General features: G+C 71.1%; 106 protein-coding genes and 1 riboswitch (1 of these 107 running past the window's edge). Of the genes, 33 read left to right on the forward strand and 73 right to left on the reverse strand.

The genetic code is table 11. From position 1 onward, the window contains the following. Positions 1-134: 134 nt before the first annotated feature. From lgt to hisI, 11 genes are all read right to left on the reverse strand, one after another. Positions 135-1154, reverse strand: coding sequence for a prolipoprotein diacylglyceryl transferase (lgt, locus tag AB0959_RS24170; protein WP_366828575.1), 1020 nt, complete (start codon positions 1152-1154; stop codon positions 135-137). Positions 1155-1249: 95 nt separating this feature from the next. Continuing rightward, positions 1250-2023: a thioredoxin domain-containing protein gene (locus tag AB0959_RS24175; RefSeq protein WP_366828576.1), complete on the reverse strand. Its 774-nt coding sequence runs from the start codon at positions 2021-2023 to the stop codon at positions 1250-1252. Between the two features lie 102 nt (positions 2024-2125). Further along, on the reverse strand, positions 2126-2941 hold the full coding sequence (gene trpA, locus AB0959_RS24180; RefSeq protein WP_366828578.1) for a tryptophan synthase subunit alpha: 816 nt from the start codon (positions 2939-2941) through the stop codon (positions 2126-2128). Next, positions 2938-4224: a tryptophan synthase subunit beta gene (gene trpB, locus AB0959_RS24185; protein WP_366828579.1), complete on the reverse strand. Its 1287-nt coding sequence runs from the start codon at positions 4222-4224 to the stop codon at positions 2938-2940. The genes trpA and trpB overlap by 4 nt, the downstream gene beginning before the upstream one ends. A gap of 773 nt (positions 4225-4997) precedes the next feature. Beyond that, positions 4998-5273 (reverse strand): hypothetical protein, encoded by a 276-nt coding sequence (locus AB0959_RS24190; protein ID WP_366828580.1) that lies wholly within the window; start codon positions 5271-5273, stop codon positions 4998-5000. Positions 5274-5280: 7 nt separating this feature from the next. Further along, complete coding sequence (gene trpC, locus AB0959_RS24195; RefSeq protein WP_366828581.1) at positions 5281-6090, reverse strand: indole-3-glycerol phosphate synthase TrpC; 810 nt, start codon at positions 6088-6090, stop codon at positions 5281-5283. A 153-nt stretch (positions 6091-6243) separates the two neighbouring features. Next, positions 6244-6705, reverse strand: a complete 462-nt coding sequence (locus tag AB0959_RS24200) for a DUF2752 domain-containing protein (protein WP_366828582.1) — start codon at positions 6703-6705, stop codon at positions 6244-6246. Positions 6706-6792: 87 nt separating this feature from the next. Continuing rightward, a complete protein-coding gene (locus AB0959_RS24205) occupies positions 6793-7053 on the reverse strand; it encodes an HGxxPAAW family protein (RefSeq protein WP_366828583.1) in 261 nt (86 codons plus the stop codon). A 114-nt stretch (positions 7054-7167) separates the two neighbouring features. Further along, positions 7168-7803 carry a TIGR02234 family membrane protein gene (locus AB0959_RS24210; protein WP_366828584.1) on the reverse strand — a complete coding sequence of 212 codons (636 nt, stop codon included), beginning with the start codon at positions 7801-7803 and terminating at the stop codon, positions 7168-7170. A 36-nt stretch (positions 7804-7839) separates the two neighbouring features. Next, positions 7840-9333 (reverse strand): anthranilate synthase component I, encoded by a 1494-nt coding sequence (locus AB0959_RS24215; RefSeq protein WP_366828585.1) that lies wholly within the window; start codon positions 9331-9333, stop codon positions 7840-7842. 11 nt (positions 9334-9344) lie between these two features. After that, positions 9345-9764, reverse strand: a complete 420-nt coding sequence (gene hisI, locus AB0959_RS24220) for a phosphoribosyl-AMP cyclohydrolase (RefSeq protein ID WP_366828586.1) — start codon at positions 9762-9764, stop codon at positions 9345-9347. A gap of 142 nt (positions 9765-9906) precedes the next feature. Here hisI and AB0959_RS24225 point away from each other — a divergent pair, with 142 nt between their 5' ends. Then, positions 9907-10542, forward strand: coding sequence for a TIGR03085 family metal-binding protein (locus tag AB0959_RS24225; RefSeq protein ID WP_366828587.1), 636 nt, complete (start codon positions 9907-9909; stop codon positions 10540-10542). Positions 10543-10639: 97 nt separating this feature from the next. On the opposite strand, the gene hisF is transcribed toward AB0959_RS24225, so the two are convergent. Genes hisF through hisD form a run of 8 tightly spaced genes read right to left on the reverse strand, consistent with a single transcriptional unit; the run spans position 10640 to position 16400 of the window. After that, positions 10640-11395, reverse strand: coding sequence for an imidazole glycerol phosphate synthase subunit HisF (hisF, locus tag AB0959_RS24230; protein WP_366828588.1), 756 nt, complete (start codon positions 11393-11395; stop codon positions 10640-10642). Positions 11396-11407: 12 nt separating this feature from the next. Further along, positions 11408-11806 carry a RidA family protein gene (locus AB0959_RS24235; RefSeq protein WP_366828589.1) on the reverse strand — a complete coding sequence of 133 codons (399 nt, stop codon included), beginning with the start codon at positions 11804-11806 and terminating at the stop codon, positions 11408-11410. Beyond that, positions 11803-12528 (reverse strand): bifunctional 1-(5-phosphoribosyl)-5-((5-phosphoribosylamino)methylideneamino)imidazole-4-carboxamide isomerase/phosphoribosylanthranilate isomerase PriA, encoded by a 726-nt coding sequence (gene priA, locus AB0959_RS24240; protein ID WP_366828590.1) that lies wholly within the window; start codon positions 12526-12528, stop codon positions 11803-11805. Before priA ends, AB0959_RS24235 begins: the two co-directional genes overlap by 4 nt. A gap of 3 nt (positions 12529-12531) precedes the next feature. Next, entirely contained in the window at positions 12532-13176 is a 645-nt protein-coding gene (hisH, locus tag AB0959_RS24245; RefSeq protein WP_366828591.1) for an imidazole glycerol phosphate synthase subunit HisH, read from the reverse strand. Beyond that, positions 13173-13337, reverse strand: coding sequence for a hypothetical protein (locus AB0959_RS24250; protein WP_366828592.1), 165 nt, complete (start codon positions 13335-13337; stop codon positions 13173-13175). The genes hisH and AB0959_RS24250 overlap by 4 nt, the downstream gene beginning before the upstream one ends. Continuing rightward, positions 13334-13927 (reverse strand): imidazoleglycerol-phosphate dehydratase HisB, encoded by a 594-nt coding sequence (hisB, locus tag AB0959_RS24255; RefSeq protein ID WP_366828593.1) that lies wholly within the window; start codon positions 13925-13927, stop codon positions 13334-13336. Before hisB ends, AB0959_RS24250 begins: the two co-directional genes overlap by 4 nt. Beyond that, positions 13924-15078, reverse strand: a complete 1155-nt coding sequence (locus tag AB0959_RS24260; RefSeq protein WP_366828594.1) for a histidinol-phosphate transaminase — start codon at positions 15076-15078, stop codon at positions 13924-13926. The genes hisB and AB0959_RS24260 overlap by 4 nt, the downstream gene beginning before the upstream one ends. After that, positions 15075-16400, reverse strand: a complete 1326-nt coding sequence (hisD, locus tag AB0959_RS24265) for a histidinol dehydrogenase (RefSeq protein WP_366828595.1) — start codon at positions 16398-16400, stop codon at positions 15075-15077. The genes AB0959_RS24260 and hisD overlap by 4 nt, the downstream gene beginning before the upstream one ends. A 192-nt stretch (positions 16401-16592) precedes the next feature. Here hisD and AB0959_RS24270 point away from each other — a divergent pair, with 192 nt between their 5' ends. The 4 genes from AB0959_RS24270 (at position 16593) to ybaK (ending at position 20637) form a co-directional block, all read left to right on the forward strand. Continuing rightward, the gene (locus tag AB0959_RS24270) at positions 16593-18173 is read left to right on the forward strand and encodes an oxidoreductase (protein ID WP_366828596.1); all 1581 of its coding nucleotides are present in this window, start codon (positions 16593-16595) and stop codon (positions 18171-18173) included. 149 nt (positions 18174-18322) lie between these two features. Next, entirely contained in the window at positions 18323-19366 is a 1044-nt protein-coding gene (locus tag AB0959_RS24275) for a hypothetical protein (RefSeq protein ID WP_366828597.1), read from the forward strand. Positions 19367-19377: 11 nt separating this feature from the next. Beyond that, complete coding sequence (locus AB0959_RS24280) at positions 19378-20118, forward strand: LON peptidase substrate-binding domain-containing protein (RefSeq protein ID WP_366828598.1); 741 nt, start codon at positions 19378-19380, stop codon at positions 20116-20118. Between the two features lie 12 nt (positions 20119-20130). Beyond that, entirely contained in the window at positions 20131-20637 is a 507-nt protein-coding gene (ybaK, locus tag AB0959_RS24285; RefSeq protein WP_366828599.1) for a Cys-tRNA(Pro) deacylase, read from the forward strand. Positions 20638-20868: 231 nt separating this feature from the next. On the opposite strand, the gene AB0959_RS24290 is transcribed toward ybaK, so the two are convergent. The 4 genes from AB0959_RS24290 to AB0959_RS24305 form a co-directional block, all read right to left on the reverse strand. Beyond that, positions 20869-21576, reverse strand: coding sequence for an AAA family ATPase (locus AB0959_RS24290; protein WP_366828600.1), 708 nt, complete (start codon positions 21574-21576; stop codon positions 20869-20871). A 34-nt stretch (positions 21577-21610) separates the two neighbouring features. Then, positions 21611-22432: an ABC transporter permease gene (locus tag AB0959_RS24295; protein ID WP_366828601.1), complete on the reverse strand. Its 822-nt coding sequence runs from the start codon at positions 22430-22432 to the stop codon at positions 21611-21613. 64 nt (positions 22433-22496) lie between these two features. Beyond that, the gene (locus AB0959_RS24300; protein WP_366828602.1) at positions 22497-23513 is read right to left on the reverse strand and encodes an ABC transporter ATP-binding protein; all 1017 of its coding nucleotides are present in this window, start codon (positions 23511-23513) and stop codon (positions 22497-22499) included. A 437-nt stretch (positions 23514-23950) separates the two neighbouring features. Next, complete coding sequence (locus tag AB0959_RS24305; protein WP_366828603.1) at positions 23951-25180, reverse strand: NYN domain-containing protein; 1230 nt, start codon at positions 25178-25180, stop codon at positions 23951-23953. A 224-nt stretch (positions 25181-25404) separates the two neighbouring features. On the opposite strand from AB0959_RS24305, the gene AB0959_RS24310 reads away from it, so the two are divergent. After that, positions 25405-25581 (forward strand): hypothetical protein, encoded by a 177-nt coding sequence (locus tag AB0959_RS24310; protein WP_366828604.1) that lies wholly within the window; start codon positions 25405-25407, stop codon positions 25579-25581. Positions 25582-25671: 90 nt separating this feature from the next. Here the strand turns inward: AB0959_RS24310 and dnaE are convergent, their stop codons facing one another. Further along, positions 25672-29211, reverse strand: a complete 3540-nt coding sequence (gene dnaE / locus AB0959_RS24315) for a DNA polymerase III subunit alpha (protein WP_366828605.1) — start codon at positions 29209-29211, stop codon at positions 25672-25674. Positions 29212-29510: 299 nt separating this feature from the next. On the opposite strand from dnaE, the gene AB0959_RS24320 reads away from it, so the two are divergent. The 4 genes from AB0959_RS24320 (at position 29511) to AB0959_RS24335 (ending at position 34273) form a co-directional block, all read left to right on the forward strand. Continuing rightward, positions 29511-30851 (forward strand): DUF2252 domain-containing protein, encoded by a 1341-nt coding sequence (locus AB0959_RS24320; RefSeq protein ID WP_366828606.1) that lies wholly within the window; start codon positions 29511-29513, stop codon positions 30849-30851. A gap of 65 nt (positions 30852-30916) precedes the next feature. Then, on the forward strand, positions 30917-31603 hold the full coding sequence (locus tag AB0959_RS24325; protein ID WP_366828607.1) for a hypothetical protein: 687 nt from the start codon (positions 30917-30919) through the stop codon (positions 31601-31603). Positions 31604-31683: 80 nt separating this feature from the next. Then, entirely contained in the window at positions 31684-32481 is a 798-nt protein-coding gene (locus AB0959_RS24330; RefSeq protein ID WP_366828608.1) for a DsbA family protein, read from the forward strand. A 133-nt stretch (positions 32482-32614) separates the two neighbouring features. Next, positions 32615-34273, forward strand: coding sequence for an alkaline phosphatase D family protein (locus AB0959_RS24335; protein WP_366828609.1), 1659 nt, complete (start codon positions 32615-32617; stop codon positions 34271-34273). A gap of 31 nt (positions 34274-34304) precedes the next feature. On the opposite strand, the gene AB0959_RS24340 is transcribed toward AB0959_RS24335, so the two are convergent. Beyond that, complete coding sequence (locus tag AB0959_RS24340; RefSeq protein WP_366828610.1) at positions 34305-34874, reverse strand: dienelactone hydrolase family protein; 570 nt, start codon at positions 34872-34874, stop codon at positions 34305-34307. Between the two features lie 147 nt (positions 34875-35021). On the opposite strand from AB0959_RS24340, the gene AB0959_RS24345 reads away from it, so the two are divergent. Next, a complete protein-coding gene (locus AB0959_RS24345; RefSeq protein WP_366828611.1) occupies positions 35022-36161 on the forward strand; it encodes a mechanosensitive ion channel domain-containing protein in 1140 nt (379 codons plus the stop codon). Between the two features lie 75 nt (positions 36162-36236). Here the strand turns inward: AB0959_RS24345 and AB0959_RS24350 are convergent, their stop codons facing one another. The 5 genes from AB0959_RS24350 to AB0959_RS24370 form a co-directional block, all read right to left on the reverse strand. After that, a complete protein-coding gene (locus AB0959_RS24350; RefSeq protein WP_366828613.1) occupies positions 36237-36977 on the reverse strand; it encodes an SDR family oxidoreductase in 741 nt (246 codons plus the stop codon). Positions 36978-37041: 64 nt separating this feature from the next. Next, positions 37042-37524: a GNAT family N-acetyltransferase gene (locus tag AB0959_RS24355; protein ID WP_366828614.1), complete on the reverse strand. Its 483-nt coding sequence runs from the start codon at positions 37522-37524 to the stop codon at positions 37042-37044. Then, positions 37521-38465 carry an RluA family pseudouridine synthase gene (locus AB0959_RS24360; protein WP_366828615.1) on the reverse strand — a complete coding sequence of 315 codons (945 nt, stop codon included), beginning with the start codon at positions 38463-38465 and terminating at the stop codon, positions 37521-37523. The genes AB0959_RS24355 and AB0959_RS24360 overlap by 4 nt, the downstream gene beginning before the upstream one ends. A 56-nt stretch (positions 38466-38521) precedes the next feature. After that, positions 38522-39184, reverse strand: coding sequence for a signal peptidase II (gene lspA / locus AB0959_RS24365; protein WP_366828616.1), 663 nt, complete (start codon positions 39182-39184; stop codon positions 38522-38524). Positions 39185-39261: 77 nt separating this feature from the next. Then, entirely contained in the window at positions 39262-40500 is a 1239-nt protein-coding gene (locus tag AB0959_RS24370; protein ID WP_366828617.1) for a TraR/DksA family transcriptional regulator, read from the reverse strand. Between the two features lie 636 nt (positions 40501-41136). On the opposite strand from AB0959_RS24370, the gene ileS reads away from it, so the two are divergent. Continuing rightward, positions 41137-44316, forward strand: coding sequence for an isoleucine--tRNA ligase (ileS, locus tag AB0959_RS24375; RefSeq protein WP_366828619.1), 3180 nt, complete (start codon positions 41137-41139; stop codon positions 44314-44316). A 259-nt stretch (positions 44317-44575) separates the two neighbouring features. Here the strand turns inward: ileS and AB0959_RS24380 are convergent, their stop codons facing one another. The 16 genes from AB0959_RS24380 to rsmH form a co-directional block, all read right to left on the reverse strand. After that, positions 44576-45790 carry a DivIVA domain-containing protein gene (locus AB0959_RS24380; protein ID WP_366828620.1) on the reverse strand — a complete coding sequence of 405 codons (1215 nt, stop codon included), beginning with the start codon at positions 45788-45790 and terminating at the stop codon, positions 44576-44578. A gap of 52 nt (positions 45791-45842) precedes the next feature. After that, positions 45843-46133: a YggT family protein gene (locus AB0959_RS24385; RefSeq protein ID WP_366828622.1), complete on the reverse strand. Its 291-nt coding sequence runs from the start codon at positions 46131-46133 to the stop codon at positions 45843-45845. Between the two features lie 50 nt (positions 46134-46183). Further along, positions 46184-46816, reverse strand: a complete 633-nt coding sequence (gene sepF, locus AB0959_RS24390; RefSeq protein ID WP_366828623.1) for a cell division protein SepF — start codon at positions 46814-46816, stop codon at positions 46184-46186. 129 nt (positions 46817-46945) lie between these two features. Next, positions 46946-47671 carry a YggS family pyridoxal phosphate-dependent enzyme gene (locus tag AB0959_RS24395; protein ID WP_366828624.1) on the reverse strand — a complete coding sequence of 242 codons (726 nt, stop codon included), beginning with the start codon at positions 47669-47671 and terminating at the stop codon, positions 46946-46948. Continuing rightward, positions 47671-48408, reverse strand: coding sequence for a peptidoglycan editing factor PgeF (gene pgeF, locus AB0959_RS24400; RefSeq protein ID WP_366828626.1), 738 nt, complete (start codon positions 48406-48408; stop codon positions 47671-47673). The genes AB0959_RS24395 and pgeF overlap by 1 nt, the downstream gene beginning before the upstream one ends. Beyond that, a complete protein-coding gene (ftsZ, locus tag AB0959_RS24405) occupies positions 48405-49592 on the reverse strand; it encodes a cell division protein FtsZ (RefSeq protein WP_366828627.1) in 1188 nt (395 codons plus the stop codon). Before ftsZ ends, pgeF begins: the two co-directional genes overlap by 4 nt. A 278-nt stretch (positions 49593-49870) precedes the next feature. Next, entirely contained in the window at positions 49871-50656 is a 786-nt protein-coding gene (locus tag AB0959_RS24410) for an FtsQ-type POTRA domain-containing protein (RefSeq protein ID WP_366828628.1), read from the reverse strand. 139 nt (positions 50657-50795) lie between these two features. Then, entirely contained in the window at positions 50796-51890 is a 1095-nt protein-coding gene (gene murG / locus AB0959_RS24415) for an undecaprenyldiphospho-muramoylpentapeptide beta-N-acetylglucosaminyltransferase (protein ID WP_366828629.1), read from the reverse strand. 6 nt (positions 51891-51896) lie between these two features. After that, the gene (gene ftsW / locus AB0959_RS24420; protein WP_366828630.1) at positions 51897-53237 is read right to left on the reverse strand and encodes a putative lipid II flippase FtsW; all 1341 of its coding nucleotides are present in this window, start codon (positions 53235-53237) and stop codon (positions 51897-51899) included. Positions 53238-53355: 118 nt separating this feature from the next. Further along, on the reverse strand, positions 53356-54789 hold the full coding sequence (gene murD / locus AB0959_RS24425) for a UDP-N-acetylmuramoyl-L-alanine--D-glutamate ligase (protein WP_366828631.1): 1434 nt from the start codon (positions 54787-54789) through the stop codon (positions 53356-53358). Next, complete coding sequence (gene mraY, locus AB0959_RS24430; RefSeq protein WP_366828738.1) at positions 54771-55862, reverse strand: phospho-N-acetylmuramoyl-pentapeptide-transferase; 1092 nt, start codon at positions 55860-55862, stop codon at positions 54771-54773. Before mraY ends, murD begins: the two co-directional genes overlap by 19 nt. Then, positions 55862-57268: a UDP-N-acetylmuramoyl-tripeptide--D-alanyl-D-alanine ligase gene (gene murF, locus AB0959_RS24435; RefSeq protein WP_366828632.1), complete on the reverse strand. Its 1407-nt coding sequence runs from the start codon at positions 57266-57268 to the stop codon at positions 55862-55864. Before murF ends, mraY begins: the two co-directional genes overlap by 1 nt. A 4-nt stretch (positions 57269-57272) precedes the next feature. Continuing rightward, on the reverse strand, positions 57273-58793 hold the full coding sequence (locus AB0959_RS24440; protein WP_366828739.1) for a UDP-N-acetylmuramoyl-L-alanyl-D-glutamate--2,6-diaminopimelate ligase: 1521 nt from the start codon (positions 58791-58793) through the stop codon (positions 57273-57275). A gap of 256 nt (positions 58794-59049) precedes the next feature. Next, positions 59050-61011: a penicillin-binding transpeptidase domain-containing protein gene (locus AB0959_RS24445; RefSeq protein WP_366828633.1), complete on the reverse strand. Its 1962-nt coding sequence runs from the start codon at positions 61009-61011 to the stop codon at positions 59050-59052. A 5-nt stretch (positions 61012-61016) separates the two neighbouring features. Continuing rightward, positions 61017-61532 (reverse strand): hypothetical protein, encoded by a 516-nt coding sequence (locus AB0959_RS24450; protein ID WP_366828634.1) that lies wholly within the window; start codon positions 61530-61532, stop codon positions 61017-61019. A gap of 88 nt (positions 61533-61620) precedes the next feature. Then, positions 61621-62577, reverse strand: a complete 957-nt coding sequence (gene rsmH, locus AB0959_RS24455) for a 16S rRNA (cytosine(1402)-N(4))-methyltransferase RsmH (protein ID WP_366828635.1) — start codon at positions 62575-62577, stop codon at positions 61621-61623. Positions 62578-63020: 443 nt separating this feature from the next. On the opposite strand from rsmH, the gene AB0959_RS24460 reads away from it, so the two are divergent. The 4 genes from AB0959_RS24460 (at position 63021) to AB0959_RS24475 (ending at position 68618) form a co-directional block, all read left to right on the forward strand. After that, positions 63021-63566 carry a carbonic anhydrase gene (locus AB0959_RS24460; protein WP_366828636.1) on the forward strand — a complete coding sequence of 182 codons (546 nt, stop codon included), beginning with the start codon at positions 63021-63023 and terminating at the stop codon, positions 63564-63566. Between the two features lie 263 nt (positions 63567-63829). Then, positions 63830-64876, forward strand: coding sequence for a MoxR family ATPase (locus AB0959_RS24465; protein ID WP_366828637.1), 1047 nt, complete (start codon positions 63830-63832; stop codon positions 64874-64876). Continuing rightward, positions 64873-66243: a DUF58 domain-containing protein gene (locus tag AB0959_RS24470; RefSeq protein ID WP_366828638.1), complete on the forward strand. Its 1371-nt coding sequence runs from the start codon at positions 64873-64875 to the stop codon at positions 66241-66243. Before AB0959_RS24465 ends, AB0959_RS24470 begins: the two co-directional genes overlap by 4 nt. Then, the gene (locus tag AB0959_RS24475; RefSeq protein WP_366828639.1) at positions 66240-68618 is read left to right on the forward strand and encodes a DUF3488 and transglutaminase-like domain-containing protein; all 2379 of its coding nucleotides are present in this window, start codon (positions 66240-66242) and stop codon (positions 68616-68618) included. The genes AB0959_RS24470 and AB0959_RS24475 overlap by 4 nt, the downstream gene beginning before the upstream one ends. A gap of 234 nt (positions 68619-68852) precedes the next feature. Here the strand turns inward: AB0959_RS24475 and AB0959_RS24480 are convergent, their stop codons facing one another. The 3 genes from AB0959_RS24480 to AB0959_RS24490 all read right to left on the reverse strand — a co-directional run bounded on the left by AB0959_RS24480 (position 68853) and on the right by AB0959_RS24490 (position 71128). After that, positions 68853-69242: a DUF3040 domain-containing protein gene (locus AB0959_RS24480; RefSeq protein ID WP_366828640.1), complete on the reverse strand. Its 390-nt coding sequence runs from the start codon at positions 69240-69242 to the stop codon at positions 68853-68855. 277 nt (positions 69243-69519) lie between these two features. Then, the gene (locus tag AB0959_RS24485; protein WP_366828642.1) at positions 69520-70356 is read right to left on the reverse strand and encodes a methyltransferase; all 837 of its coding nucleotides are present in this window, start codon (positions 70354-70356) and stop codon (positions 69520-69522) included. 169 nt (positions 70357-70525) lie between these two features. After that, a complete protein-coding gene (locus tag AB0959_RS24490; protein WP_366828643.1) occupies positions 70526-71128 on the reverse strand; it encodes an SAV_6107 family HEPN domain-containing protein in 603 nt (200 codons plus the stop codon). A 199-nt stretch (positions 71129-71327) separates the two neighbouring features. Between AB0959_RS24490 and AB0959_RS24495 the strand changes: the two genes are divergently transcribed. From AB0959_RS24495 to AB0959_RS24510, 4 genes are all read left to right on the forward strand, one after another. After that, complete coding sequence (locus tag AB0959_RS24495) at positions 71328-72173, forward strand: ATP-binding cassette domain-containing protein (protein ID WP_366828644.1); 846 nt, start codon at positions 71328-71330, stop codon at positions 72171-72173. Then, positions 72145-74229: a YhgE/Pip domain-containing protein gene (locus tag AB0959_RS24500; RefSeq protein WP_366828645.1), complete on the forward strand. Its 2085-nt coding sequence runs from the start codon at positions 72145-72147 to the stop codon at positions 74227-74229. The genes AB0959_RS24495 and AB0959_RS24500 overlap by 29 nt, the downstream gene beginning before the upstream one ends. Before the next feature lie 35 nt (positions 74230-74264). Next, positions 74265-74894, forward strand: coding sequence for a TetR/AcrR family transcriptional regulator (locus tag AB0959_RS24505; protein WP_366828646.1), 630 nt, complete (start codon positions 74265-74267; stop codon positions 74892-74894). 731 nt (positions 74895-75625) lie between these two features. Then, positions 75626-77182, forward strand: a complete 1557-nt coding sequence (locus tag AB0959_RS24510; RefSeq protein ID WP_366828647.1) for an NAD(P)/FAD-dependent oxidoreductase — start codon at positions 75626-75628, stop codon at positions 77180-77182. Positions 77183-77194: 12 nt separating this feature from the next. On the opposite strand, the gene AB0959_RS24515 is transcribed toward AB0959_RS24510, so the two are convergent. The 6 genes from AB0959_RS24515 to AB0959_RS24540 all read right to left on the reverse strand — a co-directional run bounded on the left by AB0959_RS24515 (position 77195) and on the right by AB0959_RS24540 (position 82146). Next, entirely contained in the window at positions 77195-78163 is a 969-nt protein-coding gene (locus AB0959_RS24515; protein WP_366828648.1) for a hypothetical protein, read from the reverse strand. Between the two features lie 59 nt (positions 78164-78222). Further along, positions 78223-79146 (reverse strand): methylenetetrahydrofolate reductase [NAD(P)H], encoded by a 924-nt coding sequence (gene metF, locus AB0959_RS24520; protein ID WP_366828649.1) that lies wholly within the window; start codon positions 79144-79146, stop codon positions 78223-78225. 141 nt (positions 79147-79287) lie between these two features. Continuing rightward, complete coding sequence (gene thiE, locus AB0959_RS24525; RefSeq protein WP_366828650.1) at positions 79288-79944, reverse strand: thiamine phosphate synthase; 657 nt, start codon at positions 79942-79944, stop codon at positions 79288-79290. 143 nt (positions 79945-80087) lie between these two features. Further along, positions 80088-80453, reverse strand: coding sequence for an Rv2175c family DNA-binding protein (locus AB0959_RS24530; RefSeq protein ID WP_366828651.1), 366 nt, complete (start codon positions 80451-80453; stop codon positions 80088-80090). An 86-nt stretch (positions 80454-80539) separates the two neighbouring features. Beyond that, positions 80540-81763 (reverse strand): FAD-dependent oxidoreductase, encoded by a 1224-nt coding sequence (locus AB0959_RS24535; RefSeq protein WP_366828652.1) that lies wholly within the window; start codon positions 81761-81763, stop codon positions 80540-80542. Positions 81764-81795: 32 nt separating this feature from the next. Then, positions 81796-82146, reverse strand: coding sequence for a hypothetical protein (locus tag AB0959_RS24540; RefSeq protein WP_366828653.1), 351 nt, complete (start codon positions 82144-82146; stop codon positions 81796-81798). A 51-nt stretch (positions 82147-82197) separates the two neighbouring features. Continuing rightward, positions 82198-82309, forward strand: a riboswitch (TPP riboswitch). Here AB0959_RS24540 and thiO point away from each other — a divergent pair. The 6 genes from thiO to AB0959_RS24570 all read left to right on the forward strand — a co-directional run bounded on the left by thiO (position 82307) and on the right by AB0959_RS24570 (position 88403). Continuing rightward, positions 82307-83536 carry a glycine oxidase ThiO gene (gene thiO, locus AB0959_RS24545; RefSeq protein WP_366828654.1) on the forward strand — a complete coding sequence of 410 codons (1230 nt, stop codon included), beginning with the start codon at positions 82307-82309 and terminating at the stop codon, positions 83534-83536. Its footprint overlaps the riboswitch before it by 3 nt. Before the next feature lie 14 nt (positions 83537-83550). Beyond that, positions 83551-83760 carry a sulfur carrier protein ThiS gene (gene thiS, locus AB0959_RS24550; protein ID WP_366828740.1) on the forward strand — a complete coding sequence of 70 codons (210 nt, stop codon included), beginning with the start codon at positions 83551-83553 and terminating at the stop codon, positions 83758-83760. A gap of 3 nt (positions 83761-83763) precedes the next feature. Then, entirely contained in the window at positions 83764-84558 is a 795-nt protein-coding gene (locus AB0959_RS24555; RefSeq protein WP_366828655.1) for a thiazole synthase, read from the forward strand. Positions 84559-84730: 172 nt separating this feature from the next. Continuing rightward, a complete protein-coding gene (pknB, locus tag AB0959_RS24560; protein WP_366828656.1) occupies positions 84731-86647 on the forward strand; it encodes a Stk1 family PASTA domain-containing Ser/Thr kinase in 1917 nt (638 codons plus the stop codon). 265 nt (positions 86648-86912) lie between these two features. Continuing rightward, a complete protein-coding gene (locus AB0959_RS24565; protein WP_366828657.1) occupies positions 86913-87836 on the forward strand; it encodes a deoxyribonuclease IV in 924 nt (307 codons plus the stop codon). A gap of 69 nt (positions 87837-87905) precedes the next feature. Then, the gene (locus AB0959_RS24570; protein WP_366828658.1) at positions 87906-88403 is read left to right on the forward strand and encodes a DUF4396 domain-containing protein; all 498 of its coding nucleotides are present in this window, start codon (positions 87906-87908) and stop codon (positions 88401-88403) included. 21 nt (positions 88404-88424) lie between these two features. On the opposite strand, the gene AB0959_RS24575 is transcribed toward AB0959_RS24570, so the two are convergent. Continuing rightward, positions 88425-89096, reverse strand: a complete 672-nt coding sequence (locus AB0959_RS24575) for a sulfite oxidase-like oxidoreductase (RefSeq protein WP_366828659.1) — start codon at positions 89094-89096, stop codon at positions 88425-88427. A 174-nt stretch (positions 89097-89270) separates the two neighbouring features. Here AB0959_RS24575 and bfr point away from each other — a divergent pair, with 174 nt between their 5' ends. Next, positions 89271-89750, forward strand: a complete 480-nt coding sequence (bfr, locus tag AB0959_RS24580) for a bacterioferritin (protein WP_366828660.1) — start codon at positions 89271-89273, stop codon at positions 89748-89750. A 35-nt stretch (positions 89751-89785) separates the two neighbouring features. Here the strand turns inward: bfr and AB0959_RS24585 are convergent, their stop codons facing one another. The 3 genes from AB0959_RS24585 to AB0959_RS24595 form a co-directional block, all read right to left on the reverse strand. Continuing rightward, positions 89786-90019: a (2Fe-2S)-binding protein gene (locus tag AB0959_RS24585; protein WP_366828661.1), complete on the reverse strand. Its 234-nt coding sequence runs from the start codon at positions 90017-90019 to the stop codon at positions 89786-89788. 158 nt (positions 90020-90177) lie between these two features. Further along, complete coding sequence (locus AB0959_RS24590; RefSeq protein ID WP_366828662.1) at positions 90178-91530, reverse strand: class II 3-deoxy-7-phosphoheptulonate synthase; 1353 nt, start codon at positions 91528-91530, stop codon at positions 90178-90180. 107 nt (positions 91531-91637) lie between these two features. Further along, on the reverse strand, positions 91638-93158 hold the full coding sequence (locus AB0959_RS24595) for a hypothetical protein (RefSeq protein WP_366828663.1): 1521 nt from the start codon (positions 93156-93158) through the stop codon (positions 91638-91640). A gap of 124 nt (positions 93159-93282) precedes the next feature. On the opposite strand from AB0959_RS24595, the gene AB0959_RS24600 reads away from it, so the two are divergent. Further along, positions 93283-93345 (forward strand): trp operon leader peptide, encoded by a 63-nt coding sequence (locus AB0959_RS24600; protein ID WP_366828741.1) that lies wholly within the window; start codon positions 93283-93285, stop codon positions 93343-93345. Between the two features lie 100 nt (positions 93346-93445). After that, a complete protein-coding gene (locus tag AB0959_RS24605) occupies positions 93446-95341 on the forward strand; it encodes an anthranilate synthase family protein (protein WP_366828664.1) in 1896 nt (631 codons plus the stop codon). Between the two features lie 87 nt (positions 95342-95428). On the opposite strand, the gene AB0959_RS24610 is transcribed toward AB0959_RS24605, so the two are convergent. From AB0959_RS24610 to AB0959_RS24625, 4 genes are all read right to left on the reverse strand, one after another. Next, positions 95429-96457, reverse strand: a complete 1029-nt coding sequence (locus AB0959_RS24610) for a 6-phosphofructokinase (RefSeq protein WP_366828665.1) — start codon at positions 96455-96457, stop codon at positions 95429-95431. 199 nt (positions 96458-96656) lie between these two features. Continuing rightward, complete coding sequence (locus tag AB0959_RS24615; protein ID WP_366828743.1) at positions 96657-97316, reverse strand: response regulator transcription factor; 660 nt, start codon at positions 97314-97316, stop codon at positions 96657-96659. A gap of 68 nt (positions 97317-97384) precedes the next feature. Next, the gene (locus AB0959_RS24620) at positions 97385-98665 is read right to left on the reverse strand and encodes a DUF5931 domain-containing protein (protein WP_366828666.1); all 1281 of its coding nucleotides are present in this window, start codon (positions 98663-98665) and stop codon (positions 97385-97387) included. Positions 98666-98770: 105 nt separating this feature from the next. Further along, positions 98771-99580, reverse strand: coding sequence for a lysophospholipid acyltransferase family protein (locus AB0959_RS24625; protein WP_366828668.1), 810 nt, complete (start codon positions 99578-99580; stop codon positions 98771-98773). A 259-nt stretch (positions 99581-99839) separates the two neighbouring features. Here AB0959_RS24625 and AB0959_RS24630 point away from each other — a divergent pair, with 259 nt between their 5' ends. Continuing rightward, positions 99840-100652: an alpha/beta fold hydrolase gene (locus AB0959_RS24630; protein ID WP_366828669.1), complete on the forward strand. Its 813-nt coding sequence runs from the start codon at positions 99840-99842 to the stop codon at positions 100650-100652. Continuing rightward, the gene (locus tag AB0959_RS24635) at positions 100645-101364 is read left to right on the forward strand and encodes a hypothetical protein (protein WP_366828671.1); all 720 of its coding nucleotides are present in this window, start codon (positions 100645-100647) and stop codon (positions 101362-101364) included. The genes AB0959_RS24630 and AB0959_RS24635 overlap by 8 nt, the downstream gene beginning before the upstream one ends. Before the next feature lie 28 nt (positions 101365-101392). Here AB0959_RS24635 and AB0959_RS24640 read toward each other — a convergent pair whose 3' ends face one another. The 6 genes from AB0959_RS24640 to AB0959_RS24665 form a co-directional block, all read right to left on the reverse strand. Continuing rightward, a complete protein-coding gene (locus AB0959_RS24640; RefSeq protein WP_366828672.1) occupies positions 101393-102139 on the reverse strand; it encodes an endonuclease/exonuclease/phosphatase family protein in 747 nt (248 codons plus the stop codon). Between the two features lie 128 nt (positions 102140-102267). Further along, positions 102268-103221, reverse strand: a complete 954-nt coding sequence (locus AB0959_RS24645) for an ROK family glucokinase (protein ID WP_366828673.1) — start codon at positions 103219-103221, stop codon at positions 102268-102270. Positions 103222-103350: 129 nt separating this feature from the next. Further along, positions 103351-103839: a DUF5304 domain-containing protein gene (locus tag AB0959_RS24650; protein WP_366828674.1), complete on the reverse strand. Its 489-nt coding sequence runs from the start codon at positions 103837-103839 to the stop codon at positions 103351-103353. A gap of 57 nt (positions 103840-103896) precedes the next feature. Further along, positions 103897-105084: an ArsA-related P-loop ATPase gene (locus AB0959_RS24655; RefSeq protein ID WP_366828675.1), complete on the reverse strand. Its 1188-nt coding sequence runs from the start codon at positions 105082-105084 to the stop codon at positions 103897-103899. Positions 105085-105309: 225 nt separating this feature from the next. Beyond that, positions 105310-105753, reverse strand: a complete 444-nt coding sequence (locus AB0959_RS24660) for an SRPBCC family protein (protein ID WP_366828676.1) — start codon at positions 105751-105753, stop codon at positions 105310-105312. A gap of 107 nt (positions 105754-105860) precedes the next feature. Beyond that, positions 105861-106616 carry a metallophosphoesterase gene (locus AB0959_RS24665; RefSeq protein WP_366828745.1) on the reverse strand — a complete coding sequence of 252 codons (756 nt, stop codon included), beginning with the start codon at positions 106614-106616 and terminating at the stop codon, positions 105861-105863. Positions 106617-106951: 335 nt separating this feature from the next. On the opposite strand from AB0959_RS24665, the gene AB0959_RS24670 reads away from it, so the two are divergent. After that, positions 106952-108748, forward strand: a complete 1797-nt coding sequence (locus AB0959_RS24670) for an AMP-binding protein (protein ID WP_366828677.1) — start codon at positions 106952-106954, stop codon at positions 108746-108748. A gap of 79 nt (positions 108749-108827) precedes the next feature. On the opposite strand, the gene AB0959_RS24675 is transcribed toward AB0959_RS24670, so the two are convergent. Together AB0959_RS24675 and AB0959_RS24680 are read right to left on the reverse strand one after the other, a co-directional pair. Next, a complete protein-coding gene (locus AB0959_RS24675) occupies positions 108828-110480 on the reverse strand; it encodes a GMC oxidoreductase (RefSeq protein ID WP_366828678.1) in 1653 nt (550 codons plus the stop codon). Between the two features lie 106 nt (positions 110481-110586). Then, positions 110587-111729, reverse strand: a complete 1143-nt coding sequence (locus tag AB0959_RS24680; protein WP_366828680.1) for a glycosyltransferase family 4 protein — start codon at positions 111727-111729, stop codon at positions 110587-110589. A 159-nt stretch (positions 111730-111888) separates the two neighbouring features. On the opposite strand from AB0959_RS24680, the gene AB0959_RS24685 reads away from it, so the two are divergent. Beyond that, a complete protein-coding gene (locus AB0959_RS24685) occupies positions 111889-113199 on the forward strand; it encodes a glycosyltransferase 87 family protein (protein WP_366828681.1) in 1311 nt (436 codons plus the stop codon). A gap of 367 nt (positions 113200-113566) precedes the next feature. Here the strand turns inward: AB0959_RS24685 and AB0959_RS24690 are convergent, their stop codons facing one another. Beyond that, a complete protein-coding gene (locus AB0959_RS24690; protein WP_366828682.1) occupies positions 113567-114781 on the reverse strand; it encodes a hypothetical protein in 1215 nt (404 codons plus the stop codon). Between the two features lie 44 nt (positions 114782-114825). Further along, positions 114826-115343: the 3' portion of an NlpC/P60 family protein gene (locus AB0959_RS24695; protein WP_366828683.1), read on the reverse strand. Its footprint extends 511 nt past the window's final position; 518 of the gene's 1029 nt are visible here — the last part of the coding sequence; the start codon falls outside the window, past its right edge; its stop codon occupies positions 114826-114828.

Raw genomic sequence — 115343 nt, forward strand, 5'->3', positions numbered from 1 at the left:
AGACACCCCCACCCCGGGGGCCTGGGGGCGGAGCCCCCAGGGACAGGATGGGACGGGTAGGGGAGGCGGGGGCGAAAAAACGAAGAGGGCGCCGCGCCCACAGACGCCGCGCCCCCTCGAACATACCGTCGAGATCAGCTCTTCTTCGCCGAGCCGGCCTCGGCCTCGGGCTCCTTCTCGGGCTCGGCCTTGGCCTTGGTCGTCTCCTCAGCCTCGGCTTTCGCGGGCTCCTCGTCGGACGCGTCAGAAGACTTCGCCTCGTCCTCCGCGTCCGCCTTCTTCTCGTCCTCCACCGAGTCACCGGCACCGTCATCGCCAGAACCGTCGGAGACCCCCGGCTCCACGATCTCCTCCCGGCCCGGCCGCTTCCGCGCCGAGAGGACGATGTACAGCACCGCGAGCAGGAACACGAACATCGCGGTCCAGTTGTTGAGCCGCAGACCGAGGATGTGGTGGGCGTCGTCGACGCGCATGTACTCGATCCAGAAGCGGCCCACGCAGTACGCGGCGACGTACAGCGCGAACGCCCGCCCGTGCCCCAGCTTGAACCGCCGGTCGGCCCAGATGACCAGCAGCGCGACGCCGATGCACCACAGGGACTCGTAGAGGAAGGTCGGGTGGTACGTACCCGGGACCCGGCCGTCCGTCGAGGACGTGATCTTCAGGGCCCAGGGAAGGTCCGTGGGACGCCCGTACAGCTCCTGGTTGAACCAGTTGCCCCACCGCCCGATCGCCTGCGCGAACGCGATGCCTGGCGCGACGGCGTCGGCGTACGCGGGCAGCGGGATGCCGCGACGGCGACAGCCGATCCACGCGCCCACCGCTCCGAGCGCGATCGCGCCCCAGATACCGAGACCGCCCTCCCACACCTTGAAGGCGTCCACCCAGTCACGGCCCTCGCTGAAGTACAGCTCGTAGTCCGTGATCACGTGGTACAGCCGTCCGCCGACGAGGCCGAACGGCACGGCCCAGACCGCGATGTCGGCCACCGTACCGGCTCGCCCGCCACGGGCGATCCAGCGTTTGTTGCCGAGCCAGACGGCCACGAAGACGCCGATGATGATGCAGAACGCATAGCCGCGCAGCGGCACGGGGCCCAGGTACAGCACCCCACGCGACGGGCTCGGAATGAAGGCAAGCTCAACAAGGTCCATGGCAAGGTCGACGCTACCCTGCCGGACACGCACTGCGACAACCCACCCGGCTACGGCTCCATAACGCCACTGCCGTCACCCGGGGCGGACGGGCCTCAGCCGCCGCTCTTCGCCTCCACCATCTGCTTGAGCTTCGCCGGGGTCATCGACCGGTCCTGGTAGATGTTCCTGCCGTCGAGGAGCACGGTCGGGGTGCCTCCGAAGCGGCCCTTCTGGAAGGCCTCGTTCGACTTCACGACCCAGCCGTTGTGCGTGCCGTCCTGGACGCACCGGCGGAAGGCGGGCGTGTCCAGCCCGTCGACCTTCCGCGCCAGCTCGACCAGCTTGTCGTCCTTGGCGAAGGCGTCCTCGGTCTCGGGAGGCTGGTTCTGGTAGAGCACGTCGTGGTACTTGGGGAACCTGCCCGTGTCCTGCGCGCACGCGGCGGCGTTGGCGGCGTTCCTGGAGCCGCTGCCGCCCATGTTCCCGTCGATCAGCGTCGCCAGGCGGTACTCGACCTTGAGCTTTCCGGCGTCCGTGAGCTCGTGGATCGTGGAGCGGTAGGCGTCCTCGAAGGACTTGCACGCCGGGCAGCGGAAGTCCTCCCACACCGTGAGGGTCGACTTGGCGCCGTCCTTGCCGACGGGGATCACGAGGCCGTTCTTGCCCTGTGCTCCCGAGGGCCCCACGACCGGGCCCGAGGCGCCCTCCTTGTCCTTGCCTGCGTTCGCGGCGACGACGCCGATCGCCGCCGCCACGCCCAGGACGCCCACCACCGAGGCGCCCACGACCAGTGCGCGGCGGCGCTTGTCCGCGCTCTTCTGCTTCTGTCGCTCCGCCGCCAGCCTCTCCCGGGCGGTGCGCTTTCCCTCACGGTTCTTCTCGCTCACGTCCGGCAGAACGAACCGGGGAGGCGTCGAGCGCCTCCCCGGCCCCAGGTCCACTCGTTCGAGTGAGCGGATTGTCCGTTACTCGCCCACTCGCCTACGCGTCTACTCGCCGCGCACGCCGCGGGCGAGCTCAGCCGCCAGCGTCCGCACGGCCTCCAGGCCCGCCGCCTCGTCCGGCGCGTCCAGCATCCGCTTCACGAAGGCCGAGCCGACGATCACGCCGTCGGCGAAGCCGGCGACCTCGGCGGCCTGCGCCGCGTTGGAGACCCCGAGCCCGACGCAGACGGGCAGGTCGGTGCGGGTGGCCCGGGTGCGCTCCACCAGGTCCTGGGCCTGCGCGCCGACCGACTCGCGCGTCCCCGTGACGCCCATCAGCGAGGCCGCGTAGACGAAGCCGGAACCCACCGCGGTGATCTCGGCGAGCCGGGCGTCCTTGCTGCTGGGCGCGACCACGAAGACCGTGGCGAGCCCGTGTTTCTCGGCGTGCTCCCTCCACAGGGCCGACTCCTGTACGGGGAGGTCGGGCAGGATGCACCCGGCCCCTCCGGCCTCCGCGAGCTCAGCGGTGAAGCGCTCCACGCCGTACCGGTCGATGGGGTTCCAGTACGTCATCACCAGCACCGGCTTGCCGGTCGCCTCGTACGCCTCGCGCACCGTGCGCATGACGTCGGCGATCTTGACGCCACCGCGCAGGGCGATGTCGTCGGCGGTCTGGATGACGGGTCCGTCGAGGACCGGGTCGCTGTGCGGCAGCCCGACCTCCACCACGTCGGCGCCGCCGTCGAAGGCCGCCTTGATCGCGGCGATCCCCCCGTCGACGGTCGGGAACCCGGCCGGGAGGTAGGCGATGAGGGCGGACCGCCCCTCGGCCCTGGCGGCCGCCAGGGTGTCGCGCAACAGCTGGACGTTGCCGCTCACTTGGCGTCCCCCTCGATCTCGGCGACGTCGCCGTCGGCGTCCGCGGCCACGGTGGCGTCGGTGTCGTACAGCCCGAAGTACCGGGCGGCCGTGTCCATGTCCTTGTCGCCGCGGCCGGACAGGTTGACGACGATCAGCCCGTCCTTGCCCAGCTCCCTGCCGACCTCCAGGGCGCCGGCGAGCGCGTGGGCGCTCTCGATGGCCGGGATGATCCCCTCGGTGCGCGACAGCAGGCGCAACGCCTGCATCGCCGCGTCGTCGGTGACCGCGCGGTACTCGCCGCGGCCGCTGTCCTTGAGGTAGGAGTGCTCGGGCCCGATGCCGGGGTAGTCCAGACCGGCCGAGATCGAGTACGGCTCGGTGATCTGCCCCTCCTCGTCCTGCAGGACGTACGACCGCGACCCGTGCAGGATCCCGGGCTCACCCGCGGTCAGGGTCGCGGCGTGCTCCCCGCTCTCGACCCCGTGCCCGGCGGGCTCGCACCCGATGAGGCGTACGGAGGTGTCGGGGATGAAGGCGTGGAAGAGCCCGATGGCGTTGGAACCGCCTCCCACACAGGCGACGGCGGCGTCGGGGAGACGCCCGGCGCGCTCCAGCAGCTGACGCCGCGCCTCGACGCCGATGACGCGGTGGAAGTCGCGCACCATGGCGGGGAACGGGTGGGGGCCCGCGACGGTCCCGAACAGGTAGTGGGTGTGGTCGACGTTGGCGACCCAGTCCCGGAAGGCCTCGTTGATGGCGTCCTTGAGCGTCCTGCTCCCGGACTTCACGGCGATGACCTCGGCGCCGAGCATGCGCATGCGCGCGACGTTGAGGGCCTGGCGCTGGGTGTCGATCTCACCCATGTAGATGGTGCACTCCAGGCCGAACAGCGCGCACGCGGTCGCCGTCGCCACGCCGTGCTGTCCTGCGCCGGTCTCGGCGATGACGCGGGTCTTGCCCATGCGCTTGGTGAGCAGCGCCTGGCCCAGCACGTTGTTGATCTTGTGGGAGCCGGTGTGGTTGAGATCTTCCCGCTTCAGGAAGACGCGGGCGCCTCCGGCGTGCTCGGCGAACCTCGGCACCTCGGTGAGCGCGCTCGGCCGCCCGGTGTAGTGCACGAGCAGGTCGTCGAGCTCGCGGGCGAACTCGGGGTCGGACTTCGCCTTGTCGTACTCCACGGCGACCTCGTCCACGGCGGCGACGAGCGCCTCCGGGATGAACTTGCCGCCGTACGCGCCGAAGTAGCCCTCGGCGCTGGGAACCTGACCCTCCGGGTCGGGGATGAAGAACTCGCTGGACATGCGGTTACCTCGCTGGGGCCTTTGCCCCGGTTACAGGTCGGACATGGTCACGGTATCCACGTACGCACACGCTCTGTCGAGCCCTCCCCCTGGTCAGGGTCGCCGGGCTCGGGCCAACGGCCGGGCTCGGGCGAGGGGGCGGGGGGACCGAGTCGGGGTGCGCCGGGTTTTCCTCGCCCCCGCCGCCCCTACCCGTCCCATCCCTGGGGGCTACGCCCCCAGACCCCCGGCTGCCCGCCTCGGACAGGATCCCGCCGTCGGACAAGAGCCCCACCTCGGGCACGACTCCCGTCTCGGGCACGACTCCCGTCTCAGGCACGGCTCCCGCCTCGGCCACGGCCCCGCCCCGGACAGGGCCCCGCCTCGGCCACGACCCCGCCCCGGACAAGAGCCCGCCTCGAACAGGGCCCCGCCCCGGACAAGAGCCCGCCTCGAACAGGGCCCCCGCCGCCAGGCACGAGCACCGCCACGTTCAGATCCCCGGCCCGCAGGCACGAGCCCCGCCTCGAACACGGCCTACGCCACAGGGCACGAGCCCCGCACCGGACAAGAGCTTGCCTCGGGCACGACAGGGTCCATGCCGACGGACACGCCGCACGCCTCGGTGCGAACCCGGCTCGGGTTCGCGCCCGGAGTCCGTCCGGTCGCGGTCGTGGACCGCAGCCCTCACTCCGGCCGTCCGCCCACGCCCGCCGCAGCGGTGAAGGCCGACGGCGTGGACCTACGGTCCAGAACCGGCCGGACCTGGCCGAGCCCTCGGGTCGAAGCCGTGCTCAGTGACGCCGGTCAGCCGCGCAGCGGCCTCGCAGGGTGAGCGCGCGTACGTGCTCGGGCCATCGCATCCCGTTGACCTGGCCCGGTTCGTCACCGATGACGTAGCGGACCCGGCGGCCGTGGACACGGCGCGCGGGCGCCCGGCAGCCGCGCGGCCTGCAGCCGCGGGCGAGGCGGGCGTAGGGGTCGACGGGCCGCGCGCAGGCCAGGGCGACCGCACCGGTCGAGCAGGCGCTCGTCCGGTGTCGTCGGGCCGGTGTGCGGCGGACCGTCATGGTGGCGTCAGCCCCTGCCGTGGCGCAGCGCCGGGTGCTCACCCGCGGCCACGAGGTCCGACACCGCCGTCTTCGGGTCGCGGCCGGTCACGAGGGACTCCCCCACGAGCACGGCGTCGGCGCCGGCGTTGGCGTACGCGATGAGGTCGTGCGGGCCACGGACACCGGACTCGGCGATCTTGACGATGTCGTCGGGGATCTCGGGGGCGACCCGCTCGAACGTGGAGCGGTCGACCTCCAGGGTCTTCAGGTTGCGCGCGTTGATGCCGATCACCTTCGCGCCCGCGTCCACCGCCCGCTCGACCTCGTCCTCGTCGTGCACCTCGACGAGCGGCGTGAGCCCGATGGACACGGCACGCTCGACGAGGGACTCCAGGGCGGGCTGGTCGAGGGCCGCGACGATCAGCAGGACCAGGTCGGCGCCGTACGCCCGTGCCTCCCACAGCTGGTACGAGGTGACGACGAAGTCCTTGCGCAGGACGGGGATGTCGACACGGGCCCGGACCGCCTCGAGGTCCGCCAGCGAGCCGCCGAAACGGCGCTGCTCGGTGAGGACCGAGATGACCGCCGCGCCGCCCGCCTCGTAGTCGGAGGCCAGACCCGCCGGGTCGGCGATCGCGGCCAGCGCGCCCTTGGACGGGCTGGAGCGCTTGACCTCGCAGATCACCTTCACGCCGTCACCGCGCAACGCGGCCACGCCGTCCTTGGCCGCGGGAGCCTTCACCACGCGCTCCTTGAGCTCGTCGAGGCTGACGCGCGCCTGCCGCTCCGCGAGGTCGGCACGGACTCCGTCGATGATCTCGTCGAGCACACTCACGCGAGCGGCCCCCTTTCTGACGGTGGACGGTGGACGCTTGATGCGGGTCGAGCAGTTCAAGCTGTTCGGGGTCACTGCGATGGTATCCGCAGGAGGGCGCAGGCCCCGCATCCGGTTGACGGCGGTCCCACTACCTGGACATTCACCATTTGATCAAGGATGCAGCCAGCCACCGAAGGGAAGGTTCCGGACAACGGTGAACACCAGGACCAACGCACCCAGGGACCACAGCGCCACCGGCGGCAGCTCGATCCGCGTCGGCCGCCCGCGCACCGCGCGGACCACCCAGACGGCCCAGCCCACCGCGAACGCCAGAAAGATCAGCACGGCCAGCGCGTTGTCGGTGAGGGCCGCCCCGAGGTCGCCGCGCACGAACGCGTGGGCGGCGCGCAGACCGCCGCAGCCCGGGCAGTACAGGCCGGTGAGACGCAGCAGCGGACAGACCGGGTAGTGCCCGGGCTGGTTGGGGTCCACGGCCCCCACGTACGCGAAGGCACCGGCGACGGCTCCGAGGACCCCGGCGGGCAGCGCCACCCGCCCCAGCAGGGAGCCCGCGCCCGTGCGGGCGCCGGTCGACGGTGTCACCCTGCGGGTCTCGGCATTCACACCACGCATTCTGCCCGGTGCGGGCCGCCCGGCGCGCGGGAGGGGCGGATCCGGCGCCGCTGCCACCGGGTCCGCCCCTCCCGAAGCCGTACGGGCTCAGCTCTCGGCGGTCACCGGCTCGGGCTTCGCCTCGGGCTTCGCGACCTGGTGGGCCGGGTGCGCCGTCTTCGGCTGGCCCAGACCCATCGAGCTCATGACGGCGCCGACGACACCGCCGAGGCACGTGAGCACCATGCCGGCCCAGAAGCCCAGCGGGTTGGCCATCACCATGAAGGCACCCGCGACGCAGAAACCGATGATGGTGATGATGACACCGGTCCAGGCGGCCGGGGTGTGACCGTGGCTGCTGCCCGCCATGACTTGCTCCTCGTTGCTGTAAGCGATGCGTGTGTGAGTCGGACGCTCGCCGTCCATTGTCCCGTACGCGCACGAACGCCCTGAGCGGGGGTCCGTCCTGACCGTCACGGGAGCTTACGCGCCGGTCGGGTCCTCGCCACGGTCGAGCGCCTTCCACAGGTCCTCGGGACGGTCCGGGTCCACGGGCTTCGCCGTGCGCGGCCGGGGCGTCCCGTAGCGCTCGTAGCGGCCGGACATCGCGGGCCACAGCTTCCCGTACCGCAGGGCCATCAGCCCGGCGAGCAGGATGAGCACGCCGCCCGCGGCCGCGACGTAGGGCCAGGCGGTGTGGCTGAGCGCGTCGACGGTGGCGGAGGTGTCACCGGAGGCCTGCGCGGCCTTCTCGTCGAGCGCGGAGCTGTCGGAGGCGCCCAGCACGGCCGTGACGACGGTGCCCGCGCCGGAGAGCGCGAGCAGCCCGGCGACCAGGACGCGCCCGGCCCTGCGTACGGCGAACACGGCGACGAGCGCGGCGAGGCCCACGATGGCGAGGGCCGCGGGCACGCCGGTGACCTCGCTGCCCTTGGCGGTCAGCGGGAAGTCGCCGCCCGCGACCGAGGCGGTGGCCTCCGACCACCGCTGCCGGGAGGCGAGCAGCGCCACGGCCGCGCCGAGCGCGCCGCTCAGCAGGGCGACGGCGAGACTGCGTCGCCCGGCACGGACGCGTGCGGGTTCGGAACGGGGGTGAGGAGTTGCGGTCACGTACTCCACTATCGCCTGACCCCCGCCCGCTCCGTCACGCGGGGTTCACGCCCGGGGCCGGCCGAGCCGGTTCGCGGTGTGCACCGCGCGCAGCACCGCAGCCGCCTTGTTGCGGCACTCGGTGTCCTCGGCCACCGGGTCCGAGTCGGCGACGATGCCGGCGCCCGCCTGGACGTAGGCGGTGCCGTCGCGCAGGAGGGCCGTGCGGATGGCGATGGCGGTGTCGGAGTCGCCGGCGAAGTCGAGGTAGCCGACGCAGCCGCCGTACAGCCCCCGGCGGGCCGGTTCCAGTTCGTCGATGATCTGCATGGCGCGCGGCTTGGGAGCGCCGGAGAGCGTGCCGGCCGGGAAGCAGGCCGTCAGCACGTCGAAGGCCGTACGGCCCTCGGCGACGCGCCCGGTGACGGTCGACACGATGTGCATCACGTGCGAGTACCGCTCGATGGACATGAAGTCGACGACCTCGACCGAGCCGGGTTCGCACACGCGGCCCAGGTCGTTGCGCCCGAGGTCGACGAGCATCAGGTGCTCGGCGCGCTCCTTGGGGTCGGCGAGCAGCTCGTCGGCGAGTGCCTGGTCCTCCTGCGGGGTGGCGCCGCGGGGCCGGGTGCCCGCGATGGGGTGCACCATCGCCTGCCCGTCCTCGACCTTGACCAGGGCCTCCGGGGAGGAGCCGACGACGTCGAAGCCGTCGAAGCGGAACAGGTACATGTACGGGGAGGGGTTGGTCGCCCGCAGCACCCGGTAGACGTCCAGCGCGCTTGCCGTGCAGGGGGTTTCGAAGCGCTGGGAGGGGACGACCTGGAAGGCCTCGCCGGCCCGGATGCGCTCCTTGACGTCCTCGACGGCCTCCTGGAAGTCGGGGCCGCCCCAGCGCGCGGTGTACTCGGGCAGCTCGGAGGGCGGGAGCTCGGCCGGGGGCTGTGAGACGGGGCGGGAGAGGTCGGCCTGCATGGCGTCGAGGCGGGCGACCGCGTCCGCGTGGGCCTCGTCGACGCCCGTGTCCAGGTCGTTGTGGTTGATGGCGTTGGCGATGAGCAGCACCGTGCCGTCCCAGTGGTCGAGGACGGCGAGGTCGCTGGTGAGCAGCATCGTCAGCTCGGGGAGCTTCAGGTCGTCGTGCTCACCGGGGCCGATCTTCTCCAGGCGGCGCACGATGTCGTAGCCGAGATAGCCGACCATGCCGCCGGTGAAGGGCGGCAGGCCCGCGGCGAGGTCGTGGGGCGTGTGCAGGGCCTCGATGGTGGCGCGCAGAGCGGCGAGCGGGTCGCCGTCGACGGGAACGCCGACGGGCGGGGTGCCCTGCCAGTGCGCCTGGCCGTCGCGCGCGGTGAGGGTGGCGTGGCTGTGGACGCCGACGAAGGAGTACCGGGACCATGAGCGGCCGTTCTCCGCGGACTCCAGCAGGAACGTGCCGGGGCGCTCGGCGGCGAGCTTGCGGTAGAGCGCGACCGGGGTGTCGCCGTCGGCGAGGAGCTTGCGGCTGACGGGGATGACGCGGCGGTCGGCGGCCAGCTTGCGGAACGTCTCGAGGTCCATGGCGGCTGACCTTACTGATCCAGTGACGATACGTCGGAACCGGCGCCGCCCTCGACGGCCCCCAGCACGTCGGCGTCGAAGCAGGTGCGGGCGCCGGTGTGGCAGGCGGCGCCGACCTGGTCGACCTTGACCAGGACGGTGTCGGCGTCGCAGTCGAGGGCGACGGACTTCACGTACTGGAAGTGGCCGGAGGTGTCACCCTTCACCCAGTACTCCCGGCGGCTGCGCGACCAGTAGGTGCAGCGGCCCGTGGTGAGCGTGCGGTGCAGCGCCTCGTCGTCCATCCAGCCGAGCATGAGCACCTCTCCGGTGTCGTACTGCTGGGCGATGGCGGGGACGAGCCCGTCGGCGCTGCGCCTGAGGCGCGCGGCGACCTGGGGGTCGAGGCTGCCGGGCCCGCTGGGCCCGCTGGAGGACGGCGTGCTGGTCATGGATGCCATTGTGCCGCGCGCCGCCGACACCCCCCGCGGTTGTCCACAGGCCGGACCGGATGCGGGGCCGGCCGCCGGACACGGCGACGCACCGGCCCGGTCTCCGCTGGGCGGACCCGCGACCCGGCCGTAGGCTTGCCGCATGTCGACCCATGCCAAGCGTGAACGACTCCTCCTCGCCGATCTGTTGGAGGCCTCGGGCCCGGACGCCCCGACCCTCTGCGACGACTGGAACACCCGTGACCTCGCCGCCCACGTGGTGGTGCGCGAGCGCCGCCCCGACGCCGCCGGGGGCATCCTTGTCAAGCAGCTCGCTCCACGGCTGGAGCGGGTGATGGCGGAGTTCACCGACAAGCCGTACGGGGAGCTGATCCGGCTCATCCGCACCGGCCCGCCGCGTTTCTCGCCCTTCTCCCTGAAGCAGATCGACGAGGCCTCGAACACGATCGAGTTCTACGTCCACACCGAGGACGTGCGCCGCGCCCAGCCGGACTGGACGCCGCGCGAGCTGGACGGGGTCTTCCAGGACGCCCTGTGGTCCCGTCTGGAGCGCACCGCCCGCCTGATGGGCCGGGGCGCCCCGACCGGCCTCGTGCTGCGCCGCCCGAACGGCCAGACGGCGGTCGCCCACCGGGGCACGCCGGTCGTCACGGTGACCGGCGAGCCGTCCGAGCTGCTGCTGTTCCTGTACGGGCGGCAGCAGGTGGCCGACGTCGAGCTGGACGGCGAGAAGGACGCGATCACCAAGCTGCACGAGACGAAGCAGCTGGGGATCTGAGGCCGGGGATCTGAGTAAGCCCCGGTCACCCTGTGACCGGGGCTTACAAAGCTTGTGGTGACACAGCTTGTGGCGTGGGCGTCACCGGGCGCGGGCGTCACCGCACGGGGTGCCCCGCCTCCCTCAGCGTCTCCTTCACCTCGCCGATCCGCAGGTCGCCGAAGTGGAACACCGACGCCGCCAGCACGGCGTCCGCGCCCGCCGCCACGGCCGGAGGGAAGTCGGTGAGCCTGCCCGCGCCGCCCGAGGCGATCACGGGGACCGTCACGTGCTTTCGGACCGCCGCGATCATCTCCAGGTCGTAGCCGTCCTTGGTGCCGTCCGCGTCCATCGAGTTGAGCAGGATCTCGCCCGCGCCCAGCTCGGCGGCCCGGTGGGCCCACTCGATGGCGTCGATGCCGGTGCCCTTGCGGCCACCGTGGGTGGTGACCTCGAAGGACCCGCTCTCCGTGCGGCGCGCGTCGACCGACAGGACCAGCACCTGTCGGCCGAAGCGCTCGGCGATCTCGCGGATCAGCTCCGGGCGGGCGATCGCGGCCGTGTTCACGCCCACCTTGTCGGCGCCCGCGCGCAGCAGCTTGTCGACGTCCTCGGCCGTGCGCACGCCGCCGCCCACCGTGAGCGGGATGAAGACCTGCTCGGCGGTGCGGCGCACCACGTCGTAGGTGGTCTCGCGGTTGCCGGAGGACGCGGTGATGTCCAGGAACGTCAGCTCGTCGGCGCCTTCGGCGTCGTACACCTTGGCCATTTCGACGGGGTCGCCCGCGTCACGCAGGTTCTGGAAGTTGACGCCCTTGACGACCCGGCCGTTGTCCACGTCCAGGCAGGGGATGACTCGGACCGCCAGGGTCATGAAGCCGGCTCCTTACTCAGGTCCTCTGAATGCCTCTAGTTCCACTTCGACCAGGATGCGCGGGTCGACGAAGCCCTCCACCACCAACAGCGTGGACACCGGGCGCACCGCGTCGAAGAGCTCCTTGTGGGCGCGCCCCACGTCGTCGATGTCCCGCTGGTGCGTCAGGTACATCCTGGTCCGTATCACGGACTCGACGCCGAGCCCGAACTCGCCGATCGCCTCGACCGCGCCGGCGAAGGCCACTCTGGCCTGCTCGTAGGGGTCGCCCTCCCCGTACAGCACGCTGCCCTTGAAGGCCGTCGTGCCCGCCACCAGTACGCGGTCGCCCGCCGCGACGGCACGTGCGAAACCGAAACTCTCTTCCCAGGGACTTCCGCTCTGCACGCGCCGCACGGCTTCGGACGTCATGACGCAACAGCCTCCAAGGCCTCTTCCAGGGTGAACGCCTTCGCGTAGAGCGCCTTCCCGACGATGGAGCCCTCGACACCGAGGGGCACCAACTCCGCGATGGCCCTCAGGTCGTCGAGGGACGACACGCCACCGGACGCCACCACCGGGCGGTCGGTCGCCGCGCACACGTTCTTCAGGAGCTCCAGGTTCGGGCCCTGCAGGGTGCCGTCCTTGGCGATGTCGGTGACGACGTAACGGGCGCAGCCCTCCTTGTTGAGGCGCTCCAGCGTCTCGTACAGGTCGCCGCCGTCGCGGGTCCAGCCGCGGCCGCGCAGCGTGGTGCCGCGGACGTCCAGGCCCACCGCGATCCTGTCGCCGTGCTCGGCGATGACCTTGGCGACCCACTCGGGGGTCTCCAGGGCGGCGGTGCCCAGGTTGACGCGGGTGCAGCCGGTGGCCAGGGCGGCGGCGAGCGTGTCGTCGTCGCGGATACCGCCGGACAGCTCCACCTTGATGTCCATCGCCTTGGTGACCTCGCCGATCAGCGCCCGGTTGTCGCCCGTGCCGAACGCGGCGTCCAGGTCGACCAGGTGCAGCCACTCGGCGCCCGACCGCTGCCAGGCGAGGGCGGCCTCCAGCGGGGAGCCGTACGAGGTCTCCGTGCCGGACTCGCCGTGCACGAGGCGGACGGCCTGGCCGTCACGGACGTCGACGGCGGGGAGGAGTTCGAGCTTGGCCATGGTCTACAGGGTTCCGATCCAGTTGGTGAGCAGCTGCGCTCCGGCGTCGCCGGACTTCTCGGGGTGGAACTGCGTGGCCCACAGGGCGCCGTTCTCCACGGCGGCCACGAAGGGCTTGCCGTGGGTGGACCAGGTGACCTTGGGGGCCGCCATGGCCGGGTTGTGGACTTCGAGGTTCCAGTCGTGGACGGCGTAGGAGTGCACGAAGTAGAAGCGCGCGTCCGCGTCCAGTCCGGCGAAGAGCTCGGAGTCGGCCGGGGACTCGACGGTGTTCCAGCCCATGTGGGGAACGATGTCGGCCTGGAGCGGCTCGACGGAGCCGGGCCACTGGTCGAGGCCGTCGGTCTCCACGCCGTGCTCGATGCCGCGGGCGAAGAGGATCTGCATGCCGACGCAGATGCCCATCACCGGGCGGCCGCCGGACAGCCTGCGGTCGACGATCCAGTCGCCGCGCGCCTCGGTGAGGCCCTTCATGCAGGCGGCGAACGCGCCGACGCCGGGCACCAGCAGGCCGTCCGCGTTCATGGCCTTGTCGTAGTCACGCGTGATCTCGACGTCGGCTCCCACGCGCGCGAGGGCACGCTCGGCGGAACGGACGTTGCCGAAGCCGTAGTCGAAGACGACCACGCTCTTCGCGGGGGCACTCAATTCCACACCTCCAGCCTCAGGACACCGGCGACGAGACACATCCCGGCGCCTATCGAGAGCAGCACGATGAGCCCCTTGGGCATCTTCTGCTTGGCGAAGGAGTAGATCCCGCCGAGCAGGAAGAGCCCGACGACGATCAGGAGCGAGGAGAGGCTGTTCACAGCGCGCCCTTCGTGGAGGGGAGGATGCCGGCGGCGCGGGGGTCGCGCTCGCTGGCGTACCTCAGCGCCCGTGCCAGCGCCTTGAACTGGCACTCCACGATGTGGTGCGCGTTGCGCCCGTACGGGACGTGCACGTGCAGCGCGATCTGGGCCTGGGCGACGAAGGACTCCAGGATGTGGCGGGTCATCGTGGTGTCGTACTCGCCGATCATCGGCGCCATCTTCTCGGGCTCGGTGTGCACGAGGTACGGGCGGCCGCTCAGGTCCACCGTCACCTGCGCCAGCGACTCGTCCAGGGGCACCGTGCAGTTGCCGAAGCGGTAGATGCCCACCTTGTCGCCGAGGGCCTGCTTGAAGGCGGCGCCGAGCGCGAGGGCGGTGTCCTCGATGGTGTGGTGCGAGTCGATGTGCAGGTCGCCCTCGGTCTTCACGGTCAGGTCGAACAGACCGTGCCGGCCGAGCTGGTCGAGCATGTGGTCGTAGAAGCCGACCCCGGTGGAGATCTCCGTCCTGCCCGTGCCGTCGAGGTCCACCTCGACGAGGACGGACGTCTCCTTGGTCGTCCGCTCCACGCGTCCTACCCGACTCATGTGCTCTGCTCCTTCGGGGGTGTGGGGGTGTCCCCCACGAGACTCAGTGGTTCACGTACCGCGTCGAGGAACGCGTCGTTCTCGGCCGGGGTTCCCGCGGTCACCCGCAGCCACCCCGGTACGCCGTTGTCACGGACCAGGACGCCCCGGTCCAGGATCTTCCGCCAGGCGGCGTGGGAGTCGTCGAACCGGCCGAACTGCACGAAGTTCGCGTCCGACTCGGTGACCTCGTAGCCGATCGCGCGCAGCTCGGTGACCAGCCGGTCCCGCTCGGTCTTCAGCTGCTCGACGTACTTCAGCAGTGTGTCGGTGTGCTCCAGGGCGGCCAGGGCGGTGGCCTGCGTGACGGCCGACAGGTGGTACGGCAGCCGTACGAGCTGGACGGCGTCCACGACCGCGGGGTGCGCGGCGAGGTAGCCGAGGCGCAGGCCCGCCGCGCCGAACGCCTTGGACATGGTCCGGGAGACCACGAGGCGCGGCCGGCCCTCCAGCAGGGGGAGCAGCGAGTCGCCGTGGCTGAACTCGATGTACGCCTCGTCGACCACGACCATCGCCCCGGCAGTCTCAGCCTTGGCCGCCTGCGCCGCCTCGTACAGGGCGAGGACGGTCTCGCGCGGGACCGCGTTGCCCGTGGGGTTGTTGGGGGTGGTGATGAAGACGACGTCCGGCTTGTGCTCGGCGATGGCCTTCTCGGCGGCGGCGAGGTCGACGGTGAAGTCGTCGTTGCGGGGGCCGGAGATCCAGCCCGTGCCCGTGCCGCGGGAGATGAGCCCGTGCATGGAGTACGACGGCTCGAAGCCGATCGCCGTGCGGCCGGGTCCGCCGAAGGTCTGGAGCAGCTGCTGGATGACCTCGTTGGAGCCGTTGGCCGCCCAGACGTTCTCCACGCCGACCGGGTGGCCGCCGGTCTTCGTCAGGTAGCCGGCGAGCTCGGTGCGCAGCTCGACGGCGTCCCGGTCCGGGTAGCGGTTGAGGTTCCGGGCCGCCTCGCGCACCCGCTCGGTGATCCGCTCGACGAGCGGCTCGGGCAGCGGGTAGGGGTTCTCGTTCGTGTTCAGCCGTACGGGGACGTCCAGTTGGGGCGCGCCGTAGGGGGACTTGCCGCGCAGCTCGTCCCGTACGGGGAGATCGTCGATCGTTACGTCGGTCACTTGCTCTCTGGCACCTTCCAACCGAACCTCGCCTTGATCGCGGCGCCGTGCGCGGGCAGGTCCTCCGCCTCCGCCAGTGTCACCACGTGGTGCGCGACCTCGGCCAGCGCGTCCTTCGTGTAGTCGACGACGTGGATGCCGCGCAGGAAGGACTGGACGGACAGGCCGGAGGAGTGGCAGGCGCACCCGCCGGTGGGCAGGACGTGGTTGGACCCGGCCGCGTAGTCGCCGAGCGACACCGGCGCCCAGGGGCCGATGAAGATCGCGCCCGCGTTCACGACCCGTTCGGCGACCGCCGTCGCGTCCGCCGTCTGGATCTCCAGGTGCTCGGCGCCGTAGGCGTTGACGACGCGGAGACCCTCGTCGATGCCGTCGACGAGCACGATCGCGGACTGCCGGCCCGCTAGGGCGGGGCGGATCCGGTCCTCGATGTGCTTGGTGGCCTCGACCTGCGGCTGGAGCTCCTTCTCGACCGCGTCCGCGAGTTCCACGGAGTCGGTGACGAGGACGGCGGCGGCCAGCGGGTCGTGCTCGGCCTGGCTGATCAGGTCGGCGGCGACGTGCACCGGGTCGGCGGTCTCGTCCGCGAGGACCGCGATCTCGGTGGGTCCGGCCTCCGAGTCGATGCCGATGAGGCCCGTGAAGTACCGCTTGGCGGCGGCCACCCAGATGTTGCCGGGGCCGGTGACCATGTTGGCGGGCGGGCAGGACTCCGTGCCGTACGCGAACATGGCGACCGCGGTGGCGCCGCCGGCCGCGTACACCTCGTCGACGCCGAGCAGCGCGCAGGCCGCGAGGATCGTCGGGTGCGGGAGGCCGTCGAACTCGGCCTGGGCGGGCGAGGCGAGGGCGACGGAGCCGACGCCGGCCTCCTGGGCGGGCACCACGTTCATGATCACGGAGGACGGGTACACGGAGCGGCCGCCCGGCGCGTACAGCCCGACGCGCTCGACCGGCACCCACTTCTCGGTGACCGTGCCGCCGGGGACCACCTGGGTGGTGTGGCTGGTGCGGCGCTGCTCTCGGTGGACGATGCGGGCGCGGCGGATGGACTCCTCCAGGGCCGCGCGCACGGCCGGGTCGAGCTGCTCCAGCGCGTTCGTGAGCGCCTCGGCCGGGACCCGTACCGACTGAAGGCGTACGCCGTCGAACTTCTCGGCGAAGTCGATCAGCGCCGCGTCACCCCGATGATGCACGGCCTCTACGATCGGGCGCACCTTCTCCAGGGCGGCCGCGACGTCGAAGTCGGCTCGGGGCAGCAGGTCGCGCAGAGCGGGGCCCTTGGGGAGGGCATCGCCGCGCAGATCGATTCGGGAGATCACGGGGCCAATTCTCTCAGACCCCGGTCGGGCGCCGTCCTCCCGTATCAGTTGCTGATACACACCTGCGGGGGAACTCGGAAGATCACCTTCACGTCTTGCGTTCGAGACGTCACTCAGCGGGCATGGGACAGGTGTGCGATACCCGCGGGTAGCTGGGGATCCCGTGTACGCGCGGGCAGGAGGGAAAGTGCAGTGACCGAAGGGGCCGGCATCCGGGACGGGGAACCGCCGGAGGACCTGACCGCCGCCGAGACGGGAATGTGGCAGGCCTTCCGCAACGGCAGCGTGTACGACCTGCGCGCCGGAGACACCGTGGTGGACGACCCGCACGGCGGCCATCCGTGGGGGCCGGAGCGGACCGTGCGGGCCCGGATCGTGTGCTGGCTGCTGCTGGACGGGCCGCCCGCGCTGGCCGGGCGGGTCTCGGCGCTGAAGCTCGTGGGCGTCCAGATCGAGGACCCCCTCGACCTCGCGGGCGGCACGGTCGCGCCGTACGTGGAGATGAAGGGCTGCCGCTTCGAGAAGGAGATACGACTGCCGGAGGCGCGGTTCACCACGCTCCGGATGGTCGACTGCTCGATACCCCGGCTGGAGGCGGCCCGTGTGCACACCGAGGGCGACCTGCATCTGCCGCGCTGCCGGTTCCACAACGGGGTGCGGCTCACCGACGCGCACATCGGCACGGACCTGATGCTCAACCAGGCCGTGATCTACCGGGACCGGCGTGGCCACTCACTCACCGGCGACGGCATGACCGTCGGGCAGGACCTCCAGGCCGAGATACTCGACTCGCACGGCGAGCTCAGCCTGCGCGGCGCCTCCATCGGCGTGTCGCTGAGCCTGCGCGGCGCCCGGCTGACCAACCCGTACACGCGCCTGGCGCTCAACGCGCCCCAGCTGACGGTGGGGCGCACCCTCTACATGACCCCGGCGGGTGTCGGCAATCCGCTCCTGACGAGCGGGACCACGCCGGCGCGCGGCACCAGGGTGCAGCGGTTCACCTGCGAGGGCGGCGTACGTCTGGACGACGGCCGGTTCGGCGACGCGGTCGACCTGGAGTGGGCCCGTTTCGTCTTCACCGACGAGCAGGAGATGTCGCTGCGCCGCGTCCAGGTGCCCGAACTGCGCTTCCTCGGGGAGCGCCCGGAGCGCGGCAAGGTGGTCCTGTCGGGCGCGCGGATCGTCAACCTGATGGACAAGGCGGACAGTTGGCCGAGCCCGGGCAATCTTCAGATGGGCGGCTTCCAGTACGAGAACCTCGTGCCGCGCGGCCCGTTCCCGCTGGCGAGACGGCTGGAGTGGGTGGCCGCCGCGACCGCCGAGTACAACCCGGAGCCGTACGAGCGGCTCGCCACGGTGCTGCGCGCCGGCGGGGAGGACGAGGACGCCCGCGAGGTGCTGCTCGCCAAGCAGCGCCACCGCCGCGAGAACCTGCCGCTCGCGGCCAAGCTCTGGGGGTACGTGCAGGACTGGACCGTCGCGTACGGGTACCGGCCGGGCCGGGCCGCCGTGTGGATGGCCGTGCTGTGGGCGGCCACGTCGCTCGCCTTCTCGCACGCCGACCACCCGCCGATCAAGAACGGCGAGCACCCTCCGTGGAACGCCTCCCTGTTCGCCCTGGACCTGCTCCTGCCGGTCATCGACCTGGGACAGGTGGGCTACTGGCAGCTGCGCGGCGGCTGGCAGTGGGTGGCCGCGGTGGTGATCCTGCTGGGCTGGATCCTGGCGACGACGGTGGCGGCGGGGGCCACGCGACTGCTGAGCAGGAACTGACACAAAAAATCCGCAACAGGAACACAGCGTTCCAACAGCAGCGGAACAGGACTTTTTTACCTGACCTTGACTGTTGATCGTACAACTAAAAGAGTGTTACGTGTTCGCACTGGCGCGGCTCCGACCTGCGGGTTTTCAATGGCGACACCATGGCACTGCTGCGCGCCTTCATCCGCACGGCACGGATGATCCGGAACACCTCGCTCCTTGCCGTCGGCCTGCCCGCCGACGACGAGGTGCTGCTGGACGCCCCGGACGAGCGGCTCGCCCCCGCCCTCGTGGCGGCGGGCCGCGGCGAGTACGCCCCGGCGGCCAAGCTGCTCGCCACCACCCGGGAGGCGGCCGAGTGGGAGAACCGCGACCGGTACGCGACCCGTCTCGCGGTCTTCGCGCGCACGCGCGACGGGTGGCTGGCCCAGTGGCAGCAGGCCTCGCCGCACGACCCGGACGCGCTGCTGATCAAGGCCGAACTGGCGGTCACCCGCGGCTGGGAGTCCCCCGCCCGCGCCGAACTCCTGCGCGACGTCGGCCCGTTGATCACCGCGGCCGCGGAGGGCGAGCCCCGTGATCCGGTGCCCTGGCGGATCGCGCTCGACCACGCGCGGGGCACCAACATGGGCCACACCGGGTTCGAGCTGCTGTGGGCCGAGGCGGTCCGCCGCTCCCCGCACCACTACGGCTGCCATGTCGCGGCACTGCAGTACCTGTCGGCGTTCTGGTACGGCTCGCACCGGGAGTGCTTCGACTTCGCCGAGCAGGCGGCGCAGGACGCGCTGCCCGGCTCGCTGGTGCAGGCGCTGCCGGTGCGTGCCGCCTTCGCGTACCTCGCCGACGGCGGCGGGAGAGGCGTGCGGCGCGAACGGCTGGACGCCGCGGCCGACGCGGCGATCGCGCTCTCGTCCGCGTACCGCGCCGCCGACCCCTGGCCGGCCGAGGTCCGCAATCTGCTGACGTACGTCCTGGTACGCCTGGAGCGCTGGCAGGACGCCCTCGAACAACTCCGCATGATCGGCCCGTACGCCACCTCGTTCCCCTGGGACCGGGTGTCGGACGATCCGCTCGGCCAGTTCCTCGAACTGCGGGACGGGGTAAGGCTGGAAGTGGCGTCCGGCATCCCGCTGCGATCACGGTCCGCTCCCCGCCGGAGCCCGAGGAGTGACCACTCGGAACCCGCCCGCCCCGACGACCATTAGGCTCTTGCTACGTGACCACCGTCCGGCTCCCGCTCTTTCCCCTGAACTCGGTTCTCTTCCCAGGGCTCGTGCTCCCCTTGAACATCTTCGAGGAGCGCTACCGCGCCATGATGCGCGAGCTGCTGAAGACCCCCGAGTCCGAACCCCGCCGGTTCGCCGTCGTCGCCATCCGCGACGGCCACGAGGTCGCGCCCAGCGCGCCCGGCATGCCCGACCAGACCGCCCTGCCCGAGCGCGGCCCGACGGCGGGCTTCGGCGACGACCCGGGCCGCGCGTTCCACTCCGTGGGGTGCATCGCGGACGCGGCGACGATCCGGGAGCAGGACAACGGGACGTTCGAGGTACTCGCGACCGGTACGACCCGGGTGCGGCTGCTCTCGGTGGAGGCGTCGGGCGCGTTCCTGACGGCCGAGCTGGAGGAGCTGCCGGAGGAGCAGGGAGACGAGGCGGGAGCACTGGCGGAGGGCGTCCTGCGCTCCTTCCGCCAGTACCAGAAGCGCCTGGCGGGAGCACGTGAGCGCTCGCTGTCGACGGGTACGGACCTCCCGGACGAACCGGCGGTGGTCTCGTACCTGGTGGCCGCCGCGATGATGCTCGACACCCCGTCCAAGCAGCGCCTCCTCCAGGCCCCGGACATCGCCTCACGCCTGCGCGACGAGCTGAAACTCCTGCGCGCGGAGACGGCCATCATCCGTAGCCTGCCGTCGTTGCCCGCGTCGGAGCTGACGCGCGGCCCGACGAGCCTGAACTGAAAGCACGGGACAGTGGCCAAGAAGCCCAGGAAGAACCAGCAGCAGTCCGGTGGCACCCCCGCGACGGTGGCCCTGACGTCCGCGGGCGTGGACTTCACCGTCCACTCCTACGAGCACGACCCCTCCCACCCCTCCTACGGCGAGGAGGCGGCGGAGGCGATGGGTGTCTCCCCCGACCGCGTCTTCAAGACGCTGGTGGCGGACGTGGACGGCGCGCTGGTCGTCGCCGTGGTCCCGGTGGCGGGCTCCCTGGACCTGAAGGCCCTGGCGGCGGCGGTGGGCGGCAAGCGGGCGGCGATGGCGGACCCGACGCTGGCCGAACGCACGACGGGCTACGTCCGGGGCGGCATCTCGCCTCTGGGCCAGCGCAAGAAGCTCCGCACGGTGCTGGACGCGTCGGCTGACGCCCACGACACGATCTGCGTCTCGGCGGGCCGACGCGGCCTGGAGGTCGAACTGGCCCCCAAGGACCTCCTCACCCTCACGGAAGCGGTCTCCGCCCCCGTCGCGCGCGGGTGACTCCGCCCCGCCAGGGGCGCGGGGAACTGCGCGGCTTTCAGGGGCGCGGGGCTGTGTCGATCTGCGGCTCCGCCGCGTGGGCGCGACCAGCCACACCCAACCCGCAGCAATCCACCCACCCTCAGTACCCACCACCCGGGGGGCATGGGGGCGCAGCCCCCAGGGATGGGACGGGTAGGGGCGGCGGGGGCGAGAAACGCCACCCACGCACGAGCCCCTCGACAACGCGCCCTACGCCGGAGGCGCCCCGTACGGGTCCTCCCCAGGATGCTGCTCATCGAAGGGATCAGGATCCCGAGGCCCGAACAGCGCCGTCAGCCCGAGGTGGACCAGCAGCGCGGCCAGCGGCCAGGCAAGCAGCGCCCCCTTCGCCCCGAGCTTCAAGGGCGCCGAAAAGGTCACCCCCTTACCCACCGACCTCGCATGCGCGGCAACATCCTGCTCAGGCCCGAGCCACACCCCGAGCCGCCACGCCAGCAACCCACCGAGCAGCCCACCGACGGCCAGAGCGACGACCAGCGGCACACCCCCACGCCGCCGCACGAGAAACACCACCAGCGCACTCACGGCCCCGAACCCCAGCGCCAGCAGCGTGAACGTCCCGTCCACCCCGACGGCCTGCTCCCCCTCGGTGTCCTTCAGGTACACCGCGCTACCGTCGGAGACCAGCGGCACTCGCGGCGCCAGCCACCACCACAGCACCCCGAGCAGCACTCCCGCGAGCGCCACCCCCACCGTGATGATCGCGGCCTGCCGCACTTCGGTCTTCATCCCGGGACCGTCCTGTTCACCGTCCTGTCCGCCGTGCTGTTCGTACGCACCGTCATGAGGGGCAGCCGACACCACCTCGGGAACGGGTGAAGCCTGCCACGCACTGTGCGGGGACTGGTCGTGCGACGGTTCATGGGGCGGCGGAGGCGGAGTCAGCGGTGCGGTCACCCTGACATCGTGCCAGGTACACCTGTGCGACGCGTCACCGGACGGCCGCCCGGCGGTACGCCCAGGTCGCGACGGCCAGCGAGGCCACCCCGACACCGGCGCACACGGCCAGGTCACCGAGCACGAACGCCCAGTCCGGGTCACTGGCGAAGGTCCGCGCGAACGCCTCCACACCGTACGTCGACGGCAGCAGATCACGCGCGAACCTCACCACGCCCGGCAGCCGGTCCGGGGGCAGGACCCCGAGCAGCAACGCCGCCGACATGCCCAACTGCCCCAGCAGTGTGGCCAGTTCCGGCCGCGGCGCCAGCAACCCCAGCGCCGCTCCGAGGCCGGCGAGCGCGGCCCCCGCGAGCGGGATCACCGCGGCGAGCACCCACAGGTTCCCCATCGGCAGTCCGAAGAGCACACACCCGAAGACCGCGGTCACCACCGTGCCCGGCACGGTGAACGACGCGTACGCCCCCGCCGCCCCCAGCACCACGGCGGCCGGCGGCACCGGCAGCGTCGCGTAGTGGTCCAGCCCGCCGCTCGCCCTCAACTGCCCGAAGTACTGGGCCAGCAGGTTCAGCGCCACGAAGGCGACCACGAGCACCGCCGAACCGGCGACCACGGCCTGAGCCTCGGTTCCGCCGTCCACGACGCCCCGCATCAGGATCATGATCCCGATCGACTGGAAGGTCGCCACGAACAGCAGCGGGATCCGCGCGACGCGCGCCCGCGAGAGCTGCGCCCGGTACACCGCTCCGAGCGACGGCCACAGCCGCGCCCGCGGCCCGAGCGTGGCCGGGGATCCGGCGCACTCCTCCACGGCCAGGGCACCGCCCGGCAGAACCTCCGCGGGTACGACACTCACGTCGAGCTGCTCCTCTTCGCTCCGGCTGCCGCCCAGTCCCGTACGGCTGCGGCCGCGGTTGCGTTCACGCCTTCACCAGCCCCTGCGTGTTGCCGCCCAGCGCCAGGTACACGTCCTCCAGGCTGGGCGTGGCGAGCGTGAAGTCGTCCAGGGCCACGAAGGCCGCGCCACCGGTGACCGTCGCGACCACCGCGCGGGCCTCCTCGGGGGCGAGCCGCAGTGTCCAGCGGCGCCCGGACTCCAGGGCCCGGGACCGTAGCGCGGCGACCTCCGGGACGTCCAGCGGCGCCCGCTCGCGCCACACCAGCTCCACGCGCACCTCGCCCGCGACCTTGTCCTTCAGGCCGGCCGGGGTGTCGCAGGCGATGACCCGCCCCTGGTCGAGGACGGCGACCCGGTCGAGCACGGTCTCGGCCTCGATGACGTTGTGGGTGACGAGCAGGACGGTGGTGCCGTGGTCTGCCCGGCGCCGGTCGACGGCGGCCCACACGGCGCGCCGGGCGACGGGGTCCATGCCGGTGGTGGGCTCGTCCAGGACGAGCAGGGGCCGTTCCCCGACGAGCGCGGCGGCGAAACAGGCGAGCCGCCGCTGTCCGCCCGAGAGCTTCCTGATCGGCCGCGGGGCGAGGGCCGTGAGCCCCAGCTCCTCCAGCACCGCGTCCCGCTCGTCCCTGGCCCGCCGTACGTCGAGCCCGCGCAGCCGGCCGGTGGTCTCCGCGGCGAGCGACACGGTCAGGTCGTCCAGCGCTGTCGACTCCTGCCCGAGGTACGCGAGGATCCGCGCGGCCCGCTCGGGGTGGCGCACGATGTCGTGCCCGAGGATCTCGACCGTGCCGTCGTCCGGTCGCATCAGTCCGGTGAGCTGCCGGACGAGCGTCGACTTCCCGGCGCCGTTCGGCCCGAGCAGCCCGAAGATCTCCCCGCGCCGCACTTCGAGCCCGACGGCGTCGTTGGCCCGCACGGCGGGCGTCCCCGGCGCCCCGCGCCGTCCGCGCACCGCCGGGTACGTCTTCGTCAGCTCTCGCACCGCGCACACGACGTCCCCGCCGTGTCGGCTCCCGGGTTCCGTGCGCGTGCTCACGAGGAACGAGCCTACGGGGTCCGGAACCCGGATCCTCGCCCGGGGCGCCCGATACACGCATATCCGGCGCCATCGAACCACCCGAAGCACCAGTCCCTCGAACCATCCGGAGCACCAGTCCCCCGGACCACTCGGAGCACCAGCCCCTCGGACCGACCAGAGCATCAGCCCCGGAACCGATCGAAGCACCAGCCCCCGGGCCCGCGCCGCCCTCGGACCCACTCCGTCCTGCTGGGGCTCGCCCCGGCCCCCGGCGGCGCGCTCGCGGACTCGACCCGCACCCACGAACCCGCTCAACCCTTTGACCCGCCGCAGCGGCGACCGGCCACAACGGCGCGGCCCGGCGGGCAGTGCCGACCAGCCTCAACGGGCCCTTTCTCACCGCCCCCGCAGCCCCCGGCACAAGCCCAGGCCCAGGCCCACCACCCGCACCCCGCTCACTCCCCGGCAGGAGCCGGCGCCGGCGCCGACGCCGTCCGTACGTCGATCTCCCGCCAGAACCCGGCCCGGATGGCGTACCGGTCGTGCTCGTCGATCTGGTCGTCCTTGTGGGCGAGCAGCCCGAACCGCGCGGCGTAGCGCAGCAGCTCCCCGTCCACGCGGTGCGGGATCCGCGGATACATCCCGGACAGCTTCTGCAGGTGCGCCTGCTCCGTCAGCCGTGCCATCCAGCGCCGCGCGAACACCTGTCCCACCTCGTACGGATCGCCGCCCACGGTGGTGATGTCCTCCTCCCGGTCGGCCCAGCGCTGCTCGGCCGAGGTGAGCTGGGCCAGCGTCGGCATGGACGCGGCCTCCGCGGGCTCGGCGACGACTCCGGGACGGTCCACCCACCCCTTGTCGGAGGACCAGCGCAACGTGGCGTTCGCGGGATGCTGCGGGGTCTGCGCGCCGGCCGCCCGCATGGTCGCCAGGTCCTTCGGCGTCGGCACCCCCTTGGACGCCGCCGCCGCGGCCCGCTCCTCCGTCCCGTTGTGCGACACGGCGGCCGCCGAGACGTGCTCCGCCTCCTCGGTGGCCCGCTCGGACGAGGCGAGCGCCGACTCCGGCAACGGCGCCGACAGGATCGCGGCGATCTCGGGCCGCGGCACCGGCTGCGGCGCGCACACCCCGCCGAGGTCCTTCGCCCGGACGGCCTGGGTGATCCACGCCCGGTCCAGCACGCGCCGCTCGTCGGCCTCGGCGACCAGGTCCTCGGACTGGTTGTAGTCGCCGTCCGCGGCCTGTACGGCCCACAGGTGTACGGCCACCCCGTGCTCCTTGGCCGCCATCATGCCCGGCAGCAGATCCCCGTCCCCGGTCACGAGCACGATGTCGGAGCAGGCCCGGTTGCGCGCCAGTTCGGTGAGTTCGGCGTGCATGGCGGCGTCCACGCCCTTCTGCGCCCACCGCCCGTCACTGCGGGTCAGTGCACCGAGCCGTACGGTGACCCGTGGCATCACGCGCAGTCTGCGGTGCTCGGGCTGCGGTACGCGGTCGGGGGCGCCGTCGAACCAGTAGATACGCAGCAGCGGCCGCTCCGTGTCGGCTTCGGCGCGCTCGCGCAGCCCCTGGATGAGGGCGGCGTGATCGACGGTGATGCGGGAGCGGGAGGGTTCCCCGGCGAGGAGGCTGGCGGCAGCCCCGAGCAGATACCCGGCGTCCACCAGGACGATGCAGCGGTCCACGCGATCCACCCTCTTTCCGGGAGGTTTGCTTCGGGCTTCCTTCGAGTCTGCCCGACCGCGCGGAGGTTAACGGCCGGAACTCGATCTTCGGCGTGGCGCATCGGCGCAGAGACCGTGGACAGAGCTTGTCACGCACGGTGATTCTCCGAAATGCGCGACGTGTCCCGCTATGTGAATCTGGTCGCGGCCCTGGCCCCCAGATCCCCCGCAGGAGGCAGAGCACCATGGCCAAGAACAAGAACCGCAAGCAGCCCGCCCAGCAGAACCGCCGCCCGCAGGCCGAACAGGCCGAGGAGCAGGCGCAGCGGAGCTCGACGGAGATGCAGTCGCCGATGTCTCAGCCCCACGGCAGCCCCGCCGATGTCGCCCGTAAGAAGCAGAAGAGCTTCGGCCACAACTGAGGCCCGGCCGTCGGCTGTTGAGGCCCAGACATACAGCGAGGGGCGCATCTCTTCCCGGATGCGCCCCTCGCACACGTCAGTACGCGGCCCTCAGCCCGCGAGGCAGGACGGACCCAGCAGCACCTTCAGATCACCGAAGAGGGCCGGATCCGGCTTGACCCGGTGCCGGTCGAGGCGCAGCACCGTCGTCTTGCGCGGGCCCTGGAGCTTGATCCGCACCTCGCTGTCACCCTTGTGGTGACTGAGGATCTCGCCGAGGCGGCTGACCATGGGCGGGGTGACCCTCGTGGCCGGGATGGTGAGGATCACGGGCGCGTTGGTGCCCGCGTTCGACAGGTCGGGAACCTGGAGTTCCATCGCGACCAGCCGGGGCACGTCCTCACGCTTGTCGAGCCGGCCCTTGACGAACACCACGGCGTCCTCGACGAGTTGGGTCGACACCAGCTGGTAGGTGGCCGGGAAGAACATGCACTCGATCGAGCCCGCCAGGTCCTCCACCGTCGCGATCGCCCACGCGTTGCCCTGCTTGGTCATCTTGCGCTGCAGACCCGAGATGATGCCGCCGATGGTCACCACCGCCCCGTCCGCGTGCTCACCCCCGGTCAGCTGCGCGATGCCCGCGTCCGCCTTGTCCGACAGCACGTGCTCCAGCCCGAACAGCGGATGGTCGGAGACGTACAGACCGAGCATCTCCCGCTCCTGAGCGAGCAGATAGGCCTTGTCCCACTCGTCGGTGGTGAACTCCACGTCGAGGCCGAAGCCGGGCTCGTTGCTCTCCTCCTCGCCCATCCCGCCGAAGAGGTCGAACTGGCCCTCTGCCTCCTTGCGCTTGACCGCCACCACGTTGTCGATCATCGGGTCGAAGTGCGCGGTGAGGCCCTTGCGGGTGTGCCCCATGGTGTCGAAGGCGCCCGCCTTGATCAGTGACTCGGTGGTGCGCTTGTTGCACGCGACCGCCTCGACCTTGTCGAGGTAGTCGGGGAAGGAGGCGTACTTCCCCTTGGCCTTGCGGCTGCGGATGATCGACTCGACGACGTTCGTACCGACGTTGCGCACGGCTTCGAGCCCGAAGAGGATGACGTCGTCGCCCTGGGCGGCGAAGTTGTGCTCCGACTCGTTGACGTTCGGCGGGAGCACCTTGATGCGCATGCGGCGGCACTCGTTGAGGTAGACGGCCGACTTGTCCTTGTCGTCCTTCACCGAGGTGAGCAGCGCGGCCATGTACTCGGCCGGGTAGTTGGCCTTCAGGTAGGCGGTCCAGTACGAGACCAGTCCGTACGCGGCGGAGTGGGCCTTGTTGAAGGCGTAGCCGGCGAAGGGGACCAGCACGTCCCACAGCGCCTGGATGGCCTCGTCGCTGTAGCCCTTCTTGCGGGCGCCCTCCTGGAAGAGGACGAAGTTCTTCGCCAGTTCCTCGGGCTTCTTCTTGCCCATCACACGGCGCAGGATGTCGGCCTCGCCGAGCGAATAGCCCGCGATGATCTGGGCGGCCTTCTGCACCTGCTCCTGGTAGACGATCAGGCCGTAGGTGACGGCCAGGACCTCTTCGAGGGGCTCCTCCAGCTCCTTGTGGATCGGGGTGATCTCCTGGCGGCCGTTCTTGCGCTCCGCGTAGTTGATGTGCGAGTTCATGCCCATCGGGCCCGGCCTGTAGAGGGCCGAGACGGCGGAGATGTCCTCGAAGTTGTCGGGCTGCATCTGGCGGAGCAGCGAGCGCATGGGACCGCCGTCGAACTGGAAGACGCCGAGGGTGTCACCGCGGCAGAGCAGTTCGAAGGTCTTGGGGTCGTCCAGCGGGAGGGAGAGCATCTCCAGGTCGATGCCCTTGTTGGCCCTCACCATCTTGATGGCGTCGTCCATGATCGTCAGGTTGCGCAGGCCGAGGAAGTCCATCTTCAGCAGGCCGAGCGACTCGCACTGCGGGTAGTCCCACTGGGTGATGGTCACGCCGTCGGTGTGCCGCACCCAGATCGGGGCGTGGTCGACGATGGGCTCACTGGACATGATCACGCCGGCCGCGTGCACACCCATCTGCCGGACCAGGCCCTCGACACCCTTGGCGGTGTCGATGACCTTCTTCACGTCCGGTTCGTTCTCGTACATCGACCGGATCTCGCCCGCCTCGCTGTAACGCGGGTGGGAGGCGTCGGTGATGCCGTTCAGGTCGATGCCCTTGCCGAGGACGTCGGCGGGCATCGCCTTGGTGAGCCGGTCGCCCATCGCGTACGGGTAGCCCAGCACGCGCGCCGAGTCCTTGATGGCGTTCTTCGCCTTGATCTTGCCGTACGTGCCGATCATGGCGACCTTGTCGGCGCCGTACTTCTCCGTCACGTACCGGATCACCTCGACGCGCCGGCGCTCGTCGAAGTCGATGTCGACATCGGGCATCGAGACGCGCTCGGGGTTGAGGAACCGCTCGAAGATCAGACCGTGCGGGATCGGGTCGAGGTCCGTGATGCCCATGGCGTACGCGACGATCGAACCGGCCGCGGAACCCCGGCCGGGGCCGACCGCGATGCCCTGGGTCTTGGCCCACATGATGAAGTCGGCGACGACGAGGAAGTACCCCGGGAACCCCATCTGGATGATGACGTCCATCTCGTACTCGGCCTGCTTCTGGCGGTCCTCGGGGACGCCGCCGGGGAAGCGGCGCTCCATGCCCCGGCGGACCTCCTCCTGGAACCAGGTGACCTCGGTGAAGCCCTCGGGGATGTCGAACCTGGGCATGAGGTTCTTGGCCTCGAACATGCCGGTCGTGTCGATCTGCTCGGCCACCAGGAGGGTGTTGGCACACCCCTCCTGCCAGGCGTCCGAGGAGTCGATCGCGTACATCTCGTCCGTCGACTTCAGGTAGTAGCCGGTGCCGTCGAACCTGAACCGGTCCGGGTCGGAGAGGTTCTTGCCGGTCTGGATGCACAGCAGCGCGTCGTGCGCCGTCGCCTCGTGCGCGTACGTGTAGTGCGAGTCGTTCGTCACCAACGGCGGGATGCCGAGCTTCTTGCCGATCTCCAGCAAGCCGTCGCGGACCCGGTGCTCGATCTCGATGCCGTGGTCCATCAGCTCCAGGAAGTACCGGTCCTTGCCGAAGATGTCCTGGTACTCGGCGGCCGACTTGAGCGCCTCGTCGAACTGGCCGAGCCTCAGCCGCGTCTGCAGCTCACCCGACGGACACCCGGTGGAGGCGATCAGCCCCTCCGACCACTGCGAGATGGTCTCCTTGTCCATCCGCGGCCACTTCTGCAGCCACCCCTCCGCGTACGCGTCCGAGGACAGCCGGAAGAGATTGTGCAGCCCGGTCTTGTTCGCCGCCCAGATCGTCTTGTGCGTGTAACCACCCGAACCGGAGACGTCGTCGCGCTTCTGGTGCGGCTGGCCCCACTGGATCTTGCGCTTGTTGCGCCGCGACTCCGGCGCCACATACGCCTCGATGCCGATGATCGGCGTCACGCCCGCCTTCTGCGCCGTGTGGAAGAAGTCGTACGCCCCGTGCAGGTTGCCGTGGTCCGACATCGCGATGTGCGTCATGCCCATCTCGTTGCACGCGTTGAACATGTCCTTCAGCCGCGCGGCACCGTCCAGCAGCGAGTACTGGGTGTGAACGTGCAGGTGCGTGAACGGCGGCTTTGACACGGGCTCGGCCTCCAATAGGCAGGGGCGGCGCGGAGCGCCTCGTTGAGGGGCGGTGGTCGGGTGACGGGAGGGCAGCGGTCGACGGGGGCCAGACAGGCTGCGGACAGTCTGGGGGACAGCGTCGAAGTCTATGCCTCAGCACTGACACTCGGAGCGGTGTCCCCCGTACCTTCATCCAGGAGTGGCGGGCACTCCCGCGTACGGTCGGACGTTGAAAAGAAACAGGGGACTGTTCCCCTCAGAAGGCACACCAGTCACCCATGTCACGCACCACCACCTGCACCAGGAGGCACCCAGCGATGTCGGTTCCGCAGCTCAGCGCCGAGCAACGCGGCGAGCAGATCCTCGCCGTCTTCGACACCGCCTTCGGCGAGCTCCTGGCCGCCGACCCGGCCGCCTTCCGTGTGAAGTTCCGGAAGATGGCCGCGTCCGCGTTCGCCTTCTACCGGGGCACGGCGTGCCTCTTCTACCACGACCTGACTGCGGACATCGGGTTCGGCTCGAAGCGGGGCGGCCCGTTCCTGGACGACCGCACCTCGCGCGTGTGGATCCACGGCGACCTGCACGCGGAGAACTTCGGCACGTACATGGACGCCACGGGCCGCCTGATCTTCAACGTGAACGACTTCGACGAGGCGTACGTCGGCCCCTTCACCTGGGACCTGAAGCGCTTCGCGGCCTCCGTGGCCCTGATCGGGTACGCGAAGGCACTCAGCGACGAGCAGATCACCGAGCTGGTGAAGGTGTACGCGGGCGCGTACCGCGAGCGGATCCACGCCATCGCGACCGGAGCCAAGAGCGACGAGGTGCCGCCCTTCACGCTGGACAGCGCCCAGGGCCCGCTGCTGGACGCGCTGCGTGACGCCCGCTCGCTGACCCGCTTCTCGCTGCTGGACTCGATGACGGAGATCCGTGACTTCGAGCGCCGCTTCGCGCCCGGCGGCGGCTCCATCGAGCTGGACGCGGCCACCCGCTACAAGGTCCTGGCCGCCTTCGACGGCTATCTGGAGACGCTCCCGGAGTCGTCGCTGGCCCGCCCCGACTCGTACCGAGTGAAGGACGTCGTGGGCCGTCGCGGCATCGGTATCGGCTCCGCGGGCCTGCCGTCGTACAACATCCTCCTGGAGGGCGCCACGGACGCCCTGGAGAACGATGTGGTGATCTACATCAAGCAGGCCCAGACCCCGGCAGTCTCCCGCCACATCACGGACGCCGCGATCCGTGAGTACTTCCAGCACGAGGGCCACCGCACGGTGATCTCGCAGCGCGCCCTCCAGGCGCACGCCGACCCGTGGCTGGGCTGGACCGAGCTGGACGGCGCGGGCCAGCTGGTCGCCGAGGTCTCGCCGTACGCGGTGGACCTGGACTGGGGCGACATCGACGACCCGGAGGAGATCGCGGCGGTCGTCGGCGACCTCGGCCGGGCGACGGCCACGATGCACGCGGCGGCGGACGACCTGTCCGGCCAGTCCCTGGTGCCGTTCTCCACGGAGCGGGCCATCGACGCGGCGATCGCGGCCGACGAGGACGGCTTCGCGCCGCTCCTGGTGGACTTCGCGCACGAGTACGGGGCACGCGCGCGTGCGGACCACCAGGTCTTCGTGGACCTGTTCCGCAACGGCCGGATCCCCGGCCTGTAGGACCTGACCCTCACAGGGACTCTTTAGGGGTCCCTTACGTGAGTCCGTGGGAGACTCTGCACGCTATGGACATATCCGGGACCCACCTCAGAGCCGTACGCGCGGCGCTGTTCACGGCACTCGTCGTGACGCTCAGCACCGCGTCGCACGTGCTGCTGTCGCGGGTCCCGCTGCCCCTGACCACCGTGGCCGCCCTCGCGGGCGCCGTCTTCGTCGTCGCGTACGCGCTGGCGGGCCGCGAGCGCGGCTTCGGGAGGATCGCGGCACTGCTGATCCCCCTGGAGCTGGCCGCCGACACGGTGTTCACGACGGGCCAGCACGCCTGTTACGGCCGGGCCGGCGGGCCCATAGCGGGCCCGCTGCGCCAGGTCGGCCTCGACGTGCTGTGCGGCAGCGGCAGCGTGGGCGGCCCGCTGACACGGGTCACGGGCGACTCCGGCCGGGCGGCCTCACTCCTCGCCAACGCGGACCCGGGAGCCGCCTGGCTGCTGCTCGCCGCCCACGTCGGCATCGGGCTCCTCGCGGCCGCCTGGCTGCGACGGGGCGAGCGGGCGCTGGCCCAGCTGCTGGGCGCGGCCGTCGCGGCCGGATTCCGGCCGCTGCTGGTGGCCGTCTCGGCGGTGACGGTGCGGCTCGTGCCGGCCGGGCTCCGGATGCCGCGCTCCGTGGTCCGTACGGCCACCGCGCGCACCCTGTTGTACGCGCACTCCCTGGGACGGCGTGGACCGCCGTGCTCGGTCGCTCTCGCCTGAGCGACAGCACCTGAGCACAAGTAGTCCCCCACACGTATCCCGCGTACGACGTGTGCGCGTCCCACATGGAGATCACCAACATGAGCAAGCGGAACAGCCAGGAGGCGAAGAGGGCGGCCCGTGAGCGCCTGCGCGAGGAGCGCGAGCGCCAGGCCAAGCGCGCCAAGGTCAGGCGGCAGCTGATCGTCGCCGGCTCGATGGTCGCGGTCCTCGCGATAGCGGGCGGCGTCGGATACGCCGTCGTGCAGAACAACAAGCCCACGGGGTGGGACAAGGCCGCCGCCGCGAAGGTGGTCGCCCCCGCCAACACCTCGGGCAAGAACGGCACCACCATCGTGATCGGCGACTCCACGTCGAAGAACACGATCCACCTCTTCGAGGACCCGCGCTGCCCGGCCTGCGCCCAGTTCGAGCAGACCGTCGGCGAGACCGTCAACAAGGGCATGCAGGACGGCACCTACAAGCTCTCCTTCACCCTCGGCACCTTCCTGGACGGCAACCTCGGCGGCGAGGGCTCCAAGAACGCGCTGAGCGCGCTCGGCGCCGCGCTGAACGTCAGCACCGACGCGTTCCTGCAGTACAAGACCGCGCTGTACTCGACCAAGTACCACCCGGAGGAAACGACCGACGAGTTCTCCAAGGACAGCTACCTGATCAAGGTGGCCAACACGGTCGACGCGCTGAAGAACAACAAGACCTTCCAGAACGCCGTCGAGAAGGGCACCTACGACGCCTGGGCGATGAAGATGAGCAAGTCCTTCGACGACGACGGCGTCAAGTCGACGCCGACCATCAAGATCAACAACAAGACGATCGAGAACCCGTCCACGGTCGCCCAGTGGGAGACGGCTCTCAAGGACGCGGGCGTCACCAAGTAACCCGAGCAAGTAACCGCCACTCGGGGCGGGTCGGCAGACGCACGGCCGAAGTGCGGGCGAACTCCTCACCGTTCGCCCGCACTTCATGTCGTCAGTCTTACGGAGAGCCCTTACCCGTCAGTAATCTCCGGCCGTGACCAGTCGCATCAGATCTCACGCCAGCCCCGACTCGCCCTCGCCGCGCCGCCGTACGGTCGTCAAGGCCGCCGCGGCGGGCGCCGTCCTCGCGGCCCCGCTGGCCGCCGCGATCCCCGCCCGGGCCGCCCAGGCTCCCGCCTTCCTGCACGGCGTCGCCTCCGGCGATCCGCTGCCCGACGGCGTCCTGCTGTGGACCCGGGTCACGCCCGTACCGGAGGCGGTACCCGGCTCCGGACTCGGCCCGGACGTCGAGGTGAGCTGGACCGTCGCCCTGGACAAGGCGTTCACGACCATCGTCGCCAAGGGTTCGACGACCGCCGGCGCCGCCGCCGACCACACGGTGAAGGCGGACATCCGCGGTCTCGCCCCCGCCACCGACTACTGGTTCCGCTTCTCCGCCGGCGGCACCGACTCCCCCGCCGCGCGCACCCGCACCGCCCCGGCCGCCGACGCCGCCGTGGCCTCCCTGCGCTTCGGCGTGGTCTCCTGCGCCAACTGGGAGGGCGGCTACTTCGCCTCCTACCGCCACCTGGCCGCGCGCGGCGACCTGGACGCGTGGCTGCACCTGGGCGACTACATCTACGAGTACGGCACCGGCGAGTACGGCACGCGCGACACCGTCGTACGCCCGCACGCGCCCACGCACGAGATCCTCACGCTCGCCGACTACCGCACCCGGCACGGCCGTTACAAGACCGACCCGGATCTGCAAGCCCTGCATTCCGCAGCCCCCGTCATCGCCATCTGGGACGACCACGAGATGGCCAACGACGCCTGGTCGGGCGGCGCCGAGAACCACACCGAGGGCACGGAGGGCACCTGGGCCGCCCGCCAGTCCGCGGCCAAGCGGGCGTACTTCGAGTGGATGCCGGTGCGCCCGGCGATCGCCGGTACCACCTACCGCAGGCTGCGCTTCGGCAAGCTGGCCGACCTCTCGCTGCTCGACCTGCGCTCGTTCCGCTCCCAGCAGGTGTCCGTCGGGAACGGCGAGGTCGACGACCCGGACCGTACGATCACCGGCCGCGCCCAGCTCGACTGGCTGAAGGCCGGGCTGAAGGCCTCGGACACGACCTGGCGGCTGGTCGGCAACTCGGTGATGATCGCGCCGTTCGCCATCGGATCGCTCACCGCCGACCTCCTGAAGCCGCTCGCCGAACTCCTCGGACTGCCCAAGGAGGGCCTCGCCCTCAACCCCGACCAGTGGGACGGCTACACCGACGACCGCCGCGAACTCCTCGCCCATCTGCGGGACAACGCGATCCGCAACACGGTCTTCCTCACCGGCGACATCCACATGGCGTGGGCCAACGACGTCCCGCTGAACGCCGGTACGTACCCGCTGTCGGCATCGGCCGCCACGGAGTTCGTGGTCACCTCGGTCACCTCCGACAACCTCGACGACCTCCTCAAGGTCCCCGAGGGCACCGTCACCGCCGTGGCCTCCCCGGTGATCCGGGCCGCCAACCGGCACGTCCACTGGGTCGACACCGACCGGCACGGCTACGGCGTCCTGGACATCACCGCCGAGCGCGCGCAGATGGACTTCTACGTGCTCTCCGACCGCACGAAGGCCGGCGCGACCTCGTCCTGGGCCCGCTCGTACCGCACGCGCAGCGGAACGCAGAAGGTGGAGCGCACGTACGACCCGGTGTGACGGCCAGAGCTTCAGGGTCGGAGCTTCACGGTCACAGCGTTTCGAGGAAGCCGAGCGCCACCTTCCAGGTGGCCTCGGCGGCCTCCGCGTCGTGGTCGGGCAGGTCCGGGTCGGTGTAGAGGTGCCCCGCCCCGCGGTACCGGAAGACCTCGACGTCCGCGCCGATCGCACGCATCCTCAGGTACCAGGCGCTCAGCCAGTCGTCCGGCTCGAAGGGGTCGGGCTCGGCGACGTGCAGCTGGACGGGCAGTTCGTCCACCGAGGCGGTCTCGGCGATGTCCGACGTGCCGTGCAGGAGCAGCAACCCGCGGGCCTTCTCGTCGCCGAGCGCCAGCGTCTGCGCGGTCGCGGCGCCCAGGGAGAAGCCCGCGTAGACGAGCCCGCGCTCCGAGTAGGGCGCCGAGGCCAGGACGGCCCGCTTGAGCAGCTCGTCCTTCCCGATCTCGTCATTGAAGGCCATGCCCTCCTCGACCGAGTCGAACGTCCGCCCCTCGAAGAGGTCGGGCGTCCACACCTCGTGGCCGGCGGCGCGCAGCCGGTCCGCCGCGTCGCGCACCGCGGGTCTGAGGCCATGGGTCGAGTGGAAGAGCATGATGTTCATGCGTTCATGGTGCCAGCCGGGTACGACGGTGCGCGGCCCAAGGGCTGCGGGAGAGCGGCCTCGGCGGTGGCCGTGACAGTGGCCGTACCCACGATGCGGGAGAAGTCACATGTTCATGACCCGTCGAAGCCGGTTACGTTCGGAGGCATGGAGAACGTACTGCGCCCGCTGATCGTCCTCGGCGGCTCGGTCGTGCTCGCTCTGCTCGTCGGGTGGGCCGTGGACCGCCTGCTGCGCAAGGCCGACGAGCGGCACAGCGAGACGCCCTTGTGGGGCCTGCTGCGACGTGGCCGCGTCCCCTTCCAGCTCGTGCTGTGCACGGCCGCGTTGAGAGGCTCCTACGACCAGGTGCACGTCCTGGCGGACCACCGGGCGGCCATCGGCCGGGCCTTGACGCTGGTCCTCATCGGCTCGACCGCGTGGCTTGTGATCAGCATCGCGGCCGCCATCGTCGAGACCACGTACACGCGCTACGCGAGCAGGCACCGCGACCCCGCCCGGATCCGCCGGGTACGGACGCAGGTGACGCTGATCATGCGGGTGGTCACGGCGGTCGTCGGCGTGGTGGCGGTCGCGGCGATGCTGCTGACGTTCCCGGCGATGCGCGCGGCCGGTGCCTCGCTGCTGGCCTCCGCCGGCATCCTGGGCATCGTCGCCGGTGTCGCCGCGCAGTCCACGCTCAGCAACCTCTTCGCGGGGCTCCAGATCGCCTTCGGCGACATGGTGCGGCTCGGCGACGTGGTCGTCGTGGAGGGCGAGTGGGGCACGGTCGAGGAGATCACGCTGACGTTCCTGACGGTGCGCACGTGGGACGAGCGCAGCTTCACGATGCCTGTGTCCTACTTCACGTCGAAGCCGTTCGAGAACTGGTCCCGGGGCGGGGTCCAGATGACCGGCACGATCTTCTTCCACGTCGACCACTCGGCCCCGATGCCCGCGATGCGCGAGAAGCTCCGTGACATCCTGCGCGAGTGCCCGGCCTGGGACGGCCGCGCCTACAACCTGACCGTCACCGACTCGACCCCCACCACCATGGAGGTGCGCGCGCTGGTGACGGCGAAGGACCCGGACGACCTGTGGACGGTGCGCGTCGAGGTCCGCGAACAGCTGATCGGCTGGCTCGCCCGGGAGCACTCCTACGCCCTCCCCCGCGTCAACACGGCCGACGCGGTCCTGCCCCCGAGCCGCATCGACGGCCACCTGGACGGGCGGGCGGACGGTATGCCTCACCGCGTGACACGCAGCCGCGCCCACGAAGCGCCACGTACGGGACCGGGCCGGGGCTGAGTCGGGGCTGAGTCGGGACTGGGTGCGCGGGGGCTCCGGGCCCCCGCACCGGCCCGGCTCTGGCCCGGCTCTGGCTCAGTGCCCGCGTTCCGCGCCGCCGTTGACCTGGATGATCTGCGCGGTGATGTGCCCGGCGGCGTGCGAGGCGAGCCAGTGCAGCGTGCTCGCGACGTCACCCGGGGCACCCGCCCGCCCCGTGGAGGTCTCGGCGACGAGGCGTGCCCTGCGCTCCTCGTCCATGGCGCCGCCGAAGAACTCGGTGTCCTCGATGTAGCCGGGTGCCACCAGGTTCACGGTGATGCCACGCGGCCCCAACCGCCGTGCCAGATCGAAGGCGTACGGGTGCAGGGCGGCCTTGGACCCGGCGTACGCCCCGCTGCCCGAACCGCGGTAGGCGGCGATGGAGCTCAGGAACAGCACACGGCCGCCGGGGTCGGCCAGCCGGTCCTTCAGCGCCTCCGTGAGCAGCACCGCGGTCAGGGTGTTGAGCCCGAAGTTGAGGGTCCAGTCGTGCAGGACGACGTCGAGCGGCTCGTCGCTGTCCACCGTGGGCTCCAGGTTCCCGGAGCCTCCGGCACTGTGGACCAGTACGTCCACGGTGCCGAACTCCCTGGCCACGAACCGCTCCACCCCGCGTACGCCGCTTGGTTTGCTGAGGTCGGCCGCGTAGGTCAGCGCCCCGGGCACCTTCGCCTCCTCGAGCACCTCGGCACGCCGCCCGACCAGCAGCACCCGGTCCCCGTCCGCGGCGAAGACCTGCGCTGCCGCCAGCCCGATCCCCGTACCGCCACCACTGATCACCACGTTGCGAGCCATGGGTTGATCGTACAAAGCCGACCGCCCAAACCGGACGCGCGACCAGCCGTTTCCGGCACCCGCCCTAAAGAGGGCGCCGCATCGCGCGATGGGGTATGTCCGCGTCGGGGAACTCGGCCCCGTACGCCACGTACCCCAATCGCTCGTAGAACCCGAGCGCGTGCGTCTGCGCGTGCAGGTCCACCGCCGCCAGCCCGCGCGCGCGGGCCGCGTCCTCGACGGCCCGCACCAGAGCGGCCCCGACGCCCAGCCCGCGTGCCTCGCGCGTCACGGCGAGCCGCCCGAGCGAGCCCACGGTGACGTCGCCGTCGGTCTTCGCCGCGGCGGCCTCCCCGTACAGCAGCCGCCCCGTGCCGAGCGGCACCCCGTCGTCCCGCACGGCCAGCACGTGCACGGCGTCGGCGTCGTACGTGTCGTACTCGAGGTCCTGAGGGACGCCCTGTTCGACGACGAAGACCTCCTTGCGGACCGCGAAGCACGCCTCACGGTCCGCGGGGTCCTCCGCGACCCGCACCACGTACGAGGAGCCCGCGGACGACGGGTTCATGCGTACGTCTCCTCGTGGACCTGGTCCAGGGCCTTCTGCAGGTCCTCGGGGTAGTCGCTCTCGAACTCGACCCACCGCCCGTCGCCGGGGTGCTCGAAGCCGAGCCGCACCGCGTGCAGCCACTGGCGGGTCAGCCCGAGCCGCTTGGCGAGCGTCGGGTCGGCGCCGTACGTCAGGTCGCCCACGCACGGGTGCCGGTGGGCCGACATGTGGACGCGGATCTGGTGGGTGCGCCCGGTCTCCAACTTGATGTCGAGCAGGGAGGCGGCGCGGAACGCCTCGACGAGGTCGTAGTGCGTGACGGACGGCTTGCCCTCGGCCGTGACCGCCCACTTGTAGTCGTGGTTCGGGTGCCGGCCGATGGGTGCGTCGATCGTGCCGCTCGTCGGGTCCGGGTGGCCCTGGACCAGCGCGTGGTAGCGCTTGTCGACCGTGCGCTCCTTGAACTGGCGCTTGAGGAACGTGTACGCGTACTCCGACTTGGCCACCGCCATCAGGCCCGACGTGCCCACGTCGAGACGGTGCACGATGCCCTGGCGCTCCGCGGCGCCCGACGTCGAGATCCGGTACCCGGCGGCGGCGAGTCCACCGATGACCGTGGGGCCGCTCCAGCCGGGGCTCGGGTGGGCGGCGACACCGACCGGCTTGACGATCACGACCACGTCGTCGTCATCGTGCACGATCTCCATGCCCTCGACCGGCTCGGCGACGATCTGCACGGGCGCGGGCGCCTGCGGCATCTCGACCTCCAGCCAGGACCCGCCGCGCACACGCTCGGACTTGCCGACCGTCGTGCCGTCGACCAGCACCTTGCCTGCCGCGGCCAGCTCGGCGGCCTTGGTACGAGAGAACCCGAACATGCGGGAGATGGCGGCGTCGACGCGCTCGCCCTCCAGTCCGTCGGGCACGGGCAGGGTACGGATCTCGGGAAGCGTGCTCACCCGTCGAGTATGCCGGACGGGCCCGGCACCTCCGACCGGGCCCTGTGGACAACCGCTCAGTCCTTGTGGACGGTCCCGTCCGGGTCGAGGCCACGGAACGACAGCAGGACGATCAGGATGCCGCCGCAGACGATCGCGGAGTCGGCGAGGTTGAAGACCGCGAAGCCCTTGGGGGCGATGAAGTCCACCACCGCTCCCTCGAAGACGCCGGGCGAGCGGAAGATACGGTCGGTGAGATTGCCCAGCGCGCCACCGAGCAGCAGCCCGAGCGCGATGGCCCAGGGCAGGCTGTAGAGCTTGCGTGCGAGACGGATGATCACCACGATCACGGATGCCGCGATCACGGTGAAGATGATGGTGAAGGCCTCGCCGAAGCCGAAGGCCGCGCCCGCGTTGCGGATCGCCTCGAACTTCAGCCACTCCCCGATGATCTCGATCGGCTCGTGGTGCTCCAGCTTGGCGACCACGATCATCTTGCTGACCAGGTCCAGGGCGTACGCGAACGCGGCGACGGCGAACAGCACGGCGATCCGGCGCCTGCCCCTGGGCTGCTCGGCCTCGCCCGCCGTCTCCTCAGCCCCGGCCGACGGCCCCTCCGGGGCCCCCGTCTCCCCGGAGCCGGACCGCTCGCCCGAAGCCGCCTGCCCGACGGACTGCTCCGGCTCTGCTCCCGCCCCTGGGGTGTCCGGCGTACCGATGATGCGCTCCGCCTCTGCCACGTGAGTCCCTCAACCTAGGTGCCTGACTGAGGACGAGAGTACGTCACCGCCTACGGGAGGACGTGCTCAGTCGGCGCTCAGGGGCGACGTTCCTGCTTCTGCTTGCACTCGACGCACAGGGTGGCCCTCGGGAAGGCCTGCATGCGTGCCTTGCCGATGGGGTTGCCGCAGCTCTCGCACAGCCCGTACGTGCCCGCGTCGAGCCTCTCCAGGGCGCGCTCGGTCTGGTCGAGCATCTCGCGCGCGTTGTGGGCGAGCGACATCTCGTGCTCGCGCGTGATGTTCTTGGTGCCGGTGTCGGCCTGGTCGTCGCCCGCGCCGTCCCCGGAGTCCCGCATCAGGCCCGCGAGGGCCCGCTCGGAGTTGTCGAGCTCGGTGCGCAGCCGCGTCGCCTCGGACTGCAGTTCCGCACGGGCCTCGTCGACCTCCTCCGGGGTCCAGGGGTCCTCACCGGGGCGTACCGCGAGCTCGCCGGGTTCCACCGCCGCGATCCGTGCCTTGGGCACGGCCGTGGGCTTCTTGGCCGCAGTGGCCGTGCCAGGAGTCTTCTTCGCAACCACTGTCGTGGCTCCCGTCGTCTTCGCGGCCTGGGCCGCACCCGCCTTCTTGGCCGTGCTCTTCTTGGCCGCGCCCTTCACGGAGGCGTTCTTCCCGGTGCCTCCGGTGGCCGCGGCGCCCTTCTTGGCGTCGGGCCTCTTCGCAGTGGCCTTCTTCGCCGCCGCCTTCCTGCCGACCGCTTTCTCTCGCACCGGTGTGCCGGCCCCTTCCTCCCCACCCGCCTTCGTCGAAACCTCCCCCGCGGAAGACGCCACCTTCTTGGCGCCCGCTTTCCCTCCACCCACCTTCTTGGCCGCCGCCTTCGCAACGCCCGCTTTCCCGGCCGCCGCCTTCGCAGCACCCACCTTCCCGCCGACCGCCTCGCCGGCCTCTTCCTTCGCGGCCGCTGTCTTTCCGGGCCCCGTCTTCCTGGAGACCGTCTTCGTGGCGCTCGCCTTCTTCCCGGCCGCTTTCGCCGCGCTGGTCCTGGCGGCACCCGTCTTCCCGGGGTCCTCCCGCCGCGCGGCCGATTTCGTTCCGGCCTCCTTGACGGCGGCCGAGCCCACGCCGGCCGGCCCGGCGGCACCGGTCCGCCCGGCCTCCGCCGACGCCGGCGTCACCTCTCGCACCGTCTTCACCGACCTGGCCTCACGCACGCCGGGGGCCTTCCGCGTGCTCTTCTTGCCGCCCACACCCTTGGCCACCGCACCGCGGGAGGCATCCGCGGCCGTGGACCTTCCGGTCGCCGACTGCTGTACGGCGGTCTTCTTCGCCACCATGGCCGGCCCCTTCACAAATTGTGATCTTGCTCGTGAATCGTGCTGGGACGATAAATCGACTTGAGTCCCGCGGCAACGGGGCACACCGCCCGATTCGCCCGCCCCGCGGATGCCCCGCGGCGAGCCTGCATGCGTTGTGCCCAGCTCCCCGCCGGGTAATCCGCCGGACCGGGCGTCCCAGGATCCGGACGCGGGACCGGTGCCATTCGGGTCAGCGCGCGGCCACGCACTGCCACTGCCGCGCAGCGGCCGGGCCCGGAAATCCGGTCGGCCGCTGTCCCCGAGGCGCCGTACACTGGGCGGAGCGAAAAGCGTGGATGGGGACGAGTAGCGCCGCACGCAGCCATGAGCGACCCGGGGACGGTGGAAGCCCGGGGGCGAGCGCGACGTGAAGATCACCCCGGAGCCGCCGGAGGAAAGCCGACGCGAGAAGCCGGGCAGCACAGCAGCCAGGGCACCCGCCGCAGCGAGTAGAACCGGCTTCGCGATCCCAATGAGGGGGCTCGTCGGTGCGCACCAGGCACTGAGGGGCCAAGGAGGGTGGTACCGCGGGAGCGCGCCGCACACGGCGTCCGGAGAAAGAAGGCTCTCGTCCCTCCGACGGAAGGCAGAAAGTCCGTTGGAGGAAGCTCGCTGATGACAGCGCCGACGTACCGCCAGGTGCCCGCCCAGGTCGACCTGCCCGCGCTCGAGCACGCGGTGCTCGACTTCTGGCGCGAGCAGAAGATCTTCGCCAAGAGCCTGGAACAGTCCGAGGGCCGCCCCGAGTGGGTGTTCTACGAGGGCCCGCCCACCGCGAACGGCATGCCGGGCGCCCACCACATCGAGGCCCGCGTCTTCAAGGACGTCTTCCCCCGCTTCCGCACCATGCGCGGCTACCACGTGGCCCGCAAGGCCGGCTGGGACTGTCACGGCCTCCCGGTGGAGCTGGCGGTCGAGAAGGAGCTCGGCTTCAGCGGCAAGCAGGACATCGAGGCGTACGGCATCGCCGAGTTCAACGCCAGGTGCCGCGAGTCCGTGACCCGGCACACCGACGCCTTCGAAGAGCTCACGACCCGGATGGGTTACTGGACCGACCTGAACGACCCGTACCGCACGATGGACCCCGGGTACATCGAGTCGGTCTGGTGGTCGCTCAAGGAGATCTTCAGCAAGGGCCTGCTGGTCCAGGACCACCGCGTCGCCCCCTGGTGTCCGCGCTGCGGCACGGGCCTGTCGGACCACGAGCTGGCGCAGGGCTACGAGACGGTCGTCGACCCCTCGGTGTACGTCCGTTTCCCGCTCACCTCCGGTCCGCTCGCGGGCGAGGCCGCGCTCCTGGTGTGGACGACCACGCCGTGGACCCTGGTGTCCAACACCGCGGTCGCCGCCCACCCCGACGTCACCTACGTCGTGGCCACGAACGGCGAGGAGAAGCTCGTCGTCGCCGAGCCGCTTCTCGCCAAGGCCCTCGGCGAGGGCTGGGAGACCACGGGCCAGACCTTCACGGGCGCCGAGATGGAGCGCTGGTCGTATCAACGTCCGTTCGAGCTCGTGGAGTTCCCGAGCGTCAGCGAGGGAACCAATGGACACAGCCCGCAGGACGCCCACTACGTGGTGAACGCCGAGTACGTCACGACCGAGGACGGTACGGGTCTGGTCCACCAGTCCCCCGCCTTCGGTGAGGACGACCTCAGGGTCTGCCGCGCGTACGGCCTGCCGGTGGTGAACCCGGTCCGCCCCGACGGCACGTTCGAGGAGGACGTTCCCCTGGTCGGCGGGGTCTTCTTCAAGAAGGCGGACGAAAAGCTCACCGAGGACCTCCAGCAGCGCGGTCTGCTCTTCAAGCACATCCCGTACGAGCACAGCTACCCGCACTGCTGGCGCTGCCACACCGCGCTCCTCTACTACGCGCAGCCGTCCTGGTACATCCGCACCACGGCCGCCAAGGACCGCCTCCTCCAGGAGAACGAGAAGACCAACTGGTTCCCGGAGTCGGTCAAGCACGGCCGCTACGGGGACTGGCTGAACAACAACATCGACTGGGCCCTGTCCCGAAACCGCTACTGGGGCACCCCCCTGCCGATCTGGCGCTGCGAAGAGGACCACCTCACCTGCGTCGGCTCCCTCGCCGAGCTCACCGAGCTGACCGGCACCGACCAGTCGGGCCTCGACCCGCACCGCCCGTACATCGACGAGGTCACCTTCGCCTGCCCCCACGACGGCTGCGGCAGCACGGCCACGCGCGTACCCGAGGTCATCGACGCCTGGTACGACTCGGGCTCGATGCCGTTCGCACAGTGGGGCTACCCGTACAAGAACAAGGAACTGTTCGAGGCCCGCTACCCGGCGCAGTTCATCTGCGAGGCCATCGACCAGACCCGCGGCTGGTTCTACACGCTGATGGCGGTCGGCACACTGGTCTTCGACAAGTCGTCGTACGAGAACGTGGTGTGCCTCGGCCACATCCTCGCCGAGGACGGCCGCAAGATGTCCAAGCACCTGGGCAACATCCTGCAGCCGATCCCGCTCATGGACCAGCACGGCGCCGACGCCGTCCGCTGGTTCATGGCGGCCGGCGGTTCCCCGTGGGCGGCACGCCGCGTGGGCCACGGCACCATCCAGGAGGTCGTCCGCAAGACGCTCCTCACCTACTGGAACACGGTCGCCTTCCAGGCCCTGTACGCGCGCACGTCGAGCTGGGCGCCGTCCGAGGCGGACCCGGCCCCGGCCGACCGCCCGGTCCTGGACCGCTGGCTGCTGTCCGAGCTCCACGCGCTCACCGACCAGGTGACACAGGCCCTCGACGCCTACGACACCCAGCGGGCCGGCAAGCTCCTGTCGGCGTTCGTCGACGATCTTTCCAACTGGTACGTACGCCGCTCGCGCCGCCGTTTCTGGCAGGGCGACAAGGCGGCCCTGCGCACCCTTCACGAGGTCGTCGAGACGGTCACGAAGCTGATGGCCCCGCTGACCCCGTTCATCACCGAACGGGTCTGGCAGGACCTGGTCGCGCCGGTGTCCCCGGGCGCCCCGGAGTCGGTGCACCTGTCCTCCTGGCCGGAGGCCGACCTCACCGCCATCGACCCGGAGCTGTCGAAGCAGATGGTGCTGGTGCGCAGGCTCGTGGAGCTGGGCCGTGCCACGCGCGCGGAGTCGGGCGTCAAGACGCGTCAGCCGCTGTCGCGCGCACTGGTGGGGGCGGCCGGCTTCGAGTCGCTCAACCCCGAGCTGCACACGCAGATCACGGAGGAGCTGAACGTGAGCTCGCTGGCGTCGCTGAGCGAGGTCGGGGGCTCACTGGTGGACACCACCGCGAAGGCGAACTTCCGCGCGCTGGGCAAACGCTTCGGCAAGCGGGTCCAGGACGTCGCCAAGGCCGTCGCGAACGCCGACGCGGCCGCCCTGTCCCTCGCCCTGCGCGAGGGCACGGCCTCGGTCGAGGTCGACGGCGAGACGATCACCCTGTCCCCGGACGAGGTGATCATCACGGAGACCCCGCGCGAGGGCTGGTCCGTGGCGTCCGACTCGGGTGCGACGGTGGCCCTGGACCTGGCGATCACCGAGGAGCTGCGCCGCGCGGGCCTCGCCCGTGACGCGATCCGCCTGATCCAGGAGGCCCGCAAGAACAGCGGCCTGGATGTGGCGGACCGGATCGCGCTGCGCTGGACCTCCGGTGACGCCGCTGTCACCGAGGCCCTGTCCGAGCACTCCGGGCTGATCTCCGACGAGGTCCTCGCCACGGACTTCGCCTCCGGCGGGGCGGACGATTCGTACGGTGAGCCGTTCACCGATGAGGGGCTCTCGTTGACGTTCCGTCTGCGCAAGATCGGCTGAGGCGGTTCGTTTGCTGCGGGCCGGTTGTGGCTGGTCGCGCCCACGCGGCGGAGCCCCATAACTTCACAGCCCCGCGCCCCTTGAAAGCCCAGGGCCCGAGTTCCTGTCGGAACTCGGGCCCTGGGCGTCTCATCACCCCCGGCCCCCGCCCCCAGAACCACCCTCATTCCGGACACGTCGCACGAAAAAACGAGACCCCCGGAAAATCCGGGGGTCTCGCCTTGAACGCTGCCGACGCCTGAGGCGTACTAGAGGCCGATCAGTTGTCGTCCTCGTCGATCAGGAAGCCGCGCATCGGCGACGGCGCCTGGCCCATGGGCGACGGGCCCTGGGGGCGGACCGGCGCCATCGGCTGGGTCATGGCCGGGGACATCTGCTGCTGGCCGCCGTAGGAGGGCGCGGACGGGGACGGGCCGCTGCCCATGCCGCCGCCACCCATGCCACCGCTGCCCATGCCGCCACCCATCGTCTGGTTGCCTCCGTACGACGGGGCGCTCGCGCCGGCCGGGGCCATGGAAGGCGCCGGGGACGGCGGCAGAGAGGCCGCGGCCGGAGTGCGCGGCGGAGCCAGCGAGTCGTCGGCCTGGGTCTCCAGCTGACGCAGCTGCGACTCCAGGTACGACTTCAGACGGGTGCGGTACTCGCGCTCGAAGCCGCGCAGGTCCTCGACCTTGCGCTCCAGCGTGGCGCGGGCGGACTCCAGGGAGCCCATCGCGACACGGTGCTTCTCCTGCGCGTCCCGCTCCAGGGCGTCCGCCTTGGCGCGGGCGTCGCGCTCCAGACCCTCGGCACGGCTGCGCGCCTCACCGACGATCTTGTTGGCCTCGGAACGGGCCTCGGCGATCGCCTGGTCGGCGGTCTGCTGGGCCAGCGAGAGCACACGCGCGGCGCTGTCGCCGCCGGGGCCCTGACCGGGCAGACCGGGGCCGGGGCCACCGGGGCCGCCCATCGGACCGCCGGGGCCACCCATGGGACCGCCCATGGGGCCACCCATCTGCTGCTGCATCGGGCCGCCCTGGCCCATCGGGCCCTGACCCATCGGCCCCTGACCCATGGGGCCGGGACCCTGCTGACCCTGACCGCCCGGGCCCGCGGGCAGCTGCGGGGCACCGCTCGGCAGCTGGGGCGGACCACCCATGGGGCCACCCATCTGCTGCTGCGGCGGGCCCGATATCCCGGCGGGTACGGGAGCGCCCGGACCGCGCATGCCCTGCTGCGGCATACCCTGCTGCTGGTCCTGGGGACCGGGGCCGCCGGGACCCTCCGGGGGCTTGCGCATGTTCTGCTGGTTCTGCGCGGCGGCACGCGTCGCGGCGGCCAGCTTGGCGCGCAGATCCTCGTTCTCGCGGAGCAGGCGCGTCAGTTCGGCTTCGACCTCGTCGAGGAAGGCATCGACCTCGTCCTCGTCATAGCCTTCTCGGAGGCGGACGGTCGTGAACTGCTTGTTCCGCACGTCCTCGGGGGTCAACGGCATCTCTTCACCTCAACGTAGTCATCGGCAGTCGGCAAGACCGTATCGTCCACCGTCACCTCGCGAGATTCGTCACGACGGAGATCAGGATGTAGACGGTGATCATCAGTACGAAGAAGGACAGGTCAAGTGCCACGCCCCCGAGACGTAGCGGCGGGATGAACCGCCGCAGAAGCTTGAGCGGTGGATCAGTGACAGTGTAGGTGGCCTCCAGAACGACCACCATCGCCTTGCCGGGTTGCCATGAGCGGGCGAACTGGAACACATAGTCCATGACCAACCGGAAGATCAGCACGATGAGGAAACACATCAGCGCGACATAGAGCACCTGCCAAACCACGCTCATGATCCGTGCTTCCCTCTCCCCTGTTCCGTACTTCGTTCCGGTCGTGCGTCTCAGCTCTGGTTGAAGAACCCGCCCTCTGCGATGCGGGCCTTGTCCTCCGCCGTGACATCGACGTTAGCAGGCGACAACAGGAACACCTTCTGCGTCACCCTCTCGATGCTGCCGTGAAGACCAAACACCAAACCAGCCGCAAAGTCGACAAGTCGCTTCGCGTCTGTGTCATCCATCTCAGTCAAGTTCATGATCACCGGGGTGCCCTCACGGAAGTGTTCCCCGATGGTACGGGCCTCGTTGTAGGTCCGCGGGTGCAACGTGGTGATCCGGTAAGGCTCTCGCTCGGACACGACCTTGGGCATGATCACCGGTGCGTTCTTCTCCAGACTCTGGCGTTCTTGTGTGATGGATGCCACGGGCGCGATCCGGGCGGGTCGCGACGATTCGGCAGGCAGTGAGGCGGAATGCGCCGCAGGCTCACGCTGCACGGAGGGCTGCACGACTCTTACCGATTCGTCCCGTTGTGGTGGATGTGACTGGTGGGGCGGTTCATGCCGCCGGCGGTCGCGCTCGGGCTCCGGATCGAGCTCGGGTTCGAAGTCGTCGTCGGGGTCGAAACCGCGGCCGTCGTACCCATCGTCCTCCACGAGGCCGAGGTAGACCGCCATCTTGCGCATCGCGCCGGCCATGCTCTGAGTCCTCCGCTCTGTGGTGGATCGACCGACTTCTTGCCAAGTGCCCGCGATCCACGAGGTCGTTATGCCCGCTATCAGCGGTAATGACCATATTTTCTGCTGTGGTCCGACTTCTTGGCGACGTTACCCGAGCCTGGGGCGGACTCCGAGTACCGCCGTACCGACGCGCACATGTGTCGCCCCGGCCGCCACGGCCTGTTCGAGGTCCGCACTCATCCCTGCCGAGACCATGTTCGCAGCCGGATGAGCTCGGCGCAGTACGGTCGACAAATCCATCAGCCGCTCGAACGCCGCCTGTTGGCGACCCACGTACGGCCCGGTGAGCGGCGCGACGGTCATCAGTCCGTCCAGCCGCAGCCCCGGCGAACCCGCGACGAGGTCGCCCAACTCCTCGATTCCGCCAGGCCCCACACCTCCTCGCTCACCACGGCCGCTCTCCTCCGCGTCGAGCGCGACCTGGAGGAGACATCCCACCTCACGCCCGGCCCGTACGGCCTCCTTCGACAGAGTTGTGACGAGCTTGGAACGATCGACGGACTGCACGAGATCCGCGTAACCCACCACAGAACGAACTTTGTTGGTCTGCAATTGACCCACGAAATGCCAGCTAAGCGGAAGATCCGAACATTCCGCGGCCTTGGGTGCCGCGTCCTGGTCCTTGTTCTCGGCGACATGCCGCACGCCCAGCTCCGACAGGGCTCGGACATCGGCGGCGGGGTAGGTCTTGGTGACCACGATCAAGGTCACTTCCTCGCGCCCCCGCCCGGCCGCCGCGCACGCGGCCGCGATGCGGTCCTCCACCTTCGCCAGGTTCGCGGCGAGTTGAGCTTTACGGTCCGTCATGCCCATCAGTCCAGCCAGACATATCCCGCGAGTCGCCCCGTGGTGCGGTCGCGGCGGTACGAGAAGTGATCGCGCGACTCCAGCGTGCACACCGGCGACTGCTCCCGATCGCGCACCCCGAGCCGCTCGAGCTGGGCGTGCACTCCGGCGCTCACATCGACCGCGGGCGTGCCCCAACTCGTTTCGGCGTACGCCGCCGGCTCGACGGCGGACACCTCGGCGCGCATCGCCTCGGGTACCTCGTAGCAACGGCCGCAGACGGCGGGCCCGGTGCGGGCGACGATCCGGGACGGCTCGGCACCGAGTTCCACCATGGCGCGTACGGCGGCGGGCACGACCCCCGCGATCATGCCGGGCCGTCCCGCGTGTGCGGCTGCGGCGACCCCCGCGACGGGGTCGGCGAGCAGCACGGGGGTGCAGTCGGCGGTGAGCACGGCGAGGGCGAGTCCGCGCCGGGTGGTGACGACGGCGTCGACGCCCGGCACGTCCGACGAGCCCCACGGCCCGTCGACCACCGCCACGTCCGGCCCGTGCACCTGGTTCATCCAGACCACCTCGGCCGGGTCGAGGCCCAGCGACTTGGCGGCCAGCTCCCGGTTGGTCCGCACGGCGTCGGGGTCGTCTCCGACCGCCCCGCCGAGATTGAGCTCCTCGTACGGAGCGGCGCTCACCCCGCCCCACCGGTCGGTGAAGGCGAAGTGCGCGCCACTCGCCGAGGTCGCGGCGTCACGCCGTGCTATCACTTGAGGAAGTCCGGCACGTCCAGTTCCTCGGCCCCGCTGTCCGTGTAGGACCGGGACGGCGGGACCGGCGGGGAGACCGACAGGTCCTTCACCGGTTCCGGCTTGACCTCCGGCTCCTCCTTCGGCTTGACGCTGCCGAGCGAGCCGAAGGACGGGCGGCTCTCGGAGGGGCGTGCGGGCGTCGGCTCCTCGCGCTTGGAGGACGAGCCCAGGACGTTGTCCCGCTTGGACGGGGGCTGGCCGCCGTCGAAGCCGGCCGCGATCACCGTGACCCGCACCTCGTCGCCGAGGGCGTCGTCGATGACCGCACCGAAGATGATGTTGGCCTCGGGGTGCGCGGCCTCACTGACCAGCTGGGCGGCCTCGTTGATCTCGAACAGACCGAGGTCGGAGCCGCCGGAGATGGAGAGCAGCACGCCCCGGGCGCCGTCGATGGACGCCTCCAGGAGCGGCGAGGAGATCGCCATCTCGGCCGCGGCCACCGCGCGGTCGTCACCGCGGGCCGAGCCGATGCCCATGAGGGCCGAACCGGCCTCGGACATCACGGACTTGACGTCGGCGAAGTCGAGGTTGATCAGGCCGGGCGTGGTGATGAGGTCGGTGATGCCCTGGACACCGGAGAGCAGGACCTGGTCGGCCGACTTGAAGGCGTCGAGGACCGAGACCTGGCGGTCCGAGATGGACAGCAACCGGTCGTTCGGGATGACGATGAGGGTGTCGACCTCTTCGCGCAGCTCGGCGATGCCGTCCTCGGCCTGGTTGGCGCGGCGCCGTCCCTCGAAGGTGAACGGGCGGGTCACCACGCCGATGGTGAGGGCGCCGAGCGAGCGGGCGATGTTGGCCACGACGGGCGCGCCGCCGGTGCCGGTGCCGCCGCCCTCGCCCGCCGTCACGAAGACCATGTCGGCCCCCTTGAGGACCTCCTCGATCTCCTCGCGGTGGTCCTCGGCGGCCTTGCGGCCGACGGCCGGGTTGGCTCCGGCGCCGAGTCCGCGGGTGAGTTCACGGCCGACGTCGAGTTTGACGTCGGCGTCGCTCATCAACAGCGCCTGGGCGTCGGTGTTGATCGCGATGAACTCGACACCCTTGAGACCGACCTCGATCATTCGGTTGATGGCATTGACACCACCGCCGCCGACACCGATGACCTTGATGACTGCGAGGTAGTTCTGCGGTGCTGCCACGTCGAAGGCCTCTCGCCTCGATTTACGGGTCGTCACTTCGCGGCTGCCCACGACGCGACGACGGATGCCGATGGGGACGGTCCGTATCGCCGACCCGAACCCTAACCCTGAAGTTTAGGGTTACCAGTGTGCCTGTTCCCTTGACTCTTCCGAACAGGACACTAAGTCGACAAGTGGCGCCCGTTCAACGAACACGCCGAACCTCCCGTTTTTCTTTTCACCCTATGTGATCAGCCGTAGCAGTGCCCAACCAGGGTGCTGGCCTGCGCTGATGTGCGTCAACTCACTGATGACGCGGGGGCCGTGGGAACACTCACGTCGAAGTGCCGTGCGTCGGGGGCGGCTTTCATCAGAGCGGTGAGCGTTCGAGCCTTCGCGCGACCCTTCTCGCTACTGCCCCACGTGACGGTCCGGCCGTCGGTCAACTCCAGCGAGATGGAGTCGTAGGAACGGACCTTGACAAGTCGGGCGCTCCGCGCGACGGCGACCGGAATGTCCCCGGCGACGCGCACCGCGGCCCGCATCAGCCGGTCGGCGCCGAAACGGCGCAGGGCCACGGAGCGCGCGAGCTCCATTTCAAGAGTCGGCACGCCCTTCGGGGGTTCCGAAACCGTGGCGAATCGCACGCCTTTGGCGTCCACTTCGGCGTACTTGCCCCCGTTTCCGGGGTTTTCGACAATCAGAACCGGAGTACGTTCGACCACTTTCACGTCGATTCCGTGGGGCCAGTCACGGACGACCTCAACCGAGTCAATTCGGGGCAATTTCTGACGCAGTCGGGCCTCAATCTCATCGGTGTCGACGGAAATCAAGGGCGCCCCGAGGGGCACGTCGGCCGTCTCGTCCACCTGAGCCTGGGTCAGGACACGCGTCCCCGAGACGGATACACGCTCCACGCGCAGCCACGAGGAGCCGTACAGCACCCACACGGTGAACGCGCCGAGCAACACCAGGGCGAGAGAAAGGATGATGAGCCTACGAGAGCCGGGGAGCCTCCAGACGGGAGACGGGCCGGACCGGACATCGTCGTCGGCGTCACGCTCGGCGGTCGTCGGTCCGGCCACTGACCCTCTCTTTCCTGGCTCGGTTCACCTCCGGGGCGCCTCAGCCGGTGTCGAGAGCCCGACCGTGCTCAGCCCTTCGGGCCTCCGCGCGCTCGCGCTCTCGACACCGGCGCGCCCCTTAGGCTCACTCGCCGATGCGTTACTGGCGGTGACGCGAGGCGATCGCCTCGTACACCATGCCGACGAGCAGCTCATCGGCGTCCCGGCGGCCGAACTCGCTGGCGGCGCGGGACATCTCGAACAGCCGGTGCGGATCGGCGAGCACCGGCAGGACGTTCTGCTGCACCCACTGGGGTGTGAGTTCCGCGTCGTCGACCAGCAGGCCGCCGCCGGCCTTGACCACCGGCTGGGCGTTCAGCCGCTGTTCGCCGTTGCCGATGGGCAGCGGGACGTACGCGGCCGGGAGCCCGACGGCGGAGAGTTCGGCGACGGTCATCGCGCCCGCGCGGCACAGCATCATGTCGGCCGCGGCGTACGCGAGGTCCATCCGATCCAGGTACGGTACCGGGAGATACGGGGGCATACCCGGCATCTGGTGCACCTGCGGCAGTTCGTTCTTCGGGCCGACCGCGTGCAGGATCTGGATGCCCGCCTGCTGGAGGTACGGCGCGACCTGCTGGACCACCTCGTTGAGGCGGCGGGCGCCCTGCGAGCCGCCGGAGACGAGCAGCGTCGGCAGGGCGGGGTCGAGCCCGAAGGCGGCGCGGGCCTCGGGGCGGACCCGGGCGCGGTCCAGGGTGGCGATGGAGCGGCGCAGCGGGATGCCGATGTAGCGGGAGCCGCGCAGCTTGCTGTCCGGGGTGGAGACGGCGACCTGGGCCGCGTACCGCGAGCCGATCTTGTTGGCCAGGCCCGGCCGGGCGTTGGCCTCGTGGATGACGATCGGCACACCGAGGCGCTTGGCGGCGAGGTAGCCGGGCAGGGCGACGTAACCACCGAAGCCGACGACGGCGTCCGCCTTGGTGCGCTCCAGGATCTGCTCGGTCGCCTTGATCGTGCCGCGCAGCCGTCCGGGCACGGTGATCAGCTCGGGCGTCGGCTTGCGTGGCAGGGGCACGGCGGGGATCAGCGCGAGTTCGTAGCCGCGCTCGGGCACCAGTCGGGTCTCGAGGCCGCGCTCCGTGCCCAGGGCCGTGATCCCGACGGACGGGTCCTGCCTGCGCAGCGCGTCCGCGAGGGCGAGCGCGGGCTCGATGTGACCGGCGGTTCCGCCACCGGCGAGGACGACATGCACCGAAATTCACCGCTCTCCGGACGGACGCGCCACCCGGGCACGCCGTCGCATCGTGTTCCATCTCCGAGGCCCCGGAGGGCCTCCAGCCCGCTTTCTACCAAAGCGAGGTTGCCGCATGGCAAGCGCCGCCCGCGCAGCGGGCTCGTCGCGTGCGAAGGCGATCAGCAACCCGATGGCGAACATGGTCGGCAGCAGGGCGGATCCCCCGTAGGAGAACAGCGGGAGCGGGACTCCGGCGATCGGCAGCAGACCGAGCACCGCACCGACGTTGATCACCGCCTGAGCGGTGATCCAGGTCGTCACGCCTCCCGCGGCATACCTCACGAAGGGGTCCTCCGTGCGTCCGGCCACGCGGATACCCGCATAGCCTAGAGCCGCGAAGAGGGCGAGCACCGACAGCGTCCCCGCGAGGCCCAGTTCCTCACCAGTGACGGCGAAGATGAAGTCGGTGTGCGCTTCCGGTAGTTGGCCCCATTTCTCCACACTGGCGCCAAGACCGGAACCGAAGAGTCCGCCGGACGCGAGCGCGTAGATGCCGTGCACGGCCTGCCAGCACTGATTGGCGTCGGTGGAGCCGAGACAGGTCAGCCGGGCCATGCGGTTGGGGCTGGTCTTGATGAGGATCACGCCGATCAGCGCGGCCACGGACAGCACGCCCACGAAGAGCCGGGTGGGCGCCCCCGCGATCCACAGCAGGCCGAACAGGATGGCCGTGAGGATGATCGCGGTCCCCATGTCGCCGCCCAGCATGATCAGCCCGAGCAGCATGAACGTCACCGGAACGAGCGGCACCAGCATGTGCTTCCACTGCGTCAGCAGCCGCTTGTCCTGCTTGCGAGCGAGCAGGTCGGCACCCCACAGCACCAGCGCGAGCTTGCCGAACTCGCTGGGCTGGATCTGGAAGGAGCCGCCGAGCGAGATCCAGTTCTGGTTGCCGTTGACCGCCATCCCTATCCCGGGGATCTGGACCAGGATCATCAGGAAGACCGAACCGGCCAGGATCGGGTACGCCAGCGCCCGGTGCAGCTTCACCGGCATCCGCGAGGCCAGCAGCAGCAGCCCGGCCCCGATCGCGGCGGCCAGGAACTGCTTGCGGAAGAAGTACGACCCCGGCAACGACAGCTGCAGCGCGGTGATCTGCGAGGCCGAGTACACCATCACCAGGCCCAGGACGGTGATCAGCAGACTGCCGCCCAGGATCAGGTAGTACGCGGTGAGCGGCCGGTCCCAGGCCCGCCGGGCCCGCGTGTACAGCCGCCGTACGGGGTTGTCGCGCGGAGGACGGGGAACGGGGGGCCGGCGGGTGACGCGCTGGAGGGGTGGACGGCCGGTACGGCTACTGACCATCAGCGACCCCCAGCGCCGCACCGCCGGCAGACGGCCGCCGACGAAACTCCAGCCACATCCGTGTCACGCGTACCCTCCCAGGTCCACCCGGCGCCGCCGCCAGGCAAGGCGACCCGGGTCAGCCGTCGGCAGACGCGAGTTCGCGGACGGCCTCCGCGAACGCGTCCCCGCGCTTGTTGTAGTTGACGAACATGTCCATGGAGGCACAGGCAGGAGCCAGCAGCACCGTGTCGCCCGCTCGCGCGAGCGCTCGCGCCTCCCGGACGGCCGCGAACATCGCCCCAGTGTCGGTCCGGTCGAGGTCCACGACGGGCACTTCGGGCGCGTGTCGCGCCAGCGCTTCCCGGATCAGGCCCCGGTCGGCACCGATCAGCACGACGCCGCGAAGTCGCTTTGCCGACTTGGCGACCAGCTCGTCGAAGCTCGCCCCCTTGGCCAGGCCGCCCGCGATCCACACGATCGACTCGTAGGCGGCCAAGGAGGCTTCCGCCGCATGCGTGTTGGTGGCCTTGGAGTCGTCCACGTACGCGACTCCGTCCACGTCCGCCACGTGCTCGATGCGGTGCGCGTCCGGCCGGAAGGCCCGCAGGCCGTCCCGTACGGCCTGCGGGGGCACCCCGAAGGCGCGGGCGAGGGCCGCGGCGGCGAGGGCGTTGGCGATGTTGTGCGGGGCGGGCGGGTTGACGTCGTCGACCTCGGCGAGCTCCTGGGCGTTCTTCTGCCGGTTCTCGACGAAGGCGCGGTCGACGAGGATGCCCTCGACGACACCGAGTTGGGACGGCCCGGGCGTGCCCAGCGTGAAGCCGACGGCCCGGCAGCCCTCCTCCACGTCCGCCTCGCGCACCAGGTCCTCGGTGGCCTTGTCGGCGGCGTTGTAGACGCAGGCGACGCGATTGCCCTCGTAGATACGGCCCTTGTCGGCGGCGTACGCCTCCATGGAGCCGTGCCAGTCGAGGTGGTCGGGGGCGAGGTTGAGGACGGCGGCGGAGTGGGCGCGCAGGGAGGGCGCCCAGTGGAGCTGGTAGCTGGAGAGTTCGACGGCGAAGACGTCATACGGTTCGTCGCTCAGCACGACGTCGATGATCGGGGTGCCGATGTTGCCCACGGCGGCCGTACGCAGGCCGGCGGCGCGCAGGATCGAGGCGAGCATCTGGGTGGTGGTCGTCTTGCCGTTGGTCCCCGTGACGCCCAGCCAGGGCGCGGCGTCGGGGCCCCGCAGCCGCCAGGCGATCTCCACGTCGCCGACGACGTCCACGCCCGCCTCGGCGGCGGCGGCGAACAGCGGCGAAGTGGGCTTCCAGCCGGGCGAGGTGACGACCAGTTCGGTGCCCTCGGGGAGGGTGTCGCCGTCCCCGAGCCGTACCCGGACGCCTTCGAGGGCGCTTTCCAGGGCGGCGGCCTTCTCGCGGAGCGCCTGGGAGTCGCCGCCGTCCACCACGACGACGGACGCGCCGAGACCGGCCAGGGCGCGGGCGGCGCTGATGCCGCTCACGCCGAGGCCGGCGACGGTGATGTGCATGCCCTGCCAGGAGGTCACTTGTCCGCTGCCCATCCCGCGTAGAAGATGCCGAGTCCGACAATCACACAGATGCCCTGGATGATCCAGAAGCGGACCACGACAAGGACCTCGGACCACCCCTTAAGTTCGAAGTGGTGCTGCAGCGGGGCCATCCGGAAGACGCGCTTGCCGGTGAGGCGGAACGAGCCGACCTGGATGACGACCGACATCGTGATGAGGACGAACAGGCCGCCGAGGAGCGCGAGCAGCAGCTCGGTGCGGGAGCAGATCGCGAGACCCGCGAGCGCGCCGCCGAGGGCCAGCGAACCGGTGTCGCCCATGAAGATCTTGGCGGGTGAGGTGTTCCACCACAGGAAGCCCAGGCAGGAGCCCATGAGCGCGGCGGCGACGACGGCGAGGTCGAGGGGATCTCGTACCTCGTAACAGGCGTCCGGGTTGATCAGTGTCGCCGCGTTGGCGCAGGACTCCTGGAACTGCCAGACACCGATGAACGTGTAGGCGCCGAAGACCAGGACGGAGGCGCCGGTGGCGAGACCGTCCAGTCCGTCGGTGAGGTTCACGCCGTTCGACATGGCGAGGATCATGAACAGCGCCCAGACCACGAACAGCACCGGGCCGATGGACCAGCCGAAGTCCTGCACGAAGGAGAGCTTGGTGGAGGCGGGGGTGTTGCCCCGGTTGTCCGCGAACTGCAGCGACAGCACCGCGAAGCCGATGCCGCCGATCAGCTGCCCGGCCATCTTGGCCTTGGCCCGAAGACCCAGCGACCGCCGCTTGACGATCTTGATGTAGTCGTCGAGGAAGCCGACGAGGCCCATGCCCGCCATCAGGCCGAGCACCAGCACACCCGAGTAGGTCGGCGCCGCGTTGACGTCCTCGTCCAGGGAGCCGGTGATCACCTTGGCCAGGAAGTACGCGGCGATCGTCGCCGCGATGAAGGCGATGCCGCCCATGGTGGGCGTACCGCGCTTGCTGGCGTGCTCGCGCGGGCCGTCGTCGCGGATGTACTGGCCGTAGCCCTTGCGCGCCAGCAGCTTGATCAGCAGCGGAGTGCCGACCAGTGTCAGGAACAGACCGATGACTCCCGCGAACAGGATCTGCTTCATCATCGGGCGGCAACCTCACCCTCGACGCCGCCGTCCAGCAACGCCTGCGCCACGCTCTCGAGCCCGACCGACCGGGACGCCTTCACGAGTACGACGTCTCCCGGGCGCAACTCGCTGCGCAACAGGTCGACCGCCGCCTGTGCGTCGGACACGTGCACCGACTCCTCACCCCACGAACCCTCGTTATATGCGCCCAGTTGCAGCCAGGACGCTTCCCTGCCCCCGACCGCGACGAGCTTGCCGACATTGAGCCGGACGGCGAGCCGTCCGACCGCGTCGTGCTCGGCGAGCGCCTCGTCCCCGAGCTCGGCCATCTTGCCGAGCACCGCCCACGTGCGGCGCCCTTTGCCCATGGCCGCCAACGCCCTGAGGGCGGCCCGCATGGACTCGGGGTTCGCGTTGTAGGCGTCGTTGACGACCGTCACGCCGTCCGGACGCTCGGTGACCTCCATACGCCAGCGGGAGAGGGAGCCCGCCTCGGAGAGCGCGGTGGCGATCTCAGCTGCGGACATGCCCAGCTCATGGGCGACGGCGGCCGCGGCGAGCGCGTTCGACACGTGGTGCTCACCGTACAGGCGCATGGTCACATCGCTTGCACCGGAGGGTGTGTGAAGGCTGAAGGCCGGCTGTCCACTGTCCGTGAGCCGTACGTTCTCGGCCCGTACGTCCGCTTCGCCGGACTCTCCGAAAAGGATCACCCTCGCCTTCGTACGGGACGCCATGGCGCGTACGAAGGGGTCGTCGGCGTTCAGGATCGCGGCGCCCTCTTCGGGCAGGGCCTCGACCAACTCCCCCTTGGCCTGGGCGATCTGCTCGCGGCCGCCGAACTCGCCGATGTGGGCGGACCCGACGTTGAGGACGAGTCCGATCTTCGGCGGGGTCAGGTCGGCGAGGTAGCGGATGTGGCCGATTCCGCGCGCCCCCATCTCCAGGACGAGGAACTTCGTCTCCTCGGTGGCGCTGAGCGCGGTGAGGGGCAGCCCGATCTCGTTGTTGAGCGATCCGGGCGTCCACACGGTCGGCGCCTTGCGCTGGAGCACCTGCGCGATGAGGTCCTTGGTGCTGGTCTTGCCCGCCGAGCCGGTGAGGGCCACGAGGGTCGTGCCGAGCTTGCGGACGACGTGGCGCGCGAGAGCCCCGAGGGCCGTCTGGACGTCCTCGACGACGATCGCTGGGACACCGACGGGACGGGACGCCAGAACGGCGGCGGCGCCCGCCTCGACGACCTGCCGGGCGAAGTCGTGGCCGTCCACGCGCTCGCCGGCGAAGGCGACGAACAGGCTGCCGGGCCCGGCCTCGCGGGAGTCCCTGACGACGGGTCCGGTGACCAGCACCGACGGGTCCGGTATGTCGTGAGTCTGCCCGCCGACGACTTCTGCGATCTCGGCGAGGGAGAGGGCGATCACAAGTTCATCCCTGGGTCTGCTGGATAGCTTCGCGAAGCACCTGGCGGTCGTCGAAGGGACGCACCACCCCGGCGATGTCCTGGCCCTGCTCGTGGCCCTTGCCCGCGACCAGCACCGTGTCCCCGGGCTGTGCGCGGGCCACGGCGGCGGCGATCGCGGCGGCCCGGTCCTCGAAGACCTGGACCTCGCCGCGCTCGTGCGCCGGCACGGACGCCGCGCCCTCGAGCATGGTCGCGAGGATCGCGAGGGGGTCCTCGGAGCGGGGGTTGTCGGAGGTCAGTACGGCGGTGTCGGAGAGCCGGGCCGCGGCGGCGCCCATGGGGCCCCGCTTGGTCCTGTCCCGGTCGCCGCCGCAGCCGAGCACGACGTGCACCTTGCCCTCGGTGACCTTGCGAAGCGCCTTGAGGACCGATTCGACCGCGTCCGTCTTGTGGGCGTAGTCGACGACCGCGAGGTACGGCTGGCCCGCGTCCACGCGCTCCAGGCGGCCCGGCACGCCCGGTACGGCGGCGACGCCGTCGGCGGCGGTCTGCGGGTCGAGGCCGGCGGCGGCGAGGGCGACGATCGCGGCGAGGGTGTTGGCGACGTTGAAGGGGCCCGGCAGCGGCGACCTCGCGGCGATCCGCTCGTCCTTCGGGCCGATCACGGTGAACGTCGAGTCCATCGGGCCGACGGTGACGTCCTCGGCGCGCCAGTCGGCGTCCGGGTGTCCCTCGGCGGAGAACGTCACGACGGGGACGCCGGCCTCCTTGACCAGCCGGCGGCCGTACTCGTCGTCGAGGTTGACGACGCCGAGTTTGCTGCGTTTCGGCGTGAACAGCTGCGCCTTGGCCCCGAAGTAGTCCTCCATGTCGGAGTGGAACTCCATGTGTTCGGGGCTGAGGTTGGTGAAGACGCCGATGTCGAAGACACAGCCGTCGACCCGGCCGAGGACCAGCGCGTGGCTGGAGACCTCCATGGTGACCGCCTCGACACCGCGCTCTCGCATGACCGCGAACAGGGCCTGCAGGTCGGTGGCCTCCGGGGTGGTCCGCTCGGACTTGATGCGCTCTTCGCCGATGCGCATCTCGACGGTGCCGATCAGCCCGGTGCTGCGGACGGACTTCAGGCCGCCCTCCACGAGGTACGCGGTCGTGGTCTTGCCGGAGGTCCCCGTGATGCCGATCTGGAGCAGGTCGCGCCCGGGGTGGCCGTAGATCGTGGCCGCCAGCTCGCCCATCCGCGCGCGCGGCTCGTCGACGACCAGGACCGGCAGGCCCGTGGCGGCGGCACGCTCGGCGCCCGTCGGATCGGTGAGCACGGCGACGGCGCCGAGGCCGGCCGCCTGGGTCACGAAGTCGGCGCCGTGCAGGCGGGCGCCGGGCAGGGCGGCGTACAGGTCGCCGGGGCGTACGGCGCGCGAGTCGTGGGTGATGCCCGTGACCTCGGCGGCGCTCTCCGGTGGCTCGGCACCCAGCTGGCCGGCGAGCTCCACGAGGGGTGTGGCGGAGACCCGCGTCGGCCGCGGCGGCCCCGGGTAGGTCACGGGAACGCCCTTCTGGGTGGTGTGGGACTGATCAGCGTGTGGCACGGCGGTGAGCGTACCGGGCTCACCCCCGCCGGAGCTAAAAGGGAGTCCGCGCGAAGCGCGGTCCTGCAAGGGCGGTGGTGGGCGACGGGAGGGCGAGGGACTGGGTGAGGCCTGCTGGGGGGCTTGGTTCCCCGGGCCGGGAGTGATCATCGTCACGAGCTGGTTCCTGGTCGGTCTTTCCCGTGCTGCCGGTCGCGGGCGGTGGTGCTGATCAGGGCGTGAAGGCGACGGGCAGCTTCGCGGCCTTCGCCCCGGTGGGCGGGATCTGGAGGGTCTTCAGGGCGAACTCCATGACCTCCTTGTAGACGGGTCCGCAGATCTGGCCGCCGAAATAGCTGCCCTTGGTGGCGTTCTGGATCGCGCAGTAGACGGTGATCCGCGGCTTGTCGGCGGGTGCGAAGCCGGCGAACGACGACGTGTAGCCGCGGTACTTCCCCGTGGCCGGATCCACGCGGTTGGCGGTACCCGTCTTGCCCGCGACCCGGTAGCCGGGGATGCGCGCGGCGGTACCGGTCCCCTCCTCGTCGTCCACGACGGACTCCAGCATCCGGGCGAGGGTCTTCGCCGTCTTCTCGCTCACGACCCGCGTCTGCCGGGGCTTGGGGCCGGAAATGAAACGTCCGTCGGGTCCCTTGCTGCCTCGTACGAGCGTGGGATCGATCCGTACGCCGCCGTTGGCGATCGTCGAGTAGACGGACGCGGCCTGCATCGCGTTGATGGACATGCCCTGGCCGAAAGGGATCGTGTACTGCTGCGAGGTCGACCAGGCGGCCGGCGGCGCCAGGATGCCCTTGGTCTCGCCGGGGAAGTCGAGTCCGCTGTAGCTGCCGAGGCCGAACTTCCGCAGGTACGAGTAGAGGACCTGGTTGGCCTGCTTCTGTGTCTTTCCGAGCTGGCCGGTGGCCAGGATGGTGCCGATGTTGCTGGACTTGGCGAGCACGCCGTTGAGCGTGAGGTACCAGGTCGGGTGGTCGATGTCGTCCTTGAAGAGGCGGTCGCCGCGGTGCAGCCGGTTGGGTACGACGACATGGGTCAGCGGAGTGGCGGCGTTCTCCTCCAGGACGGCGGCCATCGACATGACCTTGGCGGTGGAGCCGGGCTCGTAGGCGTCCTGGAGGGCCGCGTTGCCCAGGGCGTCCCCGTTCGCCTTGGACAGGTCGTTGGGGTCGAAGCCGGGCGAGTTGGCCATGGCGAGGATCTCGCCGGTCCGGGTGTCCTGCACTATCACGTAGCCGCGGTCCGCCTTGGACTCCTTCACCTGGTCGGTGATGGCGTTCTGCGCGGCCCACTGGATGTCGCGGTTGATGGTGAGCTCGACGTTGGAGCCCGGTACGGCGGGTGTCTCGGTGGCGCTGACGGTGGGCACCTGGCGGCCGCCGGACTGGGCGTAGCGGATCTTGCCGTCCTTGCCGGTGAGCTCCTTGTTCAGCTGCTGCTCGACGCCTCCGGCGCCCTTGCCCTCGGCGTCGACCCAGCCCAGTATCCCGGCGGCGAGGTCGCCGTTCGGGTACACGCGCTTGCTGCTGGGGTCCTGGAAGACGCCGGCCAGGACGTTGACCGTGTCGGGGTCCTTGGCGGCCTGCGTCGTGAGCGCCGTCTTCAGGTCCTTGATCTGTTTCCAGACCTCCGGCAGCTGACGGCGCGCGAGGAGCACGTACTGGGTGTTCTTCGTCCTGAGCTTCTTGGCGATCGTCTCCTGGTCCTCGCCGAGGATCGGTGCGAGGAGCGCGGCGGCCTGCTCGGGAGCGTCGGCGATCTTCGTCTGCTCGCGGGTGAACATCGTGGGGTCGGCCGTGATGTCGTTGGCGTCGACGCTGATCGCCAGGGCCACACCGTCGCGGTCGGTGATCTCGCCGCGCTCGGCCGCCAGGACGTGTCCCACGAAGCGGTCCTGCTCGGCCCTGGCGGTGTACTCGCCGGCGTCGACGGCCTGCACCTGGAGCAGCCGTACGACGAAGGCGATCATGACCAGGGTCAGGGCGAGGCTCACCAGGCGCAGGCGCGGTCGGGGACTGCCGAGCCGGAGGGGCTTGGGGGCGCCGGGGCGGGCCGTGCCCGGGCGGCGGGCGCCGGTCCCGGGGCGGGCGCCGGTCCCGGGGCGGCGCTGGTTGCCCGGGCGTACGGGCCTGGCGGGTCCGGGTACGCGGCGGCGCGGCGGTTCCCTGTCGGACACTTCCGTCACCTGCCGGGGTTCGTCGGGGCCTGCGGGGACTGTGGGGACGGGGCGGGGGGCGCGGCAGCGGGGTCCGCCGCGGAGGCGGGCGTGGGGGTGGGTGCCGGGGTCGCGATCACCAGAGGGGCGGAGAGAAGGGGAACCGTCGGGGCCTCCAGGGCGGCCGGGCCGGGGACGCCCTTGATGGTGCCGTCGGGGTCCAGGAAGACGGGGTCGCCGCCGGGGACCATGCCGAGCTCGCGGGCGCGGCGCTGGAGTGCGTCGGGGGCCGAGTAGGAGTCCACGTCCCGCTGGAGCGCCTGCTCCTCGTCGGTGAGGCTCTTGGTGTCGTCCTTGAGGTCGCCGAGCTTGAACGCCCCCTCGCTGAGCGCGGAGTTCAGCATGAGCAGGCCGATGAGGCCGCCGCCCAGGAGGAGCACGACGAGGAGGACGAAGGGGGTGCGGGCCGCCTGGCCCGGTCCCGCGGGGAAGAGGCGTGCGAGCCGGGCGGCCCGCCCCCTCAGTTCGGGTTTCCTGCTCACGCACCCTCCTCACGGGTTCCGATCGTCCGGGGCGGCACCGCGTTACGGTCCGGCTGTGCCGCCCATGCGTCCCTCTTCCTCCTAGGACTCACTCACCGTCCTCACGGATGCGCTCCGCGCCCCGCAGACGCGCCGGAGCGGCCCGGCGGTTCTGCGTGACCTCTTCCTCGGTGGGAAGTTCGGCACCGCGGGTGAGCAGCTTGAGCCGGGGCTGGTAGCGCTCGGGGACGACGGGGAGCCCGGCGGGCGCGGTGGAGGTGGCACCGGCCGTGAGCACCTGCTTGACCAGCCGGTCCTCGAGCGAGTGGTACGACAGGACGGCGATCCGGCCGCCGACCGCGAGGGCCTTCACGGCCGCGGGGATCGCTCTCTGAAGGACGGTGAGTTCGCCGTTGACCTCGATGCGCAGCGCCTGGAAGGTGCGTTTGGCGGGGTTGCCGCCGGTGCGCTTGGCGGCCTGCGGCAGGGCGTCACGGATCAGCTCGACGAGCCGCGCGCTGTTGCTGAAGGGCTCCTTGTCCCGCTCGCGCACGATCGCGGCGACGATCCGCTTGGCCTGCTTCTCCTCGCCGTACGCCCGCAGGATCCGGACCAGTTCGCCGGGCGGGTAGGTGTTGAGCACCTCGGCCGCGCTCATGCCGGTCGTCTGGTCCATGCGCATGTCGAGCGGCGCGTCCTGCGCGTAGGCGAACCCGCGGTCGGCCTCGTCGAGCTGCATGGAGGAGACGCCCAGGTCGAACAGGACGCCCTGGACACGGGGGGTGCCGAGGCGGTCGAGCACGTCGGGGAGTTCGTCGTAGACGGCGTGCACCAGGGTGGCGCGGTCGCCGAAGGGCGCGAGCCGCTCGCCGGACAGGCGCAGCGCCTCCTTGTCGCGGTCGAGGGCGACGAGCCGGGCCTCGGGGAACCGGGTGAGCAGTGCCTCGGTGTGGCCGCCGAGTCCGAGGGTGCAGTCGACCACGACGGCGCCGGGCTCCGTGAGGGCCGGGGCCAGCATGTCCAGGCATCGCTGGAGCATGACGGGAACGTGGCGGCTGTCGGTCAAGGGGGCCTCTCAGGTCCGGCGCGGCCGTACGCACCGCCGGGTCCCCGCCCTCCCCCGGCGGATGCCGGGGTCGCCCCCACTGGAGGGGAGGCCCGCCGGCGCCGGAGGCGTCAGCCGACCGGGAGCGGGAGGAGGCCGAGCCGTACGTGCGCGCCGCGCACGCGGGGAGACACCGGAACATCACCGGGTCTCCTGGGATGTCAGTCCAGCAGGGGGAACCTCGCCTCCCGCTCCGCGTCACTTTAGTCCACGGTTTCCCGCGGTCAATCAACCGGCCTGCGCGTCGCGACAGGCCTCATGTTCGAAGAGACAAACAGGAGGCAATCACTCATATGGGCGGAACCATGTCGCACCTGTGGGTTACCTCACAACAAGCCTCGATGACGTTCTTTGTCGCGCCTCACAGAAGGCCCGCGGCGGCCGTGACCAGTACCGTCATGGGTATGACGACTTCCGCATCGCTTCCCGCTGGGCCCGAAGGCGCCATAACCGGCGACACCGTCACCAACCGTCTCGTCGAGGCGAACGAGCGGTACGCCTCGGCGTTCACCGACCCCGGCATGGACGCCCGCCCCGTCCTCCGCGTCGCCGTCGTGGCCTGCATGGACGCCCGGCTCGACCTGCACGCCGCGCTCGGCCTCGAACTGGGCGACTGCCACACGATCCGCAACGCGGGCGGAGTCGTCACCGACGACGTGATCCGCTCCCTCACCATCAGCCAGCGCAAGCTCGGCACGCGCAGCATCGTCCTCATCCACCACACCGGCTGCGGCCTGGAGTCCCTCACCGAGGACTTCCGCAACGAACTGGAGCTGGAGGTCGGCCAGCGCCCGGCGTGGGCGGTGGAGTCCTTCCGCGACGTCGACCAGGACGTGCGCCAGTCGATGCAGCGCGCACGCACCTCGCCCTTCCTGCTGCACACCGACGACGTCCGCGGCTTCGTCTTCGACGTGCGCACGGGCCTGCTGCGCGAGGTCGACCCCGCCTGAACCGTGTCGAACCGACCGGCGTGACCGCCCCGCCCGCTACCGGCTACCTGTCAATTTCCCTACAGCCTGGTGGTCAAAAGACCGCAAGCCCATACATATCGCGGCCAGTTATCCACAGGCGAGTGACACGAATCGGTAACGGCAGCAAGAATGCTGGGTGAGGCGTCACGCGGAACTTTTCACGCGTGGTGCCCGTGTTCGGGGTGGGCCGGTCCGCATCGCAGAGCGTCGGCCCGGAGTAAGAACGGGCCGAGGAGGGCCGGGTGACGACCTATGACGATCGAGCGAGCCTCACTGATCTGACCAGCACTGTGGAGCGAGTCCGCAGTTCGGTCGAGGAAGTGATCGAGGGCAAGCCTGAGGTCGTACGGCTTTCGCTGACAGTACTGCTCGCCGAGGGACATCTTCTGATCGAGGATGTCCCCGGCGTCGGCAAGACCATGCTCGCCAAGGCACTGGCGCGGTCCATCGACTGCTCGGTGCGGCGCATCCAGTTCACGCCCGACCTGCTGCCGTCGGACATCACGGGCGTGTCCATCTTTGACCAGCAGCGCAAGGACTTCGAGTTCAAACCGGGGGCGATCTTCGCGCAGATCGTGATCGGCGACGAGATCAACCGCGCGTCGCCGAAGACACAGTCCGCGCTGCTGGAGTCCATGGAGGAGCGCCAGGTCACCATCGACGGCAAGACCTATGAACTGCCGAGCCCCTTCATGGTGGTGGCGACGCAGAACCCGGTCGAGATGGAGGGCACCTATCCCCTGCCGGAGGCGCAGCGCGACCGCTTCATGGCCCGGGTCTCCGTCGGTTATCCCAGCCCGGAGGCCGAGTTGCAGATGCTCGACGTCCACGGCGGGGTGTCACCGCTGGAGGACCTGCAACCGGTGGCGCACGCGCACGAGATCCTGAAGCTGATCGAGGCCGTCCGGGGCGTGCACGTCGCCGAAACGGTCCGGCGGTACGCGGTGGACCTGGTGGGCGCCACGCGCACCCACCCCGACCTCAGACTGGGCGCCTCGCCGCGTGCCACGCTGCACCTGCTGCGCGCGGCGAAGGCCTCGGCGGCGCTCAGCGGCCGGGAGTACGCGCTGCCGGACGACGTGCAGGCACTCGCCGTCGCCGTCCTGGCCCACCGTCTGCTGCCCACCGCCCAGGCGCAGCTGAACCGCCGTACGGCGGAGCAGGTGGTCCAGGAGATCATTCAGCGCACGCCCGTACCGTCCGCGCCTCAGCCGCAGCCGCAGAGCGGCTTCGGCATGGGCCGCGGCGCGCCCGCGTATCCCCAGCAGCCGCCGCGGAGGCTTGGATGACCACCGCGGCGCAGGCGCCCGCCCCGGAGAAGGAAAAGGGCGGCCTGCGCACGGCGCTCGCCGGCCTCACCACCCGCGGGCGCTCCTTCCTTGCCGCCGGGGTCGCGGCAGCCGTCTGTGCGTACGTCCTCGGGCAGGGCGACCTGCTCCGGGTCGGTCTGCTGCTGTCGGTGCTGCCTCTGGTGTGCGCGACCGTGCTGTACCGCACCCGCTACCGGGTCGCGGGCAGCCGGCGCCTCTCCCCCGGGCGTGTGCCCGCCGGTTCCGAGGCGCGCGTCCATCTGCGGATGGACAACGTCTCGCGGTTGCCCACGGGTCTGCTGATGCTGCAGGACCGGGTGCCCTACGTCCTCGGCCCGCGCCCCCGGTTCGTCCTGGACCGGGTGGAGGCGGGCGGCCGCCGTGAGGTGTCGTACCGCGTGCGGAGCGACCTGCGCGGCCGCTATCCGCTGGGGCCGCTGCAGCTGCGTCTGTCCGACCCGTTCGGGATGTGCGAGCTGACCCGCTCCTTCTCCACGTACGACACGCTGACGGTCATCCCGCGCGTGGAGCCGCTGCCGCCGGTACGGCTCAGTGGCGAGGCGAAGGGGTACGGCGACGGGCGGCAGCGTTCCCTGGCGCTGGCCGGCGAGGACGACGTGATCCCGCGCGGGTACCGGCACGGCGACGACCTGCGCCGGGTGCACTGGCGTTCGACCGCCCGGTACGGCGAGTTGATGGTGCGCCGTGAGGAGCAGCCGCAGCGCGCCCGCTGCACGGTGCTGCTCGACACCCGGGGCCTGGCCTTCGCGGGCGCGGGCCCGGACTCGGCCTTCGAGTGGGCGGTCTCCGGCACGGCGTCGGTGCTGGTGCACATGCTCGAACGCGGCTTCTCCGTGCGGCTGTTGACGGACACGGGCAACTCGGTGCCCGGCGAGGGTGCCGACGGGTTCGCGGGCGGGAGCCAGGAGTCGGCCGACGCCGCGGGGCTGATGATGGACATGCTCGCGGTGATCGACCACTCCGACGGCACGGGGCTCTCGTCGGCGTACGACGTGCTGCGCGGCGGGAACGAGGGGCTGTTGGTGGCCTTCCTCGGCGACCTCGACGAGGAGCAGGCGGCCGTGGTCGGCAAGATGCGCCAGCGCAGCGGAGGGGCGGTCGCCTTCCTGCTGGACAGCGACGCGTGGGGGCGTGAGCCGGCCGACGTGCCCGTCCCGGGCGAGGCGAACCGGAGCGAGGAGACGCTGCGGATGCTCCAGGAGGCGGGCTGGACGGCGCTGAGCGTGCCGCGGGGCGCCGGACTGGCGGACCTGTGGCGCCAGGCCGACCAGCAGCGCACGGGGGTGACCGCGAGCAGCGGTACCGGTTGGGAGGGACAGTCATGAGCGGTCGGGCGAGGCTGGCGCTGTGCGCCTGGGCCGCCACACTGATGTCGGCGTGCGCGCTGCTGCCACTGGTCGAACAGACGTCCTGGATCCTTCAGGCGGCCTTCCTGCTCGGTGTGCAGACCACCGTCGGGGCGCTGACCCGGCGGGTGCCGCTGGCCCGGCCCCTGACCGTGGCGGCGCAGGCGCTGGTGACGCTGCTGCTCCTCACGCTGTTCTTCGCCCGGCAGCAGGCCCTCGTGGGGCTCGTCCCCGGACCCGAGGCGTTCCAGCACTTCGGGACGCTGCTGCAGACGGGCGCGGAGGATGTCGGGAGGTACACGACCCCGGCGCCGCTGACCGACGGCATCCGGCTGATGATGGTCGGCGGTGTCGTGGTGGTCGGACTCGTGGTGGACACGCTCGCGGTGACCTTCCGCAGCGCCGCCCCGGCCGGTCTGCCGCTGCTCGCGCTGTACTCGGTGGCCGCGGGCCTGTCCGACGACCTCGAGTGGCTGTCGTTCCTGGTCGCGGCCGCCGGCTATCTGATCCTGCTCCTCGCCGAAGGGCGTGAGCGGCTGTCGCAGTGGGGCCGGGTGTTCGCCGGGGCGCCCCGTGGCCCCGGGGCCGACTCCGCGGCCGGCGCGGTGGCGCCGGTCCGGACCGGGCGGCGCATCGGCGTGGTCGCGCTGGGCATCGCCCTGATCCCGCTGCCCACGATCAACGGCGGGCTGCTGGGCGCCGCCGGCACGGGAGTCGGCACGGGCCCCGGGGGCGGCGGCACGATCTCGGCGGTGAATCCGCTGGTGTCGCTGCGCGACAGCCTGAACGTGGACGAGGACCGCCAGGTCATGTCCTACCGCACCAACACCGAGGACACCCAGGACCTGTACCTGCGGATCGTCTCCCTGGACGAGTTCGACGGCACCGCCTGGAAACCCTCGCAGCGGCGTATCGAGGACGTGCCGAACAGACTCCCGACGCCGACCGGGCTCGGCCCCGACGTCAAGCGGACCGAGATCGAGACCCGGATATCGGCGGCGAAGGACTACGGCCAGGACTGGCTGCCGATGCCGTATCCGGCGACCGGCGTGAACATCAGCGGCGACTGGCGGTACGAGCCGGTGGGGCGCACCCTCGTCGGCGACCACGGCCAGAACACCCGGGGCCTGCAGTACACGGTCAAGAGCCTGATCGTGCAGCCGACCGCGCAGCAGCTGGCCTCGGCGCCGGAGCCACCGCCCGCCCTGAAGCGCGAGTACACCAAGCTGCCGGGTTCGCTGCCGTCCGTGGTGGCCCGGACCGCACGTCAGGTGACCGCGGGGTCGGCGAACAACTACGAGCGGGCGGTCAAGCTCCAGGACTGGTTCGCTGTGAGCGGCGGGTTCACCTACGACACCGAGGTGCAGGTGGGCAGCGGCTCCTCAGCGATAGCGCGGTTCCTCCGGGACAAGGAGGGCTTCTGCGTCCACTTCTCGTTCGCGATGGCGTCGATGGCCCGTTCGCTGGGTATACCGGCGCGGGTCGCGGTGGGCTTCACACCGGGTTCCCCGCAGGCCGACGGGTCGATGACGGTGGGGCTGCGGGACGCGCACGCCTGGCCGGAGCTGTACTTCGAGGGTGTGGGCTGGACTCGCTTCGAGCCGACCCCGAACCGTGGCAGCACGCCGTCGTACACGCAGCCGGAGGTGCCGGGCGGCACCGGCCTGCCGGACGTGGCCCGGCCCACGCAGTCGGCGTCCACGGCGCCGTCCTCCGAGCCGTCGGCGAGCGAGAGCTGCGCCGGGCGCGGACAGCAGGCCCAGGCGTGCGAGAGCGAGTCCCCGACGGTGGCGGTGGGGTCGGGCGGCGGCTCCTCGAAGTTGCTCCTGGGCCTGGGGATCGCCCTCGCCGCGCTCGCGGTGCTGGCGCTGCCGCTGCTGCCGATGATGTACCGGTTGCGGGTCAGAGCCCGACGGCTCGGCGCCCACGGCCGTACGGCGGAGGGGGTGGCGGTTCATACGCTGGCGGTCTGGGAGGAGGTGACCGACACGGCGTGGGACTTCGGGATCGCGCCGGACGAGTCCCAGACGCCCCGCAAGGCCGCCGCGCGGATCGTACGGCTCGGGCACCTCGACGAAGGAGCCACGGCGGCGGTGCACCGGCTGGCGGCCGCGGTGGAGCAGGTGCTCTACGCTCCGCGTCCGCAACAGGCGGCGGGGCTAGCGGAGGACGCCCGCCGGGTCGAGGACTCGCTGCGGACGCACGCCGGCCGCTCGACCCGGCTGCGCGCGCTCCTGGCCCCGCGTTCGACCGTACGGGTCGTGTGGGCGGCCTCGGCCCGCTGGACGGCGTTCACGGCCGGCCTCTCGGCCCGCCGCCCGACGCTGCGGCGCCCGTCGAACCAGAACGGCTGAGGACCGCGCACCGCGTCGCGGAGCACCGCACAGCGCGCCGCCCGCCGGGTTGATCCGGCGGGCGGCGCGCTGCGTGTGGCGGTGCGTTCGCACACGGCTGATCCCCGGCAGCAAACCCCACGGACGTGACGTACCGAGCCGGTGGAGACCGTTTCCGGGCGTGCAGGAGGGGTGACCGCCACTTGGGTGGTCACCCCTCGGACACGTCTGTGGTTGTGGGCGGAGCGGCGGAGCCTACTGACCCTGTTCGTCGCGCCGGCGCTGCCAGCGCTGTTCGATGCGGTCCATCATGGAGCGGCGCTGTCGTGGGTGCCGACGGGCACCGGAAGCGCCGGACGGCTGCTCACCGGGCTTGGGGGCCTTGCGCCAACCGGTGACGGCGAGCACTGCGCAGCCCAGCATGACGAGGAATCCCACCACACTGACCCAGATCTGCTGTGCGACCATTCCGGCCATGAGGAGCGCGATACCCACCAGGAAGCCCGCGACCGCCTGGTAGACCCGTCGTCGGGTGTACGTGCGCAGCCCGCTTCCCTCAAGCGCTGTCGCGAACTTGGGATCTTCGGCGTACAGCGCTCGCTCCATCTGCTCGAGCATTCGCTGCTCGTGCTCCGAGAGCGGCACGGAGTCCTCCTCATCGTGCGGTCGCCGGGGCGACCCGGGGGGTCCTCTTCAGGATAGGCAGGGAATCGCCCCCGTGAAACCCGCCCCTTAACGCCAATTCGCCAACCGGAATCCGCCATGACGATCCGGTTCGCTGAGGCGTACATGCCCCAGCAAGCGGCCCGTCATGCCGGACGGTCTCCCTCGATCATACGGCTCCCGGCGCGGGATCGGGGGGCCTGTGGCGTACTCCATCCGCCGCCGAGCCCCTGATCAGGAACACGGCCCGGGAGCCGGCTCAGGCCTCGGCGGCCCCCTGCGTCTCGCCGAGCACGTGAAGTTGCGTGGCCACGGAGTGGAACGCGGGCAGCTCGGCCGCCGCGGCCTCCAGCTTGAGCAACGCGTCCAGGGCGCCAGGCTCCGTGTCCACGAGCACACCGGGAACGAGGTCGGCGAAGACCCGCACCCCGTGCACGGCGGCGACCCTGAGACCCGCTCCCTCGACGAGGTCGGTCAACTGCTCGGCGGTGAAGCGGTGCGGGACGGGGTCACTCTCGCCCCAGCGCCCGTTCGGGTCGCCGAGCGCCTGCCTGGCCTCCTTGAAGTGGCCTGCGAGGGCGCGCGCGAGCACCGCCCCGCCCAGACCCGAGGCCAGCAGGCTGAGGACGCCCTCGGCGCGCAGCGCGGCGACCGCGTTACCGATGCCCTCGGCGGGGTCGTCCACGTACTCCAGGACACCGTGGCACAGCACCACGTCGTAACCGCCGCGCTCGACGACGTCGAACAGCCCGTGCGCGTCCCCCTGGACGCCTCGTACGCGGTCGGCGACGCCGGCCTCGGCGGCGCGGCGCTCCAGGGCGAACAGCGCGTTGGGGCTGGGGTCGACGACCGTGACGCGGTGACCGAGACGGGCCACGGGCACCGCGAAGTTGCCGCTGCCGCCCCCGGTGTCCAGGACGTCCAGCCCGGCGTGCGCATCGCGTCCGGTGGCCTTGACCCGGCGGTCGAGGGCGTCCTTCAGGACGTCCCAGACCACGGCGGTCCGGAGGGAGGCGCGGGGCCGGGAGGGCTCGGAGCGTTGCGACGTCGTCCGAGGGCGGTCGTGGGAGACGGGTGGGCGCATCGGGTCCGACACGGCAGTTGACTCCTCGGCGCGGCACCGCCTGCTGTACGGCGGAGCGATGGGCTTGCCTCCGCCCGGGCGCGCTGGCCACGGCGGAGAGGTGCGAATGCTCCCACCCTATTGCCTCCGGCGCCGGACCCGGCTGTGTGCCCTGTGCGCCCTGTGCGCCCTGTGCGGCGGCTCAGCCCGCGTCCGGCACGTCCGGGGCGTCGCCCTGCCCGTCCCGCCCGGCCTGCCCGTCCGGCCCTCCCTGCCCGTCCGGCCTGCGCTGCCTGTCCTGCCGGGGCTGCGGCAGGACGGGCTGGAGGACCAGCATGCGCTCGACGAGGCGCAGGAACATCGCCACGTCCCGTATCAGGTCGTCCGCGTCGCGCGCGCTCGCGGCGCCCCGGATGCCGGCCTCGGCGCGGGCGCGGCGGGCCGCTCCGGAGGCGAACAGCGCGCTCCACTCGGCGAGTTCGGGCGCGATTTCGGGGAGCACTTCCCAGGCGCTCCGGATCTTGGCGCGGCGCCGCTGTGTGGGCTCCGGGCGTCCCCTGGCGGCGAGCACGGCGGCGGCGGTGCGCAGGGCGGCCAGGTGGGCCGTCGCGTACCGCTCGTTGGAGGTCTGAAGCACCGCTGCCTCGTCGAGTCCGGCGCGGGCCTGGGTGAGCAGGTCGAGGGCTGCGGGCGGGGCCGTCGCCCGGCGGAGCACGGGGTGCACGTCGCTCGCCGGGCCGGTCAGTGAGGGGGCAGGGCCGGTGGCGCGGCGCCGGCGGGCGGCGGCTGCGTGGTAGGTGGCCATGACGAACCTCCTGTCGTCTGTGTGACGGCACGTCCTCACACGGGGTGCCGTATGTGCCCATCGTGAGGTATGCCACTGACAATCCGTTCTGACCTGGGCTTTTGCTTCGAGCGCAGGTTCGAGTTAGTTTTTGCACTGACCAGTCAGTTCAAAAGTCGGGGGCGTAACCGTGCCTCCGGTCCAGGGCAGCGAGGGGGACATGGACGAGCCTGAAGTGCGTCGCGAAGCGGCGGGAGTCGCCGCCGGAGCGGGAGTCGCCGTCGGAGCGGGAGTCGCCGTCGGAGCGGGAGTCGCCGTAAGGGCGGTGGCTCTCGGACTCGCAGGGCCGCGCGGCTGGGCGTTCCGGGGTGTCGGTTTCGAGGCGGAGCCCGGCTCGCTCGTCGCGGTCGAGGGACCGTCCGGGTCCGGCCGCACCTGTCTGCTGCTGGCCCTCACCGGCCGGATGAAACCCCGCGAGGGGCACGCCACGGTCGGCCCGCACCGGCTGCCCGGACACATGTCGGCGGTACGCCGGATCAGCGCGCTCGCCCACGTCCCGGGCGTCACCGACCTGGACCCCGCCCTCACCGTCGGCGAGCACCTGTGTGAACGGGCGCTGCTGCGGCGGAGGTTCGGGGGTTCGGTGAGTGATTCCCTGAGGGAACTCGTGCGTCCTCGCGCCGAGCGTACGGCCGTCGCGAGGCGTCACGTCGACGCGGCACTGGCCGCCGCCGGACTCGACCTGGCGGCACTGCCGAAGGGTGCCCGGACCGCCGTACGCGATCTGGAGCGGCTGCAGGCACTGCGGCTGTCGGTCGCGCTGGCCCTGATCGGCCGGCCCCGGCTTCTCGGCGTGGACGACACCGACCTGAAGCTCCCGGACGCCGAACGGGCCGAGGCGTGGGCCCTGTTGAGGTCGATCGCCGAATCCGGGACCACGGTGGTGGCGGTGTGCAGCGAGGCACCCGAAGGCGCCGTGGTGGTGTCCACACGACGCGACGACAGCGAAGAACGGCACGACGACAAGGAGACGGCCGATGCGCTCGCCGAAGCTGGCCGCGCTTGAGCTCAGGCGGTTCGGCAGGGGGAAGCTCCCGCGCGCGGCGCTGGTCTCGCTCCTGCTGCTGCCACTGCTGTACGGCGCCCTGTACCTGTGGTCCTTCTGGGACCCGTACGGCCGCCTCGACCGCGTCCCCGTGGCGCTGGTGAACGACGACAAGGGGGCGACCGCCGGCGGGAAGAAGCTCACCGCGGGCGACGACATCGCCAAGAGGCTGCTCGACAGCGACGTCTTCGACTGGCGCGAGGTGAGCGCCGGCGAGGCTCGTGCGGGCGTCGAGGACGGTACGTACTACCTGTCGCTGACCATGCCGTCGGACTTCAGCGAGCGGATCGCGTCCAGCTCCGGCGACTCCCCCGAGACGGGGGCCCTCCAGGTGCGTACGAACGACGCGAACAACTACATCGTCGGGCAGATCTCCCGGACGGTGTTCTCGGAGGTGCGCACGGCCGCGTCCACGAAGGCGTCGCGGTCCTTCCTGGACCGGATCTTCATCTCGTTCTCCGACATCCACACCAAGACGGAGAAGGCCGCGAAGGGCGCCGACGACCTCAAGGGCGGCATCGGGAAGGCCGAGAAGGGCTCCGAGGACCTCGCGGACGGCCTGAAGAGCGCCAAGGAGGGCAGCGGCGCGCTGTCGAGCGGCCTGAGGAGGCTGGGCAGCGGCGCGGGCGCCCTGGAAGAGGGATCCCGGCAGGTCGCGGACGGTACCCGGGCGCTCGCCGAGAAGGTCGGCGGGGCCGCGGACCAGGTACGGCCCTTCCTGAAGGACGACGGCGCGACGATCGCCGACACCGCCACCACGGTGGCCGATTCGGCGGGCGTGATCCGCGACCACCTCGGCGCCTTCGTGAAGACGGCCCCCGTCGTGGAGAGCGGCACCCGCACGGCGTCCGAGACGCTGAACGGCGTCTACGAGCGGCGCTGCGAGAACCCGCTCGTGCCCGATCCGGCCTGCGGCGACCTGAAGAAGGCCAGGGACGCGGCCGCCGACGCGGCGCGGCTCGCCGCGGACGTCAACACGGTGGTGCGGAACTACGACGGCGACATGAAGGCCCTCGACAAGGACCTTGCCACCCTTCAGCGGCAGGCCAGGGCCCTCGCCAAGGCGGCGCCCCACCTCTCCGCGGACCTCGACGACGCCGTCTCCAAGGTGAACGCCCTCAACGAGGGTGCCGCGCGGGTCGCCAAGGGCGCCCGGACGCTGCACACCGGCCTCGCCACGGCACAGACGGGCGCGACCGACCTGGACACGGGTGTCGGCCGGCTGTCGTCGGGCGCGATCGACCTCAAGGGAGGCATGTACCAGCTGGCCGACGGCTCCGGGAAGCTCGCCGGCGGACTGCACGACGGGGCCGGGCGGATCCCCGACTACGACCGGCAGGACCGCGACGAGCGCACCCGTGTGATGGCCGACCCCGTGCAACTCGCCTCCAGGGACCTGCACAAGGCGCCCAACTACGGCACCGGTTTCGCCCCCTACTTCATCCCTCTCTCCCTCTGGGTGGGCGCGATGGTGGCGTACATGCTGATCCCGCCGCTCAACCGGCGCGCGCTCGCCGTGGGCGCCTCGGCGTGGCGGATCGCGCTGGCGGGCTGGCTGCCGGTGGCCGCGCTGGGAGTGCTGCAGACGGTCGCGCTCATGGCGGTCCTCCACTGGGCCGTCGGCCTGGAGCCGGCGCGGGCGGCGGGGACGGTGGGCTTCCTGTTCCTGGTGACGGCGTGCTTCGCGGCGATCGTGCAGTGGCTGAACGCGCGCTTCGGCGCGGCGGGCCGGATCCTCGTCCTGGCGCTCCTGATGCTGCAGTTGACGTCGGCGGGCGGCACGTACCCCGTGCAGACCAGCCCTGACTTCTTCAACGCGATCCACCCCTTCCTGCCGATGAGTCACGTCGTGGAGGCCCTCAGGAGGCTCATCACCGGCGGTGGACTGTCCCCGGTCTGGCAGGCCTGCGCCGTCCTCGTGGCCTTCACCGCGGGCGCCCTCGCGCTGACGGCCGTGTCGGCCCGCCGGAGGCAGGTGTGGACCCTCGACCGGTTGCACCCGGAGCTGAGCCTGTGACCGCGCGGGTACCGACTGCTGTGAGAATCAGGGGCATGGAAAGCAGCACCGTCACGGGAGGCGGCAGCAGCCGTCGTGAGGCCACCCGGCAGAAGCTCTACGAGGCAGCCGTCACGCTCATCGCGGAACAGGGGTTCTCCGCCACCACGGTGGACGAGATCGCCGAGCGGGCCGGCGTCGCGAAGGGCACGGTCTACTACAACTTCGCCAGCAAGTCGGTCCTCTTCGAGGAGCTGCTGCGGCACGGAGTGGGGCTCCTGACCGCTTCCCTGCGGGAGGCGGCGGAGCGGACGGCGAAGGAGGGCGGGGGGACGGTCGACGCCCTCGACGCGATGATCCGGGCCGGCCTCGTCTTCATCGAGCGCTATCCGGCGTTCACGCAGTTGTACGTGGCCGAGTTGTGGCGCACCAACCGGGCCTGGCAGTCCACGCTGATGGTCGTGCGGCAGGAGGCGGTCGCGGTCGTCGAGGGTGTGCTGCGCGAGGGCGTGGAGCGCGGTGAGCTGAGCGACGAGATCGACGTTCCGCTGACCGCGGCCGCGTTGGTGGGCATGGTTCTGGTGGCCGCGCTGGACTGGCAGTCGTTCCAGCCGGAGCGGTCCTTGGACGACGTCCACGCGGCGTTGTCGCGTCTGCTTCAGGGGCGGGTGAGCGGAGCGCGTTAGGCGGTCGCCGATGCGGGCCGGGGTACCTCGTGCCTCGTGTACCTCGTGTACCGCGTGCGCCCGGTGACGACGAAAGCGCCGGTCCGCTGTGGCCGCGTCCCCCGCGGGCCACCCCGAACCGGCGCTTCGCCGTGCTCCCCCGTTTCCCCCGTACCCCCGTGTTCCCCCGTACGGTCTCCCCCGGGTCCCCCCGTGCCTCGCTCCCGCCGATTCGTGGTGACTCATCGGCGGAAGGAGCGGTCAAGGGCGCGAGCGGTTCCGCCGCCCCGTGTCGGCGGTGCCGGACGCGCGCCCCTTTCCGTGTCTCCACTCTCTCGTTCGCGCAGGTCGGGACCCATCCGCGCGGGTACTCATCTCTTCGGCTAGGTACGGATACTCAGCCGTCCGTGCTCATCCCCAGAACGTGCCGTTGCCTACTGGTTACGATCGCGTCCGTTTCGGTACTTGGGGCGGCGGGGTTGCTTGGTTTCTCGCCCCCGCCGCCCCTACCCGTCCCTCCCCGGGGCTCCGCCCCGGACCCCGCTCGTCAAACTCCCCCAGCTACCGCTGGGAGGTGCCCCCCGAGGGGCTGGATTTTCCCCGGCCGGGGCTGGATTTTCAGGCCGAGGCCAGGGACATCCAGCCCGTCCGGCGTTTGAGGACGAGGCCGTTCAGGCCGATGCGGGGGTCTGGGGGCGCAGCCCCCAGGGGACGGGACGGGTAGGGGCGGCGGGGGCGATAAAGTCGCCGCCATGGGACGGATCGCGGTGATCGGCGCCGGCATGGGCGCCATGGCGGCAGCCGCCCGGCTGGCCGTCGCGGGGCACCGGGTGGCTGTGTACGAGCGGACGGAGACGTACGGCGGCGCGGTGGCCCGGTTCGAGCGGAACGGCTTCGCCTTCGACACCGGACCGGGCCTGCTGCCGCTCCCCGCCGTCTACCGCGACCTGTTCCTCAAGACGGGCAAGCAGCCCCTGGAGGAGTGCGTGGAGCTGGTCCAGGTGGACCCGGCGTCACGGCACGTGTTCCCGGACGGCACGGACGTCCTGCTGCCCAACGCCTCACGCGCCGGCGCGGTCGCCGCGCTGAACACGGCGCTCGGATCGGGCGCGGGCGACCGCTGGGGCGACTTCCTGGTGCGGGCACGCGAGGCATGGGACCGGACGCGCCGTCCGCTCCTGGAGGAGCCGCTCTGGTCGAACTGGCAGGTGCTCGCCGAGCGCGAGCCGTACCCCGCGGTGCCCCACAAGCGCCTGCTGCGCACCCGCCGGGCGAGCACCCTGGACGAGATCGCCGCCTGGGAGCTGCGCGATTCCCGGCTCACCGCCCTCCTGGACGGTCACGCGCTCGCGTACGGCCTGGACCCGCGGACCACCCCGGCGAGCGCGGCCGTGCTGCCGTACTTGGAACACGCCTTCGGCACCTGGTACGTGCGGGGCGGGATACGGGAGTTGGTGCGCGCGGTGTACGAACGGTGTCTGGCGCGCCGGGTGGAGTTCGTCTTCGACGCCGAGGTCACGAAGATCGTCGAGAAGGACGGGCGGGCGGCCGGGCTGGAGCTCGCCGATGGGACGGTCGTCGAGGCGGACCACGTGATCGCGGGGGTGGATCCCGCGCGGCTGAGTGGTCTCACCGATCACGTGCTGTGGGCGGAAGGGGACGTACGCCCCGATGTACGTCCCGATGTACATCCCGATGTGCATCCCGATGTGCATCCCGATGTAAGCCCCGACGTGGTCCCCGGCCGGGTGTCCTCGCGTCCGGGGCGGTTCACCGTGCTGCTGGCCCTGCGCGGGCGGCGCGAGACCGGGGCCCCGCACCGCACGGTCGTGCACGCGCCGGACCGCGCGGCCGAGTTGGACCGGGTCAGCGGCCCCGCCGGGAGCGACGGCCCGGCGGCACCGGTGCGTCCCACGGTGACCGTGCTGCGTCCGGACGATCCGGCCCTGCGTCCGGACGACGAGCACGAGTCCGTCGTCCTGTCGGCGTCGGCAGCCGCGGCGGCGGGTGAGACCGCCGAGCGGTTCGCGGATCTCCTCGTCACCGCCGCCGAAGCCGCCGTGCCCGGGCTGCGGGAGCGTCTCCTGTGGCGCGAGGTGCGCGGCGCCGAGGGCGGTGCCGTGCCGCCGCCCGCGCTCGCGGCGGCCGAGGGCCGTTTCCTGCATCCGGCCAACACGACCCGTTTCCCGGGGCTGTACCTGGTCGGCGGCTGGGCGCACCCCGGCGGCGGTCTGCCGCACGCAGGCATGTCGGGCGCCCTGGTCGCGGGCCTGATCGTGGAGGGGCAGGACTTCCGGGGTTCTCAGTGACGCCGGCCGGCCTCAGAAACGGTACTGCTGATCGTCAGAACGGTACTGCTGCTCGTCGTAACCGTTCCCGTTGCCGTTCCCCTGGCCGTTGCCCTGGTACGGATACGGCTGCTCCGGAGGGAGTTCGCCGCCGAACGGGTCTTCGGTGGAGCGCTGTTGCGGGACCCAGACGCCGCCGGGCGGGGTCTCGCCGTAGCCGCCGGTGGCGTACTGGTCCTGTCCGTAGCCCTGCTGGCCGTACGCCTGCTGGCCGCCGTAGGTGCTGTCGTACGAGGCGCCGCCGTAGGACTGCGTGCCGGCGTACGGGTCGGAGTAGGCGGCGTACTGCTGCTGCCCCTGGTCGTAGCCGTAACCCTGCTGGTCGTAGCCGGAGTAGCCGTCGTACCCGAAGGCCTGGTCCTGGGCCTGGGCGGCGGTCGCGTAGGACGGGTCCGCGGTGGCGGCGTAGGACGGGTCCGCGGTGGCGGCGTAGGCGGCGTCGTTGTAGACGCCGTAGGTGCCGGTCTCGTCGGGCATGGGCTGCGGCGAGTAGACGGCGGTGGTCTCGGCCGCGGGGGCGGCGTGCCGCTCGGGACGGGCGAAGACGTTGTCGTCGCCGTCGAAGTCGTCGCCCTGGCGGTACGTTCCGGCGTCGGGGCCACCGGCCGCCTGGAGGTCGGTGACCTCCAGGGTGGGCTCCTGGCGCTCCGGCTCACCGCGGCGGCGCTTGCTGCCGCCGCCCCCGTCCGGGCGCTTGACGGCCCAGCCGGCCGCGAAGCCGCGCCGGAAGGAGAGCGTGACGTACGTCTGCCCGACCGCGAAGGCGGCGGCACCGAGACCGATGACGATCACGGAGGGGATCAGGACGCCGAGGACGACACCCAGGAAGCCGGCGAAGGCGAGCAGCCGCCAGCGCAGCCGCGCCTTGTACTGCAGCAGCACCTCGCCCAGCAGCCACAGCGCGACGACGCCGAACGCGATGTAGAGGACCGTCCAGCCCATGTACGCCCCTCTCCCTGCGGCCGTGGCCGCTTGCCTCTAAGTCGTACGCGGCTCAGGCCTTAGGCCTGCGGTGGGTGGTGCAGACCAAGATTCTCGTAGATTTCCAGTGTCGCGGTCGAGTTGTTGAGCGTGATGAAGTGCAGTCCGGGGACTCCCTCGTCCAGCAGCCTCGCGCAGAACTCCGTCGCGAACTCAATGCCAATGGAGCGTACAGCGGCCGGATCGTCTTTGGCTGTGAGGATCCGCTCTTTCAGGGCGGGTGGGAACGAAGCGTTACTGAGCTGGGGCAACCGTTCCAGCATCTTCACACTCGTTACCGGCATCACTTCGGGGATCACCGGGGTCGCGCAGCCTGTCGCCGCGACGCGGTCACGCAACCGCAGGTACGACTCGGCATGGAAGAACATCTGCGTGATCGCGTAGTCGGCGCCGGCCCGGCACTTGTCGACGAAGTGAGCGACGTCGGCGTCCCAGTCCGCGGAGCGCGGATGCATCTCGGGGAAGGCCGCGACGCCCACGCAGAAGTCGCCCGACTCCTTGATGAGCTGGACGAGCTCGGCCGCGTACGTCAGTCCCCGGGGGTGCGCCACCCACTCGCCCATGGGGTCGCCCGGCGGGTCACCGCGGACCGCGAGGATGTTGCGGATCCCGGCGTCGGCGTACTGGCCGATGATGTTGCGCAGTTCGGCTATGGAGTGGTTGACGGCGGTGAGGTGGGCGACCGGGGTCAGCGTGGTGTCGGAGGCGATCTGCTCGGTCGCCTTCACGGTGCCCGAGCGGGTGGAGCCGCCCGCCCCGTACGTCACGGAGACGAAGCTGGGGGCGACCGCCTCGACCCTGCGGAGCGCGTTCCACAGGTTCCGCTCGCCCTTCTCGGTCTTGGGAGCCCAGAACTCGAAGGAGTACGTGGTCTTGCCGTCGGCGAGCATGTCACGCACGGTAGGCGCGTGATCAGTCCTGGTGGAGGCGGTTCCTAGGGCCATACCGGCAGGTTAGCCAGGCTGAGCCGGTCCCCCAACCAGAGAGCGGGTTTTTGCCCGTTTTGCCGCCCCGTTGTCCAGTCCTCGGACAACTCCGCCCGCCGGACCGGGCCCGGACGCTCCCCGGGCGCCGTCCGTCATCGGCTACGCCGCGCGCAGCCGCTTCGCGAACTCGGCAGCCGCCGCTCCGGGGTCGTCGGCCTCGGTGATCGCGCGGACGACCACGACCCGGCGGGCGCCGGCGTCGAGGACCTCGTCGAGGTTGGCGAGGTCGATGCCGCCGATGGCGAACCAGGGGCGGTCCGTACCGAGGGCGGCCGTGTACCGGACGAGGTCGAGGCCGGGGGCGGGGCGGCCGGGCTTGGTGGGGGTGGGCCAGCAGGGGCCGGTGCAGAAGTAGTCCACGCCGTCCTGGACGGCGGCCGCGGCGGCCTCCGCCTCGGCGTGCGTGGAGCGGCCGATGAGGACGTCGTCGCCGAGGACGGCGCGGGCCGCCGGGACCGGCAGGTCCCCCTGGCCCAGGTGCAGCACGTCGGAGCGGACGGCGTGGGCGACGTCCGCCCGGTCGTTCACGGCGAGGAGCCTGCCGTGGCGCCGGCAGGCGTCGGCGAACACGTGGAGGTGCTCCAGCTCCTCCGCGGCCTCCATGCCCTTGTCACGCAGCTGCACGACGTCGACGCCGCCGGCCAGGACCGCGTCCAGGAACTCCGGCAGGTCGCCCTGGCGCTTGCGGGCGTCGGTGCACAGGTAGACGCGGGCGTCGGCGAGCTGTCCGCGGGCGGTGCGGGCGGTGTCGGGCATGGTGAGGCTCCCCCCGGGGTCGATGGCGTACGGCGTACGGCCATGTTTCGGTGGCGTACGGGCCGCGGCCGGGCCGGGGCCCGTACGCCGCTGCCCGTACGCCGGACGACGAAACGTCGGTTGTGGGCTCGGACGGGCGGACGTCAGACGGCGAGCGCCTGGGCGCGGCGCTTGACCTCCGTGCCGCGATTCTCCCGCAGGGCCTGGGCCGGGGTGCCCGGCAGGCTCGGGTCGGGAGTGAAGAGCCACTCCAGCATTTCTTCCACCGTGAAGCCGTCGTCCCTCAGGAGCGTCAGGGTGCCGGACAGGCCCTTGACGACCTTGTCCCCGTCGATGAAGTCGGCGGGGACGTACAGCGCGCGGTTCTCGCCCCGGCGTACGGCGATGAGCTGGCCCTCCTTGACCAGCTGCCGCACACGGGTCACCTCGACGTCGAACATCTCGGCGATGTCGGGGAGATTCAGCCACGCGGGGACGAGAGCATCGATTTTTGCGTCAATCTCGGTCACGGCATCAAGACTGCCATCCCGGACTGACAGTGGGTAGCCGAGCGGCCTCCGGCGCAGGTCAGAAGTGGGCCGACCGGGGGCATCGGCTAGGCGGTGGCGCTCTTCAGCGGGCGCGACGGGTCCGCCAGCAGCTCCGGGTCCATGGCCGTACCCGCCTCGATCAGCCGCCGTCCCTGCGCCAGGTCCCGGGGGCGCCCCACCGCGAGCAGGGCGACCAGACGCCCCTCACGCAGCCAGCACACCGACCAGGCGGCACCCGTGGGGTCGCCGCGCCACACGGTCGTGTCGGCCGGGGCGTGGTGGCCGACGTACTGCACGAAGCGGCCGAACTGTTCCGACCAGAAGTACGGCACCGGGTCGTACGGCGCCGGGGTCTCGCCGACGATGTCGGCCGCCACCGTGCGGGGGCCCTGGAGGGCGTTGTCCCAGTGGTGGACCAGGAGACGTTCTCCGTACCGTCCTGAAGGGAAGGACGCGCAGTCGCCGACCGCGTAGACGTCCGGCGCGGAGGTCCGCAGGTGGTCGTCGGCCACCACTTCGCCGTACGCGCCGAGCTCGATGCCCGAGTCCCTCAGCCACACCGTCGCCGGGCGTGCCCCGATGCCCACGACCACCGCGCCCGCCCTCACGCGCGAGCCGTCGTCCAGGACCACCGTCCCGTCCTCGACGCGCTCCACGCGCGCGCGGGTGCGCAGGACCGCCCCGCTGTCCGCGTACCAGGCGGCCATGGGTGCGGCCACCTCGGCGGGGAGGGCTCCCGCGAGCGGGCGGTCCGCGGCCTCGACGACCGTCACCGCACAGCCCGCCTCGCGCGCGGCCGTGGCGAACTCCGCCCCGATCCAGCCGGCTCCCACGACCACGACGTCGTGCTGGCGGGCCAGGACGGGCCGCAGCCGCTCCGCGTCGTCCAGGGTGCGCAGCAGGTGCACGCCGGGCACGCCCTCGGCACCCGGCAGCCGGACGGGCTCCGCGCCGGTCGCGAGCACGAGGACGTCGTAGGGGACCGGGCCCGTCGCCGTGTCGAGTTCGTGGTCCCCGGGGCGCACGCCGAGCACCTCGCGGCCGAGCTGCAGCTCGATGCCGAGCGCCTCGAAGTCGACGTCGAAGGCGGATCCCTCGGCCTTGCCGAGCAGGACGGCCTTGGACAGCGGCGGCCGGTCGTACGGCTGGTGCGGCTCCGCGCCGATCAGCGTGACAGGGCCCGCGAAGCCCTGCTCCCGCAGGACGACCGCGGTCTGCACCCCGGCCATGCCGGCGCCCACGACGACGACCCGTCGCTCCGTCCCTCGTGCCTCCGTCTGCTCGCTCACCTGATCACCATAGACACCTGACGAATTGTCAGTCAGCGGTCGGGCTCAGTGACCTGTTCCACAACGCTCGTTCCGCTGCCCGGCTGCGACTCCCACTCCCAGCTCTCCTCCAGGCACACACGCCCGTCGGGGAGCTCGGTCACGAGGGACACACAGTGCCCCGACGAGGTCGTACCGTCCCGCTTGAGCTGCACGTACCGGAAGTCCAGCCGGTCGCCGTCACGGGTACCCACCAGGTGGCCGCGTACGACATCTCCGCCCGCGTACTCGGCCCAGATCTCGACGTCCTTCTCGTGGTACGTGAACCGGGTGCGGGTACCCACCTGACCTGGAGCCTGGTCCGCGACGGGTGCGAGAACGAGACCGTCGAGCGAGCGGGGCATGAGCGGAGGCTCCCTTACTGAGGCGAACGGCACGGGCTAGGGTGGCCAACGTAGAGCACTCGCGGGAGCCCGGACGCATCGGGCTGAGAGGGAGGCTGGCGGCCTCCGACCGTACGAACCTGATCCGGGTCATGCCGGCGAAGGGAGGGGCTGGACGCCCATGCCGCGTACACGTACATCGGATACAGGCACGCCGGACACGCGCACGTCGGATCCGCGCACGCCATCGCCTTCAGGCACATCAGACGTCCTCGTCGTGGGGGGCGGCGTCATCGGGCTCGTGACGGCGTGGCGAGCCGCGCAACGCGGGTTCACCACGGCCGTCGTGGACCCCGAGCCGGGCGGTGGAGCCGCGCGCGTGGCGGCCGGGATGCTGGCCGCGGTGACCGAACTGCACTACGGGGAGCAGACGCTGCTGGGTCTCAACCTGGCGTCCGCGCACCGCTACCCGGCCTTCGCGGCCGAGCTGACCGAGGCGACGGGTCTGGACCTCGGCTACCGCCGGTGCGGCACGCTGGCGGTAGCGCTCGACGCCGACGACCGCGCCCATCTGCGTGAACTGCACGCGCTGCAACGGCGGTCGGGGCTGGACTCGGAGTGGCTGAGCGGACGGGACTGCCGCCGTCTGGAGCCGATGCTCGCGCCGGGCGTCCGCGGCGGTCTGCGGGTCGACGGCGATCACCAGATCGACCCGAGGCGGCTCGCCAGAGCCCTCGTCGCGGCCTGCGAGCGCGCCGGGGTGGTCTTCCACCGGACGTGGGCCGAGAGGCTCCGTGTCGTCCGGGAGCGGGCCGTGGGGATCAGGACCGCCGACGGCACCGACCTCGCCGCCGGGCAGGTCGTCCTCGCCGCGGGCAGCCTGAGCGGGCGACTGGCGGGCGTCCCGGACGACGTCCTGCCGCCGGTACGGCCCGTGAAGGGGCAGGTGCTGCGGCTGACCGTGCCGGAGCGGTACGCGCCCTTCCTGAGCCGGACCGTGCGCGCCGTGGTCCGCGGCAGCCACGTCTACCTGGTGCCCCGTGAGAACGGCGAACTGGTCGTCGGCGCGACCAGCGAGGAACTCGGCTGGGACACGACGGTCACCGCGGGCGGGGTGTACGAACTGCTCCGCGACGCCCATGAGCTGGTCCCCGGGATCACCGAACTGCCGCTCACCGAGACGCGCGCGGGACTGCGCCCCGGCTCCCCCGACAACGCTCCCCTGCTCGGCCCGACCGAGTGCGACGGACTCCTCCTCGCGACCGGCCACTACCGCAACGGCGTGCTCCTCACCCCGGTCACCGGTGACGTCATGGCGCATGCGCTCACCACGGGCGAACTGCCCGAGGAGGCGCGCGACTTCACCCCCAGGCGCTTCGCCGCGGCCGCTCTCACGGAGCAGCACGCATGAACGACATGAACGACATGAACGACGTGCACGTCTTCGTCAACGGAGAGCGGCGGAGGGTCTCCGCGGGCACAGCTCTCGACTCGCTCGTGAAAACCCTCACCGCGGCCCCGTCGGGCGTCGCCGCCGCGCTCAACGAAACCGTCGTCCCGCGCGCGCAGTGGCCGTCCACGCCCCTCTCCGAGGGAGACCGCGTCGAAGTCCTCACGGCCGTCCAAGGAGGCTGACCCATGGCCGACGACCCCTTCGTCCTCGGCGGTACGACCTACTCGTCCCGCCTCATCATGGGCACGGGCGGCGCGCCCAGCCTCGACGTCCTGGAACGCTCCCTCGTGGCGTCCGGCACGGAGCTGACGACGGTCGCGATGCGCCGCGTGAACCCTCAGGCGCACGGCTCGGTGCTGTCCGTGCTGGGCAGGCTGGGCATCCGGGTGCTGCCCAACACCGCGGGCTGTTTCACCGCGGGCGAGGCCGTGCTGACCGCCCGCCTCGCGCGCGAGGCGCTCGGCACCGACCTGGTGAAGCTGGAGGTCATCGCCGACGAGCGCACGCTGCTGCCCGACCCGATCGAGTTGCTGGACGCCGCCGAGACCCTGGTCGACGACGGTTTCACGGTGCTGCCGTACACCAACGACGACCCCGTGCTGGCGCGGAAGCTCCAGGACGCCGGCTGCGCCGCGATCATGCCGCTGGGCTCACCGATCGGCTCCGGGCTCGGCATCCGCAACCCGCACAACTTCCAGCTGATCGTGGAGCACGCGCACGTGCCGGTGATCCTGGACGCGGGAGCGGGCACGGCGTCCGACGCGGCCCTCGCCATGGAACTGGGGTGCGCCGGTGTGATGCTCGCCTCAGCCGTGACGCGGGCGCAGGAGCCGGTCCTCATGGCCGAGGGGATGCGGCACGCCGTGGAGGCGGGCCGGCTCGCGTACCGGGCGGGACGCATTCCGCGGCGCCACTTCGCCGAGGCCTCGTCGCCCCGGGAGGGACAGGCGGTCCTCGACCCGGAGAGGCCCGCGTTCTGAGGGTTCGCCTCGGACGTGCGTCGGGCGTCAAGGACCGGGCTCCCGCGCGCCCCGCGCGGTGAGCCCGAGCGCCCCCGCTGACGTCGCGCAACAGTCACAGGTCTGCTGCATTCCGCCCCCCGGTACCCCGTGACGGGCGGCGCTGACAGTGGCGGCCCCTAGACTCGCCTGCGTGGACACGACCCTTCAGGACCCGCTAGTCGGCCAGGTGCTCGACGGCCGCTACCGGATCGACGCGCGGATCGCGGTCGGCGGGATGGCCACGGTCTACCGGGCCCTGGACACCCGCCTCGACCGCGTGCTCGCGCTCAAGGTGATGCATCCGACCCTGGCCGCCGACAGCAGTTTCGTCGAGCGCTTCATCCGCGAGGCCAAGTCGATCGCGCGGCTCTCCCACCCGAACGTGGTGGGGGTCTTCGACCAGGGGACGGACGGTTCGTACGTCTACCTCGCGATGGAGTACGTCGCCGGATGCACCCTGCGTGACGTGCTGCGCGAGCGCGGGGCCCTGCAGCCGCGGGCCGCGCTCGACATCCTGGAGCCGGTGCTCGCCGCGCTGGGCGCCGCGCACCGGGCCGGGTTCGTGCACCGCGACATGAAGCCGGAGAACGTCCTGATAGGGGACGACGGCCGGGTCAAGGTGGCGGACTTCGGGCTCGTGCGAGCCGTGGACACGGTGACGAACACCACGGGCCAGGTCCTCGGCACCGTCTCCTACCTCGCCCCGGAGCAGCTGGAGCACGGCACGGCCGACACCCGTGTCGACGTGTACGCGTGCGGGGTCGTCCTCTACGAGATGCTGACCGGCGGCAAGCCGCACTCCGGGGACTCCCCCGCGCAGGTGCTCTACCAGGCGCTGAACACGGACGTTCCGCCGCCGTCGGCGTCGGTGCCCGGACTGCCGTACGAGCTGGACGAGTTGGTGGCCTCCGCGACCGCCCGCAACCCCGATCTGCGTCCCTACGACGCGGTGGCGCTGCTCGCGCAGACCCGGGACGCGCGGGCCGGGCTGAGCGACGAGCAGTTGGACGCGGTGCCACCGCAGGCGGTCTTCGCGGAGCACTCGGGTGCCGAGCACCGGACGAGCGTGATCCCGCGCTCGCTGTCGGGGCAGCGGCCGTTGCCGGTGAACGAGGACGAGGGGATGAACCGGACGAGCCGGTTCGAGAGCTCTCCGGTGGAGCCCCCGCGGCGCGGCGCCGCCATCGCCCGGCGCGGGCCGCTGGCGATCGTCGTGGCCGTGCTGCTCGTGCTCGGTGTCGGTACGGGCATCTGGTACGTCAACTCGGGCCAGTTCACCGAGGTCCCGGCGGTGCTGAGGCAGTCCGAGGCGGAGGCGACGAAGCGTGTCGAGGCCGCCGGGCTCGAAGTGGACACCGAGCGCGCGTTCAGCGACACCGTCGAACGCGGCAAGGTGATCAGTACCGATCCGAAGCCGAGCGCCCGCATCCGGGACAACGACACGGTGACGCTGACCATCTCCAAGGGCCCGGAGATGGTGAAGGTGCCCGATGTGCAGGGTCGGCAGCTGAACGAGGCGAAGTCCCGACTGGAGGATCAGGGCCTCGAAGCGGGCCGGGTCACACGGGCGTTCAGCGAGGATGTCCCGAGCGGCTCCGTGATCAGTACGGAACCGGGGGCCGGCACCGAGCGCCGCTCCGGGTCGGCCGTCGCGCTGACCGTCAGCAAGGGCGCGCCGGTGGAGGTGCCGGACGTCACGGACTCGTCGGTCCAGGAGGCCAGGGCGGAGCTGGAGGACGCCGGTCTGAAGGTGGAGATCGCCGAGGAGCGGGTCAACTCCGAGCTCGACCGGGGTCAGGTCGCCCGGCAGTCGCCCGGCGCGGGTGAGGAGGCCGCGCAGGGCGACACGATCACCCTGACGATCTCCAAGGGGCCCGAGATGGTCGAGGTCCCGGACGTCGTGGGTGACAACGTGGACGCGGCCAGGCAGGAGCTGGAGGCCGCCGGCTTCCGGGTCGAGGAGGACCGAGGGCTTCTCGGGCTCTTCGGCGACGAGGTCAGGAAGCAGTCGGTCGAGGGCGGGAAGACGGCGCCCAAGGGGTCGACGATCACGATTCAGATCCGCTGACGGTCCCTCCGGGGGCTGGCCGGGGATTCCGGGGTGGGCCGGGGGTTGTTTTCGCCCCCGCCGCCCCTACCCGTCCCATCCTGTCCCTGGGAGCTCCGCCCCCAGGCCCCCGGGGTGAGGGGTGGTTGGGGTGGGTGGGTTGGTGCGGGTGGGTGGGGGCTGGTCGCGCAGTTCCCCGCGCCCCTAAAAGCCGTGCGGTTCCCCGCGCCCCCGAAAGCCAGCTCCTCCCGGCGGAGCCCCGTACCGTGCATGACACCCTGAGAACGTGACCAGCAAGTACCTTCGCAATCCCGTGGGGAGCCATGTCCCCGTGGCCGGTGGGCTGCATTCCGTGGGGCTGACCTACGCTCACGATCTCAAGGCGGAGACCGTGCAGGTGTTCGTGGCCAACCCCCGCGGTTGGGCGACCCCACCGGGCAGTCCGAGGCAGGACGAGGCGTTCCGCGAGACGTGTGACGCCGAGTCGATCCCGGTGTACGTCCACGCGCCCTACCTGATCAACTTCGGTTCGCACACCGAGGCCACGGTCGAGAAGTCGGTGGAGTCGCTGCGCCACTCGCTGCGCAGAGCCCGCGAGATCGGCGCCCTCGGCGTGGTCGTCCACACCGGGAGCGCGACCGGCGGCCGTGAGCGCTCCGTGGCGCTCAAGCAGGTGCGCGAGCAGATGCTGCCCCTGCTCGACGAGCTGACCCACGACGACGACCCGTACCTCCTGCTGGAGTCCACCGCGGGCCAGGGCTCCTCCCTCTGCTCGCGCACCTGGGACTTCGCGCCGTACTTCGAGGCGCTCGACGCCCATCCGAGGCTGGGCGTCTGCCTGGACACCTGCCACGTCTTCGCCGCGGGCCACGACCTGACCGGGCCGACCGGAATGCACCAGACGCTCGACCTGCTGGTGGACAGCGTCGGCGAGGGCCGGCTCAAGCTGATCCACGCCAACGACTCCAAGGACGTCGTCGGCGCCCACAAGGACCGCCACGAGAACATCGGCTCCGGCCACATCGGCGAGGACCCGTTCCGCGCGCTGATGACCCACCCCGCCACCGAGGGCGTCCCGCTGATCATCGAGACACCCGGCGGCAAGGTGGGCCACGCGACGGACGTGGAACGGCTGAAGAAGCTCAGGGAGGGCCAGGTCAGGGAGGGAAGCGAGGCGCCGGGAGGAAACCGAAGCGGCATACCACGTTGAGGAATACCCCTAGGGGGTATACGGTTCCTGTGCAGTGAGAGGAACCGTCACCCGGCATTGGGGGCCACCATGGAGCACGGCACGCACGCGCACCACACCCACGAGGAACACGCGCACGCGCACGCTTCCGGCGCCACCACCTGGGGCACCGCCGCCAAGGCCACCCTCCACTGCCTCACCGGCTGCGCCATCGGCGAGATCCTCGGCATGGTGATCGGTACCGCGTTCGCCTGGCACAACGTGCCGACGATGATCCTCGCGATCGTCCTGGCCTTCGTCTTCGGCTATTCGCTCACGCTGTACGCCGTCACGAGGGCGGGACTGTCACTGAAGGCCGCGATCGGTGTCGCGCTCGCCGCGGACACCGTCTCCATCGCCGTGATGGAGCTGGTCGACAACGGCGTGGTCCTGCTGGTGCCGGGCGCGATGGACGCCCACCTCGCGGACGCCCTCTTCTGGTGGGCGCTCGCCCTGGCCTTCGCGATCGCGTTCCTGGTGACCACACCGGTCAACAAGTGGATGATCGGCCGCGGCAAGGGCCACGCGGTGGTGCACCAGTACCACTGACGCCTCACGGAGCGCCACGGATCAGAGCTCGGGGCCGTCCCCGGGCTCTTCCTGGTACGAGTAGCGCTGCTCCCGCCAGGGATCGCCGAGGTTGTGGTACCCGCGCTCCTCCCAGAAGCCGCGCCGGTCGGCGGTCATGTACTCCACGCCACGGACCCACTTGGGCCCCTTCCAGGCGTACAGCTGCGGCACGACGAGCCGCAGCGGGAAGCCGTGTTCCGCGGTGAGCAGCTCACCGTCCTTGTGGGTGGCGAAGATCGTACGCTCGGAGGCGAAGTCGTCGAGCCGGAGGTTCGAGCTGTAGCCGTACTCCGCCCACACCATGACGTGGGTGACGGCGGGCGCGGGCGGCGCGATCCGAAGGATCGTACGGGCGGGAACGCCGCCCCATTCGGCGCCCAGCATGCTGTATTTGGTGACACAGTGCAGATCGGCCACGACCGTGGCGTAGGGCAGGGCCGTGAACTCCTCGTGCGTCCAGGAGTGCTTCTCACTGTCGGCGGTGGCGCCGAAGACCCGGAAGTCCCAGCGCTCGGAGCGGAACTTGGGAACAGGGCCGTAGTGCGTGACCGGCCAACCGCGCTGAAGCCGCTGACCCGGCGGGAGCTGCGGCTGCTCGGCGCCTCCCGATGCGCGATCTCCGGATTCGCGAGACGAGCGATCTCCAGATTCGCGTTCCACCGGCTGACCCATGACTCCATCCTGACAGACCCCGAGCGGTGGAGATGACCCACCCCACCCCTACCCCGACAAAATGGACTAAGCCTGCCCTTACTTACTAAGCGTGCACTTACTGGACGGGCCTTGACGGCGGTGGAATCATGCGGCGCAACCTGCCAGTCCCCCCGCTTGGAAGGAGCCTCTGCGATGCAGGGCGACCCCGAGGTCATCGAATTCCTCAACGAGCAGCTGACCGCCGAGCTCACCGCGATCAACCAGTACTTCCTGCACGCGAAGATGCAGGAGAACTTCGGCTGGACCAAACTCGCGAAGTACACGCGGGCCGAGTCGTTCGACGAGATGAAGCACGCCGAGGTGCTCACCGACCGGATCCTCTTCCTGGACGGCCTGCCGAACTACCAGCGGCTGTTCCACGTGAGGGTCGGGCAGACGGTCACCGAGATGTTCCAGGCCGACCGGCAGATCGAGGTCGAGGCGATCGACCGCCTCAGGCGCGGCATCGAGGTGATGCGCAACAAGGGCGACGTCACGTCCGCGAACATCTTCGAGTCGATCCTGGCGGACGAGGAACACCACATCGACTACCTCGACACCCAGCTGGAGCTGGTGGAGAAGCTCGGCGAGGCGCTCTACATCGCCCAGCTGATCGAGCAGCCGGAGAGCTAGGAGCAAGAGCCAGGCGCGAGAGCCGCGCGCTGGAGCTAGGCGGCTTCGTCGAGCCCTTCGAGGTCCGACAGCACCGGCCGGCCGCCGTCGACCAGGTCCCGGCGGGGGCATGCCCCTCGGCCGAGGATCGCCTGGATCCGGCGTACGCACGAGCCACAGTCGGTGCCCGCCTTGCAGGCGGACGCTATCTGGCGAGGGGTGCAGGCACCGTTCTCCGCGTGATGCTTGACCTGCTGCTCGGTGACCCCGAAGCAACTGCAGACGTACACGCGGTTCCACCTCCCGCCGGGATAGGTCACTGTCGCCGTCCCGCTTGATCGGTGAGGCTAACCTAACCTTACCCGGCCCGTCCGGGCAGCAAAAGTGGAAGGGGCGCGGATCGTATGTGATCCGCGCCCCACCACATGCCTGGTAACAGGCGAACCGCTTACTGGTCCCTGTACATCTCGGCGACGAGGAACGCCAGGTCGAGCGACTGGCTGCGGTTGAGCCGGGGGTCGCAGGCCGTCTCGTAGCGCTGGTGCAGGTCGTCGACGAAGATCTCGTCGCCGCCGCCCACGCACTCGGTGACGTCGTCACCGGTCAGCTCCACGTGGATGCCGCCCGGGTGGGTGCCGAGGCCCTTGTGGACCTCGAAGAAGCCCTTGACCTCGTCGAGCACGTCGTCGAAGCGACGGGTCTTGTGCCCGGAGGCCGCCTCGAAGGTGTTGCCGTGCATCGGGTCGGTCACCCAGGCCACGGTGGCGCCCGAGGCGGTGACCTTCTCGACCAGCTCGGGCAGCTTGTCGCGGACCTTGTCGGCGCCCATGCGGACGACGAAGGTCAGCCGGCCCGGCTCGCGCTCGGGGTCGAGGCGCTCGATGTACTGCAGCGCCTCCTCGGCCGTCGTCGTCGGGCCGAGCTTGATCCCGATCGGGTTGCGGATCTGCGAGGCGAACTCGATGTGCGCGCCGTCCAGCTGCCGGGTGCGCTCACCGATCCACACCATGTGCGCCGACACGTCGTACAGGTGGCCCGTACGCGAGTCGACCCTGGTCAGCGCCGACTCGTAGTCGAGCAGCAGCGCCTCGTGCGACGAGTAGAACTCGACGGTCTTGAACTCCTCCGGGTCGGCCCCGCAGGCGTGCATGAAGTTCAGCGCGTTGTCGATCTCGCGCGCCAGTTGCTCGTAGCGCTGCCCGGACGGGGACGACTTCACGAAGTCCTGGTTCCAGGCGTGCACCTGGCGCAGGTCGGCGTAGCCGCCGGTGGTGAAGGCGCGCACCAGGTTCAGCGTCGAGGCGGACGCGTGGTACATCCGCTTCAGGCGCTCGGGGTCCGGGACGCGGGCCGCCTCGGTGAAGTCGAAGCCGTTGACGGAGTCGCCCCGGTAGGTCGGGAGCGTCACGCCGTCGCGGGTCTCGGTCGGCTTGGAGCGCGGCTTGGAGTACTGCCCCGCGATCCGGCCGACCTTCACGACCGGCACGGAGGCCGCGTACGTGAGGACGGCGCCCATCTGGAGCAGTGTCTTGAGCTTGTTGCGGATCTGGTCGGCGGACACCGCGTCGAAGGCCTCGGCGCAGTCGCCGCCCTGGAGCAGGAACGCCTCGCCCTTGGCGACGGCTCCCATCCGGGCGCGCAGCTGGTCGCACTCGCCCGCGAAGACGAGCGGCGGATACGACTCGAGGTCCGCGATCACTGCGCGCAGAGCCTCGGTGTCGGGGTACTCGGGCTGCTGCGCCGCGGGCAGGTCTCGCCAGGTGTTGCCAGCGCTCGCGCTGGACTTAGCGTTCACGGTCACGACGTCAACATTACGGGGTCGTGTCCGGCGTCCATCCCCATGCCCATCAAGTGAGACGAACCCCGCTCGATCGAAGCGGGGCTCGTCACATCGGGCAGCGTGGCGGGTCAGTGCAGGTTCATGACCGCCGGGTCGGTGAAGCCGACGGCGAAGACGGTGCGCAGGGACAGGTTCGCCGCTTCGTCGTACTCGTCACAGGCGTTTTTCCTGGTGTCCTCCACGTCGACGGCCGGGAACTCGTACGGGTAGCTCGACCGCAGCGTCGTGCCGGGGCAGAAGTGCTCCGTCAGCCCCCACAGCTCGTCCACCGGGTTCGCGTCGAGCGTCGGCCAGTAGCTCAGGGACTGCGGTGTGCCCACCGCCCAGTTCCCGCTGGCGTTCGGAACGTTGTCGACCGTGACGTTGCACGCCGTCGGGGCCCGGGTGTCTCCCATCCATGTGTGGGAGAAGACGGCGGGCTGGAGGGCGCAGCCCTTGTGGAAGGCGAAGTTCAGCAGCCCCGTGTCGTCGGTCCAGGTCATGCCGCCCTGCAGGCCCACGTAACGGGAGGCCGCGTACGCGTCCTGGATCACGGTCCTGCCACCGGACATGTTGAGCAGACCCGGATAGGTCGAGGCGCTGGTCGGGTTGAGCTGGTAGCGCACCACACGGCCGCCGGCGGCGGTGCCGAACCACTCCCCCGTGACCAGCTTGTACGGGCTGCCGCCGGACTTGTCCAGGGAGAGCCAGGAGTAGCAGAGGGAGTCCGCGTCAGGGGTACCGCCGACGGCGTCCGCGTCGCACGCGCCGGACGGCGGAGGAGACGCCTGCTTGTAGTAGTGGACCTGCGGCAGCACGTACGGGTAGCCGCAGGCGCTGGACCTGCCGCTGCCGTCGATGCCGTAGTTGTTGATGCCGGAGCCGTACGTGTCGACCTTGCCGAGCTTGTTGATGTCGAAGACCCGGATGCCGTTGGAGGTGTCGGTGACATAGATGTAGTTCGCGTACCAGACGATGCCGCCGCCGTGTCCGGTGACGAACTTGAAGTCCGCGCCGCCGTCCGTCGGCTCCGCGAGCAGGACGTGACGGTACTTGCCGGTGTCCCGGTCGATGAAGGTCAGCTTGAGCAGGTTGTTCGTCCGGCACTTGTCGTTGGCCTCGACGGCGCCGGCCGCGTTGGTCTTGAACGTCTTGTAGTGCCAGGCCACCGCCGTGACGTGCTTGCCCTGAATGGCGCCGTCGGCTCCGTCGGCGGTGCCGGTGCCGCTCATGCCCTGCGGCCACCAGCGCGGCGTGGTGTCGTCACCGTGCGCCGAGGACCAGCACCAGGAGACCTTCCTGGTCACCGGCGGCAGCGCCTTCGTCTCGTCGCCGACGCAGGAGCGCATCGTGCGCAGGTTCATCCAGGGGTCGGTCGTCCCGGACGAGTTCTTCGTGTAGTCGGTGGTGACGACATCGGTGAGGTCGGCGTCCGCCAGCTTGCCGTCGAGGGTGGTCGCCGCCGACACGGAACTCGTGTCGGTCATCCTGAACCGGTCGCCGCTGAGCGTCAGCTTCGTCATCGTGGGGTCGTCCGCCGCCGTCGCGGGCTGTCCCGTGAGCCCGGCTAACAGGGCGGCCGTCGCCGCGACGAAGGCCAGGGGGCTCATTCTCCGTATGAGTGACACACTCACCCTTTCGTGTAACTGAAGCAGGCGTGATCATAAGGTGAACCCAGGACGAGTTCACGTGACTTCACGCAGTTCACGTGAGATGTGCGATAGGGTGCGGCGCATGTTCGCGCACTCGACCCGGAACCAGAACTGGTGGTGGACCGCTCACCCGGCGGCCCACTGACTGCGCGTATCAGAAGACATCGCGAAGGCCGCCCGAGGGGCGGCCTTCGGTGTTTCCGCGACCAGGGCCGTCCCCTCTCCGAATGAGAAGGAACAGACCCGTGAACCTGTCCGACCTGCTGGACGATCCCCGCCCCTTCGCCCTGCTGCGCCGCCGCACACCGGGCCACGACCACGACGTGGTGGAACTCCTGATCGGCCCGGTCTCCTCCTGCGAGCGGCTGGCCGACCTCCCCGACGAGGGTCTCGCCCTCATCCCCTTCCGGCAGATCCGCGAGCGCGGCTTCGACGTCCGCAACGACGGCACACCGCTGGCGGTGCTGACGCCCGAGGAGCGGTACGAGATCCCGCTCGCCGACGTCCTGGACGAGCTGCCCACGCACGACGTCCGGGTCGAGGGCGGCGGCTTCGACGTGGCGGACGAGGAGTACGCCGGGATCGTCGGGCGGGTGCTGCGCGAGGAGATCGGGCGGGGCGAGGGCGCGAACTTCGTGATCCGGCGGACGTACGAGGGTGAGATCCCGGGATTCGGGCGCGCCGACGCCCTGGCGCTCTTCCGCCGGCTGCTGGAGGGCGAGCGGGGCGCTTACTGGACGTTCGTCGTGCACACCGGTGAGCGCACGCTGGTCGGGGCGAGCCCCGAAGTGCACGTCCGGATGGCCGGCGGGACCGTCGTCATGAACCCGATCAGCGGGACGTACCGCTACCCGGCCGAGGGGCCGACGCCGGAGCACCTGCTGGACTTCCTCGCCGACGGCAAGGAGATCGAGGAGCTCTCGATGGTCGTCGACGAGGAGCTCAAGATGATGTGCACGGTCGGCGACATGGGCGGGGTGGTGGTCGGGCCGCGGCTGAAGGAGATGGCCCACCTCGCCCACACCGAGTACGAGTTGCGGGGGCGGTCGTCCCTGGATGTGCGGGACGTGTTGCGGGAGACGATGTTCGCGGCGACCGTCACGGGTTCGCCCGTGCAGAACGCGTGCCGGGTCATCGAACGGCATGAGGTGGGTGGGCGCGGGTACTACGCGGGGGCGCTGGCGCTGATCGGCCGGGATGCCGGCGGGACGCAGACGCTGGACTCGCCGATTCTCATCCGGACCGCCGACATCGACACGGCGGGACGTCTGAGGGTGCCCGTGGGCGCCACCCTCGTCCGCGGCTCGGATCCGCGGAGCGAGGTCGCCGAGACGCACGCGAAGGCGGCGGGTGTGCTGGCCGCGCTGGGTGTACGGCCCGGTCGGCCCCGTCAGGAGCGGGTGCGGCCGCGGCTGTCGGACGATCCCCGGGTGCGGGCGGCGCTCGACGGGCGGCGGGCCTCGCTGGCGCCGTTCTGGCTGCGGATGCAGGAGCGGTCCGACGTCCTTCAGGGGCACGCTCTCGTCGTCGACGGCGAGGACACCTTCACCGCGATGCTCGGGCATGTCCTGCGGTCGTCCGGGCTGGAGGTGACGGTACGGCGGTACGACGAGCCGGGGCTGCGGGAGGTTGTGCTCGCGCACGAGGGGCCGGTGGTGCTGGGGCCCGGGCCGGGGGACCCCTCCGACATGGGCGACCCCAAGATGCGGTTCCTGCGGGGGCTGGCGGCCGATGTCGTGCGGGGGCACCGGCATGGTGTCCTCGGGGTCTGCCTCGGTCATGAGCTGATCGCGGCGGAGCTGGGGCTGGAGATCGTGCGGAAGGCGGTTCCGTACCAGGGGGCCCAGACGGAGATCGATCTGTTCGGGCGGCTGGAGACGGTCGGTTTCTACAACAGCTTCGTGGCGTACTGCGACGACGAGACGGCGGAGGAACTGGGGGCGCACCAGATGGAGGTCAGCCGTGCCGCGAACGGGGAGGTGCACGCGTTGCGGGGGCCCGGGTTCGCCGGTGTTCAGTTCCATCCCGAGTCGGTGCTGACGCTGAACGGTGCGTTGGTGGTACGGGAGTTGATCGCCCCCGCCGCCCTTACCCGTCCCCTCCCCGGGGGCTGCCGCCCCCAGACCCCCGAATCGGCCTGAACGGCCTCGTCCTCAAACGCCGGACGAGCTGAAAAATCAGCCCCTCCGGCGTTTGAGGAGCGGGGCCCGGGGCGGAGCCCGGCGGGGTCAGCCGAAGAAGACGCCCACCTCCTCGTACAGCTTCGGGTCGACCGTCTTCAGCCTGGCCGTGGCGTCGGCGATGGGTACACGGACGATGTCGGTGCCGCGCAGGGCGACCATCTTGCCGAAGTCCCCGTCACGGACGGCCTCGATGGCGTGCAGCCCGAACCGGGTGGCGAGCCACCGGTCGAAGGCGCTGGGGGTGCCGCCCCGCTGGACGTGGCCGAGCACCGTCGTACGCGCCTCCTTGCCCGTACGCCTCTCGATCTCCTTGGCCAGCCACTCCCCGACGCCGGAGAGACGGACATGCCCGAAGGAGTCGAGGGACCCGTCCTTCAGAACCATGTCACCGTCCTTCGGCATGGCCCCTTCCGCCACGACCACGATCGGCGCGTACGACGCCCGGAAGCGCGAGGTCACCCAGGCGCAGACCTGGTCGACGTCGAAGCGCTGCTCGGGGATGAGGATGACGTTCGCGCCCCCCGCCAGCCCCGAGTGCAGCGCGATCCAGCCGGCGTGACGGCCCATGACCTCCACCACCAGAACCCTCATGTGCGACTCGGCGGTGGTGTGGAGGCGGTCGATCGCCTCCGTGGCGATGCCGACCGCGGTGTCGAAACCGAAGGTGTAGTCCGTGGCCGAGAGGTCGTTGTCGATCGTCTTCGGGACGCCGACCACGGGGACGCCGTACTCGTCCGTGAGGCGCGCGGCCACCCCCAGGGTGTCCTCGCCGCCGATCGCGATGAGCGCCTCGACCTCCTGCTTCGCGAGGTTCTCCTTGATCCTGCGGATACCGTCCTCCTGCTTGAGGGGGTTGGTCCGCGAGGAACCGAGGATGGTGCCGCCGCGCGGCAGGATGCCGCGCACCGCGGGGATGTCCAGCCGCACGGTGTCGTTCTCCAGCGGACCCCGCCATCCGTCCCGGAAGCCGACGAAGTCATAGCCGTACTCCTGCACGCCCTTGCGGACGATGCCCCGGATGACGGCGTTGAGCCCGGGGCAGTCGCCGCCTCCGGTCAGTACTCCGACCCGCATGGAAATGTCCCTTCGCCATACGCTGCCTGATCGCTGATCGCCATACGCGTGCCTGACGTGCGTCGCGGACGCGCCGCACCTGACATCAGCCACGCTAATAGTGATCCAGGTCACTTCGGCATGGGGCGGAAGGTCAATTCCGGTGAATTGTGGGTGAGTTGATCAAGTTGGAGTCACTCGTCCGGGTGTATCGCCCTGTTTACGCCCCGTCGAGGCCCCGTTCTATGGCATAGCGGACCAGCTCCACGCGATTGTGCAACTGCAGCTTGCCGAGGGTGTTCTGCACGTGGTTCTGGACCGTGCGGTGCGAGATGACCAGGCGTTCCGCGATCTGCTTGTAGCTCAGGCCCTTGGCGACCAGTCGGAGCACCTCGGTCTCGCGGTCGGTGAGCTGCGGCGCCCTGGGCCTGTCGGCGTCCGCTCCGGCGGACAGGACCGGATCCGGTTCGGAGGCGAGTCGGCGGTACTCACCGAGGACCAGGCCCGCGAGCCCCGGCGTGAACACCGGGTCGCCGACGGCCGTACGGCGCACGGCGTCGATCAGCTCCTCGGTGGAGGCCGATTTGAGGAGGTAGCCGGTCGCCCCCGACTTCACGGCCTCCAGCACGTCCGCGTGCTCACCGCTGGCCGACAGGACGAGGACCCGCAGCGCCGGGTTCGCGCCCACCAGTTCCTTGCACACCTGCACCCCGGGCTTGGCCGGCAGGTTCAGGTCCAGGACGAGGACGTCGGGCGCGGCGGCCTGGGCGCGGCGTACCGCCTGCTCGCCGTCGCCCGCCGTGGCCACCACGTCGAAGCCGGACTCGGCCAGGTCACGGGCGACGGCGTCGCGCCACATGGGGTGGTCGTCGACCACCATGACCTTGATCGAGCCCTGCTGAGACCGCTCCTCGGGCACACCGGGCTCCTGTATGTCCCTGCTCTCCGTCACCGCTTCTCCGCCTTCCCCCGTGCGTTCTTCGTGCCCTTCGTGTCCTTCGGCCCCTGTGGGGCCTTGGGTACCTTCAGTTCGACCTCCGTGCCCTGCCCCGGGACCGAGACCAGGTCGGCCGTGCCGCCGATGTCGCGCAGCCGGCCCCTGATGGACAGGGCGACACCGAGCCGCCCCTCGCCCTCGGCCTGGGCGAGCCGGCCCTCGGGGATGCCCGGACCGTCGTCCCGTACGGTCACGATCACCTCGTCCGGCTCGTCCTCCACGAGGATCCAGGCACGGGCGCTCTCTCCGGCGTGCCTGCGGACATTGTCCAGGGCCGCGCCGGCGGCCGCGGCCAGCTCGCGCGCGGTGAGCGGGGCGAGCCGCACGGGGGCGCCGGGTTCGGAGAGGGTGACCTTGGAGCCGGCGTAGGGGGCGAGGAGGGTGCGCAGATCGACCAGGGGCGTCTCCCCGTCCGGCGCGCTCGGGTCGTCCGCGCCGTCCGGTTCCTCCACCATCCGTACGACCGCTCCCTCGGCCGCGTCCTCCGAGACGCGCGAGACCGGGACGAGCCCGCCGGAGACCAGGGTGCGCAGGGCGACCTCCTGCTCGCCCGCCATCCGGCCCAGTTCGGCCGCCTCGCCGCCGAGCGCGGTGCCGCGCCGCTGCACCATGGCGAGGACCTGGAGCACGCTGTCGTGGATGTCGCGGGCCAGCCGCTCCCGCTCACGGGTCGCGGCCTCGATCTCCAGGGCGCGGGCCAGGGTCCGCTCGGAGGCCCGGGCGACCTCGACGACGTAGCCGATGGCGATGGAGGCGACCCAGACGAGCACCACGTTGTGGATGGTGTCGCGGGTCGGGGCGCCGCGCTCGACGATGTTGACGGCGGCCACGAGCGTGGAGGCGAAGGCCGCCCAGCGCCAGCCGCCCTTGATCGCGAAGGCCAGGACGGCGCCCGCCGTCCATATCGACGGCAGTGTGGGGCCGCCGGCCTCGATCCGCTCGGGTGCGTCGGCGACGCGGGTGAGCAGGATGCCGGCGAGCGCGATGGTGAGGTCGGCGGCGAGGAAACGCTTGGTGCAGTTGGCCGCGTTCGCGACCCTGGGGAGGGTGGCCAGGGTCCACACGACGAGCACCGTGTAGTAGGCGACGGCCACCCAGGGGCGCTCGAACTTGTCGTTCGCGCTGACGTAGAGGCCGATCGCGTACAGCATGGTCAGGATGCGGTAGCCGGTCAGGGCACGCCACAGCGGCTGCTCGACCGACATCCTCATGACTCTCTCGCGTCTGGGCATGTCCCCCCTATTTTTCGGTCGTTCGCCTCCGGGGCGCTCACGCCCCTCGGCTCACTCGCCCACCCCACCCCTGACGCGAGCGTCTGTCCAGGAGACGGACCGCTGCTAGGAGTCGGACCGCTGCTCCCGCTCCGCCTGTTCCTTCTCGGCCTGTTCCTTCTCGGCCTGGTCTTTCTCGGCCTGGTCCTTCTCGGCCTTGGCCAGTGCCGCCTTCGCCGCCTTGTCGGCCTGCTTCTCCGCCTTCGCCGCCTCGGCGATCTGCCGCTTGGCGGCGGTCGCGTAGACGTCGACGTACTCCTGGCCGGAGAGCTTCATGATTTCGTACATGACCTCGTCGGTCACCGCGCGAAGCACGAAACGGTCGTGCTCCATGCCCTGGTACCGGCGGAAGTCCAGGGGCTTGCCGATGCGGATGCCCGGCCGCATCAACTTGGGCATGACCTTCCCCGGCGGCTGGATCTTCTCCGTGTCGATCATGGCGACCGGGATGACGGGCGCGCCGGTGGCGAGCGCCACGCGGGCGAGGCCGCCGGGCTTGCCCCGGTAGAGGCGGCCGTCGGGCGAGCGGGTGCCCTCCGGGTAGATGCCGAACAGCTCACCGCGCTCCAGGACCTCGATACCGCTCCTGATCGCCGCCTCACCCGCGCCGCGCGCGCCGGAGCGGTCCACCGGGAGCTGGCCCACGCCCTTGAAGAAGGCGGCCGTCAGCCGGCCCTTCACCCCGGGCGTGGTGAAGTACTCGGCCTTCGCGATGAAGGTGACCTTGCGGTCGAGGACCGCGGGCAGGAAGAAGGAGTCCGAGAAGGACAGGTGGTTGCTCGCCAGGATCGCGGGGCCCTCGGCGGGAACGTTCTCCAGACCTTCCACCCAGGGCCTGAAGGCGACCTTCAGCGGACCCCCAACAGCGACCTTCATCGCGCCGTACAACAACCGAGTGCCTCCTGTATCCGTAGATCAGACTTTAACCCGGAGCGCCGTCAAAAGCCCCCGCGGGCCCTCCGGTCCGAGTGGCCGAAGGGCCTGGTCGGTGTCAGTGCCGTCGCGTACGGTGAAGTACACCTCGAAGCCCGCCAACCTCAGACCTTCTCGTTGTTCGCGTCGTTCTCGCTGTTCTCGCTGTTCTCGTTGTTCTTTCGTTGATCCCGGTCCTTACCTCACCGAACAGGAGACCGACGTGCCGGTCCTTCCTGGAGCCGAGCCGTACCGCCACGAGGGCGGGGAGGTCGGCGTCCTCCTCTGCCACGGCTTCACCGGTTCCCCGCAGTCGCTGCGCCCCTGGGCGGAGTACCTCGCCGAGCGCGGTCTGACCGTCGCCCTGCCGCTCCTGCCCGGCCACGGCACGCGCTGGGAGGACATGCAGCTCACCGGCTGGCAGGACTGGTACGCGGAGGTGGACCGCGAGCTGCGCGCCCTGCGCCGGCGCTGCGCCCGGGTGTTCGTGTTCGGCCTGTCCATGGGCGGCGCGCTCACCCTGCGGCTGGCCGCGAAGCACGGGGACGACGTCTCGGGCATCGTGGTCGTCAACCCGGCGAACAAGGTGCACGGCCTGTCCGCGTACGCCCTTCCCATGCTCCGCCACGTCGTACGGACGACGAAGGGGCTGACCAGCGACATAAAGAAGGAGGGCGGTGTCGAGGTCGGGTACGACCGGGTCCCGCTGCACGCGGCGCACTCCCTGCGGAACTTCTTCCGGCTCGTCGACGTCGAACTCCCCCAGGTGACCCAGCCGATGTTGCTGCTGCGCAGCCCCGAGGACCACGTGGTGCCGCCGGCCGACTCCGCGCGCGTCCTCAGCCGGGTGTCGTCCAGGGACGTCACGGAGATCCTGCTGGAACAGAGCTACCACGTCGCGACGTTGGACAATGACGCGGAGCGGATCTTCGAGGAGAGCTACGCGTTCATCGCACGGCTCGCGCCCGGGGCCGGCGAGGACACGACCGGAGCGGGACAGGTGGGCACACAGGAAGGGACGGCCACTGGTGGCTGAGCACGACTCCGAGCGCGAGCCGGAGGAGACGGGCGTATCCCCCGGCGAGTCGGGCGAGGAGCAGCACGTGCCGTTCGACGAGGACGCCGCGTGGCGGGCGATCGTCGCCGGGTACGGCGAGGAGCCCCCGGATCCGCCCGGTGCCCGGCCGTTCCGCTCGGTGGAGGACCTGGCGCTGCCGGAGCCCGAGCCGGACGACGCCACGGACGAGCCGGCCCCCAAGCCTCCCGAGAAGCCGTTCGACAAGCCCTCCGGCCCAAGCTCGGAAAAGGGCTTGGACAAGGACTCCGACGACGGCTCGGACAAGGGTTCCGGCAAGGCCGGGGACCAGTCCTCCGACGAGGCCGGTCCCTCCGCCACCAAGCCGCTGGGCAGCTCCATCGCGTTCGCACCCGGCGTCGGCGGCGGCCCGCGTGACTACCGGGCGCCGGAGCCGAGCGAGGACGACTTCGGCGAGGACGACGAGGGCCACTTCGTACCGCCCGAGCCGCCCCCGCTGCCCGCGGCCGACGCGACGGCCAAGTTCGCCTGGCTCGCGGTGATCGGCGGGCCCGTCCTGCTGCTGCTCGCCGTCCTGCTCGGCTGGGACATGACGTGGTGGCTGGCCACCGTCGGTATCGGCGGCTTCCTCGGCGGCTTCGCCACGCTGGTGATGCGCATGAAGGGCGACGACGAGGACGACGACGATCCGGGGCGCGGCGCGGTCGTCTGACCTGGGCCGGGGACGAAGCGCGACGAAGCTAGCTCGCGGGCACTTTGAGGGCGGCCAGGACCGGCAGATGGTCCGTGGCCGCCCTCAGGTCGTTCTCCGTGACTCCGGGATGGCCGACGGGTACTCCGCAGCCCAGCACCCCGATGCCGCGCGTGGCGAGGATCGCGTCGATGCGCCGGCGGGGGTCGGTGGGGGTGAAGGTGTCCTCGGCGCCCCAGGGGGCGGTGGCCCAGCAGTCCTGGAGGTCGGCGGCGAGGCGCTTGAAGGTGCGGCCGTCCGGGCGTTCGTTGAGGTCGCCGCCCGCGATCGCGTGCTCCACGCCCATCCCGGCGAGCCGGTCCAGGAGCATGCCTCCCTGCTCGTACCGCTCGTCCTTCCGCAGACTCAGGTGACAGCTCAGGACGCCCAGCCGGGCGCCCCCGAACCGTACGACCGCCGTCGCGAAGCCGCGCCGGTGCAGGCCAGGGGTGAGGGGCAGGAGTACGTCCTCGGTGCGCTCGACCGTCGCCCGCAGGGAACACAGCAGCGCGGGGCCGGAGGCGGTGGCGCCGCCCGAGAGGGTGACGAGGCCCGAGGCCGCGGCCAGCCGGGCGAGTTTCTTGCGCCAGCGGAAGAAGCGGGGGGCTTCCTGGATGAGGACCACGTCGGGGGCGCAGGCGGTGATGACGCGGGCCAGTGCTTCGGTGTCGTCTCGCATCGAGCGGATGTTGTAGCTGAGGACGCGGATGACGGCGGAACCGTCGGGCTCGGTACGGGAGTCGGGCAGCAGCGCCATGTGGATCAATGTACGCCCAAGAGCTCGGGGCGCGAGGTTGATGTGCGACCGCCCGCTCGTCGTGGCTTGTCGCGCAGTTCCCCGCGCCCCTTAAGAACGTGCGGTCACCACACCTCGAAAAGTGGCCCTCACATGGTCGGGTCCGGCTGGCGGGCCAGGTCCGCCGCGCCCACCAGGCCCGCTTCGTTGCCGAGCTGGGCGGCGATCACGTCGGCCACCGGGCGCCAGTTGCCGCCCACCAGCCAGCGCTTGTACGACTTGCGGATCGGGTCGAGGACCAGCTCGCCCTCGTCGGAGAGGCCGCCGCCGACGATGAAGGCGGAGGGGTCGAAGAGGGAGGCGAGGTCGGCGAGGCCGGCGCCGGCCCAGCGTGCGAGCTCACGGTAGGAGTCGACGGCCACGGGGTCGCCCTGCCGGGCCGCCACGGAGATGTGCTTGCCCTCGATGCCCTCGGGGGTGCCGTCGCCCAGAGCGAGCAGGATCTCGGCGTTCTCGGGGGTCGCGTTGGCGCGCTGCTTGGCGTATCTGACGAGGGCGCGCCCCGAGGCGTACTGCTCCCAGCAGCCCTGCGAGCCGCAGCCGCACAGCAGGCCGTCCGGGACCATACGGATGTGGCCGAACTCGGCGGCCACGCCGAAGTGCCCGCGGCGCAGCTTGTTGCCGATGATGATGCCGCCACCGAGGCCGGTGCCGAGCGTGATGCAGATGACGTTGCGGTGGCCCTTGCCGGCGCCGAACCTGTACTCGCCCCACGCCGCCGCGTTCGCGTCGTTCTCCACGACGACCGGCAGGTGGACGCGTGCCTCGACCTTCTCCTTCAGCGGCTCCTGGCGCCAGTCGATGTTGGGGGCGAAGTAGACCGTGGACCGCTGGCGGTTGACGTATCCGGCGGCACCGATGCCCACGCCGACGATCTCGTGTCCGGCGCGGGCGCCCTCGACGGCGGCGGCGATCGCGTCCACGATTGTCTCGGGCGTGCCCGGAGTCGGCACCTTGTGGGTCGAGAGGATGTTGCCTTCCTCGTCGACCACACCGGCCGCGATCTTCGTGCCGCCGATGTCGACGCCGATGGTGAGTCCCATGAATCCCTCAGTTTCGGTCGAGCCCCGCTACGGCCAACCGTACCCGAGGCCCTGCCGTCAGACCCTCGTCGTCCACCGGGCGGACGGGCGGGCGAGAACCCCACGGCAGGGCCCCGAGAAGGGAATGCGTCAGTCCAGGTCGATGCGTTCGCCGGGTCCGGGGTCCTCGCCCTTGTCCCGGCGGTCGGTCTCGGGGCTGGTCCAGCGCCGCTCCTGGCCCTCCACCGCGGAGCGGTACGCGGCGAGCAGCTCGGAGCCGGCGGCGGACAGGTGGTCGAAGACGTCGGGATTGCGCTCGATGACGGGTTCGACGGCGGCCTTCGCCTGCCGGACGGCCTGGTTCAGCATCTGCTGGGCCGCCCCGCCGGCGACGGCGCCGAACAGCGGTGACTGGATGCCGGACAGCTTGTCGGCGACGGCGTCGACCAGCTTGCGCAGTTCCTCGGCGGCCGCGCCCGGGGGCGGACCGTACTGGGCGCGGCGGCGGGCCTTCTCCGCGGCGAGGTCCTCCTCGCACGCCGTCGACCACGCGTCCGGGTCCGTGACGTGCACGTCCTCGACCGCCTCGTCCTGAGCCTCCTGTCGAGCGGCGTCGGACGTGGGGCGCTCTTCGCTCATGGCGGACTCCTGCCTACGGTTCGTACCTTCGACGTTACCCGAACGGGGGTACGGCGTTCACCGCCCCTCGGGCCACAGTTCCGGGTCGGGAGTGAACCGGATCCCGAGCTCCCCCTCGCGCAGGGACGCGCCGTCCACCGTGCAGCGGCGCAGCGCGGACGGGAGCTGGAGGATACGGCGGAACTGCCCGGCCGTGACGACGAGTTCGTCCCCCCGGCGGATGAGGTCCAGCTCGTCGCGTATCGCGCCGGGCAGGGGGATGTGCCAGACGAAGACCCTGTCGCCGTCGTCGGCGGGCCGCTCGGTGACGGGCCACTCGACCGGGGAGGGGTTCGGGTCGACTCCGGGCGCGCCGAGTGCGGCGAGGTCGTCGGCGCCGCGGGGGTCGCTGCCGAGATGGGCGACCTCGTGGACGCCCTGCCGGCCGCCGTACGCGTCCCGCCAGTCCTCCAGGGCCTTGCGCTGCTGGGCGACCATGCCGGCGAGCCAGGTGTCGTGCGTGTGGTGGGGCAGGACGCGGTTGGCGACGAGCACGTCGGCGCGCAGGCCGCGCAGGGCGAGGCCGACGGTGGCGGTGCGCACGTGGTCGGTGCCGCTGGGGCCCGGTTCGGCGACCAGCAGCGCGGTCGTGGACCGCTCCTCGAGGACCGACTGCACGGCGGCCAGCTCGATGTCCCAGCGGGCGGCCGTGTCGTAGAGCCACTCGGCGGGCATCGGCACGCCCGCGAGGCGGCCGAGCACGGGGCGCAGGGCGCGGGCGGCCTGGCGCTCCGGGGGCAGCAGGCGGCGCAGGTAGCGGCGGAGTTCCTCGGGGAGGCCGAGCAGCGCGAGTGCCTGCGGGCTCGGGGGCAGGTCGACGACGAGCAGGTCGTACGCCTCGGAGAGCGCAGCGTCCCGCAGGGCGCGCAGGAGGGCGAGCTCCTCGGCGCCGGGCAGTGGGGTGAGTTCCTCGGCGTCGAGGCGGGAGGCGCCGAGGAGGTCCAGTACCGAGGTGGCGCGCTCCTGGAAGGAGACCAGGTCCTCGCGGAAGTCCTCCGCCGCGTCCGGCCGCCACGCGGTGAGCCCGGGGGCCGCCTGCACCGGGTCGGCGCCCGTGGGGACGCCGAGTATCGCGCCGAGGGTGTCGGTGCGGTCGGCGCTGAGGACGAGGGTGCGGGTGCCCTCGCGGGCGGCGTTCAGGGCGGTGGCCGCGGCGATGGTGGTTCGACCGGTGCCGCCCTGGCCGGTGATCAGGATGGTGCGCATAGGAGTGCACCGTACCCTCCGGGAGGTGGGCAAGTGCGTCTCATCTGCCCCGTTGGGGGCGGTGGGCGGGTGCGGGTTTGTCGGGGCTGGTCGCGCAGTTCCCCGCGCCCCTTTCGGGGGCGCGCCCGGCGGCCTTCGGGGAACCTGTCGCGCCCACGCGGCGGAGCCGCACATCGACACAGCCCCGCGCCCCTTCCAGGGGCGCGCCTCCCCTACCCGAGGGGGCTACTTGCCGCCCGACTCCACCCTCTTCTTCAGGCCCGCCAGGGCACGGTCGATGATGACCTTCTCCGCCTTGCGCTTGATCATGCCGAGCATGGGGATCTTGACGTCGACCGTGAGCTGGTAGGTCACCTCGGTCGCGCCGGTGCCCGCCGGCTTGAGGAGGTAGGAGCCGTCGAGGGAGCGGAGCATCTGGGACTTGACCAGGGTCCAGGAGACCTCGTGGTCGCCGGTCCAGGTGTAGCCGAGGACCTGGTCGTCCTTGATGGCGCCCGCGTCCATGACGAGACGGACCTGCTCGGCGCGGCCCTGGTCGTCGGTCTTGAGGACCTCCGCCTCCTTCACCTCACCCGTCCAGTCCGGGTACCGGGCGAAGTCGGCGATCACGCCCATGACGTCGGCCGGGGCCGCCTCGATCGTGATGCTCGAACTGGTGTGTTCAGCCATCGCCGTGGCTCCTCCAGATGCGGTCCGGTGAGGGAGGGTGGTACGTACGCCTGTGCAGCGTGAAGGCTACCGCGCGACCGCCCGACCCTCGCCACCCGACCTGGGGTTCACCACTGAAGCGCCCACGGCTTCCCGCTCCCGGCGAAGTGGCCGACGTTCACGCACTCGGTCGTTCCGATCCGCATCCGCCGCACCAGGGGCTGGTGGACGTGCCCGAAGAGCGAGTAGCGGGGGCGGGTGCGGTGGATCGCGTCCAGCAGGGCCCGGCTGCCCCGCTCGAAGCGGCGCGCCACCGTGTCGTACACCAGTTCCGGCACTTCCGGAGGGATGTGGGTGCACAGCACGTCCACCTCGCCGACGGCCTCGATCTTCGCCGCGTACTCCTCGTCGCTGATCTCGTACGGCGTACGCATGGGGGTGCGCAGGCCGCCGCCCACGAAGCCGAAGGTCCAGCCGCCGATCTCCACGCGCTCGCCGTCCAGCACCGTCGTGCCGGGTCCCGCGTACTCCGGCCACAGGGTCGGCATGTCGACATTGCCGTAGGTGGCGTACGTCGGGGTGGGGAACGCGGCGAAGAGCTCGGCGTACTGCTTGCGTATCGCCTTCTCGATCACGGCGGCCCGGTCCGAGCCGATCCCGGCCCAGAGCCGGGCGCCGAGCTCGCGGGCCTCCTCGAAGCGGCGGGCCGTGCGCAGTTCGACGAGCCGGTCGGCGTTCTCGGGGCCGAACAGATCGGGGAAGATCCCGCGCGAGTGGTCGGCATAGTCGAGGAAGAGCACCAGGTCACCGAGGCAGATCAGGGCGTCGGCACCCTCGCCCGCCCGGGCCAGGTCCGTCGCGTTGCCGTGCACGTCGCTGACCACGTGGATGCGTGTCCTGCCGCTGCCGCCTGGTGTGGGTGCCATGGTGATCAAGCGTAGGGGCGTGGCGCAAACGTGAACAGAGGTGGCCGGACCTGTGGTTACTGGCCAGTTGCGAATTCCGTGGACTACTGTGCGCGAAGGAAAGCCCATGACGTGTGACGGAGAAAACATCTCGTCCGGCCCCCTGTCGTAGAAGGCATACCGACGGGTAACGTCCGGGCAGTCCAGTTGTGCTCGGGATTTCAACAAGTGAATCTGAGAGCACTGCCCGAGTCCTGGACCGGCCGTCGCAGCACACGGAGTCGGGCGCCGGCGCCCTATGAGGAGCAGCAGTCTTGCGCGAGTTCAGCCTTCCGGCTTTGTACGAGGTCCCCACGGACGGCAATCTCACCGACATCGTCCGGAGAAACGCCGCGCAGCAGCCCGAAGTCGCCGTGATCGCCCGCAAGGTGGGAGACACCTGGCAGGACGTCACGGCCGCCGCCTTCCTGGCCGAGGTGCGGGCCGCCGCGAAGGGGCTCATCGCCTCGGGCGTCCAGCCGGGCGACCGGGTCGCGCTGATGTCCCGTACGCGCTACGAGTGGACCCTGTTCGACTTCGCCATCTGGTCCGCGGGCGCGGTCACCGTGCCGGTGTACGAGACCAGCTCGCCGGAGCAGGTGCAGTGGATCCTCAGCGACTCGGGCGCGACCGCGTGCGTCGTGGAGCTGGACAACCACACGGCGGCCGTGGAGTCGGTGCGCGACAGGCTGCCGGCCCTCAAGCACGTCTGGCAGATCGAGGCCGGAGCCGTCGAGGAACTGAGCCGTGCCGGCCGGGACGTCACCGACGCGGTGGTCGAGGAGCGCAGCTCGATCGCCAAGGCCGACGACCCGGCGACCATCGTCTACACGTCGGGCACGACCGGCCGCCCCAAGGGCTGCGTGCTCACCCACCGCAGCTTCTTCGCCGAGTGCGGGAACATCGTGGAGCGGCTGCGGCCGCTGTTCCGTACCGGCGAGTGCTCGGTGCTGCTCTTCCTGCCGCTCGCACACGTCTTCGGGAGACTGGTGCAGATCGCGCCGATGATGGCGCCGATCAAGCTGGGTACCGTCCCGGACATCAAGAACCTCACCGACGAGCTGGCCTCGTTCCGGCCCACGCTGATCCTCGGTGTGCCGCGCGTCTTCGAGAAGGTCTACAACTCGGCGCGCGCCAAGGCGCAGGCGGACGGCAAGGGCAAGATCTTCGACAAGGCGGCGGACACGGCCATCGCGTACAGCAAGGCCCTGGACACCCCGTCCGGTCCGTCGCTCGGGCTGAAGGCCAAGCACAAGGCGTTCGACGTGCTCGTCTACAGCAAGCTGCGGGCCGTGCTCGGCGGCAAGGGCGAGTACGCCATCTCCGGCGGCGCCCCGCTGGGCGAGCGCCTCGGTCACTTCTTCCGCGGCATCGGGTTCACGGTGCTGGAGGGCTACGGCCTGACCGAGTCCTGCGCGGCCACCGCGTTCAACCCCTGGGACCGGCAGAAGATCGGCACGGTCGGTCAGCCGCTGCCGGGTTCGGTGATCCGCATCGCCGACGACGGCGAGGTGCTGCTGCACGGCGAGCACCTGTTCAAGGAGTACTGGAACAACCCGGGCGCGACCGAGGAGGCGCTGGCCGACGGCTGGTTCCACACCGGTGACATCGGCACCCTCGACGAGGACGGCTACCTGAGGATCACCGGCCGCAAGAAGGAGATCATCGTCACCGCGGGCGGCAAGAACGTCGCCCCGGCCGTGATCGAGGACCGCATCCGCGCGCACGCGCTGGTCGCGGAGTGCATGGTGGTGGGCGACGGGCGGCCGTTCGTGGGCGCGCTGGTCACCATCGACGACGAGTTCCTCACCCGCTGGGCCACCGAGCACGGCAAGCCGACGGGCTCCACCGCGACGTCGCTGGCCGGGGACGCGGACCTGAACGCGGCGATCCAGGCCGCGATCGACGACGGCAACGCCGCGGTGTCGAAGGCGGAATCGGTGCGGAAGTTCCGCATTCTGTCCTCCCAGTTCACCGAGGACTCGGGCCATCTCACGCCGTCGCTGAAGCTCAAGCGCAACGTGGTGGCGAAGGACTTCGCGGACGAGATCGAGGCGATCTACCGGGGCTGAACCCCCGCTCGACCGGTCCTCGCTCGACCGGTCCTCGTTCGACCGGTCACCACTCGACCGGTCACCACTCGACCGGCCCTCATGGCGCGGTGTCCTCCGCCAGGACCCGCGCCATCGTCCGTTCCGCGAGCGCGGTGATCGTCACGAACGGGTTGACCCCGATGGACCCGGGCACCAGCGAGCCGTCCGTGACGTACAGCTTCGCGTACCCCTTCACGCGCCCGTAGCCGTCCGTCGCCCTCCCCAGCACGCAGCCGCCCAGCGGGTGGTACGTGAAGTCGTCGGCGAAGATCTTGCTGGACGAGCCGAACAGGTCGTAGCGGTAGATCGTGGAGTTGGCCGAGTTGATCCGGTCGAAGAGCTTCTTGGCCATGGAGACGGACACCGCGCTCTGGGCGGCGCTCCAGCCGAGCTTCGCCGAGTCGGTCGCGGAGTCGTACGTGAACGAGGCCCGCTCCGGGTTCTTGGTGATCGCCAGGTAGAGGCTCACCCAGTGTTCGAGGCCCGTGGGCAGCGGGGCGATCTCGGCGAAGACCGGGTTGGCGGTGTTCGACCAGTCGTCGATGCCCATGACGGGCATCGTGGACTGGTTGGCGCCGACGGTGTCCCAGAGGTGGTTGGCGCGGCCGAGCATCACGTTGCCGTTCGGGCCCCAGCCGCTGCCGACGCTCGCGTCGAGGGCGGGCAGGGTGCCCTTCGCCCGCGCCCGGACGAGGAGTTCGGTGGTGCCGACGCTGCCGGCGCCGAGGAAGAGGTAGGTGCAGCCGTACTCCTTGGTCTCGACGACCCTGCCGGTGTCGTCGATGCGGTCGACGGTCACGACGTACGTCCCGTCGCCCGCTCTTCGTATCCCTCTGGCCCGCTCCATGGTGTGGATCGTGACGTTGCCGGTGCCGAGCGCCGAGGCGAGGTACGTCTTGTCGAGGCTGCGCTTGCCGTGGTTGTTGCCGTAGATCACCTCGGCCCCGAGCGCGGACTTGGTGGCGGTGCCGGCGGCCTCGCGCTGCATGTAGGCGAAGTCGTAGACGCTCGGGACGAAGGTGGTCTTCAGGCCGGCGTTCTCCGCGTGCTTGCGGGAGACCCGGGTGAAGCGGTACCACTCCGTGGACTCGAACCAGTCGGGGTCGACCGTGTTGACGCCGAGCATGGAGCGGGCGCGCGGGAAGTACGTGCCGTACATCTCGTTCGCGTCGACGGTGGGGAACTGCTCGGCGAAGTACGACTTCAGTGGTGTGACGGCCATGCTGCCGTTGACCAGCGAACCTCCCCCGACGCCGCGTCCCACGTACACGGACATGTCGGCGAAGCGGACGCGGTCCAGGACGCCGGGGTAGGGGCTGATGTCCCGGTTGACGAGGTCCAGCCACAGGAAGGTGGCCAGCGGCGCCTCGGTGCGGCTCCGGAACCACATGGATCTCTTGTCGGGCGCGTTGGTGGGACAGAACACCTTCCCGTCGGGGCCGGCGGTGTCCCAGAGCCGGCCCATCTCGATGACGAGGGTGCGGATGCCGGCCTGGCCGAGGCGCAGGGCGGCCACGGCGGCGCCGTAGCCGGAACCGATCACGAGGGCGGGCGCGTTGTCGACGGCCTCGGGCTCCACGGCCTGCGCGGACGCCAGGGAGACCCGGGTGAGGCCGAGCGCGGCGGCCGTCTGCAGGGCGGCGAGACCGAGGACGCGGCGGCGCGAGAGGTGCGGGCGCGAGAGGTGACGATGCGTCAAATTCTCTGTCATGCGCACAGAATGCGCGGGCGCCCGTATGATTACCAGAGATGCTCGATATCCCTTTTGCCCCTCTGGCTGACTTCTGCCTCTTCCGCCCCTTCTGCCCCTTCCGGCGCTAGAGCAACTGCTTCAACTTCTCCGCCAGCAGGTCCCACCGCCATTTCTCCTCGACCCACTCCCGGCCGCGCTCCCCCATGCGGCGCCGCAACTCCGGGTCGTCGAGGAGGGCGAGCACGCGGTCGGCCGCATCCTCCGGGGAGCCGCCCCGGACGACCCAGCCGGTCTCGCCGTCGAGGACCGCGTCGGGGGCACCGCCCGAGTCGCCCGCGACCACCGGCAGCCCGGTAGCGGAGGCCTCCAGGTACACGATGCCGAGCCCCTCCACGTCCAGCCCGCCCCGGCGCGTACGGCAGGGCATGGCGAAGACGTCCCCGGCGCCGTAGTGGGCGGGCAGCTCCGCCCAGGGAACGGCCCCGGTGAAGCGGACCGAGCCGGCGACCCCGGTCTCGTGGGCGAGCGTGCGCAGGTCCTTCTCGTACGGGCCGCCGCCGACGATCAGCAGGACGGTCTCCGGCTGCCGGGCGAGGATGCGGGGCATGGCCCGGATGAGCGTGTCCTGGCCCTTGCGCCGGACCAGCCGGGAGACGCAGACCACGACCGGGCGGTCGGTCAGGCCGAGGCGGGCGCGGACCTCGTCGCCGCCCGAGCCGGGGTGGAAGGTCTTCTCGTCGACGCCGGGCGGAAGCTGCACCATGCGCCCGGCCGCCGCCGGGGTCAGGGCGGTCGCGATCCGGGAGCGCGTGTACTCGCCGAGGTACGTGATCGTGTCCGTGGACTCCCCGATCCGGCGCAGGAGCCCGCGGGCGGCGGGCAGCTGTGCCCAGCCCGCCTCGTGGCCGTGGGTGGTCGCCACGAGGCGCTCGGCGCCCGCCCTGCGCAGCGCCGGCGCCATCAGACCGAGCGGAGCGGCGGCCCCGAACCACACCGAGGTGCACCCGTGCTCCCGCAGCAGCGACACCGCGCGCCGCGTGGCGTCCGGCGTCGGCAGCAGCATGGTCGTCCGGTCGCGTACGACGGTGAAGGGCTGTTCGGCGTCGAAGGCGGCCGTGGACTCGACGCCCTCCCGGCTCCGCTTCCACGTGGACGCGTAGACGACCAGCCGCTCGGGGTCCAGCCGCAGCGTCATGTTGTGCAGGAAGGCCTGGATGCCGCCGGGCCGGGGCGGGAAGTCGTTCGTCACGATCAGGGTCTTGTGCATCTCGCCGCCGACCCTACCGGGCGGGCTCCCCCGGCCGGGCCCGACCGGGTTCCCCACAGCCCGGCCCGGCCCCGCCGCGAGCGCGCTCACAGGAGGACGGGGGATCATGTCTCCACACACGGGGACACACGGGACACACGAGCAAGAGCGCAGGTGGACATGGCGGCGGGCACACGGCGGTTCCCGGCAGGGCTCCTCGCGGCCTGGACCGCGACCAGACTGCTCCTGCTGCTGTTCGTCCTCAAGATCCTGGTCTTTCCCGGCCCGGACGTCACGAGCGACGTGTCGGTCACCTACCAGGGCTGGTACGAGGTCCTGCGCACCGGCACGTACCCCCTGAACGACGTGACGTGGCAGTACCCGCCCGCCGCCGCCCTCGCGGTCCTCTCGCCCGCGCTGCTGCCGTTCCTGGACTACGCGACCGCGTTCTTCGTCCTGGCCCTCCTCGCCGACCTGGTGGTCCTCGCGCTGCTGCTGTACGCGGGGACGCGCACCGGCAGGTCGCTGCGCGGCGCCTGGGTGTGGGTGGCGGGCGTGGCGCTGCTCGGGCCGACCGTGTACGCCCGGTACGACGTGATGGTGACGGCGGTCGCTGTGGCCGCGCTGCTCGCCGGAACGCGGCACCCACGCGTGATGGGGGCGCTCGCGGCGTTCGGCGCGCTGCTGAAGGTGTGGCCGGTGCTGCTGCTCCTCGGGGCGAGGAAGCGCGCGGCCTGGCTCTCCACCGCGGTGACCGGCGTGACGCTGGTGGCGCTGTTCGCGGTCTCGATGCCGGGCGCCTTCGCCTTCCTGACCTTCCAGCGCGACCGGGGCACGGAGGTCGAGTCCCTCGGGGCGCTCGTCTTCCACATGGCCCGCCAGTTCGGCTGGGAGGGCCAGGTGCTGCTCAACTACGGCTCGGTCGAGTTCCTCGGCCCGTACGTCGATGTCGTGAGCGCCGCCTCTCTGCTGCTGAGCGCGGCGGCCTTCGGATGGCTGGTGCTGTGGCGGGTGCGGGCCGGGCGGTTCGCTTCGTACACGCTCGCGGAGGCGGCGTTCGTGGCGGTGCTGATGTTCACGACCACGAGCCGGGTCATCAGTCCGCAGTACATGGTGTGGCTGGTCGGGCTCGCGGCGGTCTGCCTGTGCTTCCGGGGCAGCCGGATGGGGGTGCCCGCCTGTCTGGTGCTGGCCGCGTGTCTGCTGACCGTGCTGGAGTTTCCCGTGTGGTTCGACCATGTGGTCGCGAGTGACTGGCTGGGCGTGCTGTTGCTCTTCGCTCGGAACGGGTTGCTGGTGATCGCGACGTTGTTGGCCGGGCTGGAGCTGTGGGAGGGCACGGTGGGTGTCGCGTCTCCCTCGGCTTCGGTTCCGGTTCCGGTTCCGGTTCCCACCGGGGGTGTGGAGGGTGGGTCTCGTCTGCCGGGTTCTGAGGGTGGGCAGGTGCGGGTTCGTCGTGGCTTGTCGCGCCCACGCGGCGGAGCCGCATAATTCAACACAGCCCCGCGCCCCTGACAAGCACGGGCGCGCCGCGACACCGCGTACCGCCACCACAGCAGACCGCCGCTCACCTCCTGCCGGGTTCTGTCCGTAGGCGACTGCGGGTTCGTCGTGGCTTGTCGCGCAGTTCCCCGCGCCCCTGAGAGATCCGGGCGCACCCGGCAGCACAACGCCCCCACCGGCCCGCAGCCGCACACGCTCGCGAGGGGGTGTGCCGGGAGGTGTCCGCCCGCAGTGGCCGGCGTCCGTCGCCGAGGAGCTCACACACCCGCTCAGCCGCCGGACCGAGGACGGAGACCTCGCGGCGCGCCCTCGACCCACGACCGCACGCGTGGGCGATGCGGTGCCCCGCCCGGGCTCAGCCCAGTTGGGCTCGCAGGTACGTGCGCCACTGCGCCGTGAAATCGTCCGGCGTCGTCGCGAGCACGTCCCGCAGCGCGTCCTCGACCGCCCCGGACCGCTTCTCGTGGGCCCCCACCGCGCGGTAGAACTCGTTCAGGCGGACCTCGCCCCAGTGGTCCGCGATCATTCGGCAGGCCAGCCAGCCGCTCTCGTACGCCTGGGCGAGCCGTGTCGCGTTGCTGCCGAAGCCGAAGTCGGCGTCGTCCGGCAGGCGGCTCGGGGCGCGGCCCTCCAGGACGGCCCGCTGCAGCTCCGGGGCGACCTGGACCGCGCTGCGCCCGGTCTCCCGGTAGCCGACCCAGTCGGCGTAGCCCTCGGACAGCCACAGGGGCGTCGCCGCGGTCGTGTCCGCGCGGGTGGCGACGTGGGTGGTCTCGTGGGTGAGGACGACCTGGCGGCCGAAGCCGCCGAGGACGCCGTACGCGTCGGGGTTGACGATGATCCGGTCCGCGGGCGCGTTCGGGGAACCTCCCGCCTCACCCGTGGTGACCGCCGCGATGCCCCGGTACCCGGCGGCGGGCGCGCCGAGGAGCCCCGCCATCTCGTCCAGTGACCGGGGTACGAGGACGACGACCCGCCCCGCCCAGTCGTCGCCCCACGCCTCGGTCACCGCGGGCACGGCCCGGTCCGCCAGCGCCGCGTACCCGCGCAGGGTCGCGGCCTGCTGCCCGACCCCGAGGACGAGGCTGCGCTCGCCCTTCACCACCCGGACGGCGCCCTGCTCCCACAGCTGCTCGGTGGCCTTCTGGGCGGGCTCGTCGGAGGCGACGTACCAGGCTCCGTCGTCGCGGGTCAGCGTCAGGGCGCGGGCCGCCGTGACCGGCGCCTTGTCGTAGCCGCGTATCCGGTAGCGCAGTTCCGCCGAGGCCGTCGCCCGGTCCCCGGAGCGGTGGAAGCCGGTCAGGCGGTAGGACCAGGACGCCAGCGGCAGACTGCGCAGGTTCGCGAACTCGGCCATGCCCGTGGCGAGCCCGTCCCGGATGTCGGACATCGGCGCCTGAGTCCCCCGGTACGCCGACTCGTCCCGCTCCAGCACGGCCTCCGCGCGCCGGTCGAGCACGTGCTGGACGTCGGTCCGGGCCGCGTCGGGTGCGGGGCCGCCCCCGCAGCCCACCAGAAGGGCGAACACCAAGGACAGTCCCGCCCACACCGCACGCCGTCGACCAGCCACCTTTCCGATCGTACGGTGACCCGTCGCGCGCGGCGTACGCCGGTTCAGACTCGTGTGACCGAGGAGATCGGCATCATGCCGACCGGGTCGTAGCGGACGGGTGCGCCCGGATAGGGGGCGTGGATGACCTGGCCGTTGCCCGCGTACATGCCGACGTGGCTGGCGTCGTCCCGGTACAGGACCAGGTCGCCGGGCCGCGCCTCGGACAGCGGCACCTGGCGCCCGGCGTACCGCTGGGCCTGCGAGGTGCGCGGCAGCCCGACGCCGGCCTGGCCGTACGACCACTGCATCAGGCCCGAACAGTCGAAGCCGTAGGGCCCGTTGGCGCCCCACACGTACGGTCTGCCGAGGGCGGAGCGGGCCGCGGCGAAGGCGGCGGACGCGCGGGAGTCGGATGCGGGGGCCTCGGCGAGGCCGGGCAGGTCCGTGCGCCCGGCCTCGCGGGAGGCCCGGACGTACTCCTCACGCTCGGCCTTGGGCAGGGAGTTGAGCAGCCTGCGGGCCTTGGCGAGTTTGTGCTCGACGGTGCGCTTGTGCTGGGCGACGTCCTTGCGGCTTCTCT

The sequence above is a fragment of the Streptomyces sp. NPDC046862 genome, assembly GCF_040704615.1.
Lineage (GTDB): Bacteria > Actinomycetota > Actinomycetes > Streptomycetales > Streptomycetaceae > Streptomyces.

Excerpts from the sequence above, each read along its gene's own strand:
- AB0959_RS24495 (WP_366828644.1), top strand. The coding sequence starts at position 71,328 with ATGGACGAGCCTGAAGTGCGTCGCGAAGCGGCGGGAGTCGCCGCCGGA.
- hisF (WP_366828588.1), bottom strand. The coding sequence starts at position 11,395 with ATGACCCTGGCGGTCCGAGTCATCCCCTGCCTGGACGTGGACAACGGC.
- AB0959_RS24515 (WP_366828648.1), bottom strand. The coding sequence starts at position 78,163 with ATGGGCTGGACGGTCCTCTACATCGCGTTCGGCGTCGTCGCGCTGTGG.
- hisI (WP_366828586.1), bottom strand. The coding sequence starts at position 9,764 with ATGACCAGCACGCCGTCCTCCAGCGGGCCCAGCGGGCCCGGCAGCCTC.
- AB0959_RS24330 (WP_366828608.1), top strand. The coding sequence starts at position 31,684 with ATGAGCAAGCGGAACAGCCAGGAGGCGAAGAGGGCGGCCCGTGAGCGC.
- sepF (WP_366828623.1), bottom strand. The coding sequence starts at position 46,816 with ATGGCCGGCGCGATGCGCAAGATGGCGGTCTACCTCGGCCTCGTGGAG.
- AB0959_RS24470 (WP_366828638.1), top strand. The coding sequence starts at position 64,873 with ATGACCACCGCGGCGCAGGCGCCCGCCCCGGAGAAGGAAAAGGGCGGC.
- AB0959_RS24575 (WP_366828659.1), bottom strand. The coding sequence starts at position 89,096 with ATGGGTCAGCCGGTGGAACGCGAATCTGGAGATCGCTCGTCTCGCGAA.
- thiE (WP_366828650.1), bottom strand. The coding sequence starts at position 79,944 with ATGCCCGACACCGCCCGCACCGCCCGCGGACAGCTCGCCGACGCCCGC.
- metF (WP_366828649.1), bottom strand. The coding sequence starts at position 79,146 with ATGGCCCTAGGAACCGCCTCCACCAGGACTGATCACGCGCCTACCGTG.
- AB0959_RS24310 (WP_366828604.1), top strand. The coding sequence starts at position 25,405 with ATGGCCAAGAACAAGAACCGCAAGCAGCCCGCCCAGCAGAACCGCCGC.
- AB0959_RS24190 (WP_366828580.1), bottom strand. The coding sequence starts at position 5,273 with ATGACGGTCCGCCGCACACCGGCCCGACGACACCGGACGAGCGCCTGC.
- AB0959_RS24505 (WP_366828646.1), top strand. The coding sequence starts at position 74,265 with ATGGAAAGCAGCACCGTCACGGGAGGCGGCAGCAGCCGTCGTGAGGCC.
- hisB (WP_366828593.1), bottom strand. The coding sequence starts at position 13,927 with ATGAGTCGGGTAGGACGCGTGGAGCGGACGACCAAGGAGACGTCCGTC.
- AB0959_RS24385 (WP_366828622.1), bottom strand. The coding sequence starts at position 46,133 with ATGAGCGTGGTTTGGCAGGTGCTCTATGTCGCGCTGATGTGTTTCCTC.
- ileS (WP_366828619.1), top strand. The coding sequence starts at position 41,137 with ATGACAGCGCCGACGTACCGCCAGGTGCCCGCCCAGGTCGACCTGCCC.
- AB0959_RS24370 (WP_366828617.1), bottom strand. The coding sequence starts at position 40,500 with ATGGTGGCGAAGAAGACCGCCGTACAGCAGTCGGCGACCGGAAGGTCC.
- AB0959_RS24595 (WP_366828663.1), bottom strand. The coding sequence starts at position 93,158 with ATGAGCCCCCTGGCCTTCGTCGCGGCGACGGCCGCCCTGTTAGCCGGG.
- murD (WP_366828631.1), bottom strand. The coding sequence starts at position 54,789 with ATGGGCAGCGGACAAGTGACCTCCTGGCAGGGCATGCACATCACCGTC.
- AB0959_RS24325 (WP_366828607.1), top strand. The coding sequence starts at position 30,917 with ATGGACATATCCGGGACCCACCTCAGAGCCGTACGCGCGGCGCTGTTC.
- AB0959_RS24395 (WP_366828624.1), bottom strand. The coding sequence starts at position 47,671 with ATGGGCATGACGGACCGTAAAGCTCAACTCGCCGCGAACCTGGCGAAG.
- AB0959_RS24625 (WP_366828668.1), bottom strand. The coding sequence starts at position 99,580 with ATGAAGGTCGCTGTTGGGGGTCCGCTGAAGGTCGCCTTCAGGCCCTGG.
- AB0959_RS24490 (WP_366828643.1), bottom strand. The coding sequence starts at position 71,128 with ATGGCCACCTACCACGCAGCCGCCGCCCGCCGGCGCCGCGCCACCGGC.
- AB0959_RS24355 (WP_366828614.1), bottom strand. The coding sequence starts at position 37,524 with ATGAACCCGTCGTCCGCGGGCTCCTCGTACGTGGTGCGGGTCGCGGAG.
- AB0959_RS24215 (WP_366828585.1), bottom strand. The coding sequence starts at position 9,333 with ATGGACCTCGAGACGTTCCGCAAGCTGGCCGCCGACCGCCGCGTCATC.
- AB0959_RS24610 (WP_366828665.1), bottom strand. The coding sequence starts at position 96,457 with ATGCGGGTCGGAGTACTGACCGGAGGCGGCGACTGCCCCGGGCTCAAC.
- trpB (WP_366828579.1), bottom strand. The coding sequence starts at position 4,224 with ATGTCCAGCGAGTTCTTCATCCCCGACCCGGAGGGTCAGGTTCCCAGC.
- AB0959_RS24615 (WP_366828743.1), bottom strand. The coding sequence starts at position 97,316 with ATGGTGGTCGACGACCACCCCATGTGGCGCGACGCCGTCGCCCGTGAC.
- AB0959_RS24350 (WP_366828613.1), bottom strand. The coding sequence starts at position 36,977 with ATGGCTCGCAACGTGGTGATCAGTGGTGGCGGTACGGGGATCGGGCTG.
- AB0959_RS24675 (WP_366828678.1), bottom strand. The coding sequence starts at position 110,480 with ATGACAGAGAATTTGACGCATCGTCACCTCTCGCGCCCGCACCTCTCG.
- AB0959_RS24570 (WP_366828658.1), top strand. The coding sequence starts at position 87,906 with ATGGAGCACGGCACGCACGCGCACCACACCCACGAGGAACACGCGCAC.
- AB0959_RS24540 (WP_366828653.1), bottom strand. The coding sequence starts at position 82,146 with ATGCCCCGCTCGCTCGACGGTCTCGTTCTCGCACCCGTCGCGGACCAG.
- AB0959_RS24680 (WP_366828680.1), bottom strand. The coding sequence starts at position 111,729 with ATGCACAAGACCCTGATCGTGACGAACGACTTCCCGCCCCGGCCCGGC.
- AB0959_RS24200 (WP_366828582.1), bottom strand. The coding sequence starts at position 6,705 with ATGCGTGGTGTGAATGCCGAGACCCGCAGGGTGACACCGTCGACCGGC.
- AB0959_RS24660 (WP_366828676.1), bottom strand. The coding sequence starts at position 105,753 with ATGGCTGAACACACCAGTTCGAGCATCACGATCGAGGCGGCCCCGGCC.
- AB0959_RS24500 (WP_366828645.1), top strand. The coding sequence starts at position 72,145 with ATGCGCTCGCCGAAGCTGGCCGCGCTTGAGCTCAGGCGGTTCGGCAGG.
- AB0959_RS24275 (WP_366828597.1), top strand. The coding sequence starts at position 18,323 with ATGGCACTGCTGCGCGCCTTCATCCGCACGGCACGGATGATCCGGAAC.
- AB0959_RS24555 (WP_366828655.1), top strand. The coding sequence starts at position 83,764 with ATGGCCGACGACCCCTTCGTCCTCGGCGGTACGACCTACTCGTCCCGC.
- AB0959_RS24320 (WP_366828606.1), top strand. The coding sequence starts at position 29,511 with ATGTCGGTTCCGCAGCTCAGCGCCGAGCAACGCGGCGAGCAGATCCTC.
- thiO (WP_366828654.1), top strand. The coding sequence starts at position 82,307 with ATGCCGCGTACACGTACATCGGATACAGGCACGCCGGACACGCGCACG.
- AB0959_RS24645 (WP_366828673.1), bottom strand. The coding sequence starts at position 103,221 with ATGGGACTCACCATCGGCGTCGACATCGGCGGCACGAAGATCGCGGCC.
- bfr (WP_366828660.1), top strand. The coding sequence starts at position 89,271 with ATGCAGGGCGACCCCGAGGTCATCGAATTCCTCAACGAGCAGCTGACC.
- AB0959_RS24685 (WP_366828681.1), top strand. The coding sequence starts at position 111,889 with ATGGCGGCGGGCACACGGCGGTTCCCGGCAGGGCTCCTCGCGGCCTGG.
- lgt (WP_366828575.1), bottom strand. The coding sequence starts at position 1,154 with ATGGACCTTGTTGAGCTTGCCTTCATTCCGAGCCCGTCGCGTGGGGTG.
- AB0959_RS24475 (WP_366828639.1), top strand. The coding sequence starts at position 66,240 with ATGAGCGGTCGGGCGAGGCTGGCGCTGTGCGCCTGGGCCGCCACACTG.
- AB0959_RS24380 (WP_366828620.1), bottom strand. The coding sequence starts at position 45,790 with ATGCCGTTGACCCCCGAGGACGTGCGGAACAAGCAGTTCACGACCGTC.
- AB0959_RS24650 (WP_366828674.1), bottom strand. The coding sequence starts at position 103,839 with ATGAGCGAAGAGCGCCCCACGTCCGACGCCGCTCGACAGGAGGCTCAG.
- AB0959_RS24345 (WP_366828611.1), top strand. The coding sequence starts at position 35,022 with ATGGAGAACGTACTGCGCCCGCTGATCGTCCTCGGCGGCTCGGTCGTG.
- AB0959_RS24510 (WP_366828647.1), top strand. The coding sequence starts at position 75,626 with ATGGGACGGATCGCGGTGATCGGCGCCGGCATGGGCGCCATGGCGGCA.
- AB0959_RS24640 (WP_366828672.1), bottom strand. The coding sequence starts at position 102,139 with ATGGCGCTGCTGCCCGACTCCCGTACCGAGCCCGACGGTTCCGCCGTC.
- ftsW (WP_366828630.1), bottom strand. The coding sequence starts at position 53,237 with ATGGTCAGTAGCCGTACCGGCCGTCCACCCCTCCAGCGCGTCACCCGC.
- AB0959_RS24235 (WP_366828589.1), bottom strand. The coding sequence starts at position 11,806 with ATGACGTCCGAAGCCGTGCGGCGCGTGCAGAGCGGAAGTCCCTGGGAA.
- AB0959_RS24340 (WP_366828610.1), bottom strand. The coding sequence starts at position 34,874 with ATGAACATCATGCTCTTCCACTCGACCCATGGCCTCAGACCCGCGGTG.
- AB0959_RS24205 (WP_366828583.1), bottom strand. The coding sequence starts at position 7,053 with ATGGCGGGCAGCAGCCACGGTCACACCCCGGCCGCCTGGACCGGTGTC.
- priA (WP_366828590.1), bottom strand. The coding sequence starts at position 12,528 with ATGGCCAAGCTCGAACTCCTCCCCGCCGTCGACGTCCGTGACGGCCAG.
- AB0959_RS24225 (WP_366828587.1), top strand. The coding sequence starts at position 9,907 with ATGTCGACCCATGCCAAGCGTGAACGACTCCTCCTCGCCGATCTGTTG.
- mraY (WP_366828738.1), bottom strand. The coding sequence starts at position 55,862 with ATGAAGCAGATCCTGTTCGCGGGAGTCATCGGTCTGTTCCTGACACTG.
- AB0959_RS24620 (WP_366828666.1), bottom strand. The coding sequence starts at position 98,665 with ATGCCCAGACGCGAGAGAGTCATGAGGATGTCGGTCGAGCAGCCGCTG.
- AB0959_RS24655 (WP_366828675.1), bottom strand. The coding sequence starts at position 105,084 with ATGCGCACCATCCTGATCACCGGCCAGGGCGGCACCGGTCGAACCACC.
- AB0959_RS24460 (WP_366828636.1), top strand. The coding sequence starts at position 63,021 with ATGACGACTTCCGCATCGCTTCCCGCTGGGCCCGAAGGCGCCATAACC.
- thiS (WP_366828740.1), top strand. The coding sequence starts at position 83,551 with ATGAACGACGTGCACGTCTTCGTCAACGGAGAGCGGCGGAGGGTCTCC.